The 115,343-nt window shown below is 40.8% G+C and carries 101 protein-coding genes and 5 tRNA genes (1 of these 106 running past the window's edge); 28 read left to right on the forward strand and 78 right to left on the reverse strand.

What is annotated here, in order from left to right:
• Positions 1–97 precede the first annotated feature (97 nt).
• From H5182_RS02855 to rppH, 15 genes are all read right to left on the reverse strand, one after another.
• The gene (locus tag H5182_RS02855) at positions 98–757 is read right to left on the reverse strand and encodes a FlgO family outer membrane protein (protein ID WP_145240951.1); all 660 of its coding nucleotides are present in this window, start codon (positions 755–757) and stop codon (positions 98–100) included.
• 8 nt (positions 758–765) lie between these two features.
• On the reverse strand, positions 766–1,446 hold the full coding sequence (locus tag H5182_RS02860) for a FlgO family outer membrane protein (RefSeq protein WP_182759488.1): 681 nt from the start codon (positions 1,444–1,446) through the stop codon (positions 766–768).
• 12 nt (positions 1,447–1,458) lie between these two features.
• Entirely contained in the window at positions 1,459–2,052 is a 594-nt protein-coding gene (locus H5182_RS02865; RefSeq protein ID WP_145240937.1) for a FlgO family outer membrane protein, read from the reverse strand.
• Between the two features lie 51 nt (positions 2,053–2,103).
• The gene (locus tag H5182_RS02870; RefSeq protein ID WP_182735241.1) at positions 2,104–2,769 is read right to left on the reverse strand and encodes an SPOR domain-containing protein; all 666 of its coding nucleotides are present in this window, start codon (positions 2,767–2,769) and stop codon (positions 2,104–2,106) included.
• A gap of 10 nt (positions 2,770–2,779) precedes the next feature.
• Positions 2,780–5,725 carry a hypothetical protein gene (locus H5182_RS02875; RefSeq protein ID WP_182759489.1) on the reverse strand — a complete coding sequence of 982 codons (2,946 nt, stop codon included), beginning with the start codon at positions 5,723–5,725 and terminating at the stop codon, positions 2,780–2,782.
• A gap of 25 nt (positions 5,726–5,750) precedes the next feature.
• Positions 5,751–6,545: a molecular chaperone gene (locus tag H5182_RS02880; RefSeq protein WP_182735243.1), complete on the reverse strand. Its 795-nt coding sequence runs from the start codon at positions 6,543–6,545 to the stop codon at positions 5,751–5,753.
• A gap of 8 nt (positions 6,546–6,553) precedes the next feature.
• Positions 6,554–7,024, reverse strand: coding sequence for a DUF4402 domain-containing protein (locus H5182_RS02885; RefSeq protein ID WP_182759490.1), 471 nt, complete (start codon positions 7,022–7,024; stop codon positions 6,554–6,556).
• Between the two features lie 10 nt (positions 7,025–7,034).
• Complete coding sequence (locus H5182_RS02890; RefSeq protein ID WP_182735244.1) at positions 7,035–7,640, reverse strand: DUF4402 domain-containing protein; 606 nt, start codon at positions 7,638–7,640, stop codon at positions 7,035–7,037.
• Positions 7,641–7,759: 119 nt separating this feature from the next.
• Complete coding sequence (locus H5182_RS02895; RefSeq protein ID WP_259398227.1) at positions 7,760–8,392, reverse strand: SPOR domain-containing protein; 633 nt, start codon at positions 8,390–8,392, stop codon at positions 7,760–7,762.
• A gap of 121 nt (positions 8,393–8,513) precedes the next feature.
• Positions 8,514–9,392 carry a UTP--glucose-1-phosphate uridylyltransferase GalU gene (gene galU, locus H5182_RS02900; protein WP_145240925.1) on the reverse strand — a complete coding sequence of 293 codons (879 nt, stop codon included), beginning with the start codon at positions 9,390–9,392 and terminating at the stop codon, positions 8,514–8,516.
• 35 nt (positions 9,393–9,427) lie between these two features.
• On the reverse strand, positions 9,428–10,279 hold the full coding sequence (locus tag H5182_RS02905) for a thymidylate synthase (RefSeq protein WP_145240924.1): 852 nt from the start codon (positions 10,277–10,279) through the stop codon (positions 9,428–9,430).
• Positions 10,280–10,294: 15 nt separating this feature from the next.
• Positions 10,295–11,098, reverse strand: a complete 804-nt coding sequence (gene lgt / locus H5182_RS02910) for a prolipoprotein diacylglyceryl transferase (RefSeq protein WP_145240923.1) — start codon at positions 11,096–11,098, stop codon at positions 10,295–10,297.
• Positions 11,099–11,110: 12 nt separating this feature from the next.
• Entirely contained in the window at positions 11,111–11,920 is an 810-nt protein-coding gene (locus H5182_RS02915; RefSeq protein ID WP_145240922.1) for a sulfite exporter TauE/SafE family protein, read from the reverse strand.
• A gap of 81 nt (positions 11,921–12,001) precedes the next feature.
• Positions 12,002–14,275: a phosphoenolpyruvate--protein phosphotransferase gene (gene ptsP / locus H5182_RS02920; RefSeq protein ID WP_145240921.1), complete on the reverse strand. Its 2,274-nt coding sequence runs from the start codon at positions 14,273–14,275 to the stop codon at positions 12,002–12,004.
• Positions 14,276–14,292: 17 nt separating this feature from the next.
• Positions 14,293–14,814, reverse strand: a complete 522-nt coding sequence (gene rppH / locus H5182_RS02925) for an RNA pyrophosphohydrolase (RefSeq protein WP_145240920.1) — start codon at positions 14,812–14,814, stop codon at positions 14,293–14,295.
• 427 nt (positions 14,815–15,241) lie between these two features.
• Here rppH and mutH point away from each other — a divergent pair, with 427 nt between their 5' ends.
• Positions 15,242–15,913 carry a DNA mismatch repair endonuclease MutH gene (gene mutH, locus H5182_RS02930; protein ID WP_145240919.1) on the forward strand — a complete coding sequence of 224 codons (672 nt, stop codon included), beginning with the start codon at positions 15,242–15,244 and terminating at the stop codon, positions 15,911–15,913.
• A gap of 14 nt (positions 15,914–15,927) precedes the next feature.
• Here the strand turns inward: mutH and H5182_RS02935 are convergent, their stop codons facing one another.
• The 6 genes from H5182_RS02935 to rlmD form a co-directional block, all read right to left on the reverse strand.
• Complete coding sequence (locus tag H5182_RS02935; RefSeq protein WP_145240918.1) at positions 15,928–16,902, reverse strand: 2OG-Fe(II) oxygenase; 975 nt, start codon at positions 16,900–16,902, stop codon at positions 15,928–15,930.
• Between the two features lie 191 nt (positions 16,903–17,093).
• Positions 17,094–18,392 carry a phosphopyruvate hydratase gene (gene eno, locus H5182_RS02940; RefSeq protein ID WP_145240917.1) on the reverse strand — a complete coding sequence of 433 codons (1,299 nt, stop codon included), beginning with the start codon at positions 18,390–18,392 and terminating at the stop codon, positions 17,094–17,096.
• 111 nt (positions 18,393–18,503) lie between these two features.
• Positions 18,504–20,138 (reverse strand): CTP synthase, encoded by a 1,635-nt coding sequence (locus tag H5182_RS02945; protein WP_145240916.1) that lies wholly within the window; start codon positions 20,136–20,138, stop codon positions 18,504–18,506.
• Between the two features lie 138 nt (positions 20,139–20,276).
• On the reverse strand, positions 20,277–21,089 hold the full coding sequence (gene mazG, locus H5182_RS02950) for a nucleoside triphosphate pyrophosphohydrolase (RefSeq protein WP_145240915.1): 813 nt from the start codon (positions 21,087–21,089) through the stop codon (positions 20,277–20,279).
• Positions 21,090–21,097: 8 nt separating this feature from the next.
• Positions 21,098–23,254 (reverse strand): GTP diphosphokinase, encoded by a 2,157-nt coding sequence (relA, locus tag H5182_RS02955; protein ID WP_145240914.1) that lies wholly within the window; start codon positions 23,252–23,254, stop codon positions 21,098–21,100.
• An 8-nt stretch (positions 23,255–23,262) separates the two neighbouring features.
• Positions 23,263–24,588: a 23S rRNA (uracil(1939)-C(5))-methyltransferase RlmD gene (rlmD, locus tag H5182_RS02960; RefSeq protein ID WP_182759491.1), complete on the reverse strand. Its 1,326-nt coding sequence runs from the start codon at positions 24,586–24,588 to the stop codon at positions 23,263–23,265.
• 98 nt (positions 24,589–24,686) lie between these two features.
• Between rlmD and barA the strand changes: the two genes are divergently transcribed.
• Positions 24,687–27,452 carry a two-component sensor histidine kinase BarA gene (gene barA, locus H5182_RS02965; protein ID WP_182759492.1) on the forward strand — a complete coding sequence of 922 codons (2,766 nt, stop codon included), beginning with the start codon at positions 24,687–24,689 and terminating at the stop codon, positions 27,450–27,452.
• Here the strand turns inward: barA and H5182_RS02970 are convergent.
• Positions 27,449–28,378, reverse strand: coding sequence for a hypothetical protein (locus H5182_RS02970; protein ID WP_182731177.1), 930 nt, complete (start codon positions 28,376–28,378; stop codon positions 27,449–27,451). The genes barA and H5182_RS02970 overlap by 4 nt on opposite strands.
• Positions 28,379–28,505: 127 nt before the next feature.
• Here H5182_RS02970 and H5182_RS02975 point away from each other — a divergent pair, with 127 nt between their 5' ends.
• On the forward strand, positions 28,506–28,973 hold the full coding sequence (locus H5182_RS02975) for a YcxB family protein (RefSeq protein ID WP_145240906.1): 468 nt from the start codon (positions 28,506–28,508) through the stop codon (positions 28,971–28,973).
• A 26-nt stretch (positions 28,974–28,999) separates the two neighbouring features.
• Here the strand turns inward: H5182_RS02975 and csrA are convergent, their stop codons facing one another.
• The 5 genes from csrA to ribA all read right to left on the reverse strand — a co-directional run bounded on the left by csrA (position 29,000) and on the right by ribA (position 34,455).
• Positions 29,000–29,191, reverse strand: a complete 192-nt coding sequence (gene csrA / locus H5182_RS02980; RefSeq protein ID WP_004587515.1) for a carbon storage regulator CsrA — start codon at positions 29,189–29,191, stop codon at positions 29,000–29,002.
• 689 nt (positions 29,192–29,880) lie between these two features.
• Entirely contained in the window at positions 29,881–32,481 is a 2,601-nt protein-coding gene (gene alaS / locus H5182_RS02985) for an alanine--tRNA ligase (protein ID WP_145240904.1), read from the reverse strand.
• A 19-nt stretch (positions 32,482–32,500) separates the two neighbouring features.
• Positions 32,501–32,953 (reverse strand): regulatory protein RecX, encoded by a 453-nt coding sequence (locus tag H5182_RS02990; protein ID WP_182718042.1) that lies wholly within the window; start codon positions 32,951–32,953, stop codon positions 32,501–32,503.
• An 11-nt stretch (positions 32,954–32,964) separates the two neighbouring features.
• The gene (locus H5182_RS02995; RefSeq protein ID WP_182757979.1) at positions 32,965–33,753 is read right to left on the reverse strand and encodes a BPSS1780 family membrane protein; all 789 of its coding nucleotides are present in this window, start codon (positions 33,751–33,753) and stop codon (positions 32,965–32,967) included.
• Between the two features lie 78 nt (positions 33,754–33,831).
• Positions 33,832–34,455 carry a GTP cyclohydrolase II gene (gene ribA / locus H5182_RS03000; RefSeq protein ID WP_145240900.1) on the reverse strand — a complete coding sequence of 208 codons (624 nt, stop codon included), beginning with the start codon at positions 34,453–34,455 and terminating at the stop codon, positions 33,832–33,834.
• Between the two features lie 255 nt (positions 34,456–34,710).
• On the opposite strand from ribA, the gene H5182_RS03005 reads away from it, so the two are divergent.
• Positions 34,711–35,793, forward strand: a complete 1,083-nt coding sequence (locus H5182_RS03005; protein WP_182735248.1) for an energy transducer TonB — start codon at positions 34,711–34,713, stop codon at positions 35,791–35,793.
• Between the two features lie 74 nt (positions 35,794–35,867).
• On the opposite strand, the gene H5182_RS03010 is transcribed toward H5182_RS03005, so the two are convergent.
• The 4 genes from H5182_RS03010 to H5182_RS03025 form a co-directional block, all read right to left on the reverse strand.
• Positions 35,868–36,320: a low molecular weight protein-tyrosine-phosphatase gene (locus H5182_RS03010; RefSeq protein WP_145240896.1), complete on the reverse strand. Its 453-nt coding sequence runs from the start codon at positions 36,318–36,320 to the stop codon at positions 35,868–35,870.
• A 72-nt stretch (positions 36,321–36,392) separates the two neighbouring features.
• A complete protein-coding gene (locus tag H5182_RS03015; protein ID WP_145240894.1) occupies positions 36,393–36,608 on the reverse strand; it encodes a TIGR02450 family Trp-rich protein in 216 nt (71 codons plus the stop codon).
• Positions 36,609–36,914: 306 nt separating this feature from the next.
• On the reverse strand, positions 36,915–37,433 hold the full coding sequence (locus H5182_RS03020) for a hypothetical protein (RefSeq protein WP_182731174.1): 519 nt from the start codon (positions 37,431–37,433) through the stop codon (positions 36,915–36,917).
• Between the two features lie 69 nt (positions 37,434–37,502).
• Complete coding sequence (locus tag H5182_RS03025; protein WP_182718023.1) at positions 37,503–38,009, reverse strand: DUF3087 domain-containing protein; 507 nt, start codon at positions 38,007–38,009, stop codon at positions 37,503–37,505.
• Positions 38,010–38,161: 152 nt separating this feature from the next.
• On the opposite strand from H5182_RS03025, the gene H5182_RS03030 reads away from it, so the two are divergent.
• Genes H5182_RS03030 through H5182_RS03040 form a run of 3 tightly spaced genes read left to right on the forward strand, consistent with a single transcriptional unit; the run spans position 38,162 to position 39,991 of the window.
• A complete protein-coding gene (locus H5182_RS03030; RefSeq protein ID WP_182759493.1) occupies positions 38,162–38,800 on the forward strand; it encodes an energy transducer TonB in 639 nt (212 codons plus the stop codon).
• 26 nt (positions 38,801–38,826) lie between these two features.
• The gene (locus H5182_RS03035; RefSeq protein WP_145240886.1) at positions 38,827–39,378 is read left to right on the forward strand and encodes an RNA polymerase sigma factor; all 552 of its coding nucleotides are present in this window, start codon (positions 38,827–38,829) and stop codon (positions 39,376–39,378) included.
• Positions 39,365–39,991: a hypothetical protein gene (locus tag H5182_RS03040; RefSeq protein ID WP_182759494.1), complete on the forward strand. Its 627-nt coding sequence runs from the start codon at positions 39,365–39,367 to the stop codon at positions 39,989–39,991. Before H5182_RS03035 ends, H5182_RS03040 begins: the two co-directional genes overlap by 14 nt.
• A gap of 152 nt (positions 39,992–40,143) precedes the next feature.
• Here H5182_RS03040 and H5182_RS03045 read toward each other — a convergent pair whose 3' ends face one another.
• Positions 40,144–40,923 carry a hypothetical protein gene (locus H5182_RS03045; protein ID WP_182759495.1) on the reverse strand — a complete coding sequence of 260 codons (780 nt, stop codon included), beginning with the start codon at positions 40,921–40,923 and terminating at the stop codon, positions 40,144–40,146.
• 1,817 nt (positions 40,924–42,740) lie between these two features.
• Between H5182_RS03045 and H5182_RS03050 the strand changes: the two genes are divergently transcribed.
• Genes H5182_RS03050 through H5182_RS03060 form a run of 3 tightly spaced genes read left to right on the forward strand, consistent with a single transcriptional unit; the run spans position 42,741 to position 45,794 of the window.
• Positions 42,741–43,178 carry a MerR family transcriptional regulator gene (locus H5182_RS03050; protein WP_182759496.1) on the forward strand — a complete coding sequence of 146 codons (438 nt, stop codon included), beginning with the start codon at positions 42,741–42,743 and terminating at the stop codon, positions 43,176–43,178.
• Positions 43,175–45,418, forward strand: coding sequence for a heavy metal translocating P-type ATPase (locus H5182_RS03055; protein ID WP_182759497.1), 2,244 nt, complete (start codon positions 43,175–43,177; stop codon positions 45,416–45,418). Before H5182_RS03050 ends, H5182_RS03055 begins: the two co-directional genes overlap by 4 nt.
• Before the next feature lie 22 nt (positions 45,419–45,440).
• Positions 45,441–45,794 (forward strand): cupredoxin domain-containing protein, encoded by a 354-nt coding sequence (locus H5182_RS03060; protein ID WP_182731166.1) that lies wholly within the window; start codon positions 45,441–45,443, stop codon positions 45,792–45,794.
• Positions 45,795–46,276: 482 nt separating this feature from the next.
• On the opposite strand, the gene H5182_RS03065 is transcribed toward H5182_RS03060, so the two are convergent.
• Both H5182_RS03065 and H5182_RS03070 read right to left on the reverse strand, forming a co-directional pair.
• Complete coding sequence (locus H5182_RS03065) at positions 46,277–46,417, reverse strand: hypothetical protein (RefSeq protein ID WP_182759498.1); 141 nt, start codon at positions 46,415–46,417, stop codon at positions 46,277–46,279.
• Between the two features lie 291 nt (positions 46,418–46,708).
• Positions 46,709–47,791: a hypothetical protein gene (locus H5182_RS03070; RefSeq protein WP_182759499.1), complete on the reverse strand. Its 1,083-nt coding sequence runs from the start codon at positions 47,789–47,791 to the stop codon at positions 46,709–46,711.
• A 222-nt stretch (positions 47,792–48,013) separates the two neighbouring features.
• On the opposite strand from H5182_RS03070, the gene H5182_RS03075 reads away from it, so the two are divergent.
• The gene (locus H5182_RS03075) at positions 48,014–49,159 is read left to right on the forward strand and encodes a PQQ-dependent sugar dehydrogenase (RefSeq protein WP_182759500.1); all 1,146 of its coding nucleotides are present in this window, start codon (positions 48,014–48,016) and stop codon (positions 49,157–49,159) included.
• Between the two features lie 72 nt (positions 49,160–49,231).
• Here H5182_RS03075 and H5182_RS03080 read toward each other — a convergent pair whose 3' ends face one another.
• Both H5182_RS03080 and H5182_RS03085 read right to left on the reverse strand, forming a co-directional pair.
• The gene (locus H5182_RS03080; RefSeq protein ID WP_404936210.1) at positions 49,232–49,519 is read right to left on the reverse strand and encodes a hypothetical protein; all 288 of its coding nucleotides are present in this window, start codon (positions 49,517–49,519) and stop codon (positions 49,232–49,234) included.
• A 126-nt stretch (positions 49,520–49,645) separates the two neighbouring features.
• On the reverse strand, positions 49,646–50,731 hold the full coding sequence (locus H5182_RS03085; protein WP_182759502.1) for an RICIN domain-containing protein: 1,086 nt from the start codon (positions 50,729–50,731) through the stop codon (positions 49,646–49,648).
• Positions 50,732–51,224: 493 nt separating this feature from the next.
• Between H5182_RS03085 and H5182_RS03090 the strand changes: the two genes are divergently transcribed.
• Together H5182_RS03090 and H5182_RS03095 are read left to right on the forward strand one after the other, a co-directional pair.
• Positions 51,225–51,674 (forward strand): carboxymuconolactone decarboxylase family protein, encoded by a 450-nt coding sequence (locus tag H5182_RS03090; protein WP_182759503.1) that lies wholly within the window; start codon positions 51,225–51,227, stop codon positions 51,672–51,674.
• Positions 51,675–51,962: 288 nt separating this feature from the next.
• Complete coding sequence (locus H5182_RS03095; RefSeq protein ID WP_182759504.1) at positions 51,963–52,391, forward strand: helix-turn-helix domain-containing protein; 429 nt, start codon at positions 51,963–51,965, stop codon at positions 52,389–52,391.
• A 96-nt stretch (positions 52,392–52,487) separates the two neighbouring features.
• Here the strand turns inward: H5182_RS03095 and H5182_RS03100 are convergent, their stop codons facing one another.
• Together H5182_RS03100 and pbp4b are read right to left on the reverse strand one after the other, a co-directional pair.
• Positions 52,488–53,864 (reverse strand): Na+/H+ antiporter NhaC family protein, encoded by a 1,377-nt coding sequence (locus tag H5182_RS03100; RefSeq protein WP_182759505.1) that lies wholly within the window; start codon positions 53,862–53,864, stop codon positions 52,488–52,490.
• A gap of 150 nt (positions 53,865–54,014) precedes the next feature.
• On the reverse strand, positions 54,015–56,462 hold the full coding sequence (pbp4b, locus tag H5182_RS03105) for a penicillin binding protein PBP4B (RefSeq protein ID WP_182759506.1): 2,448 nt from the start codon (positions 56,460–56,462) through the stop codon (positions 54,015–54,017).
• A 480-nt stretch (positions 56,463–56,942) separates the two neighbouring features.
• On the opposite strand from pbp4b, the gene H5182_RS03110 reads away from it, so the two are divergent.
• Together H5182_RS03110 and H5182_RS03115 are read left to right on the forward strand one after the other, a co-directional pair.
• A complete protein-coding gene (locus H5182_RS03110; RefSeq protein ID WP_145240869.1) occupies positions 56,943–57,788 on the forward strand; it encodes a MurR/RpiR family transcriptional regulator in 846 nt (281 codons plus the stop codon).
• A gap of 512 nt (positions 57,789–58,300) precedes the next feature.
• Positions 58,301–61,342: a carboxypeptidase regulatory-like domain-containing protein gene (locus tag H5182_RS03115; protein WP_182759507.1), complete on the forward strand. Its 3,042-nt coding sequence runs from the start codon at positions 58,301–58,303 to the stop codon at positions 61,340–61,342.
• 94 nt (positions 61,343–61,436) lie between these two features.
• Here the strand turns inward: H5182_RS03115 and H5182_RS03120 are convergent, their stop codons facing one another.
• From H5182_RS03120 to H5182_RS03165, 10 genes are all read right to left on the reverse strand, one after another.
• Positions 61,437–61,961 (reverse strand): hypothetical protein, encoded by a 525-nt coding sequence (locus H5182_RS03120; protein WP_182735262.1) that lies wholly within the window; start codon positions 61,959–61,961, stop codon positions 61,437–61,439.
• 108 nt (positions 61,962–62,069) lie between these two features.
• On the reverse strand, positions 62,070–63,260 hold the full coding sequence (locus H5182_RS03125) for an exo-beta-N-acetylmuramidase NamZ domain-containing protein (protein ID WP_182759508.1): 1,191 nt from the start codon (positions 63,258–63,260) through the stop codon (positions 62,070–62,072).
• The gene (gene murQ, locus H5182_RS03130) at positions 63,261–64,196 is read right to left on the reverse strand and encodes an N-acetylmuramic acid 6-phosphate etherase (RefSeq protein ID WP_145240861.1); all 936 of its coding nucleotides are present in this window, start codon (positions 64,194–64,196) and stop codon (positions 63,261–63,263) included.
• Positions 64,193–65,098, reverse strand: coding sequence for a BadF/BadG/BcrA/BcrD ATPase family protein (locus H5182_RS03135; RefSeq protein WP_182759509.1), 906 nt, complete (start codon positions 65,096–65,098; stop codon positions 64,193–64,195). The genes murQ and H5182_RS03135 overlap by 4 nt, the downstream gene beginning before the upstream one ends.
• 2 nt (positions 65,099–65,100) lie before the next feature.
• The gene (locus H5182_RS03140; RefSeq protein ID WP_145240857.1) at positions 65,101–66,687 is read right to left on the reverse strand and encodes a sodium:solute symporter; all 1,587 of its coding nucleotides are present in this window, start codon (positions 66,685–66,687) and stop codon (positions 65,101–65,103) included.
• Between the two features lie 116 nt (positions 66,688–66,803).
• Positions 66,804–67,568 carry a L,D-transpeptidase gene (locus H5182_RS03145; protein ID WP_182759510.1) on the reverse strand — a complete coding sequence of 255 codons (765 nt, stop codon included), beginning with the start codon at positions 67,566–67,568 and terminating at the stop codon, positions 66,804–66,806.
• Complete coding sequence (locus H5182_RS03150) at positions 67,565–68,677, reverse strand: dipeptide epimerase (RefSeq protein WP_182759511.1); 1,113 nt, start codon at positions 68,675–68,677, stop codon at positions 67,565–67,567. Before H5182_RS03150 ends, H5182_RS03145 begins: the two co-directional genes overlap by 4 nt.
• Before the next feature lie 10 nt (positions 68,678–68,687).
• Entirely contained in the window at positions 68,688–70,070 is a 1,383-nt protein-coding gene (locus H5182_RS03155; protein ID WP_182759512.1) for an NlpC/P60 family protein, read from the reverse strand.
• A 53-nt stretch (positions 70,071–70,123) separates the two neighbouring features.
• Positions 70,124–70,516: a hypothetical protein gene (locus H5182_RS03160; RefSeq protein ID WP_182759513.1), complete on the reverse strand. Its 393-nt coding sequence runs from the start codon at positions 70,514–70,516 to the stop codon at positions 70,124–70,126.
• A gap of 27 nt (positions 70,517–70,543) precedes the next feature.
• Positions 70,544–71,461, reverse strand: a complete 918-nt coding sequence (locus tag H5182_RS03165; RefSeq protein WP_182759514.1) for a hypothetical protein — start codon at positions 71,459–71,461, stop codon at positions 70,544–70,546.
• Between the two features lie 148 nt (positions 71,462–71,609).
• On the opposite strand from H5182_RS03165, the gene H5182_RS03170 reads away from it, so the two are divergent.
• Positions 71,610–73,625, forward strand: coding sequence for a TonB-dependent receptor (locus H5182_RS03170; RefSeq protein WP_182759515.1), 2,016 nt, complete (start codon positions 71,610–71,612; stop codon positions 73,623–73,625).
• A 158-nt stretch (positions 73,626–73,783) separates the two neighbouring features.
• Here H5182_RS03170 and H5182_RS03175 read toward each other — a convergent pair whose 3' ends face one another.
• From H5182_RS03175 to xerD, 12 genes are all read right to left on the reverse strand, one after another.
• Positions 73,784–75,151 carry an alkaline phosphatase PhoX gene (locus H5182_RS03175; RefSeq protein ID WP_182735270.1) on the reverse strand — a complete coding sequence of 456 codons (1,368 nt, stop codon included), beginning with the start codon at positions 75,149–75,151 and terminating at the stop codon, positions 73,784–73,786.
• Between the two features lie 1,056 nt (positions 75,152–76,207).
• A tRNA-Arg gene (locus H5182_RS03180) sits at positions 76,208–76,284 on the reverse strand.
• 133 nt (positions 76,285–76,417) lie between these two features.
• A tRNA-Arg gene (locus H5182_RS03185) sits at positions 76,418–76,494 on the reverse strand.
• An 80-nt stretch (positions 76,495–76,574) separates the two neighbouring features.
• Positions 76,575–76,651 (reverse strand) — tRNA-Arg (locus tag H5182_RS03190).
• Between the two features lie 45 nt (positions 76,652–76,696).
• Positions 76,697–76,773 (reverse strand) — tRNA-Arg (locus tag H5182_RS03195).
• Between the two features lie 37 nt (positions 76,774–76,810).
• Positions 76,811–76,903, reverse strand: a tRNA-Ser gene (locus H5182_RS03200).
• 129 nt (positions 76,904–77,032) lie between these two features.
• Positions 77,033–77,215 carry a hypothetical protein gene (locus H5182_RS03205; protein WP_145240843.1) on the reverse strand — a complete coding sequence of 61 codons (183 nt, stop codon included), beginning with the start codon at positions 77,213–77,215 and terminating at the stop codon, positions 77,033–77,035.
• Positions 77,216–77,489: 274 nt separating this feature from the next.
• Positions 77,490–79,025: a lysine--tRNA ligase gene (gene lysS / locus H5182_RS03210; protein WP_182718004.1), complete on the reverse strand. Its 1,536-nt coding sequence runs from the start codon at positions 79,023–79,025 to the stop codon at positions 77,490–77,492.
• A 26-nt stretch (positions 79,026–79,051) separates the two neighbouring features.
• A protein-coding gene (prfB, locus tag H5182_RS03215) for a peptide chain release factor 2 (protein ID WP_145240838.1) occupies positions 79,052–80,150 on the reverse strand; the annotation gives its coding sequence in 2 pieces (ribosomal slippage) (positions 79,052–80,074 and positions 80,076–80,150; 1,098 coding nt in all).
• 154 nt (positions 80,151–80,304) lie between these two features.
• Complete coding sequence (gene recJ / locus H5182_RS03220) at positions 80,305–82,026, reverse strand: single-stranded-DNA-specific exonuclease RecJ (protein ID WP_145240836.1); 1,722 nt, start codon at positions 82,024–82,026, stop codon at positions 80,305–80,307.
• A 75-nt stretch (positions 82,027–82,101) separates the two neighbouring features.
• Positions 82,102–82,830: a bifunctional protein-disulfide isomerase/oxidoreductase DsbC gene (gene dsbC / locus H5182_RS03225; protein WP_145240834.1), complete on the reverse strand. Its 729-nt coding sequence runs from the start codon at positions 82,828–82,830 to the stop codon at positions 82,102–82,104.
• A gap of 64 nt (positions 82,831–82,894) precedes the next feature.
• Entirely contained in the window at positions 82,895–83,848 is a 954-nt protein-coding gene (gene xerD, locus H5182_RS03230) for a site-specific tyrosine recombinase XerD (protein ID WP_220491296.1), read from the reverse strand.
• Positions 83,849–83,928: 80 nt separating this feature from the next.
• On the opposite strand from xerD, the gene fldB reads away from it, so the two are divergent.
• Entirely contained in the window at positions 83,929–84,450 is a 522-nt protein-coding gene (gene fldB / locus H5182_RS03235) for a flavodoxin FldB (RefSeq protein ID WP_149981789.1), read from the forward strand.
• Positions 84,451–84,729: 279 nt separating this feature from the next.
• On the opposite strand, the gene H5182_RS03240 is transcribed toward fldB, so the two are convergent.
• Genes H5182_RS03240 through H5182_RS03250 form a run of 3 tightly spaced genes read right to left on the reverse strand, consistent with a single transcriptional unit; the run spans position 84,730 to position 88,124 of the window.
• Entirely contained in the window at positions 84,730–85,869 is a 1,140-nt protein-coding gene (locus H5182_RS03240; RefSeq protein ID WP_182759516.1) for an ABC transporter permease, read from the reverse strand.
• A complete protein-coding gene (locus H5182_RS03245; RefSeq protein WP_145240830.1) occupies positions 85,866–86,600 on the reverse strand; it encodes an ATP-binding cassette domain-containing protein in 735 nt (244 codons plus the stop codon). The genes H5182_RS03240 and H5182_RS03245 overlap by 4 nt, the downstream gene beginning before the upstream one ends.
• A 3-nt stretch (positions 86,601–86,603) precedes the next feature.
• Complete coding sequence (locus tag H5182_RS03250) at positions 86,604–88,124, reverse strand: alpha/beta hydrolase (protein WP_182759517.1); 1,521 nt, start codon at positions 88,122–88,124, stop codon at positions 86,604–86,606.
• Positions 88,125–88,217: 93 nt separating this feature from the next.
• Between H5182_RS03250 and H5182_RS03255 the strand changes: the two genes are divergently transcribed.
• The 6 genes from H5182_RS03255 to H5182_RS03280 all read left to right on the forward strand — a co-directional run bounded on the left by H5182_RS03255 (position 88,218) and on the right by H5182_RS03280 (position 92,514).
• Positions 88,218–88,592: a GntR family transcriptional regulator gene (locus H5182_RS03255; RefSeq protein WP_145240826.1), complete on the forward strand. Its 375-nt coding sequence runs from the start codon at positions 88,218–88,220 to the stop codon at positions 88,590–88,592.
• 2 nt (positions 88,593–88,594) lie between these two features.
• A complete protein-coding gene (locus tag H5182_RS03260) occupies positions 88,595–89,431 on the forward strand; it encodes an ABC transporter ATP-binding protein (RefSeq protein ID WP_182731148.1) in 837 nt (278 codons plus the stop codon).
• Positions 89,428–90,672, forward strand: a complete 1,245-nt coding sequence (locus H5182_RS03265; protein ID WP_182731147.1) for a hypothetical protein — start codon at positions 89,428–89,430, stop codon at positions 90,670–90,672. The genes H5182_RS03260 and H5182_RS03265 overlap by 4 nt, the downstream gene beginning before the upstream one ends.
• Before the next feature lie 215 nt (positions 90,673–90,887).
• Positions 90,888–91,742: an alpha/beta hydrolase gene (locus H5182_RS03270; protein WP_182731146.1), complete on the forward strand. Its 855-nt coding sequence runs from the start codon at positions 90,888–90,890 to the stop codon at positions 91,740–91,742.
• Between the two features lie 2 nt (positions 91,743–91,744).
• Complete coding sequence (locus H5182_RS03275; protein WP_182731145.1) at positions 91,745–92,299, forward strand: DUF2975 domain-containing protein; 555 nt, start codon at positions 91,745–91,747, stop codon at positions 92,297–92,299.
• On the forward strand, positions 92,299–92,514 hold the full coding sequence (locus H5182_RS03280) for a helix-turn-helix transcriptional regulator (RefSeq protein ID WP_182731144.1): 216 nt from the start codon (positions 92,299–92,301) through the stop codon (positions 92,512–92,514). Before H5182_RS03275 ends, H5182_RS03280 begins: the two co-directional genes overlap by 1 nt.
• A 57-nt stretch (positions 92,515–92,571) precedes the next feature.
• Here the strand turns inward: H5182_RS03280 and H5182_RS03285 are convergent, their stop codons facing one another.
• The 5 genes from H5182_RS03285 to betI form a co-directional block, all read right to left on the reverse strand.
• Complete coding sequence (locus H5182_RS03285; protein WP_145240814.1) at positions 92,572–93,279, reverse strand: TorF family putative porin; 708 nt, start codon at positions 93,277–93,279, stop codon at positions 92,572–92,574.
• A 32-nt stretch (positions 93,280–93,311) separates the two neighbouring features.
• On the reverse strand, positions 93,312–94,529 hold the full coding sequence (locus H5182_RS03290; RefSeq protein ID WP_145240812.1) for a BCCT family transporter: 1,218 nt from the start codon (positions 94,527–94,529) through the stop codon (positions 93,312–93,314).
• Positions 94,530–94,664: 135 nt separating this feature from the next.
• The gene (betA, locus tag H5182_RS03295) at positions 94,665–96,335 is read right to left on the reverse strand and encodes a choline dehydrogenase (RefSeq protein WP_182759518.1); all 1,671 of its coding nucleotides are present in this window, start codon (positions 96,333–96,335) and stop codon (positions 94,665–94,667) included.
• Positions 96,335–97,798 carry a betaine-aldehyde dehydrogenase gene (gene betB / locus H5182_RS03300; protein ID WP_145240808.1) on the reverse strand — a complete coding sequence of 488 codons (1,464 nt, stop codon included), beginning with the start codon at positions 97,796–97,798 and terminating at the stop codon, positions 96,335–96,337. Before betB ends, betA begins: the two co-directional genes overlap by 1 nt.
• Position 97,799: 1 nt before the next feature.
• Positions 97,800–98,390, reverse strand: a complete 591-nt coding sequence (gene betI, locus H5182_RS03305) for a transcriptional regulator BetI (RefSeq protein WP_145240806.1) — start codon at positions 98,388–98,390, stop codon at positions 97,800–97,802.
• Between the two features lie 298 nt (positions 98,391–98,688).
• On the opposite strand from betI, the gene H5182_RS03310 reads away from it, so the two are divergent.
• The 4 genes from H5182_RS03310 to H5182_RS03325 are packed head-to-tail and all read left to right on the forward strand — an operon-like array spanning position 98,689 to position 101,717.
• Positions 98,689–98,913, forward strand: a complete 225-nt coding sequence (locus tag H5182_RS03310) for a DUF4177 domain-containing protein (RefSeq protein WP_145240804.1) — start codon at positions 98,689–98,691, stop codon at positions 98,911–98,913.
• A 4-nt stretch (positions 98,914–98,917) separates the two neighbouring features.
• Positions 98,918–99,130 (forward strand): membrane protein insertion efficiency factor YidD, encoded by a 213-nt coding sequence (yidD, locus tag H5182_RS03315; RefSeq protein WP_220491300.1) that lies wholly within the window; start codon positions 98,918–98,920, stop codon positions 99,128–99,130.
• 14 nt (positions 99,131–99,144) lie between these two features.
• Positions 99,145–99,513 (forward strand): TM2 domain-containing protein, encoded by a 369-nt coding sequence (locus tag H5182_RS03320; RefSeq protein WP_182718001.1) that lies wholly within the window; start codon positions 99,145–99,147, stop codon positions 99,511–99,513.
• 53 nt (positions 99,514–99,566) lie between these two features.
• Positions 99,567–101,717, forward strand: coding sequence for an exonuclease domain-containing protein (locus H5182_RS03325; protein ID WP_182759519.1), 2,151 nt, complete (start codon positions 99,567–99,569; stop codon positions 101,715–101,717).
• A gap of 100 nt (positions 101,718–101,817) precedes the next feature.
• Here H5182_RS03325 and H5182_RS03330 read toward each other — a convergent pair whose 3' ends face one another.
• The 6 genes from H5182_RS03330 to H5182_RS03355 form a co-directional block, all read right to left on the reverse strand.
• On the reverse strand, positions 101,818–103,338 hold the full coding sequence (locus H5182_RS03330; RefSeq protein WP_182759520.1) for a hypothetical protein: 1,521 nt from the start codon (positions 103,336–103,338) through the stop codon (positions 101,818–101,820).
• On the reverse strand, positions 103,338–104,243 hold the full coding sequence (locus tag H5182_RS03335) for an ABC transporter ATP-binding protein (RefSeq protein WP_149981756.1): 906 nt from the start codon (positions 104,241–104,243) through the stop codon (positions 103,338–103,340). Before H5182_RS03335 ends, H5182_RS03330 begins: the two co-directional genes overlap by 1 nt.
• 222 nt (positions 104,244–104,465) lie before the next feature.
• Positions 104,466–105,641 (reverse strand): hypothetical protein, encoded by a 1,176-nt coding sequence (locus H5182_RS03340; protein WP_259398177.1) that lies wholly within the window; start codon positions 105,639–105,641, stop codon positions 104,466–104,468.
• Positions 105,642–105,660: 19 nt separating this feature from the next.
• Positions 105,661–107,073 (reverse strand): MBOAT family protein, encoded by a 1,413-nt coding sequence (locus H5182_RS03345; protein WP_182759522.1) that lies wholly within the window; start codon positions 107,071–107,073, stop codon positions 105,661–105,663.
• A 223-nt stretch (positions 107,074–107,296) separates the two neighbouring features.
• Positions 107,297–108,841 carry a M56 family metallopeptidase gene (locus tag H5182_RS03350; protein ID WP_182731137.1) on the reverse strand — a complete coding sequence of 515 codons (1,545 nt, stop codon included), beginning with the start codon at positions 108,839–108,841 and terminating at the stop codon, positions 107,297–107,299.
• Positions 108,842–108,867: 26 nt separating this feature from the next.
• Positions 108,868–109,248 carry a BlaI/MecI/CopY family transcriptional regulator gene (locus tag H5182_RS03355; RefSeq protein ID WP_145240786.1) on the reverse strand — a complete coding sequence of 127 codons (381 nt, stop codon included), beginning with the start codon at positions 109,246–109,248 and terminating at the stop codon, positions 108,868–108,870.
• 200 nt (positions 109,249–109,448) lie between these two features.
• Between H5182_RS03355 and H5182_RS03360 the strand changes: the two genes are divergently transcribed.
• Positions 109,449–110,228 (forward strand): DUF2189 domain-containing protein, encoded by a 780-nt coding sequence (locus tag H5182_RS03360; RefSeq protein ID WP_145240784.1) that lies wholly within the window; start codon positions 109,449–109,451, stop codon positions 110,226–110,228.
• Positions 110,229–110,299: 71 nt separating this feature from the next.
• On the opposite strand, the gene H5182_RS03365 is transcribed toward H5182_RS03360, so the two are convergent.
• From H5182_RS03365 to H5182_RS03380, 4 genes are all read right to left on the reverse strand, one after another.
• The gene (locus H5182_RS03365; protein WP_145240782.1) at positions 110,300–110,836 is read right to left on the reverse strand and encodes a cytochrome b; all 537 of its coding nucleotides are present in this window, start codon (positions 110,834–110,836) and stop codon (positions 110,300–110,302) included.
• Positions 110,836–111,912 carry a catalase family peroxidase gene (locus H5182_RS03370; protein WP_259398230.1) on the reverse strand — a complete coding sequence of 359 codons (1,077 nt, stop codon included), beginning with the start codon at positions 111,910–111,912 and terminating at the stop codon, positions 110,836–110,838. The genes H5182_RS03365 and H5182_RS03370 overlap by 1 nt, the downstream gene beginning before the upstream one ends.
• A gap of 346 nt (positions 111,913–112,258) precedes the next feature.
• Entirely contained in the window at positions 112,259–114,277 is a 2,019-nt protein-coding gene (locus H5182_RS03375; RefSeq protein WP_182757962.1) for a TonB-dependent siderophore receptor, read from the reverse strand.
• Between the two features lie 121 nt (positions 114,278–114,398).
• Positions 114,399–115,343: the 3' portion of a hypothetical protein gene (locus tag H5182_RS03380; protein ID WP_182735717.1), read on the reverse strand. The gene runs 30 nt beyond the window's last position; the window shows 945 of its 975 coding nt (coding positions 31–975); its start codon lies beyond the right edge, outside the window; the stop codon is at positions 114,399–114,401.

A 115,343-nucleotide genomic window follows, 5' to 3' on the forward strand; every position in this document is an offset into this window, starting at 1 on the left:
AGCTGATAGCTGATAGCTGATAGCTGATAGCTGATAGCAAAATTATAACGGTTTATCCTATTTACAATCAAGCAGTTAAATGGATTTTATAACGATACTAGTTAATACTTGCGCGTTGTAGGTGAATATCGGCGTTGTTGAGTACGTAATAAGGCAGTATTTTGTTGCTGCTGGCAACTACGCGTTTGCTGGTGATATCAATAATACGGGCGTTTACTTCAACACCGTTGCTGCGGTAGATCAAGGTGCCTGATAACACATGGCTGGCGATGCGTTGATCCGCTAACTGCTCTATATCGCGTGAAAATACAAAGTCACCGCGTGGGTTCATAGTTATTTGGTCGGTGGTTTTAAAATCAACAATACCATAACCAAATTTTTGCAGTTGATGAATAAAACTCTCTGATAACTGGTTGCCTAATTGGCTGCTGTTATTAAGGCTGGCATCTAAATCTACAAATGAAGTAACGGCAATCGAGGTATCAAGCTCTGTTTGCATTGTGTCGACTAAGTCTAACGCCATTTGCTCTACATAATTAACCAGTGTTTTATGGTGTTTGTTAGGACTAAACTGCGCTGAGTTATCAAGTGGCTCGGCACTATTCATTTGTACTTGTTTTAGCATTTGAGTAAGGTCATATCGGCTAGTCGTACTTTGTACAGGCTCAGCCGTATTATTGGTCATACTGCATGCGCTGAGAATGCTGATCACACCCCCTACGGTTAATAATTTAGCGCTGTGGATTAGCTTACTCATCATTGGCCTCACTTACTCGCTTGTTTTAGCATTACGCCATCAGTGCGGTAGCTGCTGTCGAGTGCATCAACAACGGATTGCGGAATAAACCCTTGTGCAGAGCCAACCACAGCCTTACTAGCTAAACCAATAATACGAGCATTGACTAGTACACCACCTTGGTGATTTACCATAGTGCCCGCCAGTACGTAGTTGAAGTTTTGATCTTTACTTAGCTCTAAATAATCGCGACTAAATACAAAGTCGCCAGAGGGAGTAACACGCATGTAGTCGGTGGTTTTAAAGTCGATCACCGGTACACCAAAACTGTGTAGCTCGTGCATAAAACTTTCGGCGATTTGATTACCTAACAATGTGCCGTCGTTGTAATCATCATCTAAAAAAATAAAGCTTGATACGGCCAGCGGCGTTTTGGTATTTACGTATTGTAAATTTTCAGCCATATCTTGCATTATGCCACGTACATAATGATTAATATTTTTACGTGTTGGGACTGTGACTTGGCTGCTATCGTTCATCACTGGAATATTGTTTTGATAAAATGTATTATTTTGCCCAGGAGCAGCAACCATTCTTTGATCACCCTCTAACTGCGCAGAGTTATCAGTTTGTGCTGTTTTGCCCGGTTCCATCATTTGCGCGCAACCAAAACCCAGTGGCAAACATAAAGTTAATATTAAGCGTTTCATGAGAGCTCCTAATTAGTATTCGCTGCGGTAAATATAACCGTCGCGCTGTTGTATTTTTTCATCGCCCCACATCACATTTATGGGGATCTCTGTACTGGCGGCAGATACAACGCGGCTATCTTGCGTATTTACCATACGGGCGTTAACTATATAGGCATGTTGTTGCCGTGTTAAGGTACCCGTGATAACAAAGTCAATATTCTGACGTTGGCGTAATTTGCTAATGTCGCGACTTAATATACCATCTGCGTTGCTGGCTAAATTAAGGTGTTTTTCAAGGCGATATTCAATAGTGTTATAGCCAAGTTGGGTAAACTGAGTAAGTAAGCTTTCTTGAATTTGCTGACTCAGCCCAGCGCCCTGCCCTTGTGCCAGCTCACTATCTAGCGCGTTGGCTAAGTAAAAGCTAGTAACGGCAATCCGTGCAGAGCTTTTAAACGGCCCTTGCACATGGCTCAATTGACTACTCAAGTCGCTCACATACTGATGCACAGTATAAGGTGCCATTGTTGCTTTTGGGGCATTGGTACTTGGTGCTGGCGGTTTTTCTTGCGTTAAACTACACGCAGTTAGACTCAGCAATAATAAACATAACAAAAGGCGCATAATTGCCATCCTCACTAAACATGGCAATAACAAAGCAAGTATTATGCCTATTTATAATTTTATTGGGTTATCGGTGTAGTGAGTCACCATGCAGTTGAGCTGTTGTAGCTTTAATTTATCACAATCAGCTTGGGCGTTTTTTTGATATTGGTATGCCCCGATTTTTAAGCGGTAATAAGTCATGCCTTTTACCTGAGCAGTTTCGACATTGGTGGTAAATTTATCTGACAATAAACTCGGTACTTTTTGTTGAATTGTTTGCCAGCTTGGAGCTAATTGCGATTGTTGAGTGACCGCAATAATTTGCAGCGCAAAAAGCGCGTTGTTAGTTATGTTTGACTGTGTTGCTATAGATTGCGCAGGCCTATCTAACGGTACTTGCTGTGATGCCAAGGCAGCAGATGAATGGCTCTTATTACCTGTGTTCTCGTCATCATTTGCTATCGCGGTTAACTGTGCTATCAATAAATTCAAATCACTTTCAATCAGTAATAACCGTTCAAGATCGGGTTTAATTGCTTGCCACTGTGCAGAGCTAGTTTGTAGCTGTTGTAGCTCTTGTTGCGTGATCTGCACATAGGTTTCATGATTAGTTTCAGCTGTGCTGCTGGTACTTTTTTGCGCGCTATCCGTCGTGCTGGTACAGCCAGATAATATAATTAAACTCATTATTAATACGGCTGATTGAATTACACTAAACGATTGTTTGATATTCATTGCTATTCCTTTAATGAAGTATTGTTCGTTGTTCAATATCACACTTCAATCTTTGTTTTATTAATGACTGACAAAGATCCGTAAATTCAGGCTGTACTTGCTTAGCGTATGCTAAAGCGAGTATGTACTTACTTTGCTGTTGGTCATGAATATAAAACACGTCTTGCTGTTGTAATTTTAAGCGCGGGCTTATCAAACGTAAGTATGCCTTTAACATCATTAACGATGAAAAATTCCCCGCATTAACAATAGTCCCCGACACTTCTTCGAGTGATTTTAAAGTAAAATCAACCCCAACCAACACATCCCCTTTTGCTGATAAATCAACTGTTACTTGCTGGGTGTTTTTTAATGCTTTACGTTCTTTAAAGCTATCGTCAACCACAGCCCGATACTGCCCTGGCCGTAGGTCGGTAAACAAATAATAGCCATCATAAGCCGCTTGGGTGTTGGCAACTTCTTTATCGTTTTGATCTAATAGGGTTATTTTTGCATAAGGCTGCACATAAGTGTGATCCCCTTGCTGCTGATACACCACCCCTTCAATTTCGCTGGCGTTATTTAGCGGGTAATCCATGTATTCAATAAATCCTGCTCTTGGCGTGATTGAAAAGCCCTCATTGGCAGGCACAAAAAACGGATCGGGGAAGCTGTCTCTATCAAGCACAATATCTGTGGTGCGATTAGCTGGCATTGAGGTTAACAATGCAATGCCATTTTCATCGGTTATTGCTTGGCGATAATTTTGCAGCCCTTTTACTTTTATACCAGCAACACCATGCTCGTCAGGATCCATAATGCCGTTGTTATTTTGATCTAAAAATACTTTAACCAGTAGACTACCGGTACTGGTTAGACTGCGGTTTGACATAAAGGCGCGGTTATTTTCAGCGTCATAACCAAAACTAAAACGGCTATATAAACTAAAAAGCCAATTATCATTACTGTCGTAGTTAATGGTGCTGCTTAAATTAAAATCATCATTTTGCCAATTAAGGCCCAAATTCGCTGATTGGATATTCTCATTTAGGGTATTTTTAAGTGTGAGCTCGGCTTGTAACTTTGCAGTAATACTGCGATTAAATTCAGCTTGGTAACTTAAAATATCACTGTCTGGCGATAATAAATAATCAAAACCAAAACGGCTATATAAACGCCCTATTCGTCCTTGCACACGGGTTGCCCCATATACTTTGCTTTGCTCATTTACATTTTGCCATTGCAATAGGTTGTTCACAGAGAAGCCTGAATAACTATAATTAAAACGATTATAGGCTTGTTGTAGGTCGCGACCTGAGCTTGAATGCTGTAATAAATAGTTGTTTTGATAATTAAGGCGACCATAACGATTTTGCATCAACTCACCCGACATATCGAATTGATAACTTTGCAAGTCTTGCTGTTGATCCGAGCGATCTGTAACGGTAAACAGCAGTGATTGATCGGCCAGTTGAGTTCTTGCTGTGAGTTCTAATTCATTTTGTTGTTGGTTATTTTGCTCGTAGTCTAAATTAACCAACAGTCTTTCAAACAGGTTGATATTGGTACCAAAAGCAAATTGATAAAACTCATCGTCCTCACGCTTTTGCGCCATAGCCCCGGTGTAAATCGCGATATTATCAGTCAAACCACGTTCGTATCGCCCTGCCGCTAACCAGCCACTTTGTTGTGAATTACTTTCACTTCCTAGTAATTGTTTACCTTGTTCTGATACTGATATTTCGTATGCAGCTTCTCCTTGCGCCAATTGATTACCGTCAATAAAGTAATATTCTGTTTTGCGTTCAACTTGCCCTTGCGGACCATAAAAGATCAACTCAAAGTTATTTTCACCATACAGTAAATCAATACTATCAAATATATAACGGCCATCTGCAAGGCTTAACTGTTGTTCAATTAAAATGCCATTACGATAAAGCTCAACATCCCAACCGGGCTGGATAGCACCTGTGAGGTTAATCCGATTGCTATCTATTTTTCGATCTAACTGATAATTTGAAAACTTAAAACCACGGCCATATTGACCGTTATAACGGCTTCCTACTTGCGTTGCAGTGATATCACCAAACTCCAACTCGCTGGCTGCAAAAACACCGAGTAAGCTATTATTAACATCTTGTTTAGAGAATGTCAGCCGAGAGTCAGTCAATAAATCTTGTTCACGTCCTGCTAAGAAATATTCTGCTGAGAGGTACGCAAAATCTTGAGCGCCTAATAATGAATAACTTGTACGGCTGCTGTCATTATCACGACGATAGTTTAGCTGTAAATCTGCCACTGGCATTGAAACCGCCTGATAGGGACTAGCCTTCCAAGGTTGTGTAGGTTGGTTATCCCCTTTACGCTGGTTGTTAAACAAACGCTTTTGCCTTTGTTGTTGCGCAGCAACAGGAAACAATTGCTCCGTTGTAAGCTCTAGCGTCAAATTCGCATAATCAGGAATAATAGCAACTGAGAAGGCGCGCTGTAAAACGGCTGCATCAATATAAATATCATCATCAATTAGTAGTTGCTGCGAAGATAGCGTAACAAACTGATTATTAAAAATTAATTGTTTAGGTTCAGTAGCATTTAGTGTAAATAAGTTTGCTTCATTGATAAACCAACCTGAAGCGGTGCCATTTGCAATATCAACATTAATAGCCAGTTGTAATATTTCGACTAAACCCGATAACCCCAATAACACACCTTGTTCGCTTTTTATCGCAAATGCTTCACCAAGATATTCACCGTTTAAGTGCAGCGAAAAGAGTAAAAATTCACCGGCGGCAATGCGCTGTGCTGCAGGTTGCCTGTGTTCGTCTATAACGGGCTGCTGTGCACTCACTTTCGGGTGCGGTTGATTTAATTTAGTTTGAATAGCTTTAAGTGTGCGCAACACATCAGCAGTTTGCACAGCACTAGCAAAACTCATTGAGCTTAAAAATAAAAGCCCAAGAGTAAATATACGGATCACTTTATTCGCTTAATAACGCTTAAGATTATTTCCCAATAGCGAGTGTGTATGAAGCAAAATCAACCCCTTTATATTCTTCAGCACCTTGATAATCGAGGAAAATACTGCCCTGTGTTGGCAGCTGTTTATCTTTAAATAGGCTCAGTGTTGCAATGGTAGTATCAACTTCTGGATACAGGCTTAAATTGCTAATTTCAGCTACTTTCTCATTCTCGCCTGATGCTGTTTTTATATAAGCGCTGAGTTTTCCATAACTACTAAAGTTGTTATGTCGTTGCAGTTGAACTTGAATTTGTGGCTTGCTTTGATTGCTATTTTTTATAATATTTGCCTGAGTTATCGTAACCTCAGGTTGCTCTGGCTGTTCACGATAAATAACTGGAATACTAAAGCTCATAATCATATTGATCTGTATTCCTGATTTTTGCTCTTTATTTTCGTTAGGTAGAGCCTGAAATAATAAGTGCGAGCGGTATTCGCCTTGCTGCAAATCTTTTGGCTTTCGAATTGCAATTTTAACGGTTTGTTTTTCACCTGCTGCTAAGGTCACTTGCTTAGGGGATAAACGTGTCATTGGCGATAAACTGTTTTCGGTCACTTGCGCTAAATTATTATAACCCCCACCTGGTAAAGCTTGTTTTTCACTCCAGACTACTCGGTACGTACGTTGTTCATCAGAATTATTGATCACCGTGACTTTAGCACTACGCTGGCGTTCATCAAAAGTAACACGGGTAGGTGAAATCAATAAGTTTGCCAAGGCCATTTGGCTAAAAAATGCTGTTAGTAGCACACACATCACTGTTAATTTATTGAACATCTCAGTCCTTAGTAGTCAATCGAAATTTCTAGGTTAGTAGTTGAGGAGTAGTCGCCATCGGAATAGCTTTTACTACTAGGTTTTGTTATTAATGTGCCGCCTATAAACACTTTCGCCTCACCTAAATCATCAGTGACGGTAGATTTTGGAAAGCCATTAAGACGTACTTCAAAATCGGCGCTGCTGCTACCCTGTGCGTTGTGCTGTAAGGTTACAGAATTAACTAATTGCATAGTTAATTCTGTATGTGCAGGGAAATCGGTTAGTAATAGCTCAGCAGGTCGTCCTTTCTCTAGTACATAAATTTTACCCATAGTATTTATGTCACCGTTCGCTTTGATTATCACGGAACTAACATTACTGTTACTTGGTATGACTAACGTGCCAAAATCAAGCGACTGTTGCTCTATGGTATTTGCGAAATGGTTAGGGCTGTAAATTAAAATACTTACAGCCACTGCATAAGGTAAAAGTCGCACTAGAAGCGATTTAATAAGCGACTTCGATTTGGAAATCACCAGAATAGACTCCATCAGCATAATCTTTAGAAAACGCTGCTGAATCGGGTGTACTAAGTGTCGCTCCTATATTGAACGATACTGTTCCATCTGTAGAATCAACCATTAAATTAGGTGTTCCATCTGTATAAGTTTCGTTTTCATTAGGGCCTGAAGTAATTACATAAGTCCAGTTCCCAATAGTAAAGTTTGGCCGCCCATCATCTTTAGTTCCTTCATATTCTAAAGTAGTTTGTGTAGGGCTAATTATTTTTAATTGTGCATTCTTAACCGCTTCAGATACAGTAAAAGAAGCGGGAACTCCATCATCAATGATCGAAATTGAAGCATCTGTACCTGTAGAGCTACTAGTAGAGACAGGACTTGCAGCTGGTAATGGATTAACAACTATACTCGCAACATGAGTGCCAGATAAATCTGCAACTGCACGGATAGTACCAAAGCTTAAATCATCATCCTTGTCTAATTTAACTGCATTCTGCACAGTTACTTCGGCACGGAATGTAGAAGTAGTAGACACCGCACTAAAAGATATAGCTAGAATACTCACAGCAAGTATTGGAAGAGATCGTTTCATATTAAATCCTTATAAAAATGGGGCATTACCATAAAGAGCCCCTATCATAAGATTTATCGGCAATTAGAACAATTACTTTAAGATTAATTACATAAAAATCAGATAAATAACTGGCTTAGTTAAAGTGGCTCACCAACAAACGGAGCACTCAGGCATTTTTGGCCTAAACTTTGCGCTAAAGAACAAAATAGATTGGCCTCAGTATAATTTTGAAATGGCCCAACTCGTAACCCATACATGGTAACACCTTTATTTTGACGCTCAGTCATTACAAAATCTAATTGGCTAAATGCCTGTGGATATTGCTGCTGTAACTTTGTTATTTGCGTTCTCACTCTTTGCGGTTTTAAATACAGCCCAAGTTGCGCGCCTGGCAGTGAATTGTTATACCGTGGCTGGGGGCGGTTTTCGATAGTTTTTGAGGAGTTAGCAGTATCAGGGGTCTGTATTTTTTCAGCATAATGAGCCACCGTAACATTATCTTCGCGAAGCACCGCTGGGTTTTCTGCAATATCAGTTTGAGAGGAAAGTGCCATTATTAATAGTTGCAAGTCTTCCTCCATCGCAGCTAAACGAGTAATACTCTCTTGTTGCGAGTGCCATTGCTGAACATACTCTTTGACTTGTTGATCAGAAATTAATGCAGGCTGCTGTTCCACCGGGTTAGCATTAATACTACTGCACCCACTAAGCCAGACAGTTGCTGTAACCAACACTGTGGTATACCAAGCTTGCTTTTTAAAACACATCATCTGTTAGCATCAAAAATAAATAATGCCATATTATAAGCAAAGTCAGTGCCAGTTTCAGGATTTTTAAGCAATAAAAAAGTGCCACTAAGGCACTTTTATAAGTTAGGCTCAATAAATGAGCTTAAACTAAGGTTTTAATAAAATCACTTAGTTCATCTTTAAATTCATCACGACGCAGTGCAAATTCAATAGTAGCTTTTAAATAGCCCAACTTACTACCACAATCATGACTACGCCCTTTTATCGCATAAGCAGCAACAGATTCTTTTTCCATCAACATAGCAATTGCGTCTGTTAACTGAATTTCGTCGCCGGCGCCTGCGGGAGTTTTTGCAAGTAATGGCCAAATATTTTTACTTAGCACATAACGACCTACCACAGCCAAATTTGATGGTGCGCTATGCACAGGAGGTTTTTCAACCATATTAAGGATCGCTGCGCTTTGCCCTTGTTCAAGCTTTACGTCGCCTAAATCGACCACACCAAACTTATCAACATCCTGCATAGGCACAGGCTCAACCATTATTTGGCTTTCGCCGTTTGCATTAAAGCGAGTAATCATTTCAGCTAAATTATCTTTTTGAAGATCGCTTTCAACGTCATCAATAATTACGTCTGGTAAAATAACCACAAACGGTTCGTTACCAATAATCGGCGCAGCGCAGTTTATTGCGTGCCCTAACCCTTTTGCTTCACCTTGGCGAACGTGAATAATTGTCACATCTTTTGGACAAATAGCTTGTACTTCAGCAAGTAACTGACGCTTAACCCGCTTCTCTAGCGTTGCTTCTAACTCAAAGCTGGTATCAAAATGGTTTTCAATAGAGTTTTTACTAGAGTGAGTCACTAATACAATTTCTTTAATACCCGCAGCAACCGCTTCATTAACTACATATTGAATCAAGGGTTTATCTACAATCGGTAACATCTCTTTTGGAATAGCTTTAGTAGCTGGCAACATACGGGTGCCAAGTCCTGCAACTGGGATCACTGCTTTCATTATTCTCTCCTTAAAACTATGATGCTTATTAATTGTTACACTGAAAACGGGTATTTAATTGCATCGTGGCATTGATAGCCATTTACCTCAAAGTCATCACGGGTGACCCACGTTTCGATATCTTCGAGTGATTTAATATTTGGATTAATCGTCAACGTAGGTGATGCAAATGGCTCACGCTGTAACTGCACATCGCGCATTAATTCCAGTTGGTTCTCATAAATATGGGCATTAACGATTTTATGGTAGGCCTTACCTGCTTTGTGGCCAGTGATCTGCGCGACCAGTGCAAGCAATACAAAACATTGGATTTGATTGAAGTTCAAACCAAGTGGCACATCACAACTACGCTGATACGAGGTTAAATAAAGCGTATCGCCAAGAAGCGAAAAAGTATGCGTGTGCATACATGGGCGCAAACACCCTAACTCAAATTCACCCGGATTATAAAAAGTGATGATCTCGCCTCTGTCATCCACACCATTTTTTAAATTATCAATGACTTTTTTCAACTGATCTAACGCAGTGCCATCAGGGCGTTGCCAATCACGAGCTTGTACGCCATATACTCGGCCCATGTCATCCTCACCTTGGCGGTTCGGATTATTTAACCATGCTTGGTTTTCATTGGCATTAGCATCCCAAGTCATGCAACCTATGTCACGAAATTGCGCAGCGCTACTATAACCACGTAAATAACCTAACAATTCAGCTATCGCCGCCTTGTAGTAACTTTTACGGGTAGTGATCATTGGGAACTTATTATTTGCCACATCATACTCAAGCTCGGCATTGATAACCGTTAAGCAACGAGTTCCTGTACGTTTATTTTCAACCCACACGCCTTCATCAACGATGCGCTGACATAATTCTAAATATTGTTTCATTGTTAACTTCTTTTATTAAGCTTTGCTGGCAACAGCTGGCTGTGGCTTTTTATACGCCCATATTATCAAACCTAGGCCTGCGATGACCATCGGCAATGACAATATTTGCCCCATTGAAATAAAGCCGCCAAATAAACCTAAATGCGCATCGGGTTCACGTACGTACTCAACGCAAAATCTAAATACCCCGTAGCCTAGTAAAAATAATCCGCCTACGCTGCCCGCTGGACGTGGCTTTTTTGTAAACACATACAGAATAATAAACAGCACTAGGCCTTCTAAAAATGCCTCATACAACTGTGATGGGTGACGCGCCAGTGGACCACCAGTTGGGAATACCATAGCCCATGGTACATCGGTAGTTCTGCCCCATAATTCGCCGTTAATAAAGTTACCAATACGCCCTGCTAAAAGGCCAACCGGCACTAGCGGAGCAACAAAATCCCCCACTGCAAGTAACTGTTTTTTACGTGTCCAGGCAAACACACAAATAGCGGTTATCACCCCTAAAGTGCCACCGTGGAAAGACATACCACCTTGATCGATTCTAAATAAATACAGTGGATTTTCTAAAAAATAACTAAATTGATAAAACAGTACATAGCCAATCCGACCACCCAGAATGACTCCCAACATACCGTAGAACAGTAAATCACTGACCTCTTCTTTTGTCCACCCCGAGTTAGGTTTAGCCGCTTGCCTATTTGCCCACCACATCGCAAAAGCAAAACCAATTAAATACATTAAACCGTACCAACGTACGCTGAGAGGACCGACAGAGAAAATAATCGGATTGATGTCTGGAAATTCAAGAGCCATAAAAATTAAACCTTAACTAAAAACCATTTGAAGCGCGATAATAACCAGTAACACCGCGAACACTTTTTTTATCGTTGAAACAGGTAAATAATGCGTTGCTTTGGCTCCAATTGGTGCCATAAACCACGAAGTTATCACTATACCTAATAATGCTGGTAAATACACAAAACCTGCAAAGCCATGTTGTAAATCGGTTACTTGCCAACCAGCGCTGATATACCCCACAGAGCCAAATAACGCAATCACAATGCCACATGCTGCCGCGCAGCCTATGGCTTTTTTAATATCAACTGAAAAATAATGTAGTAGCGGCACAATCAATGCGCCGCCACCAATACCAATCAAACCTGATAATCCGCCCATCACTGCACTAATAGCGCCAATAATTGGGCCTCTTGGCATAGGTTTGACCGCGACAGGTTTATTACGAGCAGACAACACCATACGAGCAGCAATAAACACCACACTAACAGCAAAAACGATGCGTAATAACTGTTCTGGAATTAAACTCGCGGCAAAACCACTGATCAGAGCACCAAGTCCAACGCCAGACATAACCCAAGGCGCAATTTCCCATGGCACATTTTGATTCTTATGGTGCGCTAATGCAGATGACGTTGAAGTGAATAAAATAGAGGCAAGCGAGGTAGCAATAGCAATAACCAGTACATGATCAACCGCAACAACATTAAAATGCACTAATAATGAACTCAGTACTGGCACAATAATTAATCCGCCGCCAATGCCTAATAACCCAGCTAAAAAACCAACCACACAACCTAATAGCGCGCAGCTGATAATCAGGATAACTAAATCATGCATCGTACACTCTTATAAAATTGAATTTATTATATGCATATACTAATCGATTATATCGAATCTTTACAGCACTCGTTTAGGCTACTAAGAAGCCTGATTTGGGGTATAAAATAATTCACCAAGTTGATGCTCAATCATAAAATTACGCGTTAACCTAAGTACTTGTTTTGCAGTAGATTGTGCTAAACACTCCGCCAGTAATGCTTCCATATCGCTGGCTTTTAAACGTCTTAATACCCATTTAACTTTACTTAATGATGAGTAGTTCATACTCAAGCGTCGATAACCCATCGCAATCAGCAGTATTGCACCTTCAGGATCGCCACCTAATTCACCACATAAACTAAAGGACATTTCATATTGCTGACACTCTTTTGCAACTTTTTGCAGTACTCTTAATACCGCAGGATGATAGGGATTAAATAAATCAGCAACACGCGCATTAGAACGATCGACGGCAAGTAAGTATTGCGTCAAATCGTTACTACCCACAGAACAAAAATCTACTTTTTTAGACCATTCAGGGAGCATAAATACACTTGAAGGGACTTCTAACATTACGCCAATCTCTGGGCGTTCAATGGCTTGCTCTGGGTATTTTTCTTCCAGTTCAAAATAGGCTTGCTCTAACAACGCTAAAGATTCATCAACCTCTTCGGTACCGCTTATCATTGGCAGCATAATTTTTAAATTACCTAAACCAATATTTGCTCTAACCATGGCTTTGAGCTGATCTAAAAAGATCTCTGGGTGGTCCAATGTGACACGAATACCCCGCCAGCCTAAAAATGGGTTTTCTTCAGTAATATCAAAGTAATCAAGTGCTTTATCACCACCAATATCAAGCGTACGCATCACTACAGGTTCTGGATGATAACTGGCTAATACTTCGCGATACCAATTCTCTTGTTCTATTTGTGATGGAAACTGGCCTTTTTGCATAAACCAGGCTTCAGTTCGGTATAAGCCAACGCCATCACAGACTTTGGTGTTAGCTTTTTCAGTATTGAGTTCCAAACCAGCATTGAGCAACAAGCTAATATGCTCGCCATCTAATGTCACTGCATCGCATTCTTGCTCAGCCACAAACTTGTCGTTTAATAGACTTTCTTGGTGCTGTAATTGTAAATACTCATCTTGTAGCATTTGCGAAGGCGAAATATATAATCGCCCTGCGTATGCATCTAAAATCATTGGTTTACCATCAAACTGCAATAACGGTAAATCTTCAATACCCCAAATTGCAGGGATCCCCATGGCACGGGTTAAAATTGACGCATGACTATTTGCCGCACCGTTAACACTCACCACGCCAACTAAATGGCCTTTAGGCACTTCTGCAAGCATGGCTGGGGTTAAAGTATTAGCGATCAGTACTGTATCTTTAGGATAACTTTTTACTGCGTGTTCAGTATTTACGAGGTGATGCAGTACGCGCAGGCCGATATCTTTAACATCAACCGCACGCTCTTTGATATAAGGATCCTGCATGGCATTGAATTGGGAGATCAATCGTTCGATCACTATTTTCAATGCACTTTTTGCACACCAGCCCTCTTGCAGCTGTGCTTCAACATTCTGCCCTAAACTTTTTGCATCCAGTAGTTGCTGATACACCTCAAATACTGCCAACGCTTCTTTAGGGATGGAATCGCTAAGAGTCATCGACAAGGTGTTAAATTCTTTGCGGGTTGCAGCAACAGCTTGAGTAAATAAGCGGCGTTGCTCAATACAGTTATCGTCTTTTTTTAATTCTATCGATTTAAAGTCAAGTTTCGGCAGAATAACAAACGCCTGCCCTATCGCAATTCCTGGCGCGCTAGAAACCCCTTTTAGCACCGAGGTCTGATGAGAAAACTCATCTTGGCGAAGAACTTCTTTGATTTCTGCATGGGCTAATTGCGACGCTAGTTGCGCAGATAACGTAATTAAAAAAGACTCTTCATCTTGACTAAATACACGGGCAATTTTCTGTTGTACAACAATAACGCCCAGTACTTTTTTTTGATGAACTACAGGCACAGACAAAAATGCGTTGAAGCCTTCTTCGTCCACTTCAGGAGAGAGTTTAAAACGGGGGTGAGACTTGGCAAAGGCAATATTAATAGGTTCTTCTCGTTGTGCTACTAAGCCAACTAAACCTTCGGTAAAACCGATTCTAAACTTACCCACGGCTGCGGGATTAAGCCCTCTGGTTGCCATTAATACAAAATTATCTTGACTGTAATCAGCAAAATAAATGGAGCAGCACTCAGTTTTCATGGCATCTTTCACCATTTCAACAAAACATGCTAGCGCACTATCCAAACTCGCTTGTTGCGAAACGGACTCGGCAATAGCTCTGAGTGTAGCCAGCATAATACTGCTCCTTTATATTATTTACCTTTATGGCGCCAAGTATCTTTGGACTGTTCACGTTTATTAAAAGGCATCGCAAAGGGTGCGAATTCTTTCATAACACGGCGATAAACATCGCGTTTAAACGATACAACTTGCCTTACCGGATACCAATAACTTACCCACCGCCAATCATCAAATTCCGGATGATGTGTTTTTAGTAAGTTGACGTCTTCGTCTTTACAACGCAGTTTCAATAAAAACCATTTTTGCTTTTGCCCAATACACACCGGACTGGAGTCTCGGCGGATCAAACGCTTGGGCAATTTATAACGTAACCAATGTTTTGAACTTGCGACAATTTCTACATCTTCAGGACGCAAGCCGACTTCTTCGTGTAATTCACGAAACATGGTCTGCTCTGCTGTTTCGCCACTATCAACACCACCTTGAGGAAACTGCCAAGAATGCTGACCATAACGTCTGGCCCAAAAGACCTGTCCCTGATTATTGCAAATTACAATTCCGACATTGGCACGAAAACCTTCGGCATCAATCACCTTAGTGCCTCATTTGTAAGTCGATTTTTAATGATTGTTCCACATTACCTGCAATACGGCAAACTATATTCAGAGTTTTACGCATCTTACTCACAGCTTGTGCATAACTTTAGTTTATACAGCTCATTTTGCAAACAAATCCACAATAACAGATCCAATAACTTGCCTTTTCCACAGTTTCTGTGGATAACATTGTTCATAGTTATGTATTTATCCCAACAAGTTTTCAACACAGCTTAAAGGCTTTGCAAATTTAACAGTTAAAAACCATTAAATTCAATACATTAAGCTTAAAGTCAGCAAGTTTCACCTTGCCTAAAAACACAGCAAACTATCACTGAACAAAAAACACCCAAACGCAAAGATATCCACGGTTAAACTCTTTTGCTATCATGAGTAGTGAATTTATACAACCAAATAACTCGCTATGAAACCGATAAAACCACATTCAATCAATGAATTAATGCAACGTGTTAGCAACATTTCAGGGCTGACATTAGGCCAATTAGCAAGTCATTATCAGTTTAAAACACCTGAGCATTTATTAAAGGAAAAAGGCTGGACGGGACAATTGATTGAATATGCATTAGGTGCAACGGCAGGTTCCAAACCAACCCCTGATTTTGAAGAGCTCGGGATTGAACTTAAAACGTTACCAATCTCATATAAAGGCAAACCATTAGAGACCACTTTTGTGTCTGTGACACCGTTATTAAATGTCACAGGTATGACATGGCAGCAAAGTAATGTGCGTAAAAAACTCAATCATGTCTTGTGGCTACCCATTCTAGGCGAGCGAGACATTGTGCCATTTGATAGGACCATTGGCAGTGGCTTTTTATGGCAACCCTCCGCTGAGCAAGATGCGCAGTTACAGCGAGACTGGGAAGAGCAAATGGAGTTGATTGCACTGGGACGTATTGATGAGATCTCAGGGCATTTAGGGGATGCGATGCAAATTCGCCCAAAAGCAGCTAACAGCAGAATAGTCACCGATGCAATCGGTCCAAACGGGCAAATTATTAAAACCCTACCCCGTGGTTTTTATTTAAAAACCAGCTTTACAGGGCAGATTTTGAAGCAGCAATTTCAGCTGTGATCATCCGTTAAATGTTAATCTTTATGCCATATAGATGCGCGTAGCCAAAATGGCTTCTCTCGCATCCACAGCGTACATATCCATTTTTCCCCCGATAACACTGGTTTACCGCTATGTACTGACTTTTTGTCCACTTTATTATCAAACATATTATTGAACTTAATAATTTGCCCTTGTTTAGCTTTTACGCTTATATTCCAATCTTTAAAGGCCGTTTCTCCGCCGCCAAACCCCTCATTTAAATTAATAATACGTGTACGTTGCCTTTGCCCGAAAAAATTTAGCTCATTTTTAGCATCTTCGTTTGAGGGAGTTATAAAATCATAGTGCCACTTATATTGTTGGCCTTTAACATAACGGTAAACCACCATAGGTTCAGCATAAGCTAAATCAGTATAGTCATCAGAGCACATGAGGCGCTGTAGTATAGCAACCGAAATATCACCTACAGGTAATTGCGTTATAAGTTGCTCGTTATCCCTAATATCTGCAACTCTCTGTCTAGTAGACGCCTCTGCATAGACAGCAGCTAAACTTAAACTCTTCGCAGCAAACTTAATTATCTCGTTGGCCAATTCTTCCGTTAGCATACTTTCTATTATCGTCACGGGTGTTGATTGCCCACTAGATTGAGGCACTGCTGGGGTAATTAAGCTAGACCACAAATTTATCAAATCAGGTTCTGCATATTGCCTTATAACATTAGGCATACTCGATAAATGCTTTGCAAAACTATCAACTGTATCATGGTTAACTATTCTCTTTGGCCAAAAATGAGTCAATATCTGAAGCGCTTTAATTTCATGGTGCTTAGCTAAACACAAAACAATTGCGAGTTCTTGTGGACAGCTTGAGCATGACACAACATGACATAACCAATGATAGACAAATTCGGAATCTGTAAGAGCAAAATCTAAAATTCTTTGTTGTGGTGGGAGCTCACCATGATACTTTGCATTAAGTAGATGAGTAATCTTGTTATTTTTCATAATCTGCTAACTGTTATTTTTTACACCAATAAAATAACAATTAAACAACAAAAAAAGAACCTTAAACCCCTATTAAATTTAAACTTTACACACCTACAACCTTATTGCATAAAATATCATCTAATAAAACAAAAAAATCCCCGCATTTGCGAGGATTTTTCAAAAGTTTAAATCAGCTTCTTATAAAAGAATTACTGACCTTTAACTTCTTTAAGACCATTAAAAGGTGCTTTAGCGCCTAATTGCTCTTCAATACGTAGCAATTGGTTGTACTTAGCTACACGATCAGAACGGCTCAATGAACCTGTTTTGATTTGACCAGCTGCAGTACCCACTGCTAAATCAGCAATCGTTGAATCTTCAGTTTCGCCTGAGCGATGAGAAATAACAGCAGTGAAACCAGCGTCTTTAGCCATTTTGATTGCAGCTAACGTTTCAGTTAGTGAACCAATTTGGTTAAACTTGATTAAGATTGAGTTAGCAATACCGTTGTCGATACCACGCTTTAAGATCTTAGTGTTTGTAACGAATAAATCGTCACCAACTAATTGGATCTTATCGCCAAGTAATTTTGTTTGGTGTGCAAAGCCGTCCCAATCAGACTCATCAAGGCCATCTTCGATAGACACGATTGGGTACTGTTCAGTTAGATCTTTTAAGAAGTAGTTAAACTCTTCTGACGTGAATTTTTTACCTTCGCCTTTAAGGTCGTAGATATTTGCTTCTTTGTCGTAAAACTCAGACGCAGCACAATCAAGTGCTAGAGTAATGTCTTTGCCTAACTCGTAGCCTGCATTAGCAACAGCAACTTTAATTGCTGCAAGTGCCGCTTCGTTAGAGGCAAGGTTTGGTGCAAAACCACCTTCATCACCCACTGCGGTTGAATGACCATCAGCTTTAAGTACTTTGGCAAGGCTGTGGAATATTTCTGCACCCATGCGAAGCGCTTCACGGAAGTTGGCAGCGCCAACTGGCTGGATCATGAATTCTTGAATATCAACTGAGTTATCAGCATGCTCACCACCATTGATGATGTTCATCATTGGTAACGGCATAGAATAAACACCTGGTGTACCGTTTAAGTCAGCAATGTGCTCATAAAGCTCTACTTTTTTAGATTGTGCAGCAGCTTTTGCAGTTGCTAATGACACTGCTAAGATTGCATTTGCACCTAGTTTTTCTTTATTTTCGGTACCATCTAAATCTAGCATTACTTGGTCAACAGTGCTTTGCTCTAGTGCATTTTGGCCAGCTAAGGCTGTCGCGATTTCATTATTAATAAAACCAACCGCTTTTAATACACCTTTACCTAAGTAACGTGCTTTATCACCATCACGTAATTCTAGTGCTTCGCGAGTACCTGTTGATGCACCTGATGGTGCAGCAGCGCGGCCCCATGAACCGTCAGCTAAATGAACATCAGCTTCTACAGTTGGGTTACCACGCGAATCCATAATTTCGCGACCGATCACTTTTACGATATTTGACATCTTGATTCCTCTTTTCCCAAAATGGTGAGTCTACTCCGACTTTATTAATTTTCCTTAATGCCGTCGGCTTTAAAAACAAATAAGCCGTGCATAGTGCACGGCTTATTCACATTACGATGACGCTTTTTGATGAATATGCGCAGCGGCAACAAACCCTTCAAATAGCGGATGACCATCACGCGGTGTTGAGGTGAATTCCGGGTGGAATTGAGCCGCAATAAACCACGGGTGATCTTTATTCTCGATGATTTCAACTAGCTTTTTATCTTCCGATAAACCTGTGAAACTCAAGCCAGCTTTTTCAAGCTGTTCAACAAAATTATTGTTTACTTCGTAACGATGACGATGACGTTCAACAATCTCATCACTACCATATACTTCACGTACTTTTGAGCCTGGTGTTAAATGACATTTTTGTGCGCCTAAACGCATAGTGCCACCTAAATCAGATTTTTCGCTACGTGTTTCAATGTTGCCTTCCGCATCTAACCATTCAGTGATCAAACCAACCACAGGGCTTGACGAGTTAGCATTAAACTCGGTTGAGTTTGCATCTAATAAGCCTGCAACATTACGTGCATACTCAATTAGCGCAACTTGCATACCTAAACAGATACCAAGGTAAGGTACTTTATTTTCACGGGCATATTTTGCCGCTAAAATTTTACCTTCAACACCGCGACCACCAAAACCACCAGGAACTAAAATAGCATCAAGGTTAGCTAGTAACTCAGTACCTTTACTTTCAACATCTTGTGAATCAACATATTGAATGTTTACTGTTAAACGATTTTTAAGACCTGCATGTTTAAGTGCTTCGTTTACAGATTTATAGGCATCAGGTAGTTCAATGTATTTACCAACCATACCGATAGTCACTTCACCCGTTGGGTTTGACTCTTGGTATAACACTTGTTCCCACTCAACTAAATCAGCTTCAGGGCAATCAAGATGGAAGCGACGACATACAAAGTTATCAAGCTCTTGCGATTTTAATAGCGCAGGAATTTTATAAATGCTGTCTACATCTGGTAATGAAATAACCGCTTTTTCTTCAACGTTAGTGAAAAGAGCAATCTTTGCACGTTCGTTATTTGGTAATTTACGATCTGAACGACAGATAAGAATATCTGGTTGAATACCAATCGAGCGTAACTCTTTAACAGAATGCTGTGTTGGTTTGGTTTTCACTTCACCCGCAGGGCCTAAGAATGGCACTAACGTTAAGTGAATAAACAATGCGCGCTCACGGCCAATCTCTGTGCCAAGCTGACGAATTGCTTCTAAGAATGGTTGTGACTCAATATCACCAACCGTTCCACCAATTTCAACGAGTGCCACATCATGGCCTTCAGCACCGTCATAAACACGTTGCTTAATATCGTTGGTAATATGTGGAATAACCTGAATTGTTGCACCAAGGTACTCACCACGACGCTCACGACGCAGCACATCTTCATATACACGACCTTGTGTGAAGTTGTTACGGCTTGTCATTTTGGTACGGATGAAACGTTCATAGTGACCTAAATCAAGATCGGTTTCAGCGCCGTCTTCGGTGACAAATACTTCACCATGTTGAATTGGGCTCATTGTGCCTGGGTCAACGTTGATATAAGGATCCAGCTTTAAAATGGTAACATTTAAACCACGGGCCTCTAAAATAGCTGCCAACGATGCTGCTGCAATACCTTTACCCAACGAGGAAACAACCCCGCCGGTAACGAAGATAAATTTTGTACTCATGCGAACCCTAGAATATCAGGAATTAAAAGGAAAAATATAGAATCAAGACGGGGCGAAATTATAGCAAAGGCACTGCCATCAATCCAGCGAAAGTTAGTAATTCTCTGCACAAAAAACGCACTCAGCGTTTCGCATTATTTACTGCTGCTTTTTTATCGCATCCCATGCGGCATCCATTTCAGCAAGGGTTGCTGTATCAAGCGATTGCCCACGCTCACATAAATAGGCTTGTACTTTTTCAAATCGCGCTGAAAACTTATCGTTGGCGCTACGTAATAATTGCTCTGGGTCACGTTTAATATGCCGTGCTACATTAACTGTAGCAAACAATAAATCGCCGATTTCTTCTGCGCTGTGTGCTGAAAATGGATCAACGGCTAACGCTTCTTTTACTTCATCAACTTCTTCAGCCACTTTATCTAATGCACCATGATAACTAGGCCAATCAAAGCCTAATCCTGCAACCCGCTGCTGAATTTTTTTGGCTTTACTCAAACTAGGCAGATTTGCAGGTATATCTTGCCATAATGTGTTGCTCTGCGGTTCAGCTTTTGCTGCCCGCTCCTGTGCTTTTATAGTTTGCCACTGCTCACTGAGTTGTTGTTCAGTCAGCCCTTGCTGATCGGCAAATACATGTGGATGGCGACGCACTAACTTATTATTTAGCCCAGCCATTACATCATTAAAATCAAATAACCCTTGCTCTTGTGCCAATTGCGCATAAAAAATCACTTGAAAGAGTAAATCACCCAGTTCATTTTTAAGCTCACCGAAATCACCTTTTTCAATGCAATCGGCTACCTCGTATGCTTCTTCTAAGGTATGCGGTACGATGGATGTAAAGTCTTGCTTTAAATCCCACGGGCAGCCTGTTGCTGGATCACGTAATTTAGCCATAATGGCTAATAACTCAGTTAAGGTATTCGTCGAGGTATTAGTTGTCTGGTTCATTTACATTCCTAATGACTACGTTTTGCTTCATGCACGCCTTCGATTTGATCTAATTTTGATAGTAATCGATTGGTACTTGATAAATCATGTACTTCCACTTGCATGGTAAACAACGCTAATTGGCGGTCGTCTACGGTTTCCATATTCATATTCAGCACATTAACTTTTTCATTGGCCAGTACCGAACTAATATCACGTATAAGCCCAGCTCTGTCACTTGCTTCAATTTTAATACACAGAGCATAAGAGCCGTTAATTTCGTCTGACCAACTAACCGCAATAACACGCTCAGGATGTTGTGTTCTTAGATTATTAAAAGAATCACAATCAGTCCTATGCACACCTATGCCACGCCCTTGTGTGATATAACCGATTATTGACTCACCAGGAACTGGGCGGCAACATTTAGCCACATGGCTCATTAAACTACCAACCCCATCAACCACGATACCATTTTTATCACCGCTGATTTTAGTCGGGTTCTTAAAGCGGATGACGGGCTCGTCATCAGAGCGATCCGTGATAAAATTCAGCAACTGATTTAAACGCACATCGCCGGCGCCAATCGCAACCATTAAGTCATCTAACTCTTTAAAGTTATAGCGAGTAATAGCCGGCTCTAAGTTTTTGTAGGTCAAATCGAGCTTTTGCAATTCGTTATCTAGAATTTCTTTACCAGCACTGAGATTTTTATCGCGATCGAGTTGTTTAAACCAGTGGTGTATTTTCGCTCTCGCGCGGGATGATTTAATATATCCCAGTGATGGATTTAACCAATCGCGGCTAGGATTAGGTTGTTTTTGGGTTAAAATTTCAACCTGATCGCCAGTGTGTAATTGATGGGTAAAAGGCACAATTTTGCCAAATACTTTTGCACCAATACAACGATGACCGACATTTGAGTGAATATAATAAGCAAAATCCAGTGGTGTTGCGCCCAGCGGTAAATCAAAAATATCGCCACGAGGGGTGAAAATATACACCCGATCTTCGACCACTTGATTTTTTAGCTCTTCGGCTAAATCGCTGCCATCAACCACTTCTTCTTGCCATTGCAATAATTTACGCAACCAGCTAATTTTTTGCTCATACCCAGAACCACGCCCAGGTAACGCCCCTTCTTTATACATCCAGTGCGCAGCGACTCCGAGCTCAGCATCTTGGTGCATCGCGTGGGTACGAATTTGAATTTCAACCGTTTTGCCTTCTGGGCCAAATACTACGGTATGAATAGATTGATAACCATTTTGTTTAGGGGTGGCAATATAATCATCAAATTCTTTATTTAAATGGCGCCAATTGGTGTGTACGATCCCCAGCGCACCGTAACAATCTTGCAATTCATCCACCACAATACGCATGGCGCGAATATCAAATAACTGGTCAAACTCGTAATTCTTTTGCGCCATTTTTTTGTAAATACTGTAGATATGTTTTGGCCGACCATATACCTCGCCTTTAATACCTGCTTGAGCCAGTTTAGTTTTAACTTGCTCAACCATGTCTACCATATAAGCTTCGCGACCTAGGCGCTTATCATCCAATTGCTTGGCAATATTTTTATACACATCAGGGTGCAAATAGCGAAACGATAGATCTTCCAGCTCCCACTTTAATTGCCCAATACCTAACCGGTTAGCAAGTGGCGCAAAGATATCAGCGGTTTCTTTTGCAGCAATCACCCGCTCTTCTTCGTTGGCGTTTTTAACCTCTCGTAAATGACATACCTGCTCAGCAAGTTTAATAACCACAGCGCGCACATCTTCAACCATCGCCAATAACATACGGCGTATATTATCAACTTGAACGGTGCCAGTACCTTGATGAGCCAAAGTGCTAATAGTAGCCATTTGTGCAACACCCGTTAGCAGAGTTGCCACATGGCTCCCCATCACATCGCTTACTGTATCGATGTCGATTAGATTAGCCAAAAAACTCGGCGTAATATATGCGGTAGCGAGGGTGTCTGCATCGAGATTCATTTCCACCAAAATTTCGACCATTTCCATGGCAATATTTTGTTGCTGATGATTATGCAGTTCAGCGCAAAGGGTATTCGCTTTACTTAATAGTTCGCGCTTTTCTTGCGTTAAGTTAAGTAAACCAAGTCGTGTGCTAAAATCACCCGGTTTGTCGTGTTGGTGTGATTGCCGAGTAGCTACCATAATGCGCTCTACCTCCGTTGAAATAACGCCATCGTTTCGATATGCCCCGTGTGTGGAAACATATTCATTAGCCCTATTTTTTCAAGTGAAAATGCAGCTTGCGTAATAATTGCGCTGTCACGGGCTAAAGTCACAGGGTCGCAAGATACATATAAAATCGTTTTAAATTGCTTCAGAGGCAGTTGCTCTAAAATAGCTAAGGCACCGGTACGTGAAGGGTCCAGTACTAATACATTTAACTCTTTACTAAACCACGGAGCTTGCTGCATTGTTTGTGTTAAATCAAAACAATGAAAATGAGCATTGGCTATATGGTTAGTTTGCGCATTTTGCGCCGCCATTGCAACCGCAGAAGCCACTCCTTCAACACCAATTACGCTTTTTGCGTTATTTGCCAGCGCTAAAGCGAAGTTACCAATCCCACAAAATAGGTCTAGTACCTGTTCGTCCCCTTTTAAATTCAGCCAGTCAACCGCTTGAGAAAGCATAGCTTGATTTACCTGCGCATTGACTTGAATAAAGTTTTCCAGCCCAAACGTAAATTTTAGTCCAAGTTCAGGTAAGCTATAAAACGGCATAGGTAAATGGCTATGGTTAATTTGCTGAGTATCTCCTTGCCATATTATTTGCCACTGATGATCAAGCCCCTGCTGCTCAATAGTTGCTTTTAGCTTATCACTGATGCTTTTAGTGTGGCGGATCACCACAAAATTTTGCTCATCTGCTTGGCATAATTGTATATGGCTAACACTGCGAAGTTCGCCATATTGGTTTAATAACTGATCAAAAACAGTAAAAATTGCGGCAAAATCGTCACTCAGTACTGCACACTGCTGCACACTGACAATTTGTTTAGAACCTTGCGCGCGATAACCAACCCGCATTTTTTTTGCGGTTTTATCAAACATCACCGCTAACCGCGCACTGCGACGGTAGTGCGTCGGCTCGCTCAATAACGGGGCTTGCCAGTTCATTGCATCAAGCTTGGCAAACTTTGAAAACAGCTGGCTCACCGCCACTTGCTTTTCAACTAATTGTTGATCAAGTCGCAAATGCTGTAATTGGCAACCACCACATTGTTGATAATATTCGCAAAACGGTTTAACCCGTGCTTCACTGGCCTGCTCAACTTTTATCGTTTTAGCCGCGCTATAACGAGCTTTATCTTCGGTTAGTTTGGCCTTAACCGTTTCACCTGTCAGTGCACCGCTAACAAAGCACACTTTATTATTATGCTTGGCAATCCCCCGACCTTGATGATCCATTCCTGAAATGGCTAAAGTTAACGACTGCCCAGAAAGGGTTTTCTTTTTTGCTTGGAAAAACTGCGCCATCGGGCAACACCTTAAATATTGATTCTACGAGGGTGATTGATTACTAGCTTATAAGTATATACTCTTTAACTAACTAATAATGATAACAACGTTCACTTATGACTAAACTTGGTTTGCGCGACTCAGTTTTAACGCTAACACTTATTCCCACAGTGATTATCGGATTACTACTTGGCGGCTATTTTACAATAAATCGTTACATTGAGCTTGATGAAATTTTATATCAGCAAGGTGCGACTATCTCAGAGCCCCTGTCGATTGCCATTGAGCAGCCATTATTAGCAAAAAATAAACAGCTACTAAACCGTTTGATCAGCCATGCGCATAATAAACACTCACCAGCAATTAAAACCATCGCCATTTTTGACGAGCATAATGAACTGGTATTAACCAGTAACTATCACCGTGACTTTGATGATCTACTGCACAGTGAGTACTTGCAAGCAGGAAAAAACACCAAAGTAGTGCCCAGCGACCACCTAATTACATTTTTTACGCCGATCATCAACCACTCAACGCCAGACGCACAGTGGAATAATGCAACGTTTCAAACATCCCTTGGCACTGTGGTTATTCAGCTCAACAAAGACCAAGCGATTATTGGTCAGCAACAGGCATTATTAGTCAGCGGTATTGTAATTATTTTAGCCTTAGTGTTGGCGGCTATTTTAGCCATCAGGCTTAGCCATATGTTTATGACCCCATTAAATAAGTTAGTACTGGCTACTGACAAATTAATCGAAGGGAAAAGAGAAACCGGCCTAACCGCTCCGATGATGGGCGAGTTTGAATTATTACGCCAAGGGCTAAACACCATTTCTGATACTATGGTGATGCAAAAAGATGAAATGCAAAAGCACATTGATCAGGCGACCAGTGACTTGCGCGAGTCGTTAGAATTATACGAAACACAGAATATTCAGCTCAGTATTGCTAAAACCGATGCCCAAGACGCCAACCGGGTAAAATCGGACTTTTTAGCGAAAATGAGTCACGAACTGCGCACACCACTCAATGGTGTAATTGGCTTTACTCGTCAATTACATAAAACACCGCTTAATAAACATCAAAAAGATTACCTCGATACCATCGAACTCTCAGCCAATAGTTTAATGACTATCATCAGCGATATTTTAGATTTTTCGAAGCTTGAAGCCGGCGCCATGGAACTTGAGTCCATTCAATTTCAACTACGTGACACAATAAACGAAGTACTTACGCTACTGGCCCCCAGTGCGCATGAAAAACAATTAGAGCTATCGATTTATATCAACTCACTAGTGCCTGACAACATAACAGGTGATCCAACCAGGTTTAAGCAAGTCCTGATAAACTTGATTAGTAATGCAATTAAGTTTACTGAAAAAGGCTCAATTAAAATTGATGTTGGCCATCGTTTACTTGATGAAGAACGTACCTCAGTGTTAGTGTCAGTAACCGATACTGGCGTTGGCATTCCAATGGATAAACAAGATGCTTTGTTCACTCCTTTTGGCCAAGCTGATTCAAGCATTACCCGTAAATTTGGTGGCACAGGCCTTGGCTTAATTATTACCAAGCACATAGTTGAAACCATGGGTGGTCGTATTACTTTAAACTCAGCGCCGGGTAATGGTACCTGCTTTACTTTTAATGGCGTATTTAGACTACCAAGCCATATTTATAACAGCGACTTGCCAAGTAAATCTCTCGCAAATAAACGTATTTTATACCTAGAACCCCATGAACATACCCATCATGCAGTGCTCTCTTTACTCACCGAGTGGCAAACAAAGGTCACAGCGTGCTTTGATCAAGAAACTTTTTTACAAGAGTTAAATAAAGAGTTTAATTACGATATTTGTATTATCGGCCATGTTGCCGCAGTTGACGAAATGCAACGCTTAAAAAGCTATATCAAAGCAGTCCGTGAATCGACTGACTATCTGTATTTAATGCTTAATTCGGTATCGCACAATATGCGCGAAGCTTATATTGGCTGTGGTGCAGATGCGTGTTTAAGTAAACCGCTCAACCATCGCAAGCTCTGTGAAGTGCTTGCAGCACCTTATCGACTCGATCATCCCGTGCATAATATTGAAGAAAATGACGAGAAATTATTACCACTAAAAGTATTAGTCGTTGATGATAATGATGCCAATTTAAAGTTAATTTGTACTTTACTAGAAGAGCAAATTGAAACTATTGATACCGCTCATAATGGCTCACAAGCCTATAGTTTGAGCAAAAGCCATAAATACGACATTATTTTTATGGATATTCAAATGCCAATTATGGACGGTATTACCGCCTGTAAACTGATCCTAGAATCATCCTTAAACGAAGATACTCCTATTATTGCTGTCACAGCGCATGCCTTAGCGGGCGAAAAAGAGCAACTTATTACCGATGGTTTTAAAGGCTATTTAACTAAACCTATTGATGAAGATATGTTGAAACAGATTATTAGTGATCATAGCCCGCAATCACCGCTGCGACGTGACAAAAGCCGTAATGACCTGATTGCTAGTGAGCCTCCTTTTGTTAGCTCATCACTAGATTGGCCATTAGCACTGCAACGTGCCGGCGGTAAAAACGAACTGGCGCTTGAAATGCTTAATATGTTGTTACTCAGTGTGCCAGAAACTCTGCGATTACTTGAAGAAGCGACCGCCTGCCAAGATTGCGAACATGTGCTAAGTATTATTCATAAATTTCACGGTGCTTGCTGCTACACTGGCGTACCCAAGCTAAAAACACTTGCTGAAGCACTGGAAACCGCGTTAAAAGGCGATTGTGATTTAAGTTATATTGAGCCAGAGCTTTTTGAGCTGCAAGACGAACTTGAAAACTTGATGACAGATGCCGGCTTAGCCGAAAATTAACGGCAGATCCGCTTGAGTGGTTTACCACTTTTTAAACTGTTGATCTGCCAAGTTACATCTGTATCTTGTTGCACCAAACTCACTTTGGCAATGTCACTAAACATAAAATCACCGGGTACATTGAGCCGCGTTAAATTTTCGGATAATGGTTGCTGACAATAAGGGCCTGTATCACCGTGGATCACTAATACCGGCTTTTTTACTGTGTTTGCAAATTCCGCCAAAGCATCGCGATACACTTTAAAACCATCACACTGTTCTGGCTGAGTTTTACTGCATGCCGGTTGTACTGTTTGATGGGTGTAAATATCTGCCTGAAAAGCAATCACATAACCTTTGGCTGTTGGATTTGCTTGCGCTAACCAATTAAGGTTGTTGGCGTCTCTTGTGTCAGCTTGTTGATAAGCAAGTTGTTTATCACTTTTTAACACCTCTCGACGGCCATTGTGGGTGCCTGCAATATGCAGCGTGATAAACTCTACATCAGCAAGGCGCCAACGCGCATTTTCGTGCATGCTAGGCTGTTGCTGAAAATCAACTAAGGTATTGGCTTTTTCAAGATATTTATCATCAAACATCAAGGTTTTTAAATATACCAGGCGCTCTAATTCATCATAACGAGGAATTAGATTTTTTCGGTCGCAATCAGCCCATTCATTGTCACCGGGGGTGTAAATAAATGGCTGCGTAGTTAAAGAAGTAAGTAACTGTTTATTCTTCTCAAGCAACTCATTTTTACAAGGCTCAGAACCTGATTTCATATCGCCAACATGGATCAAAAAAGCATGCTCAGTCGTTTTTATTTTTTTACCCAAAGCCCCTGTTGGCGCTAAATTCATTTCATCAATTGGAGTATATGGCATATCCCCCATCACCAAAAACGCATTACTGGACAGCGCCCAAGTCAAACCAATTAAACTAAACATCACCATCCCCTGTCACGCAAATAGATCTTAAGCTCTCATAGTAACAAACAAATGAACATTTAAAAGAACGGCTTTTTTCGACTAAGCTTGCTAAAATAACCGCACAGTAATTCTGAATTTGTAAATCATGTCATTTAGTACCACTTATACATTAGATAAACCCTACTTTTACGAATGTTTTGATGAGTCTCTGCCTTACAGCGCACAAGCAAAGCCGAAATATGTTTTTTTAGTCTTATTGGTTAGTTTAGGACTTACAGCTATTTATTGGTTAGAAAAACACTATTTAGGAAATTTCTTGATCATGGCCGCAGTACTTGAATGTGTTGCTTTTTATTATCGCAGGCCTTGGTGGGTAACGCGGCAAATGCTTAGTCGAGCATCAGGCTCTGAGGCAACGTTAACTATTGATGAAAGCGGTTTTAAAAGCGAAAACCCACATAAAAGCTATCAGCTAGCATGGCAAGATATCGATGAAGTAATTTTTACTGTTCGCGGTATTATTTTAAAAAGTCGTCGCGGCATGCAGTACGTTTCAAACAGCGTACTGAGTGATGAGATTATTGAATACATAAAAAAAAGAGCCACTAAATAGTGGCTCTTTCATATCAATTAAATTGATTAAGCATTGCCCGGATTCGGGTTAGACTTTTCAGCTTGAATACGCATGTAAATTTCTTCACGGTGTACCGAAACGTCTTTAGGTGCATTAACACCAATACGTACTTGATTTCCTTTAACACCTAGTACAGTGACAGTTACTTCGTCACCAATCATTAGGGTTTCACCTACTCGACGAGTTAGTATTAGCATTCTCTTGCTCCCGTATTCCAATAAATTAAAAGATTCCGCGTCTGTATATTAAAGAAAATAAGCCTTAATAGTAAGTAAAAACTCTAAATCGATTCATTTTCTGTTAAAAAAACTCTTTATAATGCGCCTATTGCCAATTCTAAGTATGTTTCATCTATTCAAACTAATATTTTAATATCAGATCTTGATACGTGTTTACGTTAATGTATAAAAACAAACTTACTACACTAGGATATGATTTCATACTCACTGCCTCAATGGCGACTTTAGCAACTGAGCAACCAACAGAAATCTCTTTACTGTTAATATAATGGTGGCTGTCATCTAATACTTCAAGTAGTTACTAAAATCTTTTCTGTGCACTATAACGGTAGTCGATATAAGCATAGCCTATTTTTTCAAAGTTATGATTAATCTTAACTATTTGGATGCAGTTATCGAGAAAAAGTTTCAATAAAAATTAGTTTTATCATCGCTGTAAAGAATTTATGGAGATGGTTCAGAGTTTTTTCGTAATTAAGGTAAATCCAGTGGCAATAAAAAATGCGGTAGTGTGTATTTAGTAGGGTATGCCGTTTTAGCCATAAATTTAGGACGTGACTTAGTTGTTAAAGCAGATTTAGAATAAACACTTTAGGAGACTCAATTGAGCCTCCTAAAGTGTTAAATCAACTTTACGTACTGAGCTATTAAGTACGCTCAGTTAACCAAGCGGTTACGCTATCAAGTGCTGCAGTTAAGTTTTGCGGCTCAGAGCCACCAGCTTGCGCCATATCAGGACGACCGCCGCCTTTACCACCAACTTGTGATGCCATGTGATTTACCAGCTCACCGGCTTTCACTTTGCCAGTTAAGTCTTTAGTCACACCAGCAATTAAGCTTACTTTGTCGCCATCAGCAACACCAAGTGCAATAACACCTGAGCCAATCTTGTTTTTAAGGTCATCAACCATGCCGCGTAAGGCTTTTGATTCAGTGCCTTCAACGTTTGCCACAAGTAATTTAACACCGTTAATTTCAACAATTGAATCAATTAATGATGCACCCGCAGCACTGGCTAGCTTGTCGCTTAGCTGTGCTATTTGTTTTTCAAGCCCTTTTGACTTTTCAAGCAAGGCTGTTACTTTTTCAAGTACTGATGCGCTGTCGCCTTTAACAAGAGCCGCTACGTCGTTTAGGTGTTGCTCTTGCTCACTTACATAAGCAATTGCATCAGCACCCGTTACCGCTTCAATACGACGCACACCGGCAGCAATACCGCTCTCAGAAACTATTTTGAATAAACCGATATCACCAGCACGATTTACGTGAGTACCGCCACACAGTTCTATAGAGTAATCACCAATAGTCACTACGCGAACTTCATCATCGTACTTCTCACCAAATAACGCCATTGCGCCTTTTTCTTTGGCGGCATCGATTGCCATCAGCTCAGTATTTAGCGCAAAGTTACGACGGATCTCGTCATTCACAACTCGCTCAATTTCACGTAGTTCAGCTTTCGTGACTGCTTCAAAATGCGAGAAGTCAAAACGTAAACGTTCAGGGTCTACGAGTGAACCTTTTTGCGACACATGATCGCCCAATAACTGACGTAGTGCTTCGTGTAAAATATGCGTCGCTGTATGATTCTTTTTAACACGATCACGGCGCTTATCATCAATGTTAGCGTCAACTTTATCATTCACACCAATACGGCCCATCACTGTTCCGTGATGCGCGAATGCATTACCAAGTTTAGTAGTATTAGTTACTGTAAACTCACCGCCAGCTACCGTTAATGTGCCGGTGTCGCCAACTTGGCCACCAGATTCAGCGTAAAATGGTGTGCGATCTAGTACCACAATGCCTTGTTGGCCATCTTCAAGTACTGATACAGCTTCACCTTGCGCGAACATTTCAATCACAGTGCCACTATAGTGCGTTGCGTCATAGCCTTTAAAGTCAGTGTGTTTGTCAGACTTTAATTGCTGGTTATAGTCAGCACCAAATTTACCAGCTTGTTGTGCAGTTTTACGCTGTACAGCCATGCACTCTTGGAAGCCTTGCTCATCAATCGTCATAAAGCGCTCACGCGCTACATCTGCGGTTAAATCGGCAGGGAAACCATAGGTGTCATATAATTTGAATACCAATTCACCTGGGATCACATCGCCAGTTAAATCAGTCAGGCTTTCTTCTAAAATAGCTAAACCACGCTCAAGAGTTTTGCCAAACTGCTCTTCTTCAATGCGCAGTACTTTTTCGATGATTTCTTGCTGTTTTGCAAGCTCTGGATACGCTTGACCCATTTGTTCGATTAGCGCAGCAACTAACTTATAGAAGAACGAACCTTGTGCGCCAAGCTTGTTACCATGGCGAACTGCACGACGAATGATACGACGCAGTACATAACCACGGCCTTCGTTTGATGGCATAACCCCATCAGAAATTAAAAACGCACATGAACGAATATGATCCGCCACTACGCGCAGTGATTTATCATCCATATCTTGTGCATTGGTAACTTCTGCAGCAGCTTTAATTAAGCCTTGGAATAAATCGATTTCGTAGTTTGAATGCACGCCTTGTAAAATTGCAGCAATGCGCTCAAGACCCATACCTGTATCAACAGACTGCTTAGGAAGCGGCTCCATCGTACCGTCACTTTGACGGTTATACTGCATAAATACCAGATTCCAAATTTCAATAAAGCGGTCGCCATCTTCTTCAGGTGAGCCTGGAGGTCCGCCCCAAATCTGTTCGCCATGATCATAAAAAATTTCAGAACATGGACCACACGGGCCAGTATCACCCATTGACCAGAAGTTATCTGAAGTAGCAATACGAATAATGCGATCTTCAGGCAAACCAATTTCGTTAGCCCAATAACCAAATGCTTCTTCATCATCATGGTAGATAGTAACGAGCAGTTTTTCTTTCGGCAGTTTTACAACGTCAGTCAAAAACTCCCACGCAAACTTAATCGCGTCTTGCTTAAAGTAATCACCAAAGCTGAAGTTACCTAACATTTCGAAAAATGTATGGTGGCGTGCTGTGTAGCCTACATTTTCTAAATCGTTATGCTTACCACCGGCACGCACACAACGTTGTGAGCTAGTTGCGCGGTTATAAGGGCGGCTTTCGGCGCCTAAAAATACATCTTTAAATTGCACCATGCCGGCGTTATTAAATAATAACGTCGCATCGTTACCCGGAATAAGCGAGCTTGATGGAACAATTTGGTGTTGTTTAGAGGCAAAAAAATCTAAAAACTGTTGCCTGATCTGTGCGGTAGTCATGTGCTGCATGTGAACGTCTCACCCATTTTTACTGTGCTTGCATTGCAAAATCTATTTGTTCGTAACTGAACCCTCGATACATTAAGTAGCGCACGCGCTTAGCTTTTTCTTTGTGATCGAAGTCGTCCTGTGAATTTGAATACTTCTTTAAATACGCATCCTGCGCTAACCCAAACCAATCAATTTCGAATGATTCAATCACACTTTCTAACAGTGCTCGGTCAATCCTTTTGCCCATGGCTTCGCTTTGAATACGTTTTAAGCCATGTTTTTTAGCAATGTGGCGACGTACAAAACCTTCAACATAACGCTGCTCATTTATAAAATTGTGCTCTTCACACCAATCTAATAAAGCTTCGATAAATTCAGGCGTCGCCTCTTTTTGCTGTAATTTTTGGGTTAACTCTCGGCGCGAATATTCTTGGCGCCCGAGTAACCAAAGTACATAATTTTTTAACTTTTTTTGTAATGCTTCATCCATTTCTTCAGCCATTATGCGTCAAAACGACCGCTTTGATCATTATGCTGCGGCGCAACAGGCTCTGCCTCTGCAGGCGGTACGATCGGCATAAAAATAGCTTGATAAGAAACAAAAAAGCTAATGTAGCAAATTGGCATTAAAACCAACAGCGGCAAGAATGATAAAAACATTGAAAGCATCATCAAGCCTGCAATAATTGCCCCATATACACTCAATGGTGCCATGTTGTGGTAAAACACCATAAATGAACTTTTTAGCACCTCAAAAATACGTTTTTGTTGATTAAAATAAACCAACGGCACCGCATAAGAAAAAGCCGTTAAATACACCGATAACGCAATTAAAAACAGCGCAACATTTGCCATCGAGATGCTATCAATTACTTGCTGCAAGGCAATGTTAGGATCGACATTCGGATTACTCATAATCGCAATCGCTTCGGAAAATAAACCCCCAGCTAGCAAAGCCATCAATACACCGGCCGCCATTTGATAGAGCGCTAAACGTAGCAGCCCCATGCGATTACCCTTGGCGGTAAACGGTTTTAGGATATCGGCCAACATAATTTTGCCGCCTTGCTGTTTGGTGATCACCGCTTGATAAAACCCCGCAGTTAAAAACGGCGTGGCGATGGCTGCTATAATTTGTAAGAAAGGTAAAAATAGCGATAGTAAACCAATAATACCTATAAATAAGTGCATAAAAATAAAGGTAAAAGGCTGAGCTTTAAAAATAAGCCAGCCTGCTTTAAACCATTTCAGCCCTGCATCGGCCTTAAATACTCGTAATTCAATTGACATACTTGCTCTTAAATTAACAACAAAACACGCCGAGTATAACTCGGCGTTGGATGGGATTACATAGACGACAGCTTAAAATTACGGTTTTTTAATCTTCTTTATATCTAACATATGCGCACCATGCTTAATTTTCGTCTCTAGGTATGCTTTATTGCCCGCTAAACCAGCTTTAATGTGTGCATGCGTGCCAACCACTGATTCAACTTCAATACCTGCATCTTTCAAGGCATTAAGCTTTTTAGGATTATTGGTCATCAGCTTTACATGAGCCAACCCCATCGCTTCTAGCATTAATACCGCGTCAGAAAAGTCACGTAAGTCATCAGCAAAGCCCAAATGATTATTTGCCTCATAGGTATTCATACCTTGTGATTGCAATACATAGGCGTCAATTTTATTGTATAAACCAATACCACGCCCTTCTTGGCGTAAATAAAGTAAAATACCACCTTGTTGATGCATCATTTCAATACATTCGTTGAGTTGTTCACCACAATCACACCGTGATGAATGAAATACATCACCGGTTAAACATTCAGAATGCATACGAATAAGCGGCACAGACTGCTCGCTATCAGCACGATTAAACACCAAAGCAACATGCTCTTGGCCATCTTTTAAATCGCTAAATGACACGATTTCTGCGGGTATATCACTGTTTTTGCCAACATTTAGCTGGACTCTAGCTCTTACTTGCGCCACGACAAATCCAAAATTAAAAAGTAATGCGATAATGCAAACGTGATAATATCACAAAAATAAACTGCATTGAAAATAATACAACACCGCAATGAGTAATAACTATATTGAGGCAGTTACTCGCAATTCAAGCATTGCCCTGCGCTAAATCGACAATTCCACCCCACCAAAAACAAAATTCTTACCCGATACTCTAAATCAATGACATGGTTGTACCTATTTGGTATAATTTAATTAAACATAATAATAAGGAACATTATGAAAGCCTCCTCTCTACTACTTTGTCTTACCATCGCCTATTCTGGTTATAGCCACGCCGATGAATCTATACATAGTCAATTTAAAATAGTTTACCAGCAATACCTTAATGCACAGCAACAAGGCAAAGGCGCAGAAGATAAAGCTGAACAAGCCTATTTGCTAGGTAAGCAAATCTATGGAGATAAATCAGATAACACTGCAAATTTAGCCATAAACTATGCTAATGAGCTTCATCAATACCCTGCAGAAAACAAACAAAAACGTTTTACCTTGTTTGAGCAGGCTTACACTATTTTAGCGGCTAATCATCCAGCAAGTAGCATTGAACTCATCGATGCATTGCTTGGTATGGCAACCAATACTGATTCGGTAAATAGAGCCGACGCCCTATACAAACAAGTTATTGAAATCGCTGCAGTCCAAAAAGTCCCAAAATTAGTAGCAGATATGAAACTGGCTGCTGCACAAGGATTAGCGTATGGCTTTCAAGGGAAGAAATACAACCAAGCCAAACGTTACCTACTTGAGGCAGACGAGTTTTACAGCCAAAACTTACCTGAGAACTCAGTAGAGCGGATCAAAGCTGACTTTTTAGTTGCCGCTTTTGCAGAAGGTAAAAGACAATATTCTAAAGCGATTGAGCGTTTAAATCGAGTTGTAAGTGTATTTGATAATGCGCTTAGCTTCGATCATGAAACAGAGCTTAGTGCTCACTCTAAATTAGTTCACCTTTATGAAAAAACAGGTAAAAGTGACGAAGCGACCAAACATTGTTTAGCTATAGCTAAAATGGTGCCGTGGCAAGAAAACCAGCAACAAACCCCACTCTATCGTCAAGAACCTAACTACCCAGATAGTAAAGCAAGGTTTAGGCAAGATGGTTCAGTGCAAATGGAATTTGACGTTAACACCGCTGGCTTTGTAAAAAATATCACCATCATTAAATCTGAAGGTGGTGAAGCATTTGAACAAGAAGCCATTAAAGCAATGGAAAAGTGGCGTTATGCCCCTAAGTTTGAAGATGGAAAAGCAGTGGTTGCAAAAGCTCAAGTGCAGCTAGACTTTAAAATTGGCAGGTAAATACACGTAATTACTAATAACATCAGTGTTTGTAATACTGTTTATAAACACGTTTTAAGCCCAGCATGACTGGGCTATTTTTGTAAGGTATCGAGTATTTTGTCACTGGCATCCTCGATTAAATCAAGTACCTGTTCAAAACCATTTTCGCCACCATAATAAGGGTCGGGGATCTCATCAACACAGGTTCCATAAGCTAAAAATAACGACAGCTTATACTGCAAATGCGCCGGACAAAGTGCAGTTAGATCAGCTAAATTGGCTTTATCTGCAGCGAGGATCAAATCAAAGTACTCAAAGTCATGAGCGTTGACTTGTCGTGAACGTATCCCCTCAAAGCTATAGCCACGTTTAAGTGCCGCCGCTTGCGAGCGTTTATCGGGAGGATTACCAATGTGGTAGCCTGCGGTACCCGCTGAGTCAATTTCAAACTGTGATCCACGTTGTAATGCTTTAGCCTTTAACACCGCCTCCGCAGTCGGTGAGCGGCAAATATTACCTAAACAAACGATCAGTATTTTTTTCATGATTAAATTTCATCCACTAGCATCAACATGCATTCATAAGATACCAATAAAATTAAAACCTGCATACCTAGGTTACTTCCAACCTTGTAACCAGCGCTGTTGATCTTTTAAATCATGCCAATTTATTTCCATCGAACGCTTTGACATCACCGCTTCAATAACACAGCTGATAACAACGCCCTCTTCGTCAAACTCCATTTCCGTAATCATAAAATGCTTTTCTTTATTGACGGGGGAAACTGCCGTCCATTTACTGTTTAATAGTTTTCTGTGGTTAATTTTATTCATATGATTCCTATCTAACATCATTACGTATTGATCATCGTGATACGTAAACACCACCCACTGCGTTTACATTTAACTGAATGAAATGTGATTTTACAGCTAACTAATCACAGCTGCATAGAGGTATAAGTCTGGCTCGACCATCAAGTGGGTTGTCTATTTTCAGGTAGTATTTACCAAGTAGGGTTGGAATTTGCGGTGCTAGTAAGAGGAATTAAATAACCAGTTACATCAGATGACTCACTATGTATTACAAGGTAGAGGTAGGCTTTAATTTATCACTAAAGCCTATATAAGCTAATGCAATTATTAAAATTCGTAACTAATACTCACGCCACCATCAGCGCGTTTTTCATTACTGTTGCTGCCTTCACCGTAGCCTAATTCAAAACGAACGCGCCAACCGCCTTCATTTAAACCACTAAAAAGGTAACTATAACTCACGCCTACACCGTTGGTCGTTTCTGTATCAAACATACCTGATAGCGCACAGCCAAAAATATTACCAAATGTCTCACCAATGTCTTTATCATCAGCATCCGGACACTCACGACCATCATCTTGTGCACCAATGGCGCCAACAACTAAGCCTAAAGCATGCTTTTTATCGCTCGTTAGCGCATGTTCAAACCCGACAGAAAAACCATCATCTAAGCCTATTTTATAGTTAGCATACCAGCGCTGTGTACCTTGTGCTGCTGATAATGATACCTCTGGTATAACAAAGTAAGGGTAGCCGCCACCGATTGAAAAATTAACATCGTTTGCATTAGATGAAAAAGTACAAATCGTTAGCAAAGCACCTAGGCAAAGCTTGTTTAATGTCATTGAAGTTCCTTTTAAGTTTTTTATTATAAAGCGAATGCTACTTTACACATTCTAGAAACAAAAAAGCAACTAAAATTGCTTTAAAATAACATCATCATAATCATCAACGTTTAACGTCACATTAAACTTAGCCGCCACATTATCAAGCTCAGCTTGCTTAATAGCTAATTCATCCATGGTGATAGTGTTATCGTCTAGTTGCCATAATAACCGCGAGCCCGCATAACTATAATGAATTGCTAACAATGCTTGAGGATTCCCCTCTCGCCCCGCCGCTTTTAATTTTGCCATTTTACGGGTGATTTTATTCAATGCTTGTTTGAGATCCCACACATACACCACTTCGGTCATATAATCATGCGTGCGGTATTTATTCAGCGCCCAGCCAATTGTTAGGCTAGTAATAACTACACCAATTAAATTCCAATGAAAATGACTGCCACTTTCATCAGGGAATAACGCGATTAGTAGTTGTGAGATTGCTAAACTGCCAATAGCCAACGCCAAGCCGCAGCCGATAATAACGCGGTTTAAATGCTTACGATAACGAGCTTTATCAATTTGAATAAGTTGCATAACTACCTAATAAAATAAAAACCAAAATTCACAGCCGCCATTGTAACCAATGCCCATAAGCAAACACGAAACTTTTTAAAAATATTTCACCCCTTTTTAATCTAGCGCACGTTTTAGTGATGAATACCACTTAACTTATCGAGGATTTGCTTATGCAAACAGTAGCTTTACCACACACTAATCATGCTTTAAAAACATCAACGGCCATTGTTGGTGGTGCAGCCATGACCTTTGCGGCATTTGCATTTATGCAGTACTTAATTAGTGGCGAGCAACGCGCGCCAAGCTTTATTGATGACAGCATCATTGTAGAAATATTCCAAGCACCAGAAGATTCTAAAGTGCAGCACAAGCAAACCTTGCCGCCGCCACCTAAAATGCAAACGCCGCCTAAAGTGCCGCCGCGTACACCGCCAAGTACTGATACTAATATAGTAACAACCGCAATAACGCCAGATATAAGTATTGATAAAATAGGTGGCGATATAAAAGCTAACTTACAGCGACCAACCGGTGATGCGACCCCCATAGTACGTATAAATCCTAAATACCCGCCCATTGCCGCACGAGAAGGCATTGAAGGCTGGGTACAATTAAGCTTTAATGTATCTCAAACCGGTGAAGTAATAGATGCACAAGTTACTGACGCAGAACCAAAACGCATTTTCGACCGTGAAGCACTACGGGCAATAAAACGCTGGAAATACCGCCCAAAAGTGATTGATGGCGTAGCACAAATGCAAACGGGGCAAAGCGTACAACTTGATTTTAAGTTAGACCAAACGCAATAAAAGCTCATTAACGGATAAGGTTGCCTATGCTTACAAGCTTAAAGTCATGGTTTATCAGTCAGCCCAGTAACGACTACTTGGCTGACTACGCAAAAAGTGGCGACAATCGCCACTTAACTAAACTCGTTACCTTGTTTGGCAACGATTTGTATCATTACTTAGTCACGCAAAGTAATGAGCAACTCGCCTTTGATATAAGCCAACAAACATGGTTAAAAGTGATGGAAAAACGCCATTATTATCAACCGCAAGACAACCCGAAAGCCTGGTTGTTCCGCCTTGCCCGTAATGCGTTAATCGATGAGTTTCGCAAACAACAGCGTTTTGTAGAATTAGAAGACGATACTGCAATTGCAGCACCTAATACTCAGCAAAGCTTTGATTACGAAGCCTTTAACCACGCTTTAATGCAACTAAGCTTTGTACAACGCGAAGCGCTCAGCTTACAGCAAGAAGGCTTTTCGCTTGAAGACATACAACAGATCACCCAAAGCAATCATGAAACCGTAAAAACGCGGCTACGTTATGCAAAACAAAACTTAAAAACATTATTAGGAGCCCATCATGAACAAGCATAACGAACAGTTTGAGCAGCAACTTAACCAGCATTTTAGTGAGCGTAAAAAACGCCACACACTGACGCCAGAACAACAGGCATTGTTTACGCAAATGCCGAATCAAAAAGCTAATAAAAAGCCGACTCGATTTTTATTACCCCTGCAAATGACTGGCCTCGCCTGCGCTTTAGTGGTGTTGGGCTTTACCATTTTTAACACCACAGATAACAACACAGAACAACAACACACACTTAACAACACCTTTGCCGTACAGCAAAGCAGTTACCACTTTATAGAAGTACACCAAGTAGATAATGCGGGCAGTTATTCAAGTGAGGTAACCAGCCAAAAACAACAACTCGACGATAAACTCGCCGCCGACCTGCGCCTACACCAACAGCGCTATATTGAATACGGGCAATTAGTTAAAGTAGACAACGACTGGTACATCGCCAGCTGCCACAGCGAAGTGCTCATTCAAATAAAAGACTCACTATTGAATAACTTAAAAACCAAACACGCCGTAGAGAGCAATATAATGAAAGGCGACATGCTCGCCATGGCCCACAACAGCCAAGGCCAGATTATCGCACTCAAACATGCAGGGGATGGGGTAAAGGTGTGTAGGGGATAATCACTTGCTTCATAATACTTTGTAAAAGTTCTCAGTATTAATGACTATAATACTGAGGGTACATGCTCAGCTAAATAGAATTATGTAGCAAGATATTTGACTCTATTTTTATACTGGGTTGAACAGCAAAGAATAAAACAAGAAAAGGTGTCTTATTTATTTGTTCTGCCTGAGCTAGAGCATTGCTTTAGGAAACTATTTTTCCATTCTTGAAACGCTTTCTTACTATCTTCAGTTTCTATTCTTATATTTCTTGGGGGTGGTGAAGTCCAGCCATGTTTACGAGGTGTTAAAGTACCATCGGGGTATACCAATTTGTATTCAAACGGAGGAGAAGCCAATTTCAACTCACTATAACTTTCAACTGCGCTCTTGCTTACAGCTACAATATTATCAGAGCTAAAATCCCATACAACTAAATTCTCACCAACATTACTGATAATATGGCCACACATAACATCATGTCGATTTTTAATTGTAATCTTGTATTTAGCTAACTCAATTTTAGATGAAATAGATTTTACGTGATAATTGTAAGTAGCGTATGCCGCTAACACTAAAATCATAATAGATAGAGCATTGACAAAAAGTAGATTGGGTTCTTCTTCACACTCATTTTGCCTGTCACTATAGATAATCCCCTCGGCACGCACCTTTCTTTTTAGTACATAAGAAATATCTTTTGTCGTTTTAAACATTAATAGTGTCAACAGAATGAGTATTAATGAAAAAGGAAGACCGCTAGATACTATAGTAAAGTTATATATATCAGTATTTGATAAATAATCAAAAGCAAAAACATCCCAACTATTAAAGTAAGTAATTGTCCAAAAATAACAAAAAACACTGTAAACAAAGAAGGTAATCGTAGTTACACCCCCCCAGTTTTTAGAAGCTAAATCTATAATTTTTATATTTCTATTATCTTTCATCTTAACAATTCAAATTGATTTTATATCAATAGCCTACCTAAGGCGCTTCTCGCGGTCAAACCCAACTCAATCCCTAGATTAAAGGGAACCAATGCGGCAGCACTTTGCATCTTGCCAAGACCGAAAAGCGATCTCACGTTTAACACCCTTCCCCCGTCATCACGCCCTGAAAATAAGTAATTGATGAGTAATTCATTTCATAGATGAAATGAAAGCCGTGACTTCGCCATGGGTGAAAAGCGTAGCTTTGAACGAGAGGCCACGGATGGCCGAACTGGGGAGCGTACATGGATGTGAAAGTTGGCCTATCTTCGCCGTTTACGTTCACATCAATTATGTTTTGAAGGATAAGCGTGATGCTCGGATGGAAAATATCGCGGCTAAAGCCTGCTCCTACAGAGAGTCCAGACAGAGGCCAGCAGCAACACCGATTTGGCTCACCAAGCCAGCACGACAAACCTTGAATAAGGTTTCTTTAAACAGTTAGCGAGTTTGAAAGCGACAAGTTAGCAAGCAATGACTAAAAGTTACACGCGCCAGCAAGCTCAGCGCCTACGGTGGTTAACCCTTACATTGGAGTTAAACCCTTCGCGGCTGAAGCCAGCTCCTACAACAATAACTAACCTCAGTGTGGCGAAGCGCCTCTGTGCTGTCGGTGGTGAAATTCACTTTTTTCGCCCTAAAGGACGACAATTTAAACGCCCCCATTGGTTTTATCGTTGCACTTTAGCCAACCAAACCACGCGCGCCAGCAAGCTTAGCGCCTACGGTGATGAACTTATCACTGGTGTTAAACCCTTCGTGGCTAAAGCCAGCTCCTACTTCCAATATTTAACCTCTGTGCAGCGAAGCGCCTCTGTGCTCTCGGTGGTGATATTCACTTTTTCGCCCTAAAGGACGACCTACAATTTAAACGCCCCATTGATTTTATCGTTGCACTTTAGCCAACCAAGCCACGCGCGCCAGCAAGCTTAGCGCCTACGGTGATGAACTTATCACTGGTGTTAAACCCTTGGTGGCTAAAGCCAGCTCCTACTTCCAATATTTAACCTCTGTGTAGCAAAGCGCCTCTGTGCCCTCGGTGGTGATATTCACTTTTTCGCCCTAAAGGGCGACCTAAAATTTAAACGCCCCCATTGGTTTTATCGTTGCACTTTAGCCAACCAAACCACGCGCGCCAGCAAGCTTAGCGCCTACGCTGGTGAACTTATCACTGGTGTTAAACCCTTGGTGGCTAAAGCCAGCTCCTACTTCCAATATTTAACCTCTGTGTAGCGAAGCCCCTCTGTGCTCTCGGTGGTGATATTCACTTTTCACCCTAAAGGACGACCTACAATTTAAACGTCCCCATTGGTTTTATCGTTGCACTTTAGCCAACCAAACCTCGCGCGCCAGCAAGCTTAGCGCCTACGGTGATGAACTTATCACTGGTGTTAAACCCTTCGTGGCTAAAGCCAGCTCCTACACAAAGTTTAGGCACCTTATAAGCGCTTGCGCGTCGCCATTACAGCAACCCTAGAAAGTGCTTTAACAGCCATCAGTACAACGCGCAGCGTAATACAGTGTCGTACTTAAAAGTCGCATAGTGAGGCAAACTAAACTATAGTGAATTTAAGCAGCTACGAAATATCTGGCTCATGCATATTTCAACATTAACCATATAGTTACTGTTGCATCCTTCAAGTACTTCTATTGATAAGCGTTAAAACTTTTATATGTAAATCAAAACAACAAACAGCCTAGTTTAAAATAGCGGTTGACCTGTGTGTTGCACATACGTTTATCATGCCATTATTGAATAACGATGGAGTTAAGTTATGTATGTTAAACAGTTAGCTAAAACTATGGGGGTGACCCAAGATACAGTGCGCCATTACACTCGTATAAAGTTACTTAACCCCATTCGCAGCGAAAGCAATGGCTATCAGGTGTATACCGCTGACGATCAACAACGCTTAAAATTTATTATCAGTGCGCGACAACTCGGTTTTTCTATTAAAGATATTCAGCAAATAGTTGCTCAGTCGGAGCAAGGGAATTGCCCATGCCCACTGACACGACAATTAATAACTAAACGACTCGCAGAAACAGAGCGGTTATTTCAAGAAACACTCAAACTAAGAACGCGTATGCAAGCAGCGGTAAGACAGTGGGAAAACTCAAGCGATGGTGCTGTAAGTGCCGATATATGTAGTTTAATTGAAACCTTTGTAGATCCCCTTAACGAGCAAGTTAATTCTGAGGAAGCACAATGAGTAATAGCAAAGACACAGTGCAAAATTTTATGATTGAAGGCGCTAGCTGTGGGAGCTGCGTTGCAAAAATAGAAAAAGCGCTAAAAAGTGTATCTGGTGCGCAGCGTGTTGAAATGAATTTTGCTGATCGCAGTGTGCAGGTTGAAGGCAATGCGCCATCAGCAGAGCTGATTGAAGCAGTCGAAAATATTGGCTACAAGGCTAAGCCAATGAATAGCGAGTCGGAGCAAGACGCGCTAGATGAAAAAGCCAAAGCCGATAACGCGCACTATAAAAAGCTAATGCGGAATATGGTATTGGCACTAGGCGTTGGCGCTCCGCTTATGCTGTATGGGCTTATTTTTGATATGAGTGTCACCACCAATACACAGCGCATTGGCTGGTTTATTGTTGGTATAGTCACTTTAGTGGTTATGGCTATTGCGGGTAAACAATTTTACAACGGCGCATGGCAGTCATTTAAAAACCACACCGCCAATATGGATACACTGATTGCGTTGGGCACAGGTACCGCGTGGTTGTATTCTATGGTGGTAGTAATTGCGCCAAGCGTATTACCCGAGGTGGCCAGACATGTTTATTTTGAAGCCTCGGCGATGATCATCGGTTTAATTAGCCTAGGCCTTGCCTTTGAAGTAAAAGCCCGTGGCCGTACATCTGAAGCGATAAAACGCTTAATTGGTTTACAACCAAAAACAGCTCGGGTAGTGCGTGATAACAAAGAGCAAGACATAGCTATTAGTGAGGTACTAAAAAACGAGACTGTGCGTGTACGCCCCGGTGAAAAAATCCCCGTGGATGGTGAAGTCATTGAAGGTAGCAGCTCAGTGGATGAGTCAATGCTCACGGGTGAGCCAATGCCAGTCAACAAAAGTGAGGGCGATACCATTGTTGCAGGCAGCATTAATAAAAGTGGCACGTTGCTATTTAAAGCCACCCATATTGGTAGTGAAACCACACTTGCCAATATTATTAATATGGTTAAACGTGCACAAAATTCTAAACCCTCCATAGGGCGTTTAGCCGATGTAATATCCGGCGTATTTGTTCCTACCGTAATGATCATTGCGGTGCTCGCGGGCCTTGCTTGGCTTAATTTTGGCCCCGAGCCGAGCATTGCTTATGCGGTAGTGGCTGTGACTACGGTGCTTATCATTGCCTGTCCGTGTGCGCTGGGTTTAGCAACCCCTATGTCAATTATGGTTGGGATAGGTAAAGCCGCTGAATCGGGAATACTTATCCGTAATGGAGAAGCGCTGCAAACCACCTCTAAAATAACCACCATGATTTTAGATAAGACCGGTACGATCACCGAAGGTAAACCCACCGTTACCGATATCATTAATTTTAATGACAGCGATAAAGTACACGTCCTTAAGCTTGCTGCTAGTCTTGAAAGCGGCTCGGAGCATCCTTTAGCGCAAGCTATTGTAAGTTATGCTGAAAATGAAGATATCACGATTGAAAAAATCAGTGATTTTAACGCCGTCACGGGGCAAGGTGTGACAGGCACATTTGATGGACAAACTTTATTGTTTGGCAATGAAGCGCTTATGAGCCAACACAATATCAGTATTGCAGAGGCAAAAGAGCAAGCTGAGCAATTAGCCAGCGCCGCTAAAACGCCAATGTATTTTGCCATTGATACCCAACTACAAGCCATTATAGCGGTAGCCGATCCGATAAAAGACGATTCAGCAGAAGCCATTAAACGCTTACAAAACAAAGGTATCCATGTTGTTATGCTGACCGGCGATAACCAAGCTACCGCCAAAGCCGTCGCTAACAAAGTCGGTATTAAGGACTTTATTGCCCAAGTAATGCCTGATGACAAAGCCAGTGAAGTAACTAAACGCCAAGCTAAAGGTGAAATAGTCGGTATGACGGGTGATGGTATAAACGATGCGCCGGCACTGGCACAAGCCGATGTTGGGTTTGCTATTGGCACTGGCACCGATGTGGCGATTGAGAGCGCTGATATCACCTTAATGCGTGGTTCATTACAGAGTCTTGGCGATGCCATTGCAGTTAGTAGCGCCACTATAGTCAATATTAAGCAAAATTTATTTGGTGCATTTATTTACAATGTGGCAGGTATTCCAATTGCTGCCGGGCTGTTATATCCATTCTTTGGCATATTACTAAACCCGGTTGTTGCAGGTGCTGCTATGGCATTGTCATCGCTGACTGTGGTCACAAACGCCAATCGCTTACGCTTTTTTAAACCCATTAAATCGTAATTTTATAAATAGGAGTAGCATTATGTTGATGATCAATATACTCGGCGCGTTGTTAATTGCGGTTATTATTTACTGGTTTTGGCTATACAAACCTAAGCAAGTGCAAAGTAATAACAACAAAATAACGATAGTGGTTAATAACGGGGTTTATTCCCCTGCCCATATTAAAGTGGCTGCTGGTAAAAAAGTAACGCTGACGTTTAATCGACAAGACAGTGCCCCATGCGCCGAAACAGTGGTGTTTCCTTCACTCGATATCAGTAAAACGCTCGCTATGGGTGAGAATAACACTGTTGAGCTGCCAGCACTTAAAGTGGGTGAATATGCTTTTCATTGCCAAATGCAAATGTATAAAGGCACGTTATTGGTATCTTGAGGTATAACAAAACTCAAAGAGACCTTGCTTCATGAAGGAATGCAAAGGGTCAAATGCACAGGTCTTGCATCTTGCCAAGACCAAATACCAATCTCACGTTTAACACCCTCCCCGTCATCACGCCCTGAAAATAAGTAGTTGATGAGTAATATCGCGCAAGGCTGGATTTTGTTCCCGACAAATCCTAAGTACAGCCATTTAGGCAATGCGCGATAAAGCGTGACTTCGCCATAGGTCAAAAGCGCAGCTATGAACGAGAGACCATGGATAGTCAAACTGGAGAGCGTACATGGATGTGAAAGTTGGCGAAAAAACGGCGCTTACATTCACATCAATTATGCTTTGAAGGAAATAGCGTGATGCTAGGGTGGAAAACATTCGCGGCTAAAGCCAGCTCCTACAGAGAGTCCAAAGAGAGGCCAGCGGAAGCCCCTCTTTGGCTGCTGTCGTGCCAGCGCGACAAAACCTTGAATAAGGTTTGTTTAAACAGTTAGCGAGTTTGAAAGCGACAAGTTAGCAAGCAATGACCACAAGTTACACGCGCCAGCAAGCTTAGCGCCTACGGTGGTGAACTTATCACTGGTGTTAAATCCTTCGTGGCTAAAGCCATCACCTACTTCCAATATTTAACCTCTGTGTAGCGAAGCCCCTCTGTGCTCTCGGTGGTGATATTCACTTTCTCGCCCTAAAGGGCGACCTACAATTTAAACGCCCCCATTGGTTTTATCGCTGCACTTTAGCCAACCAAACCTCGCGCGCCAGCAAGCTTAGCGCCTACGCTGGTTAACTTATCACTGCTGTTAAACCCTTCGTGGCTAAAACCATCTCCTACATCAACTATTTAACCTCTGTGCAGCGCGAAGCGCATTTGTGCTTTCGGTGGTGAAATTCACTTTTTCGCCCTAAAGGGCGACCTACTGTTTAAACTGGTAATCTTTTATATAACGATAATCAAATTCAGTGTCGTCTAACACTTGGCAGTGGTCGTTAAAATCATCGCTGAGCATGCCATAGATATCAATTTTTACTGATTGTTCTTCAATATTTTTAGCAAAGCTGGTGAGTAACTGCCTGCCTTTTTTAGCGTCCATATAACAACCAAATTCATAAATACTGTAAAGCCTTGCAAAGGTATCGCCGCCCTCTTCTGCTTGCGTGATAAGTGCGTCACCTGTTTTACTATCGAGTATTTTTCCTAGTATAAATTGAGCGCGCGGGTTGCTTTTTTGCTCTGCTAAATAACGCAGTATTAATTGCGCTTGATAGCTATCTTGCGGGTAATTACCTAAGTAGCGCCCTTGAACATCAAACTGCCTACCTGAATAGTAAGCAAAAGCATAAGTAAGTGCTTTATGCTGGCTTATTGCAGCGAGCGCTTCATCGCTGGTATCAATGTGCTTATCGCGAAACTCGGCTGCGCGCGCTGCTTGCTGATTTTTTTCATTTTCCATGTACTGTACATCTTGAAAAATGAGCACCGCAATGGCAACAATATAACCAACCACAAAAGTCAGCACTAGCAACAAAGGTAGAACAACAAACCACCTGTTTTTTAACTTTTTTTGTTGTAGATAATCAGGGCACGCAAAATAAGCATCAAATGCTTTATAGTCATGCATTGAGATGTTGATACGTGATAGATAGGCAGCGCTCCAGGCGCCGAGTACATAAACGCCAATCAAAATAACGGACAACACATTGCCGCCGACCACTATTTGAAAATCCCATGCGAGTAAAACAATACACGCATGAGACACAAAACCTATTACAGAGAATAATCGTTCATAGCCACGACCATGAAACCTAACAGCTAAACCTATTAACGCGCCGCTGAGCCATAGCATAACAGCGCCTGCTGCTGGCTTTAATTCATAAATAAATACCCACAGCACTAAAATGGGTATACACCAAAAGACTGTGCCTAATGCGGCTGCCAATGCATTTTGTTTTGTTATTTTTTCGATTACATTGTTTTGAAAGTTGCTCTGAGCTGACACGGTAAATCCCTATACGATTGTAAAAATTGTTAATATATTCTATTTCTAACTTCAATACATCCCCAGTACAACGCAAAGCATAAGTAGCAACTTACTGCCCCCCTCTATACTCCCTCCTATCTCATTTTTTCTGTTACTAATCGCACTTTAGTAAATGTTAATAACAATTAAACTATTAACACGCTACTCTATTTACATCGTGTTTAAAAAATTGGAGTCATCATGAAGACGTCTTTTTACACCAGTTTAGCTATTGCTATGGTCAGTTTATCTACCTTGCAGGCGTGTGCGCAGCAAGCGGAACAAGAAATCCCTGTCGCTAAAAGCGCTGATAAGTATCAGCTTGAATTAGTTGCTCAAGGGGTAAATATTCCTTGGGGAATGGCGTGGCTTAACGAGCAAGATTTATTAGTAACAGACCGCGCTGGTGAGCTTAGGCTAATTCGTAATGGCAAACTGCTAGAACAAAAAATTGCAGGGCTGCCTAACATGCATGCGGAAGGTCAAGGCGGCTTATTAGATATCGAGCTTGATCCTAACTTTAAAGACAATGGCTGGATCTACTTTTCTTACTCAGGTTATGAAGGCGATGAAGAAGGCTACAATACGTCCATTATGCGTGCGCGCTTAAAAGATATGGCACTTGTCGACTCGCAGCTGCTGTTCGACGGCACGCCAAACACCACAACCAGCAAACATTACGGCTCGCGTATTGAATTTGATAAAGACGGTTACTTGTACTTTTCGATTGGTGACCGCGGCGCGCGTGATGTTCACCCACAAAGCTTAGAGTATGATGCAGGAAAAATTCACCGCATTAATGCTGATGGCACAATCCCTAAGTCAAACCCGTTTGTTAATCAGCCAAACGCACGTAAGAGTATTTACTCTTATGGCCACAGAAACCCACAAGGCATGGCTATGCATCCAGAAACGGGGGCAATTTGGAGTCATGAACACGGCCCTCGTGGTGGTGATGAAATCAATATTATTAAAGCAGGCGCTAACTACGGTTGGCCAGAAGTAACTCACGGCATTAATTATAATGGCAGTAAAATTACTGATCAAACAAGCCGCGAAAGTATGCAACAACCCGATTGGGTATGGGTGCCGTCTATCGCGCCTTCCGGGATGGAGTTTGTTACAAGTAGCAAATACCCGCAGTGGCAAGGTCATGTACTTGTTGGTGCAATGAAGTTTGCTCACTTAGTATTAGTAGAGCTTGATGGCGATAAAGTAACAGGTCACAGCAAGCTATTTGAAGGTGTTGGCCGCGTGCGCAGCATTGCAACCCACCCTAATGGCGATTTATATCTGGGTATTGATGGTATGGGAATTTACCGCATCGTGCCTAATGGTAAAATCTAACGCGTAATACAAGCAATGTGATGAAGCCCTCTAAATTGAGGGCTTTTTGCATTTTTAGGTGGTTTGGGTGTATTACTGCGGCCCTTTACCGCCATCAACTTGACTGCCTAAGCTATTGGCATTGTCTAAACTGTATGGGTATAACTGGATATCGTTAAAGATGTTAGCGCTATTGTCGCGATACTGATCAGTTGCTGATACGCCAGTATACACATTTCCTGACGCGCTAAAGTAGCCTGAGCCTTGGTTCCAATGTGATTTTGCACTGTTTTCAAAGTAATTATTTTCTACTAATACTTCAGCGCCATTACCTGCACTAATTGCAAAATAAGTAATGTTTTTCCAATAGTTATTAAACATATGAACGCGTGAATTGTAGCCGTCTACTTTAGGGTTGCGCCCTGCAGCTGTATCCCAGAAGTTATAATGTGCCGTTATTTGGGAGTTTTTGAATAAATGCGTATACCAATATTTGTTAGCACACACTTACGTATTATAACCATAAAAACGGTTCCAGCTTAAAGTGACATTTTGGCTATTGCCAATATCAATATAACCGTCACTAATTTTATTAAACGCCATATGATCAATCCAGATGTGGCTACTGTCATCAACAGAAATAGCATCCCCCGCTTCAACTAATGCTGGGTTAATATCTTCAAGTAAAATATTACGTATGATGATATTACGATCATTACTGATCACTAAGCTTGCGCCGATGATTTTTGAGTTTCTCCCCAATCCTTCAAGGGTTTTATTTGAGCGAACACGAAGCCGAGAGTCATTACGTGTAACGTTAACTGTATTATTTGAATTACTACCTAATTCACTACAGCTTTGACTACCAACCGGTAAGCGATACCAAGTTTTACCGTAATCGCCCCATGTGCCACAATCGAGTGGACATGCTGCAACAGTTCGGTTTGCCGTATGGCAGTTAATCGTTGTATTGTTAGGAACTTGAATAACCGCTGTTGATGTTGAGTTTAATGCGGCTGTTAACGCACTACAGCTAGTAACAATTGTAGGAGATACATTACCGCCGCCGGTGGTAGTTGCAAGGCCATCATTACCTGGTTGTGCCGCAAAACCAATTAAACCAGCTGTTGTTTGACCGCCACCACTACTGCTACCACAACTACCTGAAACTGGATTGATATACCAGCGCTGTGAACTGCCACCAACATCATCATTTTGATACACATTGGCACCGTTTTGCGAACCCGCAACAGTTAATGACTTTTGCGTAAGTTTATTAACGATGTTAAAACCACCCGATGAAGACGCCTTCAGCTGCCAGCGTTGATTATCCCCTTGCCAATCGTCATACACCACAATATTAGCGCCATTAGACTGTGACGAATTGAGTACATCAAGTACTTGGTTATTATGCTGCAAACGAATAGCCCAGTAACCATCACTGCCCTTAGTGAAAGCAAACTTCTGGTTTGCACTACCCCAATATTGATAGCTAATTACATCCGTTGCGCCACTAGTATCAGACGTATTTACAACTAATGCCAAGCCAGAGCCACGGTTAATTAAAGAGTAAACCCCACCAGAGGTGGGCATGGTTGTACAATTTTATGCCAATGTAGCAAAGCTACAAGTAGATAAAAGAAGTAACAATAGACTCTTGTGCCGTTGTATCAGTGTTGTCATAACGCTCATTCTTTTGCTCCAATTTATGCTATTCCTTGAATGGTGTTGTGTAAAATGCAAATCCTGCACTTAGGTACAAACGATTAATAATTATCGTTTGCGCACTTGCATTAGGGTCATTTATACTACAAATGAAGCCAATTGTTAAATTAAAGTAAACCAGTATCATTTCGATGTGAGCTTTTTTATAGCTTAAGAACTAAATTAGTATTGAAATTCGCTAATTTTAGGGTGAAATTAATATATCAGCCACTTATACAGCTTTCTTATTGTGTAATAGTATGACAAAAATTTAGCGCAATACGACTACACTAAAAACAAATCACAAAGTCGCTTTTTTACAATTCTTTTTATTTATCCGTCAATAAACTAGCTAGCAGTTATTTATCGATTTGGAACTATTATGAAAAGAGCGAATTACTTTAATATCGAACCCGAGTTAATGACCTACTTGATTGATCAAGAAGCACTGATCAAACAGAAAGTCGAGGCTACCTTTGGAGTGACAATTTGGGAGCTGCTAAAACTAAGAGCGTCACAGTTAAACCAATGCGCGTATTGTTTAGCCATGCATAGCAAACAAGCACTGGAGTATGGTGAGAGCATTAACCGCATTATTGCCCTCAATGCGTGGCAAGACACGCCACTTTATAACGATAAAGAACGTGCTGCATTAGCGCTTTGCGAGAAGTTGACTTTGTCACAGAACATTGATGATGACTTTTACCAAACACTTTCCGCATTATTTGATCAACCAAGTTTAGTTACCCTCACCGTAGCAATTAATGCTATAAATAGTTGGAATCGTATAGTCAAAATGTTTAAACCGACAGTCGAGTTTAATGAACGATAAACTATTTACAGCCCAACGGGCGATATCGCTGATTATGTACAAGCAGTTTGGTTTGCAAGCGCCCAATATTCAGGGGAGAGTTGGCTCCCCTGCGATGGCGCAAAAGGCGTTATATTTTTACTATCTGGGCGTCTTAATTTAGCTGGAAAACCATTAAATCCCCCCTATTTCATGCAAACCATATCAACACAGTCAGAAAAAGTAACGTTTACTGCTGGCTCCGTCTTTTGTGGGATCCGGTTTAAACCCGCTGGACTTGCCCATTTACAAAAGGTAAATCATTCGCTTGTGGCGCCTGCAACCTTAGCAGGTTTAGCACAGGCGCTTGACCAATATGCTAACTTAGATTCGTTTATTGATTTGTTGTCGGCGCACCTCAATGCATCAAAAATACACCATCAGGCTATTGAGCACACACAAAAATTGATCCATAAAATAATCAATCTTACCCCACTAAGTACTGCTTACGAGCACACCCCTAAAGGTAAGCGGCAATTAGAGCGCTACGTTAAAAACACCTGTGGCATCACTGCCAAACACCTAGCACGTATTTACAGAGTCAGGCAAGTCAGACAACTTATAAAAGCAAACCCACAGCTAAGCTTGGCACAACTCGCCCTTGAGTGCGGGTTTTCCGATCAATCTCACCTAAACAATGAGTTCAACGCTATTTTACAAATACCCCCTGCCAAATATAAAAAGTTAATCCATCAATAGCTGCTGTTTTATTGCTGCACTATAAACTAAAAAGCCTGCAAATTTGCAGGCTTTTCGCTGACTAGCTAACTTTACTCTCGCAAGCTCGCTAACTCTTTACAACACAATAATGCTCGTAACTAGGTAAGCAACAAACGTTAAGCCACCCGCGAATAATGCATACGGCATTTGTGTTTTAACGTGAGTAAGCAAGTCACAGCCGGAGGCAATAGCTGACACCGCACTGGTATCTGATATTGGCGAGCAATGATCGCCAAATACGCCGCCCCCTAAAATTGCCGCAATCACTAATGACGGCGGTAAACCAAGCGCTTGAATTAATGGCACACCAATCGGGATAAGTATTGCAAATGTACCCCATGAGGTGCCTGTTGTGAAAGAGATCACCGCACCGGTTACAAACAACACTGGTACGACTAAGTAAATAGGTAAGTAATCACCCACTAAGCCCGCAACAAAAGTGCCAGTACCTAAATCTTTTAAACTGGCGCCGAGAGTCAATGATAGTAATACGATCGCGACTAAGGGTAATAACTCACCCATGCCTTTAAAGCCAATATCAACCAGTTTATGGTGAGTAAATTGACGAGAGCTTACCATTAATAAGTAGGCGACAACGCAAGCTAAAATAGTTGCATACAATACCGACTTAGAGCCACTGCCGCTGGCAATATCACCATTACCTGACCAATACATAAAGCCGACCATGCTACCTATTAAAGTAAGTAAAGGAACCAGCATATAGCGTGCTTTAGTGCCTTTTACTTCTTCTTGCAGCTCTGTCTTTTGGTGCTCTAATTGCTCTTCAGCCTTTTTAAGCGGGCCGTGTACTTTATCAAACGAGATAGTGTAAAACACAATGAGTAAGGTGATGATGGCGTAAAAGTTATAGCCTATGCTGCCCCATAACACCGAGACTGCCGACTCTGACAGTTCATAATTACCAAGCAAGCCAAGTATGTATGCCCCCCAACCATTAAGTAAAATCAAAATACACACAGGAGCACTGGTACTATCAATAATGTATGCTAAGCGAGCACGGCTCATTTTAAATTTATCGAATAAACCCCGCGATAAAATACCCGCAGTCAGTACACTTAAGTTAGATTCTATAAACACCGCAATACCTGAAAACATGGTTAAATAACCCACTTGGCGTTTGCTCTTTGCCACACCTTTGTTCATCAACACATTTACTGTTGCAGCCACACCGCCCGATTCGCGTATGTAAGCAAGTAATGCACCGATTAAGATACTAAAAATGAGGATACGACTATTACCTGGCGAACTTGCTACGCTCACCACGCGCTCTATGGTATTTATAAATGTATTAAAAAGTGTATTACCGTTACCTTGCAAGGCCAGCAAAAACTCTGAAGAAGCAACAGCGACAAGTAGCGCCATAATGACTTCTTTGCGCCAAAATACGATCAAAATCGCAATTAGTGGCGGTAAAATTGAATACCAAGACATACTGTAACCTTTTTTGTGGTGAGTCTATGACTCACTCTAATTATTATCAGGCCTTTGTTATAAAGGCCGGAACAAACTCATTAGCTTAATCTGTTCGTCAATAAACACAACTTAAATCGATTAGCGATAAGCTGAACACTGCCATTTAGATCAATGCTTATTTAATATTGCTTCATAAATTAGCGAAACAATTGAGCCATATTTACCGGTTTCAAACTTTCTCCCCATAAATTCATAATCTGTTTCATTCCCTTCAATCGGGGTATGGCGAGCATTGGTAAGCAAAATTATCGCCAAGTCATAAGCGGGATCAATCACAGTAACCGTGCCCGTCCAGCCAGTGTGACCATACGCTTGTGGGCTCGCGTACGGGCCAAAATGCCATTGTAAAGCACCGTTACCGGCACGACGCCAACCTAAACCATAACTTTCATCGCTGGCTTGCGGGGCAATGAATTGCTCTAATACTTGCGGGGTAAATATTTGCTTATCACCATAGCCACCGCGATTCAGCAATAACTGCGCAAGCACAGCTAAGTCTTGACCTGTACTAAAAAGTCCTGCGTGACCTGCGACCCCACCTAAGGCATAAAATGCTTTTTCGTCATGTACTTGCCCTTGTAAAACGTCGGTACGAACATTATCAAAGCTGATCCGCCCGTCACGAGTGTTTCCCATTAACTCAGTGGCAGCTATTTGGTTTTTTATAAAGCCCTTTTGCAATGGATTATAAACGGTGTGGGTTAAACCAAGCGGTTGAAAAATTTGCCCTTCAACATAATTATCCAGCGACTGCCCTGAAAGTCGCTCCACTAATACACCGAGTAACATGTAATCAATATCTGAATATAAATGTTTAACGCTACGACCCGCAACAAATGGCACGCCTGTCAGTAATAAGTTTTTAGTACGTAAGCTATTTTGTGAAAAGAATCGCTCACCAAACTTATTATCTTTACGATGAAAATCAACTACCGCGGGATAACCTGCACTGTGGGTCAGTAAATCTTTGACTAACCGCTGCTCACGGCCCGCACCACGAAACTCAGGTAAGTAATAAAATAGTGGTTTTTCTACATCAACTTTACCTTCACTGGCCAGTTTCATTAACGCTAAATTTGTGGCAAACATTTTTGAATTAGAGGCAATATCAAATAATGTATCGCTTTTCATCTGCTGTGGCTGCTCTAATAATGAGCCATCAGCAAGGTATTTTTTAGCATCGCCATAGTGGCTTAATTTAATTAACTTACCATCTTTGATCACTGCCAGTACGGCACCGGGAAATCCTGCCGCGACTTCTTCATTGATCAATTTATCCACGTTATTAAACTGCACTGACTTTACAGGCTTAGTTACTAATGTTGGGTAAGGAAAACGTAATGTTAAACTTGCCCCTTCAGGCTGCACATTTTCAACCTTGAACGTATTTGTGCCGTTGTGAGTCCGTTTAGATAAGCTGTATTTGTAGCTATTATTTGCCATAAGTGGCTGAGCAATATTTATTTTTTCACCATTGATAAAAATATCCGCGCTCGTTGCGGTGTTATTTTCAATGATAATTTCGCCTCGGCCTTTATAAGCTTTAAATGTACCACGGTCATTAACCAGTGCCCGAGAACTTGGATTAGGATTTGGTACCTGCAACACAACCTGCGCATTTGCTAAAGGCTTAATAATCGGTTCTGGGGCAAGTTGCTGTTGTTGATATTGCAACATTAACTTAGCTGCTTTTTTCGGAAAGTACTTCTGCATCAAAGCAAACAATACCGCAGCGCTGCGCGCATCTGCATTACCGCTTACATGCCAAGGTAAAAAGTGCATTTGAAAGGCACTTAATGTATCAAGGGTTTGTGGATCAAGTTGATTAGTCACGTGTACATCATAACCATAACCACGTAACGCTTTTTGCATTAAACTAATTGATGGTTTAACTAAATTAAATTGCTGCCAATATTTATCAACCGTGTCACTGTCATACCATGCACCAATACCAGCTTGGTACAATTGATACCATGGAAAGCGCGGACCTGGATCGTTTTTTCGTGTAGGCGCTATATCGGAGTGCCCTACAACTTGAGTTGGGCCAATATCAGGGTTACGGGCTAAAATACCTTTACTGAGCTCAATCAATAACGCTATTTGTTTAGCGTCAAAATCGGGGAAAATACACAGTTTTGAGGCGTCATTTTCCATTTGCTCATCAGGTTTAACTTCGGGATAGTGACAGCTTGGTACGTTAACAATTTCGATACCAATTGATTGATCATTTAAATCTTCACGGCCTTGCCAAAAGCTTGTCCCGGCATGCCACGCCCTATCATGTTCATCAACTAGTTGAATTACTTTTAATTCATCCTCAGGGTAGCTAGGATCATTTAACTCTGGTAATAAATAATGAGCACTTAAACCACCTTCATCGACTAAAGCACGTATCGATTTTTCATAATCAATAGCGGTGTAATGCATGACTAAAAACTTAACACGATGACTGTAATTGGCAGATTGTGTAAACTCGTAAGGTGTTGAAGCACAACTAGTCAAAAGTGCGGTAGTTGTAACTAAACAAAGTTTTTTAAACCAAGATAAAAACGTCATAGCCTTCTCATTGCTGATCAAAGTAAATAAGCGCAATCCCAAAACCACGATTAGCGGTATTTAGTAAACAATACATTAAATAAACCCAGTTCTCATATTGTTATTGTAGTTTGGACAACTCGATTTGAGTTGTATAAACCAAACCCTATCACAGTAAAATGATTTGTAAATAATTTATTTCAACAAGCAAATCAAATAAAGATATTTTATCCCACCATAAAAACAGTGCCCAAGCGACTAGCAAATAAATCTGTTAGTTCGTGCTATTGGTGTTGTAAAATTAGATAATTAAAACTATATTATTCCAATTATTCTTAAACAATATTCCAAAACTTAATTGCGGCTATTGGGAATAATTTATTTTTTGTACGCCTAGGAACAAGAGTAAAAACAAAGATGGTTACATTTGAACCTAGAATAAGTACAAATTTATTTCGATTAATGCTATAAATACGCCAAATATAAAAATAAGCGGGTAGTATGTCTACATTTGTAAAAATTAAAGCCTTACGTCAGTCCCTATCGAGCAGCGAAGCTAAGCTAGCCGACTTCACATTGAACTCAGCTAATGCTATTCGTAATCTTTCGTCTGTAGAGCTGGCTAAAGTTGTCGGCGTGAGCCAGTCAAGCGTTGTAAAATTTTCGCAAAAACTGGGCTACAAAGGCTTTCCAGCATTTAAGCTGGCTGTCATTGATGCACTCAATGATGAAACATCAGAACCAAAACTGCATGGTAAAATCACCTTAAGTGATTCACTAGAGCAAATAGCAGAAAAGCTACTCAGTAGTAAACTTGCTGTGCTTACTGAAACAAAAAACCTCAATGAAGCGCTAGCCATTGAACAAGCTGTTAGCTTGTTAAAATCAGCTAAACGAATTTTAATTTGTGGTTTAGGGGGCTCTGCCCTGGTGGCTAAAGACTTCTCTTATAAGCTGCAAAAGTTAGGTATGCCAGCAATAGCTGAACCTGATGGTCATGCGCAGCTCGCCTATGTATCAACCTTTGCAAAAGGCGACTTAGTTATTGCGATCAGTGAATCGGGTGTCACCAGAGAAATTGCTGAAGTGGTAAAGCAGGCTAAGAAAAACGACAGTTACGTGATCTCTGTCACTAAATTTGGTAGTAACCCTGTTGCTGATCAAGCCAATGTTAGGCTTTACTCTGTGGCAGAAGAAGAGTCAGTCCGTTTATCATCGATACTTGCCCGTACTGCGCAAGACTTTGTTATTGATATTCTATTTATCGCTTTAACGCAATCGAGTCGTCAAGGTCGTAAATTACTAGAGCATTCAAATGACGTTGTTGGTGAATTTAGAAATCACTAACCAACGACATCCTAAAGAATTAAGGCCACTATTGTGGCCTTTCTTATTATAAAAACCACTTTAACAACAGCCATGCAATAAATAACCTATCTCTCGTTTGCTAATTTATAAATTATTTATTTATTCCATGCCAACCAAAATTTTTTAGTTCATAAACAATAATTATTATTGTAACTCCAACAGTATTGTTCCAACTCAATAAAAAATCCCCCTTCTTTAGAATGAAAAACACAAAAACATGTCATTTCAATATATTAAATATGATTAACTGCGCTAAAAATCGCGAAAACACTCCCCCAGCCTTACGCTTATATTGACAAAAAATATAACGAAACCAGTTTTTATATATTTTATTTATAGATGCAACGAAAATAAGGAAGATTTTATTCTTGACCATTAATAGCAACGCATGTTTAATGGAATAGCAACAATTGATCAAAGTTTATAACTCTGTTTGGGGAATCAACAAAGTTCAGAGCTATAAGTTAATTATAATAAGGACGGGGAAAACAATGAAAAAACAGGTACCAACCTTCACTATAAGCTCGTTAGCGCAGGCCACACATCGCGCTCTGCGAGTGCCAAAAACTGCAATAACCACCGCTATAATAGCTGCCTCGCTAGCAAGTGCTCCTGCATTCGCGAATTTAAACGGTAGCATTAAAGGTAAGGTAAAAACCGAGCAAGCAAACCAACCACTAGCGGGTATTACCATTACTGCACGTAGTAACGTCATGCCAAAAGCGCGTACGGTGGTAACCCGTGAAGATGGCAGTTATGATCTCCCGCAACTAAAACCAGGCACTTATGAGCTGACCTTTGAAGACAGCAGCGGCGTTACACAAACAATAACTGTTGATGTACTGCTAGAGCAAACCTCAAGTGCTAATGTTGTTCTTGGCGGTAAAAAAGATAATGTTGAAGTAATTACAGTGACAGGCAGTAAATTATTTCGACAAGGTAAATCAGCACTCACAAACTCATTAGGTGAAGAGGGAATTAATAATGTCCCTGTAGGTCAAGATTACCGAGACCTTTTAAAGCTTGTCCCTGGTATAGAACTTTCGGCAAATTCAACGTTGGGCCCATCAGCTGGTGGATCAGGTGTTGATAACTCATATGGCTTTGATGGTGTTAATGTGTCATTGCCGATGTATGGAAACTTAGCTTCAGAGCCATCAACACACGATGTTGCCTTTGTTACTATGGACAGAGGTGGTGCAAAAGCGGTTGGCTTTAATCGTTCTGGTGGATTTTCAATTAATACCGTATCAAAATCTGGTACGGATGAGTTTCACGGTAATATAGAATACAAAATACAACCAAAAACCTTTGTTGCAACGCCAGTAGGTGCAGAGAGCTTTGAACTTGATAAAAATTGGTTAACCGCAAGTTTAAGCGGTCCACTGATTGAAGATACATTATATTTTTATACCTCTTATTACCGTCCTGAAGCGACCAAAGCAAACAAAAACACAGCCTATGGCGAAGTAAAAGATTATGAGAGTATCCGCGAAGAATACTTTGGTAAATTAACCTGGGCACCAACTGATGATATTTTGATAAATATCTCACAACGTACCTCAGATAAAGAAGTTAAAGGTGATTCGATTGATGCTTACGAGATGGACACTGTATCTGTCGGTAGTAAAGCTGATCAGGATATCTTTACTTTAGATGGTTCATGGATTTTAGGATCAGCAACCACACTTTCGTTCCAATATAGTAAGTTTGAATTAGAAACAGCCTCACAACCTGATACACCATTGAGTGTAATCCCTTCTTTATCAAGCCAACTTGGTATTGATGACTTAGCTCAAATGGGTTATTTCTCTGTCCCAAGCTTAAGAAGTTATGACCCAGATGAAGGATTTAGCGAAGCACAAATCGCCGCATATAATGCTGGCGCAAATGCATTAATTAATACCTATGGCTATCTTGAAGACGCAGTGATGAAAGGCGGTGGCGGTGTTGGTGCATACGCAACTTATGATAATCAAAACTTCTACAGAGATTCTTTTGAAATAAACTTAGAGCATGAATTTGATTGGGCAGATACTTATCATATACTCCATTTTGGTGCTAAATGGGAAGAAGGCGAAGAACAACTAACGCGCCTATCTAATGGTTGGGGACGTATTTCTTATTTAGGTGGTTTAGTCGATGCAGATGCAGACACCGAAGGTTTTGACCCCGCTGATGCCGTTTACCGAGCCCATGTACAACAGATGAGTTTAGCAACAGAAGGCGGCAATACTGTTTCAGGGATAAACTCTAAAACTCGCAGTTTAAACTTTGAAATAAACGACACGATTGAACATGGAGACTGGACTTATAACTTAGGTCTATTAATAAGCCAAGACACTTGGTATGGTCAAGGCTTAAAAGCTAAATCAGGTACTATTTCCGGTTATGAAGTTGCCCCCGGTCACAAGTACCAAATGTACCAAACCGACTGGAAAGATATGCTACAACCTCGTTTAGGTGCAACATGGACTTATTCTGATGAGGATTCCGTATTTGCAAACTTTGCGATTTATAATCCTGAAGCAAGTTCATTATCTCGCGCAGCATCATGGGATCGAAACACTCGTGCCGAAATTGAGTTATTACTCGATGAAGCCGGTAATATTTTATCCTCTTCACCTAGAAAAGGTTCATCTGGTAAAGTATTCCAAGATGATATGAAACCACGTCGTATTAACGAATTTACTATCGGAACCACTAAGTATGTTGGTTCTGACTTAGTATTACGTGCCCATGTTCGTCACCGTAAAGGCATGCACTTTTGGGAGGATATGCCAAACAATGCGCGCCTAACTGATTACTCAGGTGTTGATGCCGAAGGTGTACCACAACACATTGCAGATAAAGGCTTATATGTAGCTAACTTAGCTGATATTCGTGACGAAATTGGTGGTTCGTCTTATGTAATTGCAGAGGTTGATGGCGGCGAAACCAAATACTGGGAAGCGAGTATTGAAGCCGAATACTTGGGTGAGAATAGCTACGTAAACGCTTCATATGTATGGAGTCACTACTATGGCAACTTTGACCAAGATAACACCACAACAAGCAATGATGCGAATAACTTTATTGGTTCATCTTACTATGGTGATGGCCGTGGTCGTTATTCATGGGATAACCGTTATGGCACACTCTCAGGTGATAAACCTCACCTGTTAAAAGTATACGGTTACTATACTCTTCCTTGGGAAGCTAACTTAGGGGCGTACTTCGTATTCCAATCAGGTAAAGCATGGGAAGCATGGGATGGAACAACATATGGCTACCCTACAAGCCATATTAGCCGCTATGCAGAGTCTGCTGGTAGTCGTCGCACTGCTAGCCATTGGCAACTTGACTTAAACTATACGCAAAACTTTAAGTTCTCTGGTGATATGGAACTACAATTTCGTGCTGATCTCTTCAACGTATTTAATCGTCAAACAGGTTATAACAAAAACCCGTATGTACTTGAAGAGAAATTTGGTGAATCGCGTAGCTACTACAATCCACGTAGCTTGCAGTTATCAGTTAACTTTAAGTTTTAATCTTATGGATTAAAGTAAGCGCTCAATGGGCGCTTATTTCCCCATCCATGGTAAGGCCACAATTGTGGCCTTTTTTATTGCAAAAATACGTGTATTACTGCATAAATCGCTGTTCGTCGCTAATTTCACATTGTGCTATTTCTATTGGTTGATTACTTCTATCAACCAGCCAACATTCGTCATAAATAGAGCAATAGCACAGCTCGATTGCAATCTGTTCATCCATTTTAAGAATTTCTGTTAAATAAGCCTTATCTTTTATGGAAACCGCACTAAAATTCGCTTGACTTGGTAGAATACGTGTACCGATATGTGATTGAACTAAGTTCGTTGCAGCTATAAAATCAGACCATTTCTTAATGGGCTTCTCATTATAGATTACTTTGACATATTTAATAATTGCCGGACCTGTGCCGTTATTCATTATACCGTAACTAAATAGCTCATCCTTAGGTGAAAAACTCCTATACAACTCAACTCTCGGCCAAACCGAAGCCCTTGCATAAGAGCGATCAATCATCGTTGAGTAAATACCTATTATTGTTGTAACAACGCTTATCAATAACGCTGAAAAAGCAACTATCATTTCCGGCTTTTTATACCAAATGTCTTTTTTCATTATTATTCCTTTAAATTTTATTTATAGAACATACAGTTGAACTTTTCTAAGCGCAATAAAAAAACGCAGCCTAAGCTGCGTTTTAAAGGTTTATAAATGAAAATAGTCTTATTGATATAACAAATATGCTGCGCGTTGCTGTTTAAAGCGAGCTAGATCTTGTTGCCAGCTTTGTTTGATTTGCAGCTCTGTTTGGCCGGCTTCGATAGCTAAGCGCAGCTTATCAGTGCCTGCAAGTTTATCCATAAAGCCAGCACGTTCAAAGAACGTTTGCTCGTTTTGCGTAAAAGTTTTGTAGGCTGTAATAAATAAACTTAAATCTAGTCCTTTGATTGTACTGCCGCGTAAATCAAGACCTTGCACCTCTATCCCTTTAAATTTAGGGTTCATTGATGCTCCCTCAATAGCGCGCGGAGTAAAACTAAACTCCCCTAACGCAATCGGTGAATAACCTATCACTTGAAATGGAAAGTCTGTACCACGGCCAATTGTAATTGGTGTTGCTTCAAAAAAGCATAATGATGGATACAACGCAATTGACTGATCATTTGGTAAATTAGGGCTTGGCTGAACAGGTAAACTATACGTCATATCGCGGCGATAATGCGCCACAGGCACAACCGTCAAGTTTAGTGACGAAGCTTTATTTATCCACCCTTCACCTTTGATCATTTTTGCCAGCTCACCCACTGTCATACCATGTAATACAGGAATTTCATGCATGCCAACGAAAGACTGAAATTTTAAATCTAAAACTGGCCCATCAACATAAGCAATATTCGGGTTTGGCCTATCAAGTACAATAAAATCAATGTTATTCTCAGCAGCAGCTTCCATCATGTAATGCATTGAGCTGATATAAGTGTAAAAACGCACACCAACATCTTGAATATCAAAAATAATCACGTCTAATTCGCTTAATACAGCGGTATCTGGCTTTTTATTACTGCCGTAAATAGACACCACATCAATACCGGTCTTTGCATCCACCGTACTTTTTACATGCGCGCCGGCATCGTGGTCGCCACGAAAACCATGTTCAGGGGCAAATATTCTAGTAACATTCACGCCTTTATCACGCAGTAAGTCGACTATATGGGTGCCATTAACTTGTGAAGTTTGATTAACGACTAAGCCAACTCGTTTGCCCTCAAGTTGTGGTAGGTACTGCTGATATTGTAAAGCGCCAACACTTAAATTTACTTGCGGCGTATCAGTTAAGATTGCATCGTCAGTACTGTTGTGGGCGCATGCGCTCAAAATTAGGCATTGTAATATAACCAATAATCTAATTAACATTTATAGTTCCACTGCTTTTCGTAAAAAACCATCCGCTTGGGTTAACATTTGCTCAGCTTGGGCGGCATCTTTGCCCGTTAAGATGATTAAAATAGCCAATTTAGCACTTTGCTTTGCTTGGGCAAGCGCATCGACTCCTTGCTGATGAGTGCAATCGGTTGCTTGCATTACGATGCGGATCGCACGAGCATGCAGCTTTTCATTGCTAGCATTCACATCAACCATCAAGTTTTTATAGACCTTACCAGTGCGGATCATACTGGCTGTGCTGAGCATATTTAATACTAACTTTTGTGCAGTACCCGATTTCATACGTGTTGAACCAGTTACCGCTTCAGCGCCAACTACCGGGCAAATGCCAATATCAGGTAGTTTCATTACCGCGGAGTTAGGATTACAGGTTACTCCAACGGTGATACATCCTATTGATTTTGCATACTCAATGGCTGCTCGCACATAAGGTGTACGGCCACTAGCGGCAATCCCTACCACGACATCTTTAGCCTGTAGATTAACGGCTTTAAGATCTTCTACGCCTAATTTTAAGCTATCTTCGGCACCTTCAACTGCTTTTTTAAAAGCCGTTTCGCCACCCGCAATTATTCCCATTACTTGTTGATCGCTGACACTGTAAGTTGGCGCGCATTCCACAGCATCTAAAATACCTAAGCGACCACTGGTGCCGGCACCAATATAAATTAAACGACCGCCTTGCTTAAATGCCGTTACAATATGATCGACCGCTTTGGCTATCTCTGGGATCACTAACTTTACAGCAGCGGCAACTTTTTGATCTTCCAAATTTATTTTGGTTAAAATTTCGCGACTATCGAGTAAATCTATATCCAACGTATCTAAGTTTTGTCCTTCTGACACAATCCCGTTCAGCTCTTCTAAAAGTGCACGCTGCTGATTAAAATTAGACTCAGGGCTCATTGTGTAATCCTTGTGTATTCAATTTGTTTAATGCGGTCGCTGGCTAAAATCACCGCACCGGCTAACGAATCCCCTTGACGGGGAGATAAATTCAGTTGTGTATTTTCATTTAATAATGCAATGGTTACGTCCGCTAAACCGCCAATAATTATGACTGGTAACTGGCTCTGACCACGACATTTTTCAATCAATCTCTCGACTTGTCGAACATGCTCACTAAGCACCGTATCGGCTATTATACACTGTGTTTTTAAACTAAAGATTAAAGGACTAAAACGCGCATAATCTAACGCTTTGGCCTTCATTAACCAACTTGATATTTGTTCTCGCTCACGGCCAACTTGTTCACTCAGCTGTTGCGTTAGCAGGCTTTTAGGTTGCTCAAAGCGGTCTATTTCATCTAACAAGCATTGCACAGCACTTAACCCTAAGCGCGCACCACCGCCAAAATCATCAACCGAAAAACCCCAGCCGCCAATTAATTTTGTTTCTCCATCAGCGGATAATCTTGCTGCTACAGCGCCCGTTCCTAACGCTAACATTGCAACTGGCTGACCTAGATTTGCACCATATAATGAGGTGATTGCATCACTTACAATACTCAATTGCGCAAATTTAATATCACAGTCTAGCTGTAAGCTTGCAGTTACTCGCTCAGCCAACACTTTAGACGAGCCGCCCGCAAGTCCCATTACCGCCAAAATTTGGCTATGCTTAGCGCCACTTTGTGCACATACGCTAGTGATCACTTGCTGTAAACTAGTAAGCGCCGTATTAAAATCGTTATAAACTGAGGCTGCACCAGCCTGCGCAGTAAATTCTTCAGCGCTATATAAATTCACTAATTTCGCCAGCGTTTTGGTGCCCCCGCCATCAATAGCCAGTATATAGTCAATGTTCATGCCTATTGGGCTCCTACAGCTGACTGGCCGCGCTGGGCAAGTTGAGGTTTACCTAAACAACACACTAAAGTCGACAACGCAGTACCAATACATAACTGCCAAGTAAAGCCTAAATAGAAGCGATCTGCTGCCGGCAATAACCAATCAATGATGTATGGTTGCATGAATAAAGTGATCATAAAGCCGACAATTAACGCCGCCAATACTGAGCCTTCACTGCCACGTTTAGTAAATAGTGTTGTAAAATACACGCCCAGTAAACCACTGTACGAAAACACCATGACACTCAGCGCAAACTTAAGAAGCGGCATATCACTGTATTGCTGCCAGAAATAACAAACTATGGCCATTAATGCTAATGATAGGCTCACAACCGCCATGCCAATACGCCCAGCTTTAACAAAATGGTTATCGGCAACTTGCTTATTTTTAGCTGCTAAATAAGGTCGATATAAATCTTGTACAATGACCGACGACATCGAGCTTAAACCGGAGTTTAATGTTGAAATGGCCGCGGCAATGATACCGACGCTAACTAAACCTTTAACACCAGCAGGGGCCTCATTAAGTACGTAGTACATAAAAATAGTGATTTTTTCACCATTAAATTCTTGTACGACTTGCGCACCGTCACTGTTCATTAATGCTGGCTGCTGATAAACGATATAAAGTAATAAACCAATAAAGATAAATACCAACATCACGGGAATAACCATCACGATAGAAAGTAGTAATGCTTTACTGCCTTCTTTGTCACTCTTACACGTCAGTAGACGCTGTGTCATATCTTGATCAAGACCAAAGGCGGCAATGTTAAGTAACACAAAGCCGGTTAATACCGACGCCATATTGAACACTCCACTTGGGCCAAAATCTAAATCAAATTTGAAAATTGCCAGCTTTGAATCAGCACCGGGGGTTGGCTCATTTAAGGTTGCTAAAATAGTTGAAAAATCAGCGGGGATCAGTACCAACAAACACCAGATAACGGCAATCGCAGCACTGACATATACGACACTTTGCAGCACATCAGAATAAATTACACTGCGAATACCACCAAATACGGTATACAACAAACCCACAAGTGCTAATAGCAAAGTCGCTATAATCACACTTTCTGCGGCTATATTACCGTATAAAATCATCGCTACTGCAATCGCGGCCATATATAGACGTGCGCCACTGGCAAACACTCGGCCAAATAAATACATTAAGCCGCTGCGGCGTTTAGCTTTTGGCCCTATGCGCTTTTCAAGCAGTTCATAAACGGTGTACACTTTTTGTTGATAAAACTTAGGGATCAGAAAAATAGAAACAATAAATGCAGCTATGAATGCGCCAATGTTCGTCGCTAAATACGATAAATCACCTTGATAACCCTGATCAGGTCCACCAATAAAAGTGGCAGCAGACTGTGAAGTAGCTAATACCGAAATAGCCACCATCCAGGTCGGCATACTATTACCGCCTAAAAAGAAGTCTTTACTTGAGTTGGCGCGCTTACGGTTAAACCACCAACCACTGAGTAATAAAATTGCTCCGTAGCTTGCGAATACGAGCCAATCTAGCAAGGTGTATTGTGCACTCATTTATTATCCCAATTTCAAACCAATCAATGGAATATATTATTCCATTAAATTAATAAAAAGAAAACAATTTTATTATTTACTTTGTAAAGCCACGCGATCGCGTGGCTGTACACGTATTATTTAATCGCTGGTAACTTCCAAAGCAATTTTTTTTGTTGATATTGTTCGCTAGGTAAGCTCACTAACAATGGTTTTTTCTGTTCATCTAACCAAGCTAACAAGGTATCCATATTCTGCTCAGTCATTGCAGTACAACCGGCAGTTGGTTTATTTTCTGCGCGCCATAAATGCATAAAGATACAACTGCCTGCACCATCAACATTTTGACTATTGTGCTTAACCACTAAGCCTTTTTTGTAAAGGTTATCTTGGCTGTAAATATCACGGCGCATCCACTCTGACGAGTCTTTGACAGCAGCCTCTCCTACCACTGACTTATTAACTAGCTGGTTATAAAATGGCGAACCTTTGACATCAACACAATAGTCGTCAGCAGTCATGCCTTGGTAGGTCATATTGGTTTTTAATGAATCTAAATAACCAAACGCGGTGCCGAGTTCAAAAATACCAGCGGGAGCTTTACCATCGCCTTCTTGTTTTTGTTCGCCCGCTTGAGCTGGGTGTAAACCAATACCCCACGCAAGACCGGTGCGCCCAAGTACCACACTGTGACCTTGGCCTTGTTGTTGCCATTGTCCTGCAACACGCTCAAATCGATACAATTGTGCGGCAATGGCTTGCCAATCATCTGCAACCACCACCACTAACTGTTGGCTTTGCTGTGGGATAACTGCAGCAATTGCAGCTGCTGATGTACTTGCACTATTTGCACAGCCGCTGAGGGCTGCTGTGGTGATTAATGTTATTATTATTTTTTTCATAACGGCCAAATTCCATCGTTTATCGGTTGTAATGTGTCGATACTTTTAATCCCCAAGCCAGGACCATCACTTAACGTGATCGCTGGGCCATTAAATTCCACACCGCCTTGCACCGGATCATATTGGCCAAGCGCTGGACCGTCTAAGTCTATTTTACTGATCTGCTGGGCTTTTGCAGACGCTAAATGCGCCGCACCTGCAACGGCAATACTGCCTTCTAACATGCAACCGATCATACAATCAGCTTGATACTGTTCAGTAATATTGGCAATTTCAATAGCACGACTTAAGCCACCCGTTTTCATGACTTTGATATTGATAATATCAACAGCATTTTGCTCTAATAATTGAATTACTTGCTTGGGCGAAAAGGCACTTTCGTCAGCCATGATCGGCGTATTTACCCGCTCAGTAATATACTTTAAACCTTTAAAATCATCACTTTTCACTGGCTGTTCAACAAGTTCTAATTCAACATTGTGGCTTTCTAATTGCCGTAAAGCAAACACCGTTTGTTTAGCATTCCAGCCCTGATTTACATCCAAACGAATTTGCGTTTGCTGGCCAAAACCTTGATAAATCGCCTTCACTCGTTCGATATCTTGCTGTAAATCATTGCCAATTTTTACTTTTAAAATATCAAAACCTTGCGCTACAGCCACAGCACAATCACTGAGCATTTTATCAATATTATCAACGCTAATAGTGATATCAGTTCGTAATGTTTGACTACCACCGCCGAGCAATTTATACAGCGGCGCTTGATATAATTTACCCCACAAGTCATAAACAGCCAGCTCGAGTGCGGCTTTAGCGCTGTAATTTGCCACCACACTTGATTGGATCACTTGGCAAATTTGATTGAGGTTTTCGATTTCCATACCAATTAGTTTTGGCGCTATAAATTGTTTAATAACGCTAAGGATACTTTGGTGAGTATCGCCAGTTATTACTGGCGTAGACGCCGCAGCACCATAGCCAATTTCGCCTTTATCGGTTTCAATTAACACCACTAAGTCTTCAATATAGCTCACTTCACGCAGCGCTGTTTTGAACGGCGTAACTAATGGCACTTTAAGTTTGGCAAAACGTATCGCCGTAATCTTCATTTTTTAACTCCTAGCGAATACGCTTAATATTATAAGTACGGTCTAAATAGCTCTGAGTTTGCGATAAACGCAGTGGCAATAAAGGCGTTACCGATACCCCATTAAGTGAACTTGAATAAAAACTACCATCAGCCTTGTTATAACCCAACCCTTTAACATCATGGATCACATACGGTTGACCGTCTTGTTCACCTAAGTACATCATTACATGGCCTGGTATATAAATTAAATCGCCCACTTGCATGTTATTAACTACCGCTAATTTATCGCTTTCATTGCTGGTTTTATCAAAACGGTGATTTGTTCCATACTCTCCCTTCCCCTGCTGACCTGAATTACGCGGCATTAATAGACCAAATGATTTATATATTTCGCCAACAAAACCAGTGCAGTCACGGCCATTATAGTCGTGTCCCCAACCGTAGCGTTCGCCTAAAAATTTAAACCCTTGTTTTATTAAATGCTGTTGGGTGTAAGGTAAATACCCTAAATGCACATCACTGCTGCGACTGATCAAGGCAGGCTTAATAACTAACTGACCTTGTTCCCCGCGGGTTGGCAGTTGCACAACATAATTAGCGTAGGTGTTTTGGCCATTTAATAAATGAGGGGTTTTATCTGCCGGCATTAAAGGCAGACGAACGCCCATGTCCAATTGCACTTGCGATGTAGTGGTATCATTAGGCACGTAAGCGGTATTTACTTTTGCGCCAGTTATCAATAAAAAGTCATCGTTATTTTTAAATTCACGAAGTGTGCTTTTATTCGATATCGCAATATCAGCTTTGGGCGCCCATGCTAGATAGTTATAAGCGCGCACAAGTAACCATTTCTTATCGGCACTTTCATGCAATATAGCCACTGTGTCACCAGGGAATAATCCGCTTTCTTGAAAACGATCTAAGTCATTATCTAAGCCACTATTTAATACTCGGTCCGACGTTGGAAAAGTACGCAGGACTGAGCGCTTTACCACCATGGCATAACTAACTTGATTATTATCTGTCACAGCGTCTAAATTCAAATTGGCTAGATATTTTGCAAAATGCTTATTACTTAATGCCACGCCATTAGGGTAAAAACGCGGGCTTTTTGGTACCACACTAATACTGAGTATATATGCCTTTAACTGCTCACGAGTTAGCTGAGAGGCAAAATCGAGTGGATCGACAATATGTTCATTGTCAGCAATCAATTGTTTATTAAATGCCGCGATTTGCGCTGCACTCATCAGAGTTTTATCTGTCACTTGGCTTAACCAGTGCTGCGGGGTTAATTGAGATTGAGTGACCCCGATGACATCTGATTGCCACGTGTTATCCGCCGCAATGACGGGTGCCATGGTAATAATACTTGCTAATGAAATACTCAGGGCGATAAATGTATGTCGCATTCGTGGGTTCCCTATTATCAATTTGCTTGGTAAGTCGCGCTGTGTGCTACTTATTATTGCTTTTGCGGTATCAGTAGCTGTTTAAATGCATGCGTAAAATTAGCCTGCATTTTTAAGCCAACCACGGCTAAGTTTTTTTCACTTGCACCTGGCACACTATTTTGTGCCGCTAAGGTAAATTCGCGTCCACCTTGAATAAACGGTAAGTAAACATGAGCCAACATGACAGTTTCTGTGGTTGAGCGTGTTTCGCTTGGACCCCAACCTATTTTTTGCCAAACTCGCCATTGCCCCTGCGTTAACTCGTCTAAAATTTGTTTTGCTGGGCGAGTATCGTCTGGTGCAAGCGCTTGCGCTAAAGAGTCAGTGATCATTTGACTGAGCCCTTGCATCATACCACCCACTTTAGCGGTTTTATCCGTATTGCCGGTGCCATTAAATAGCACATCAATGTCTTGTGCTTGTAGTAAAGGCTACTGAGTTAAGGGCTCTCGAGTGTGGCTTGCTAAACGTTTTAACCACTCAGCTTGAGCCAAAGTTGTCATGGCTTTATTACCAGTTAAACCACAGCCATCACACCGGTAGTCTAAATAAGCAGGATCATCGGTATTAACAGTAAAATAAGCGATATTGCTAGCAATAACATCACTATCAGTACTTTGCCAACGAATCGTGCTAGGAGTAAAAATCTCTGTAGCATAAGCACCTTTAAACATAATGCGAGAATCATTAAGCTTTAGCCAATTATCTGCAAATAAATTACTTAAATAATCACGCCCAGCAACATTAATAAAGTAGCTCGCTATTGCATTAGAGTTTCCATCAGCGCTGCCAAAATGCTCGTAGCTATTAATACTAGTGATCAAATCAGCAACATTGCTATCACCTATTAGCGCATCTGCACCAAGCTCTGGGTTTATTTGCCGTACTTTTGCAATTGCACCGCTAAAAGCTTGAATTTTAGATGAACTCCATGGCTCATATAAATCATTCTGGGTACCATTTGCTAAATAACGATACGCCAGGTGGTTACCTTGCTGTTGGTAATCAATTACTAACAACTTACCCTGCGATGTCGGAATATCAAAATAGTGCCAATCTGCTGCCACGCGTTGCTGCCATCCTAACTGACTGTAATTAACCTGCGCCGCCGTTTTATAGTGCGATTGCGCAACACGATTACCAACTAAATGCGCCTGCATAGGAATATTTGTTAAATCAGCCGGTAAGACAGGCGCAGCCAACATCACCTGTTGATAGAACTTCTCATGTTGCTCTTGTAACGATGCAACAGTCTCTTGCTGTGGCTGACTCTGACAGCCAAAAAGCCCAGTTACTAAGCTCACACTGAAAACATTCAGCCCCGCTTTTTTCAGTTTCATTACAATCAAAATTAAATTCCTTATGATTTTTATTTTTGGAATATTTTATTGAAAATAACATATTTTCCACAGCAAGCAAATATTTGCATCCGATTAACATCGTAAAACGTAATTGTATTAAATATAAACATTTCGACCTATTTATAAGGAAATGATAATGCGCACTTTTTTAATTCTATCTGGTAGCTTGTTTTGCTCTACCAATGTACTTGCAAACATTGAAGAAATTACCATATACGGACACCGCACGGGACTTATTGGTGAGGCTATTAGTGCATCAAGTGGCGTAATTGGCCAAGGTGAAATAGAAAACCGTCCAATGTTACGTAGCGCAGAAATGCTAGAACTTATCCCAGGTATGGCCGTCACACAGCACAGCGGCTCAGGTAAAGCTAATCAATATTTTATTCGCGGTTTTAATCTCGATCATGGTACTGACTTTGCCACCAGCATTGATGGTATGCCAATTAATATGCGCAGCCATGGGCATGGTCAAGGCTACACCGACCTTAACTTTATTATTCCTGAAACAATTTCGACTATAGATTATCAAAAAGGTGCGTATGGCGCCGCTCAAGGTGACTTTTCGACCGCTGGCAGTGCTGAATTTAATCTAGCTGATAATCCAAAACATCAACAACTTGACTTTACAATTGGCAAAGACAATTACCAACGCGTGATGGCATTAGGCTCGATTGGAATTGCTAACGGGAAAATAATTATTGCCAGTGAGTGGCAAGGTTATGATGGCCCTTGGCAAGATATCAATGAAGATGTAGATAAAAAAAATGCCCTAGTACGCTATGTAGGTAAAGCATGGGATGGCGATTTATCTGTCACGGCAATGGCTTATGACAACAGCTGGAATTCCGCAGATCAAATTCCACAACGGGCTGTAGACCAAGGTATTATCAGTGCGCTAGGTTCACTCGATACGACCGTAGGCGGCAGCTCTAGTCGCTATAGTTTATCGGCAAACTGGCAAGGCCAGCACATTAAAGCCAATGCCTATGTGATCAACTACGACATGGACTTGTTTTCTAACTTCTCTTACTTTTTAAATGATCCTATTCATGGCGATCAGTTCCAACAAGTCGATAGCCGGACAATTAGTGGTGGCGCACTGAGTTATCAATTTGCTGATACCCTTGCAGATATGCTAATCCAGCATACAGTTGGTGTGGAATATCGCCGCGATGATATTGATCAAGTTGGTTTATACAATACCAAGCAGCGCCAACGCTTAAGTACTGTGCGTGAAGATGCTGTAGACGAAGCCAGCTACTCAGCCTATTGGCAATCACAAGTAAATTTAAGCCAAGCACTCGAAGCAACATTTGGCGTGCGTTATGATTACTTTGACGCAGATGTTGATAGCAATAACAGTATTAATTCAGGCAGTGCAGATGATGATTTGGTTAGCTTTAAAGCCAGCTTAAATTACCTGTTTAATGACAACCTAGCCGGTTATGCCAACTGGGGGCAGTCGTATCATTCAAATGATGCGCGTGGAGCGACCATTAAACAAGATCCTGTGACACTTGAGTCTGCTGATAAGGTTGATTTACTGGTGCAAAGCAATGGCGCAGAGCTGGGTTTACGCTACTTTGATCAACAACGGTTTAATTTATCAGCGGCATTATGGTGGCTAAGCTTAGATTCTGAATTATTATTTGTGGGTGATGCGGGTAACACTGAAGCCAGTGATGCATCAAAACGTTACGGTTTAGAGCTCAGTGCGTATTATTGGCTTAATGATGCCTTGAGTTTAGACGCCGAGGCCTCATTTACACATTCACGCTTAGATATCGATTCAAATGACGATCGAATTGAAGGCGCAGTGCCTGTGGTTGCCAGTACTGGCATTAATTGGCATATTACCCAGCAGTGGCAGTCTTCACTGCGCGTACGCCACATTGGCAAACGTATACTCAGTAGTGATGGCGATAAACGCTCAGAGCCGCTTACAGTCGTAAATGGTTTAGTAAGTTATCAACAAACGCATTGGAAAGTGGGCCTTGAGCTATTAAATATATTTGATAGTACGGATCACGATATTGACTACTTTTACACGTCACGCTTAGCTGGCGAACCTATTGAAGGCGTTGAAGATCATCACTTCCACCCGATTGAGCCGCGTACCCTGCGCCTAAACTTCAGCCTGTTATTTTAGTTTGGTTATTGTTACTAATAATTGAGCTAAACACTTTGCTGATCCGGTTTATACTTTAAGGTATGAAGCGGATCAGCAAGGCTGCATTTTAAATTAACTCACTTAGCACTACTAAATAGCCATAGTGCACTTGTATATAAGCATTAAATAATCACCAGTTAGCCTTTAAAACTCTGCCATGGTCCTGTGATCGCTAATGTTTTTGTTGGTGAATACACATTAACAAATAAGGTGTTGCCATCAGCAGAAAAACAAGCTCCCGCCAACTCGGTTTGCGCTGTTAAGCGGGCAAAATTATATACATCACCACTAGGTGTTACGCCACGTAAATGGTTATCAACCACGTCGGTATACTGATCTTCACAAACGATCAAGTGCCCGTTAGGTGCAACAGTGAGATTATCACCAAAGTTAAATAACGACTTATCTGTGCTTTCTACAAATAGTTGAACGTGTCCTGGAGCTAAATGCTCTTTATCTGTTCCTTCAAATGCTGATGGTTGATACTTCATCACTTGACCAAGCTGCTTTTGACCACCATTAGTGCAACAAAAATAAAGTTCTTTTTCACCCCAATGTATCCCTTCACCACGAGCGAAAAGTGCAGCGCCTTGTTTGTGGCCGCGTATTCTTAAATCGTCTTTTGGACTTTCAGGTTGCGCCAAATCAACCCATTCAACGGCCATATTGTGTTGTAAAGGCATTACCCCTGTAACCCAATTACGAGTATCAAACTGTGGCTGTGCTTTAATCATCATAGCTTGAAGTTTACCGCCTTTACTCAACTTACCGTATTCATTAGGAATAAAACGATAAAATAAACTATCGCCTTTATCTTCTGTCAGATAAACAATACCGGTTGTTGGATCAACAGCAGCTGCTTCGTGATTAAACCGCCCCATTGCCTTGAGAGGCTCAGGGTTTACTAGTCCTTTAGCGTTGGCTGGTATCTCAAAAATATAGCCGTGATCTTTATTAAAGCCATCCGCTTTAGTCAGAACAGTCTCTTCGCAAGTAAGCCAACTACCCCATGGGGTAATACCACCTGCACAATTGCGGATCGTGCCAGTGAGTGACAAATATTCTTGCTCTTTTTTACCGGTTTTTAAATTATAAATAATATGACTTGTGCCTCCTGGCAAAGCAACACCTTGCGCAGTAGTGTCATAAGCAAATGACGTTTTATGCGTTTGTAAGCTAACATCTGCTTTTGCTAAATCAGTTGGTTTTAATTCATGGTTTCTGACTAATGCAACCCGCTCATCATCAAGGGCAATACAGCCCATACCATCGGCTTTATCTGGCACTGTAAAGCCATCATCCATTTTATCACCCAGTTTTGATAGAACTTGATAGCTAAACCCTGCTGGTAAATCGAGTAACTTGTTAGGATCAGTCACTAACGGACCATAGGCACTTAAATGCTCACTCACGTCAAGAAATGGTACTTTGCCAAAAGTACTACGAGAAAGCCCCATAAAAGCGAGTGTACCGGCACTAATAATAAATTGTCTTCTAGAGATCATCGTAAAACTCATAATGAGATAAAATAACAGGCATATAATAAATGAAATTATCCTATAAAAACGGCCTCCATAAAAAGTTCATACAATTGTCATATCTCAAAGCAAACCTCATTGACACTTGATCTATTAAATTTCAGGCATAAAAAAACCGACTCTCGTCGGTTATCTTCTATTAACTTTAATAGTAATAGAAAGTGGTGAGCGCAGGACGTATCTTCAAAGAGTGAACCTTCGACCACTCGGTTGGTGGTTTTATACTTTTAAGTATGAGGCAAATTTCAGGCATAAAAAAACCGACTCTCGTCGGTTATCTTCTATTAACTTTAATAGTAATAGAAAGTGGTGGGCGCAGGACGTATCTTCAAAGAGTGAACCTCCGACCGCTCGGTTGGTGGTATCAACTTTAAAAAGCGCGGGATAAACCCGAGCCTACAGCAAATTTCAGGCATAAAAAAACCGACGCTCGTCGGTTATCTTCTATTAACTTTAATAGTAATAGAAAGTGGTGAGCGCAGGACGTATCTTCAAAGAGTGAACCTCTGACCGATCGGTTGGTGGTTTTATACTTTTAAGTATGAGGCAAATTTCAGACATAAAAAAACCGACTCTCGTCGGTTACCTTTAAATAGAAAGTGGTGGGCGCAGGACGTATCTTCAAAGAGTGAACCTTCGACCGATCAGTTAGTGGTTTCAACTTTAAAAAGCGCGGGATAAACCCGAGCCTACAGCAAATTTCAGGCATAAAAAAACCGACGCTCGTCGGTTACCTTTAAATAGAAAGTGGTGGGCGCAGGACGTATCTTCAAAGAGTGAACCTTCGACCACTCGGTTGGTGGTTTATACTTTTATAAGTACGGGACAAATTTCAGGCATAAAAAAACCGACTCTCGTCGGTTATCTTCTATTAACTTTAATAGTAATAGAAAGTGGTGAGCGCAGGACGTATCTTCAAAGAGTGAACCTCTGACCGATCGGTTGGTGGTTTATACTTTTAAGTATGAGGCAAATTTCAGGCATAAAAAAACCGACTCTCGTCGGTTACCTTTAAATAGAAAGTGGTGGGCGCAGGAGGATTCGAACCTCCGACCGCTCGGTTCGTAGCCGAGTACTCTATCCAGCTGAGCTATGCGCCCACATTCTATTTTGATTTTAAAGTCTTACTTTGACTGACGCATTAAGCTAATTAATAACAAAGCTTATTACGAATTTTAAAAATAAAAAACCGACCATGTGTCGGGCTCTTTATAAATTAACACTAATAGAAAGTGGTGGGCGCAGGAGGATTCGAACCTCCGACCGCTCGGTTCGTAGCCGAGTACTCTATCCAGCTGAGCTATGCGCCCACATTCTATTTTGATTTTAATGTCTTCTCTGACATATTAGTATGCAATAACTAATATAACTCTCAGTAGTAAATAAAAAGTGGTGGGCGCAGGAGGATTCGAACCTCCGACCGCTCGGTTCGTAGCCGAGTACTCTATCCAGCTGAGCTATGCGCCCACTTTTTTATACTCTAATTCGAGTTTCTTACTAATAAGTAAAGGATGGTGGGCGCAGGAGGATTCGAACCTCCGACCGCTCGGTTCGTAGCCGAGTACTCTATCCAGCTGAGCTATGCGCCCATTCTTTACTTTACAAGATAACCATTTATAAAATAAATGGCGGAGAAGGAGGGATTCGAACCCTCGATAGAGCTACAAACCCTATACTCCCTTAGCAGGGGAGCGCCTTCGGCCACTCGGCCACCTCTCCGTCTTGTGGGGCGTATAATAAAGATTTCAGAAAATATGTCAAACACTTTTCTTGTTTAAAGTAACTGTATGGTTAGAGAACACCCATAACAGCCAAAAAAGAGTCAACTTTGTTTAATCGTTAATCAAATTAAGAGGTTTTAATATCAGCGGATACACCGAGAACAGGCACTAATTCGTCAGTTAATTGTTCGAGATATTGATCTTGGTAGCCTAATTGCTGAAATTCAGCAATACATGCTCGATAATAGGTTTCTCTTTGTAATTCAATACTGAGTACTTCAGAGGGTGAATCAGGTTTATTATCTTTCATATAAAATCCGTTTATATAAGTCCTTTAGATTGACGTGAGTTTAAAAAACCATGCTTTATGCTGTTTTTTCAGTCAATAGTTTAGCTAAACTTAGAAATAATGCTCGTTCATTTTGATGATTTTATATAATTAATTTTTATTTTCACATAATTCAATACGTTAAAATTAAAATTTTATTATTGCCAGTATAATTTCCATTGGCGGGACCCGCTACAGACACAAAAACGCCGCTATTAAAGCGGCGTTTATAATATCAACTTAATCTAACATAGCATTAGTCAGCTTGTGGGCGCATATGCGGGAACAAGATAACATCTTTAATTGTTGATGAGTCAGTAAATAGCATCACTAAACGGTCGATACCAATCCCCTCACCTGCCGTAGGCGGAAGGCCATACTCTAGCGCGCGAATGTAATCTTCGTCGTAGTGCATTGCTTCATCATCGCCGGCGTCTTTTTCTTCCACTTGGCGAGTAAAGCGCTCGGCTTGATCTTGTGCATCATTAAGCTCAGAGAAACCATTTGCAAGCTCACGGCCACCAACAAAGAATTCAAAACGGTCAGTAACAAATGGGTTTTCATCGTTACGACGAGCAAGTGGTGATACTTCCCACGGGTAACCGGTGATGAAAGTCGGTTGAATAAGCATGTGCTCTGCTGTTTCTTCAAAGATTTCACATAAGAACTTACCTGGGCCCCACACACAATTTTCAGGAATTTTAACGTGCACTTGCTTTGCGTACGCTTTTAATTCGTCAAAGTGATTTTCTGGATCATTGAATACTGCAGCATCAAACTCAGGATTATATTTTAAAATCGCATCCGCCATACTTAAACGGGTAAACGGTTGGCCAAAGTCATACTCTACTGAGTCAACCACTTCGCCGTTCTCGTTTTTAGTCGTATTAACAACGATTGGGCTGCCCAATACGTTAGTTGCAACAGTACGCAACATGTCTTCGGTGATGTTCATCAGGTCGATGTAATCAGCGTAGGCTTGGTAGAATTCGATCATAGTGAATTCTGGGTTGTGACGCGTTGATAACCCTTCGTTACGGAAGTTACGGTTAATTTCAAATACGCGGTCAAAACCACCTACCACTAAACGTTTTAAGTAAAGCTCTGGTGCAATACGTAAGTACATATCGATATCAAGGGCATTGTGATGAGTCACGAATGGACGCGCAGATGCACCACCAGGGATAACCTGTAGCATTGGCGTTTCAACTTCCATAAAGTCACGATCTGCTAAGAAGCGACGAATACCTTCAACTACTTGTGAACGAATACGGAACGTTTCACGGGTTGCTTCATTAGTGATCAAATCAACATAACGTTGGCGATATTTAGTTTCTTGATCAGATAAGCCATGGAATTTTTCAGGAAGTGGACGTAGTGACTTAGTCAGTAATTGATACTCTGTCATTTCTACGTATAAATCGCCTTTACCTGATTTATTAAGCGCGCCTTTAACACCAATGATATCGCCAGTGTCTAATTGACCGTATTTTTCTTTCAGATCTTTTTGGACATCTTTTGATGCATACGCTTGCACACGACCTTTCATGTCTTGAATTACAAAGAATGGTCCGCGTTTAGCTAGGATACGACCCGCGATAGACACAACATGGTTAAGCTCTACTAATTCTTCTTTACTCTTATCACCAAACTCGGCCTGTAAGTCTGCCGTGTAATGCTCACGACGGAATTGATTTGGATGACCGTTAGCAGGGCAATTGGCGCGAATAGCGTCTAATTTGCCACGACGCTCAGCGATTAACTTATTTTCGTCTTGGATTTGATCAGTCATTTTTTAGCTCTTTTTTAGCTTGGTGGTTATAGGCCAGATTTTAAGCTGGCTTCAATAAATTTATCTAAATTGCCGTCAAGTACCGATTGGGTATTACGGTTTTCAACGCCGGTACGTAAATCTTTAATGCGCGCATCATCAAGTACGTATGAACGTATTTGACTGCCCCAGCCGATGTCAGATTTGGCATCTTCTTGGGTTTGCTTTTCAGCATTTTGCTGCTGTAGCTCAAGCTCAAATAACTTCGCTTTTAACTGCTTCATCGCTTGTGCTTTATTTTTATGTTGAGAGCGTTCGTTCTGACACTGCACTACCGTATTTGTCGGTACGTGGGTAATACGTACCGCAGATTCTGTGGTATTTACGTGCTGACCACCCGCGCCTGATGCACGGTATACGTCGATACGTAAATCAGCCGGATTAATATCAATCTCAATATTATCGTCAACCTCTGGATAAACAAATGCAGAAGCAAACGAGGTATGACGACGGCCACTTGAATCAAATGGGCTTTTACGTACTAAACGGTGAACCCCAGTTTCTGTACGTAACCAGCCATACGCGTATTCACCAACAAAGCGCACGGTTGCGCCTTTAATACCGGCAACATCACCGTCAGTGGCCTCTACCAGTTCAACTTTAAAGCCTTTGGCTTCACCCCAGCGTAAATACATGCGTAATAACATGTTACACCAGTCTTGAGCTTCTGTACCGCCTGAGCCTGATTGTAAATCAAGGTAAGCATCATTTGCGTCATGTGCGCCAGAGAACATGCGACGAAATTCTAAACCTTCAAGCTGTTCGTTTAGGTCTGTCAGTTCGCTTTGTGCTTCATTGAAGGTCTCTTCATCTTCTGCTTCAACTGCAAGTTCAAGCAACCCTTCAACATCGTCAGTACCAGTTACTAGATTATCGATAGTTTCAACAACCGCTTCTAATGCTGACTTTTCACGACCTAGTGCTTGTGCTCGCTCGGGCTCATTCCATACGGCTGAATCTTCAAGTTCGGCGTTAACTTCTTCTAAACGTTCTTGTTTAAGAGCGTAGTCAAAGGTACCCCCGAAGCAGTTCAGTACGTTCGCGAATTTCCTTGATTTGATTAATCACAGGATTCACTTCAAACATGTACATTACTCCAAAATGGCTGGTTTACGCGGCTAATCGCCAGGTAAAATTATGCTAATAATTATTTAAATTTCGCTTTAAATAATAAAACGCCCGATTTTAACAAAAAACCGTGCGTTTTATTAGTACTTTATGCATCGATAATAGATATTTTTTAAGCTACTTTTTGCAGCTCACGGACAATTAACTGTAATGAAAATTTACCTCTAAACTCATTAATATCGAGCTGATAGGCCAATTTCACCAAGCGCGCTTCAGTATCAGGCCACTCGCGCACATCAATACCGAAGGCAATAGCATCAACCAAACGCCCTGAACGGTGTTTTAATACCAGCTTTAAGTGCTTTTCACCAACAATGCGCTGCTGTACGAGTTCAAAAGTGTGTTCAAACACGGGTTCTGGAAATTGCTGCCCCCATGGCCCTGCTTGTTTGAGTACATTTGCAAACTCCATGCTAAAGCAGTCATCAGCAAGCTCGCCATCGGTTAAGATAATACAGCGTTTATGCTCTTCACTTAACTGCCCACTTACCGCCTGCTCAAACTCACGTTTAAACTCACTAAAGTGCTGCTCATTAATGCTCAGACCGGCCGCCATAGCATGACCACCAAATTTACTGATCAAATGTGGATGCAAGGTATTTAAGCGCTCAAGCAAGTCACGCATGTGCAAGCCTTCAATCGAGCGGCAAGAGCCCTTTATTTCACCGTTGTCGCCACCAGCAAAAATTACTGTTGGGCGGTGGTATTTCTCTTTTAAACGTCCCGCTAAAATACCGATCACACCTTGATGCCAGTCTTCTTGATATAAACAGATAGCATCAGGTGTTTGTTCATCGCTAAAAGCAAGCTTATCTAGCACGGCTTGTGCTTCAAGTTGCATGCCCTGCTCTATCTCTCGACGCTCATGGTTTAAACTATCCAGCTCAGCGGCTATGCGTCGCGCTTGATTGATATCAGTAGCAAGTAAGCAAGCTATGCCTAAACTCATATCATCTAAACGCCCAGCGGCATTTAAGCGTGGTGCAAGCGAAAAACCAAAATCACTGGCGCTTAAACGCGCTGCGTTACGATTAGCGACCTCAATCAGCGCTGTAATACCTGGGCGTGTTTTGCCGCTACGAATTCGCGCTAGACCTTGGTGAACTAAGGTGCGATTATTGGCATCCAGTGCCACCACATCAGCAACCGTACCTAGCGCTACAATATCAAGCAGATCGGCTAAGTTAGGCGGTGGTTGCTGCGCAAAATGACCAACATCACGCAATGCACTTCTAAGCGCAATCAATAAATAAAATGCAACCCCGACTCCTGCGATTGATTTTGATGGAAACTCACAATCATGGCGATTAGGGTTAACGATAGCGTCAGCATTGGGTAGTTGTTCGCCTTGCAAGTGATGATCGGTAACCAGCACTTTAATGCCCGCGGCTTTTACAATTGCGATGCCAGCAATACAGGAAATACCATTATCAACAGTGATCACTAGATCTGGTGCCATAGTGACTATTTGCTCGGCCAACGCGGGACTTAAACCATAGCCTAAGCTGAATCTGTCTGGCACTAAATAGTCTAAATGAGCAAAACCAAACATCGCTAAGCCTTGCATTAAGGTAGCGGTGCTGGTTGCGCCATCGGCATCAAAATCACCCACGATCAGCACTTTACTTTGCGCTCGCAGAGCATGTTGAAGTAAAGCGGTGGCTTTATCTATGTCTTTAAATAATTTGAAGTCATGTAAAGTGGCTGCGCTATTATTTAGCTCATCGGCATGATTAACTTGGCGGCTGGCATAAATTTGTTTAATAACAGGGTGCAAATGGCTTGGCAGGTGTGAATCATCATGATGATCACGAGCAACAATTAATTTTTTCATGCAGGCGCGGTACTTTTAGATTAAGGAATAAAGACAAAAAAAGGCCTTAACGGCCTTTTTATAAAAAGCATAATACTATGACGATTTATTAGCGTCTAACGCAGCAGCTAATGCGGCCGCAGGCTGATAACCTGGGATCATCGTACCATCTTCTAAAATAATTGCTGGTGTACCGCTAATGCCAAAACTTTGGCCAAGCTGATAATGTTCTGCAACTGGGGCATGACAACCGGCCATTACTTTTGTATCAGCGCCCGATTTTGCTGCTGTCATTGCTTCTTGTTGATCTTTAGCACACCAAACATTCATTAGATCTGCATAGCCTGAGCCTTGTAAACCACCACGTGGAAACGCTAAATACTTAACGGTAATACCCGCTTCAAGTAAATCATCAAGCTCGCGGTGTAACTTACGGCAATAACCACAGCTAATATCAGTAAACACAGTTATGCTATGTTTCTCATTTTTAGCTTTGTAAACAATCATTGAGTCTTCGTATTGCGCTAGGCCTTCTTTACGAACGCCATTAAGCGCTTGCTCGGTTAGATTGTTACGGTTATTTAAATCAATCAAGGTGCCTTGCATTAAGTATTGACCATCTGCGCTTGCATACAGCACGCCTTTATCAGTGATCAACTCTTTTAAACCGGCCACTGGGCTTGGGCTAATTTGCTTAACAGTAACACCTAGCTCTGCAAACTTAGTCACGATTGGATCGTTGGCATCAGGAATGGCTGCAACGCCATTGGCAAACGCACTTATACTGGTGCCTAATATCGCACCGGCTAATACTAACTTTTTCATAATGTTCTCTTATATCCTGATAATTCTTAACTACTCAGACCGCCGAAGTACGAAAAAATTCTCACTAAGCGCGCGGATGATGTTGCTGATGTACCAATTTTAACCGTTCATTAGCTACATGGGTATAAATTTGTGTGGTTGATAAATCACTATGCCCTAACATCATCTGTACAACCCTTAGGTCAGCACCATGATTTAGTAAGTGTGTTGCGAACGCATGGCGCAACGTATGGGGCGATAAAGGCGATTCAACTGCTGCCAAAATAGCATAGTGTTTAATACGATGCCAAAAAGTTTGTCGAGTCATACCGACTCCACGCTTTGACGGAAACACAAAATCGGTGGCATGCTTGATCATTTGCGCGCGCCCCACTTTTAAAAATTGCTCCAGCCAATACATAGCCTCTTCGCCAAGCGGCACCAAACGCTCTTTATTACCTTTACCTTTAACAAACACCACCGCTTGGCGCAAATTAATTTGTTCAATACGCAACCCAACTAACTCGCTAACCCGTAAACCCGTTGCATATAATAGCTCTAACATAGCTTTATCACGCAATCCCATCGGCTCTTCAACATTAGGCGCCGCCAAAAGTGCTTCAACTTCATTTTCTGACAATGTTTTCGGCAATGATAGGCCCGCTTTAGGCTGAGCAATATTTACCATTGGCGAATCAGTAATGTGTTTTTCACGCACAAAGTATTGGTAAAAGCGCTTTAACGCGCTAATACTGCGCGCCGTACTGCGAGGCTTTAAACCTAAATCAACACGATGCGCTAAATAGCTTTCAATATCTTGGCCACTCACGGTGAGCAAATCTTGACCTTTTAAAAAGTGGCAAAATTTATCCAAGTCGCTGCGATACGCAGATAAAGTGTTATCGCTTACGTGTTGTTCTAAATAGAGGTTATCTAAAAAAGATTCAAGATAATCACTATTACCGAGTAGTTCGTCGTGATCTGTAATGGCTGAGTCTAATGACTCATGATCAGGTAACGTGGTCACAGTTATTCTCATAGTTATCAAGGTATCAATTAATAATACCTTACGGTAAACTTCAGCCTATCATATCAGGCAAATACACAGTGATAAATACGATGCAAATTGGTTTATTTTATGGTTCTACCACATGCTATACAGAAATAGCAGCAGAAAAAATTCGCGATATTATCGGTCAAGACATTGTCAGCCTGCATAACATCAAAGATGAACCATTAAAAAATGCAGAAAATTACGACTTTATCATCTTTGGTATCTCCACATGGGATTTTGGCGAGTTACAAGAAGATTGGGAGTCGATTTGGGACGACATTAAAGATGTTGATCTCAATGGCAAAACCATCGCTTTATTTGGTATGGGCGATCAACAAGGTTATGGTCAATGGTTTCAAGATGCACTTGGTATGTTACATGATGAAATAAGTAGCCAACAATATACTTTATTAGGATTGTGGCCGAACGACAGCACGTATGAGTTTGAAGCCTCTAAGGCACTCACCGAAGATGGCAAACACTTCGTTGGTTTAGCCCTTGATGAAGACAGCCAATACGAACACAGTGATGAGCGTATCGCTAACTGGGTTGAACAGATCATGACTGAGTACAGCGAGACATTATAAATCTCGCTGCGTAACACTGATACCCAAACCGCCTCAAAATGCAGAGCTTACGGTTTCATAAGGGCTTAATATCAAGGTGTTGCTTTGCAACAGTGGCAATTCTATTTAAGAAACAACAACTAATTACTAAGTTTATATCCAACGGTACGCTATAAACTTTATCCAAGCTGCTTGTTTAAACTGCTATTAATAACTTACTCTGCTTCTAAACAGCTCAGTTATCCCTCAAAAATAAATCAGCGGCCTTTTAGGTCGCTGATTCATTTCCAACTCAATAGCTTACAAGCCAAATACCACTTTTTCACTTTTCAGCATACGCGCGCTTAAAAAACTAAAGGCTGCACATAATACCAGTGTGATCACTGTTGATAGCAGTAACTGCGGGATAGGAATGGGATTACCTTTAATAAATTCCATTAATGCAAACTGCTGTGCTGCTATCGGCAACCACTGCACCTTATCTGTCGCAATATCATAAGTAGTTATCATGCTTAACGCCATTGGGATAAATAACACCATAGTGACGTAAGATTGCGCTTCTTTAAATGACTTAGCCATAAAAGACACAAACACTTGTAAGCTTGCCGACATCAACGCGATAGGTAGGCATATCGCGATACTAAATAACATAAACGCAGGGGTAATAGTGATGCTAAAGCCCATTTGCTGCCACGGCACCATTGCATACGAAAACTTAGAGACAACTAAAATAACCACTAAACCTAACATCGAAAACGTGGTGATAGCGCCTATTTTAGCAAGCACAATATGTAAACTATGTAATGGATGACTCAACAATAACGATAAAGAATTACGCTCTCGCTCACCCGCACTGGTATCAATTGCCAAATTCATCGCCGCGTAAAATAAAGCTAAAATAAGTGTTAATACGACAATACCCAAAATCATGCCACCTTTTGAATCAGGTGTAGCTTGATCATGTACTTCAATCACGATTGCACGCATCAAACTCGGATCCACACCACGAGAGACTAATCTCAGGCTCGCTATTTCAGAGCTGTACAATGCTATTGCTTTTTCAACTTGGTTGATATGTTTACGCAACTTATCATCAGATTTATCTGCAATTAGCGTTACCGTAGCTGGGCGCCCTTCGCTCATTTTTTGTTGATAGTCATCACTGATTGATAAAGTAATATCTTTACGCTCATTAGCATCAGTACTGGCAAAAATATCACGACTATTAAGGTGAGCAATAAGTCCTGGTGCACTATCGCTATTTTCAATATTAATTTTTAGTGCTTCAGGCGATGCTAATTGCTGTAGCAAAACACTCATTAATAAGCACACACCAATTGGTGCACCTATCGCATAATACAGCCCCGCCATTATCGAGCGTTTATCACGGCTGGCATCCATCACTTCTTTTTTAAATAACACTGTTAATAAATTAATCATGCTGCAATCCCCTCATCACTACCAATTAAGGCGACAAATGCTTCTTCTAATGTCTCTTTACCTGCATGTTCACACAGCTCAGCCACTGAACCTTGTGCAATCACTTGACCATTGGCCATGATCACCACGTGATCACATAACGCTGCAACTTCTTGCATAACATGCGATGAAAATAACACGCAGTGCCCTTGCGCCTTTAATAACAGCAACAGCTCTCTTAATATGCGGGTACTCATTACATCAAGCCCACGGGTTGGTTCATCTAAAATAATGTTTGATGGGTTATGAACCACGGCTTGTGCTAAGGCGGTTTTCATCCGTTGGCCTTGCGAAAAGCCTTGGCAACGGCGATCGGCAATATCATTCATAGCTAATTTATTTATCACATCTATTGTCGCTTGTTTTGCATCACTGGCATTGAGACCACTGAGCTGGGCAAAAAAAGTAATGTATTCCCTTGGTGTTAATCGCTCATACAAGCCACACGGATCAGGAAACAATCCTAGTTTTTGCTTTGCTACCATCGGCTCTTTGGCAACATCAATGCCGTCAATTTCAGCATTTCCGCTATCAGCCTTTAACAATCCAAATACGGTGCGTAAACAAGTGGTTTTACCTGCGCCATTTGGCCCTAGGAGGCCAGTTATCTTGCCGTCCTGTGCAGTAAAACTTAAACCATTTAGCGCATTAACATCGCCAATCTTCTTATTTAGGTTGGTTACTTTAATCATCACTTACTCCTTGTTAGCTGCATCAGCTGGGTGGCTATTGGCAACGGCTACGCCGTTAATATTCATAAAAAACGGTTTGTCATTTGCATCATTAATACAGGTTTTGTCAATGTCTTGCATACTTTGCTGGTCGATAAACTTGGCAATGATTTTCGGCGCACAGGTTTGTGAGCCAATGCCATGGGTGGCAGTCGGTGCAACTAAGTGGGTGGCATTTGTCATCTCAACCATCGCAAGCTCGGCCCAACTTGCAGGTGTAGCAGGATCGCGTCCACCAGAAAGAAGTAACGTTGGCGTACTGGTTTTTAGCGGCTGATAAAATGTTTCGTCAACGGCTTTTACATTCAGAATTGGGCACGCTATATCCAACCCCGCAATCATTGCTTTGCCCATATAAGTTTTACTGTACTGAGCGCGGGTTTGCGTTGTTAAGCGTGGCCAATCTTCACCACAAACGATGGCGTTATGCATACCCATTGCTAAAGATTGTGTTAAATCAACATTCGCCATCATGCCAGCCAATGGTGAATAGTCACCCCTTAGTGCTTTTTCAATAACCATTGGTACAATCGCACGTTGTGCATGGCCGTAAAGCGCAAATCGTATCGCACTGTAAAGCTTCATTTTAGTAATTGTAAAATCAATAAGGTCATTGGTGCGTGGGTGTCTAACCTGTGTTTGTACAGGCTGTTGTTCAAGCCTCGTAAGCAATGAATTAAAGTTATTTGCTAAGTTAGGGTATTGGGCTGCGCATAAAGCATCAGTTTCGCAGCGCTTGAATAATGCAGCCAGTGAACCATCAACCGCTCCGCCTATGGCAGCCAGACTTTGCTGCATTGGCACAACGCCATCTAAGGTACTCGTTAAAACAGCATTAGGAAATTGGCGCATGTATTCTTGCGCTATACGTGTGCCGTATGACACCCCATATAAATGAAAGCCTTTATAACCAAGAGCAACACGCACAGCTTCAAAATCCTTTGCCGCAACAGGCGTAGTAAAATTGCTCAAATCAATATTGAGCTTTGCTTTACATTTTTGCGTATCTTCTGCTCCCATGGCTTGAAGATCGGCAATCACATCATTAAAAGCAAACTGGGTTTTTAGGTCATCACTTTCACATTGCAATTGATGTGAATAACCCGTGCCACGCTGGTCAACCAAGACTATGTCACGAGTTTCGCGAGCAAAACGTAAGTTATGGTCAAATATTCTCGCTAAATCTATAGCCCCTTGTCCCGGGCCACCGGCAAAACCAAGTACCGCTTCATCAGGATGACTGGGCTTGATTGCAGGTATAACTGCAAAGTGGATATCAATCTCCCCTTCGCTTGGATCATCTGACAATGGTTGAGCAATACTGCCACACATCAATCGATCAGACAGCCCTTCCATATAGCATGGCGTCAGTTTTGGTTGGTTATTTTGATTATTTTCTGCGTATGACGCAGTTGATGCAACCATTAAAATTGGCATCACCACTTTAATTATCAGTCTATTAAAACAATTTGATATGCTGTTCATTACTTTTCCCTTGTTTGCATTTTACACTTAATGTGATAACTTATTACTTAGTGTATCGGTGTATTAATGTATTAATACAGTAGAGAAAGAGTAATGCTAGAATTTATTAATGTCAACCCCAATAGTGGCGATCCCATTTATAAGCAATTACATGAACAAATTGTGCGTTTAATTGTAGGTGAGCAAATAGCTGCAGGTGAAGAGCTTCCGTCCGTGAGAAAAATAGCGGATCACTTTGCTGTTAATCCTATGACAGTTTCCAGAGCGATTGGTCAGTTAGTGGATCAAGGTTGGTTAGAACGACGCCGTGGCCAAGCAACCCGTGTCGCACAAAAAACAGCACAACAAACCGATCAACAAGAGAGCTTACTTTTTAAAGCTATCGATCAACTTATTCAGCAAGCCAAACAACTCGATGTGCCACAACCGACTTTAACCGAACTAATAAAAAAACGGTGGGAATTATAACAATGACACAACCACTTCTTAGCTATAAAAATGTCTCTAAACATTACAACCAACGTCTGATATTAAACAACATCAACCTTAATGTTGAGCCTGGCATGGTGATTGGTTTATTAGGTAAAAATGGTGCAGGTAAAACAACCTTATTACGTAGCGCGCTGGGTTTAGTAAAGCCTGATGAGGGTGAAGTACAAGCATTAGGTGAATTAAGTCATCAATTAAGTGCCAGCAGTAAACAAAAAATTGGTTATGTCGCCCAGCAAACGTTTGGTTATGAAGGTTTTAAAATTGCTGACGCTTTGGCATTACATCGCAGTTTTTACCCAAATTGGGATATGCAATTAGAAGCAAAATGGCTCGCGCGCTTTGAATTGAATAGCAAGGATGCGATTAATGATCTCTCAATCGGCCAGCGTCAAACTTTGGCCCTTATTATGGCCATGGCCTACAGACCCCAGCTACTTATTTTAGACGAGCCGGTGGCGAGCTTAGACCCAATTGCTAGACGCGAATTTATGAGTGATCTTTTCGATTTAGCAATAGATTCGGGCTCCGGAATTTTATTTTCATCACATATCACCTCTGACATAGAGCGCGTCGCCAGCCACATTGCACTTATAAAACAAGGCGAGTTACTTTTACTCGACGAATTAGATGTCATTCGCGACACCGTTAGAAAAGTCAGCTTTAAAGAGTCGACGATTGATCTCAGTGCATACAAGGTACTTAACAGGCAGCAAAATTGTGCCATTATTTATGGCTATACAGGTGAAACTGTTGTTGGTGCTCTAGCAATCAATACACTGTCTCTTGAACAGCTGTTTGTGGAGTTACATGGATGATGCAAGCCAGTAAATGTCCATGGTATCAAGGTGCTGTCAGTTTTTGGTTAAAAGACGTCGGCTGTGCCAGTTATTTCATCGCTGCAATTATAACGACATTACTATGCCTTATAGCTACAGGTATTGAAGATCTGATCGGACTAATGATCATGTTTTCAATTATTTGTATGTACAGCGCGATAGCTTGGCAAAGTATTCGCTTGCAAGCCACTGAATGGCAGAGTTTAGTTGTTGGTTACCGTAAACATGTGATGTTTCAAGGTAAAGTATTCATTATATTGAGTAACTTAATTTCTATCTTGAGTATCATAATTGCGGGCAATATCAATCTATTAGCAACGCTCACGATGGCCAATCTTGTTGGCATTATTATCTGGTTTTTAAATCGCTCATTCAGCCATTTATTTACCTCTGTTTGCTATTTCAGCTTCTTTATAGCTACCTTAGTGTGTGTGCTTATTGAGCAACTGCCAGTTTGGCTAATACCCGTTAACGTCGTTGCTTTTATTGCTATCGTGTTATTTCATAAAAGCTTTACATCTGCGTACAAATGGCGCCCCGATTCATTACTAAATTATCGTAATGGTCTGCAATCTGGTTGGTCGCCAGTTCCCAGTGGTTTTTTATCAAATTACGGCAGCTCAATTAATAAAGGGTTATTCCCTCTTAGCTACTTTGTTGGCTCTGGACTCTCTCAATACCTTATTTTAATTACACTTTTATGTTTTTTCGGTGTAGTGGCGAATCTATTTTATAATATCACTGAGCAGGCCATTTTTGTTTTAACGCTGAATTTATTCGCGATTGTTACATTAAGTTTATGGAGCAAAGTACAAAAGCAAAACTCATGGGAGCTGTTATTTACCCTACCAATTTACAACACTAGCTACAGCGCAAAAGTCGCACTTAGTTACAGTGTTTTAAAATTAGCAGCACTCGTAGCTTTACTGTGTTTTAGCACAGCAGCTGCGCTTACTCTTGCTAACCAAGAGTTGTTACTAGTTAATGCTTTAAGTTACTCGTTAGCCTGTGCTGCTGGTTTACTACTTAGCTTTGCGATCGGTAATATTTGCAAAAACATAAACTTACTAAGTGTAATTTTATGCTTAACGTTTGGATTAAATATGGGCCTAGCAAACTATATGTTTGACCACGGTGATAGCTTAACTCTGCTTGTATTAATGAGTCTCTATGCGACAGCTATGGCGGGAGCAAATCACTTAACCGCTAGGTACTTATAGTAATTAAGGCCAATCATTGAATTGAACTTCGTCGTTAATAAAGTTTAGGGCATGTGATTGGCGCCCAGCCCATTTAAAAGTATTTGCCCATGGTAGTTCTAGCTGCTGAAGAATAAACTCATAAACAGCATTTTAAATTATCGAAAAACAATAACTTTTTATTGTTTAAAGTTCATTTTAATGGCATCTTAGTTTTTTAACTTAAAGGAACTAAAATGAAAGCTCTCTGTTTAAACCTCTTGCTATCGATGACCCTGTTGATCCTAACGGCATGTACAACAATAGAAGTTAAGGAGTCACACTTTATTAAACCAGATCAGGGGATTGATCTAACCATACTCCAGAATATTAATAATACAGCAAATTTAAACCCTATTGAGATTACAGCGTTTGATGGCATTAAACTTCGCGGAACTCTTATAACCGTCGCAAACGCTAAAGCCACTATAGTCTACTTTGGGGGAAATCAGTTCAGAGTTGATATTGCTGCAAAACAGCCCTTAGAGGCACTATTGCCACTACAAACAAATATAGTGATGTTTGATCATCGTGGCTATGGAAAAAGTGATGGCTCACCTACCGTTAGTAACCTAAAGCAAGATGCACTTAGTATATTTGATTACGTAAAACAGAATCCTCGCATTAACAACAAACCAATTATTTTGCATGGACACTCTTTAGGAAGCGTAATAGCAGGCTATGTCACAACGAAAAGAAACATTGATGGCTTAGTACTCGAAGGCAGTATTACTAATGTTCAAGAAATGACCGACACTAGAGTTCCTTGGTACGCAAAACCTTTTATCACTATTAACTACTCTGATGGCTTACTTGAGTTTGATAACCTTAAAATTGTAAAACAATATAAATCACCGCTGCTAATTATAACGGGTGAAAATGATACACAAACACCAATCTCATTGGCAAAGTCTTTATTCAAACATGCTGCATCCAGTCAAAAGCAATTATATATCGCATCTGGAAAACACCATGGCGATACGCTAAATGGAACTGAATTAAAGCCTCATTATGAGGTATTATTAACTCAATTAACGTCAAGCAGCTTATAACAATGAAGAAAATAATTTGGATGAGCAATATCATTTTAACCTTACTATTACTCAGCTTATTCACTATATTGATCACCCTAAGTATGGTGTTATTCACTAGCTCAGAGCTAAATTTAGGCGTCGAAGGTAGCGCTCATATGTGGATAGGTCTTGAAGTCAATGGCTCATGGAGCAACGCAGCTAAACAATTAACAGAAAATCACTATAATGCTTTAGTTTGGCTCGGTTTAATCCAAGTCCTGCCATTTATCATAATAAATATTATTTTACTTCGTTTGTTTTCGCTTTATCGCAAGGGACTGTTTTTTAGCGCTAAAAATATTAGTTGCTTCACATGGCTCGGTGGTGTGTTACTTCTACAATTTGTGATTACTGCCATTTATCCTGCTTTGCTTGTGACCTTAATCAATACTATAACGAGCGACGAGCTTACCCGTATTATATTCATCAGCGATACCGACATTATAGGGTTACTCGCTGGGCTTATAATTTACGTAATAGCTTGGGTAATGAAACAAGCACACCAATTACAACAAGAACAAGAGCTTGTGATTTGATGCCGATAATAATAGATTTAGATGTCATGCTAGCAACACGTAAAATGAAATCAAGCGAGCTGGCTGAAGCCATTGGTATTACACCACAGAATTTATCAGTATTAAAAGCTGGCAGAGCGAAGGCTGTGCGCTTTAGTACCCTTGATGCCATATGTGAGCATCTAGAGTGTCAACCAGGCGATATACTTAGGTATATTGAAGAGGATAACAAATAAAAAACGGCCATTTTTTTAATGGCCGTTTTGCTGTTTAAATAAAATAATTTAAAACACTTATAGTGAGAATGTACGGCCTATCGACAATACAATACGCTCATCTGCAGTATCAATATCTAGGCTGGTGTTCTCGCCCGCTACCTCAATATCAAAACCCGCTAAACTTGTTTGATAAGCAAGACGATAGTGGTTATACGATTTACCATCGGTATCCCATGCGAACTTATCGCCATCGAGTGAATTTGAAATATCAAAGCTGGCACGCAGTGCGTGATTAGGTGCAAGTTCAATGGTGTGTGCAACCATAGAAATCACATGACCTGCGCCGGTACCAAAATAATCCCAGCTATACCAAAAGTTAAGCTCTGTTTGCCCTAACTCACTTGCGTAACCAAATTTAGTGTAGGCTTCAAAGTAGTTACCATCGCTTGAGTTGCTTTGCCCATGGTAACTGTAATACGCAAGGCCGTAATCAATACTGAGCGCTTCATTTAACTGCGCATAGCGACCGAAGTAAGCATCCCATTCAATATTTGTGTCGTCACCAAAGTCAACGTTTGACGCCCACGTGCCAGCATACATGCCTGATTCGCCAAATGAATAATCAAGGCTACCTTGTAACGCTGGGTCGTTTTGCGTTTGGCTCACACCATTAAAGGTATAATCTGATGCGCCGGTTACGGTTGCTGACCAATCAGCCAATACTGAGGTTGAAAAAAGTGCAAACGGTAATGCGACTGCTAATAATGTTTTTTGTGTTGTCATGTTAATTCCTTCGCTACTGTATAAGCTAATATCTAGCTAGCTGATTCAATTTTTGTGTAGTCAATTTTGTTGTCTTTCGGCGAACTATCAATGTTACTCACAGTTTTAACTTTGCTATAGGCAATATAGGCTGCACACGCAAAGAACAAACCAATCACTAACACTCCGACCCACTGGATTTGTAGAAAGTTCTGCTTAAATAATAGGGTTAATAATGAAAGAGCGACAACATTTAGCGCAATATATTTAAATTTACCTAAACGTTTAACCGTCATACCCATATTGTCGGTGTATAAACGGATCAGTGAATCAAGCGAGTTGATCACAAACACTACGCCAACAAATACCATTGCTATATTTTTGATCCCTTGTGTATCAATGCCTGCTTCGTGATACTGATAAAGCACGCCAAACCAAATTGCGATTGGGATTGAAGGGAAAATTAACATTGCCCCCAATACTTGATAGGTTTTTAATCCACCGACAAAACGTGAAGTGAATTGGCCAATCATAATACTCCACGCAAACCACCAAAATAAATAAAACTCATGGTAATCATTGAGTGGCAGTACAAACTGATTAATATTGCCAAAGTAACTACCAATTAACGTTAAATTATTTGTAAAATCTGACACTTGGCCATTTTCGCCCATAAATGCGCCAAACCACATAAAACCAATTAGTGCTATAAATAACCAGGTAGTTGAAATACTTAGAAAACGTACATATTTAATATCGGTGCTTGAATACACCGCAAAGCAAATAGCTGCGAATACAATTAAATAAAATGACGGAATAATCGACTCACCATCACCAAGACTAGGTAAATACCAAGGTAGGTTAGAGAGCAATAAGAAAGCGGTGAAGGCACAAGTACCAATAATAACTACATTATTGATTAATTTAACCCAAGGAATTTCGAAAAATTTCACTTTAGGTTCTATTACACAGAAATAAAAGCACGTAAGGAAATAGAATCCCCAGATCAGAAAGCCCCAATAACCAAACTCGATAGCTAGTGGATTGGCAAACGCGTACTCTGGGCTTGCTTTTATGTCTGCATAACCTGCAAACTCAGTGAGTGGAAACATGATCAAGCCAACATCTAAGCCTGATGTAAATAAGATGGCGATAAAGGTAAATGTTCTTACCGGTGTGACGCCAACACACTTTACATTGCCCCATTTTACTAAAATTGCAACAATTGCTAGTAGGGTGAAAATAATGCCTGCGCTAAGCCATAAGGTCATAATTCCCTCCCCAAAATAAATGAAAATACATCATTACGTCTCCGTGTTTTTAGTCTCGCATTAACGCACCACAAACAACTTATGATGCGCGCCACTGCAAGCCCCAAGGTACAAAATGTACCCCAGGTGGCCTGGTTAGATCTCCGAACTACGCTGCACAGTTTGCCATTGAGATTCAACAGCAACCTTTACTTGCGATTTACTAAGTGGTGGCTTACCTAAAATTAGATCAGCCGCTTTTTCTGCCACCATAATGGTTGGCGCATTTAAATTTCCGTTAGGAACTGTTGGGAAGATTGATGAATCCACCACATGCAGTCCCTCAATGCCATGTACTTGAGTATTTGAGTTTACTACTGCCAGTTCATCTTCACCCATTTTGCATGAACATGAAGGATGGTAAGCACTCTCAACTGCCTGACGTACAAAAGCATCTATTTGTTCATCGGTTTGAATCTCTTTACCTGGTTGGATTTCGCCATCGCGGTAATCATCAAACGCACTTTGCTCAATGATTTCACGCGTTAAACGCACACAGGCTCTAAACCCTTCAATATCATCTTGATGCTGTAAATAGTTAAATTGGATCTTAGGTGCAACCGTTGGATCAGCCGATTTAATTGTTACTGCACCGCGGCTTTTAGGCTTGTTATGCCCTACATGGACCTGAAAACCATGGCCATCAAAAGCACTTTTACCGTCATAACGAATTGCCGCAGGTAAAAAGTGATATTGAATATCAGGCCACTCAACCCCCGGTTTTGAGCGAATAAATGCACAAGATTCAAAATGATTAGTCGCCCCAAGACCGCTGCGGTTTAATAACCAACGCGCGCCAATAAGGCCCTTTGAAATAAGGCCAAGCTTGCCGTTTAAGGTAATTGGCTGCTTACACTTATACTGGAAATAAAACTCCAAGTGATCTTGCAGATTTTGCCCAACCCCAGGTAAATGGTGCTTAACCTCGATACCCGCTGCTTTAAGTATTTCGCTGTCGCCAATACCAGAAAGTTGCAATAAATGCGGTGAACCAATCGGACCGGCACTTAAAATAACGTCTTTACTGGCCTTTGCTTTAACAATATCGCCATTAACTTTGTACTGCACACCAACGGCTTTTTTGCCTTCAAGCAACACCTTTTCAGCCAACGCACCAGTAACAATAACTAAGTTTTTACGTGACTTCACTGGGTCTAAATATTCACGACTTGCAGAGCTGCGCACACCGTCTTTAACGGTCATGTGCATTGGACCAAAACCCTCTTGCTGCGCTGCGTTATAATCGTCAGTGGCTGCATATCCGGCTTGCTGGCCCGCTTTGATAAAGGCTTTATAAAGCGGGTTCGCCATTTCGTTACCGTTGTTCACACCCAAAGGGCCGCTATCACCACGATAGTCGTTTTTACCTAAATAGAATGATTCTGCTTTTTGAAAATACGGTAAACAGGATTGATAATCCCACCCTTGTGCACCATGTTGTTGCCATTCATCAAAGTCTTTAGCATGGCCACGTACATACACCATGCCATTGATAGATGATGAGCCACCTAACACTTTGCCACGCGGGCAGTGCATTTGACGATCATCTAGATGCGGTTCAGCTTCACTATGAAACTGCCACGCGTATTTATCTGAATTCATCGGAATTGATAGCGCGGTAGGCATTTTAATGAAAATGCTTTTATCGCTGCCGCCAGTCTCTAATAATAAAACGCGGTTGCGGCTATCTTCGGATAAACGATTAGCCAGTACACAGCCCGCCGACCCTGCACCCACTATGATGTAATCATACGTTAGTGCAGTCATTAAAATGGGCTCTCTATATTAGTCATACCGACATAAATCGATTTAGTTTGGGTGTAATGATCAAGTGTTTCAATGCCATTTTCACGACCGATACCTGACTGCTTATAACCGCCCACAGGCATTTCTGCTGGCGAATTGCCGTAGCTGTTGATCCAACAAATACCTGCTTGCAGCTGATGAATAACACGGTGTGCGCGCTTAATATCTTTGGTAAACACGCCTGCAGCAAGGCCTAAGTGAGTATCGTTAGCACGGTGAATTACATCATCTTCGTCATCAAACGTTAATACGCTCATTACGGGACCAAAGATTTCTTCTTTGACGATCGTCATATCATCAGTGCAATCAATAAATACCGTTGGTGCAACAAAGTAACCGTTTGGTGCAGAGGCTGGGCTAAGCGTTTTACCACCCGTTAATAACGTTGCACCTTCGCTGATGCCTTTATCGATATAGCTCATCACTAATTGTTGATGCTTTTTGGAAATTAATGCGCCAAAGTTAACGTTAGGATCGAGTGGATCGCCCGCTATAATATTTTCTTCAGTGCGTGTTTTAAGCTCATCAATAAATTGCTGATAAACATTTTTGTGTACATAAATACGGGTGCAGTTAGTGCAAATTTCACCTTGCGTATAAAAATTACCTAACATTGCAGCACTTACTGCCTGTGAAATATCGGCATCATCAAATACTAGCAGTGGTGATTTACCACCAAGTTCCATGGTGACATCTTTTAATGAACCCGCAGCACTAGCAACTACTTTTTTACCTGTGCCTACTTCGCCGGTAAACGATACTTTCTCAATATCAGCTGATTGTGTTAACCACTGGCCGACTTCTGCTGCACCTTGCACCACGTTAAACACACCCGCTGGTACACCCGCTTCGATGAATATTTCGGCAAGCTTAATTGCGCCAAGTGGCGTTTCTTCAGAAGGTTTAAAAATAAATGCATTTCCGGCAGCCAAAGCTGGGCCGGATTTCCAACAAGCGATTTGCAGCGGGTAGTTCCACGCACCGATTCCGGCACAAATCCCTAATGGCTCTTTACGGGTATAATAAAAATCTTCGCCAACCATTTGCTGCTGGCCAACTTGGGCAGGTGCTAGCCCTGCAAAATACTCGATTACATCAGCGCCAGTTTGCACATCAACACACTCGGCTTCTTGCCATGGTTTACCGGTATCTAGCACTTCTATTTTTGCAAGTAAATCATTACGCTCGCGCAATAATGCAACCGCTTTTAGTAAGATACGACTACGTTCAATCGGACTCATAGTTGACCATGCAGCAAATCCTTGTTTAGCACTTTGAATAGCCGCATTTTGAATAAACGCATCTGCCACTTCTACATAATAAATTACGTCATCTGTTGCTGGGTTTTTAACTGCAAATGTTTCGCCACTTTGATTTTTTAAAAAGTGACCATTGATAAAGTTTTGATAAACAGGTGTTGTCACATTAAGCTCCATACTGTTTGATAAGTGAACATACAAAGTTTTTTGCTAGCTGTTCACAATGTGCAAATTGATCTTGATCAGACTTACTTAGTACCGCTCTTAACCATAAGCCATCGATCATTGCCGCACATAATTGCGCTGCAAGTTTGGCTTCATCATCACCCATCAATTGTTTAAATGAGCTGACTAAATTACTAAGAAGTCGTCGGCTATTTACGTTCTGTAAGCGATGCAACTGAACATCGTGCATCGATTGCGCCCAAAAGCTTAACCAAGTTTTAGTGGTATCGCTGCGCTGTTGTAATCTGGCAAAGTTAGCTTCTATTATCAGCATTAACCTTTGCTCAGGGGTCGTTGTTGGCGTTACTTGTTTGATCAGCTCGTGTTTTAGATTGGTTAATAAATAACGCACAGTGGCTTCTATCAAGCCCTGCTTACCACCAAAATAATGACTAATAATGCCCGACGATAATCCTGCTTTTTTACTGATACTATTAATGGTTGTTGCTTGTAAGCCAAATTCAGCAACCGAACTAATAGTAGCGTCAATTAGCTGCTGACGACGGACAGGTTCCATTCCAACTTTAGGCATATTTTTATTAATTGAACGTTCAATAAAAATAAAGATTAAAGTAATGGAACTGATAATTCAAGGTTGACAAACTGTGAATAGGCTAAAATGAAGAGAGCTAAGTGACCCTAAGTAACTGTCCTAGCGTTGATAAATCGGCTTAGAAAAAAGTTGCGAAAAAAATCGAAAAACAGCTGCTTTTTAAGTAAATGCGAAAAAAATCAGCTATATTAGGTTGAAAATCATATCTGGTTAGTCTCAGGTATCACTTTTAAAATCACAGAATTATCTATCAAAAAAACAAACTACAGGAAACTCGATGTCTAATTTTAATGAATATAAAGTATTGCATGTTGTTGAGGGTGGCTGTGGCACATTGCTGCTAGGTTCGAGCGGGTTACCACTTAAAAGGCTAGAAGCAACACTTAATGATGAAGCACAAAATGGCTGGCAACTGGTATTTCAGGTTATCGAAAGCAAACGTTTTTTGCTATTTTGGTCACGCGAAGCTGTGATCTTAACGTTAGGCAGAAACCGTGCTTAAAGCAATGACGCTTAGTGCAATTCGCCGCTATCAAAAAAATGGCGGCGCTAAGGCACATTTTAATATTAGTTGTAATTTCAGTCCTTCCTGCTCAGAGTTTACTCATCAAGCAATTACTAAATATGGGCTAGTGAAAGGTCTGTTTATTGGCGTAAAAAGAATACGGCGTTGCAATAACCCCGACTGTGTAACCGTAAAATCCGATCCACTTCCTTGAGGCTTATTAATGCCATGACATCAGAACAACTAAATGCTCAAGAAGAGCAGCTTCGTTCAGAAGTAAATGCATTGTCCCCTGAACAGCGTAAACTATTTTACCAGCAAGAAAAGCGTCTCGTTAAAGACCCTGATACTTATGCGGTACTGAATTGGTTTTTTGCCGCAGGTTTACACCACTTTTACTTAGGTAGATTTCAACGTGGTGCGGTGAATTTAACGCTGATGCTAATTGGCATACTCACTATTTATAGCTTTGGCGTATTTTTAATCATCGTCGTTTTGTTAATTGAATTACCACAGCTTTTTAAGAGTCAACGCATCGTCCATCAATATAACAATCAAGTTATGGCTGATATTCTAAAACAACTAACCGACTCTTGATTACTTAAAGCAAATGCTAGATACTGTTTTTTTATACAGTTACGGTGTGTGTTATGAAAAAAGAATTACCCGAAAAATATTATTTAGCCCACTTTAAAGAGCTAATAACATTTATCGACACTCAATGCAGACACTTATTAGAGCAAAAACACGTCGATTTCATTAATAAAGCAAACCGACTTACTGAGCAAGGCCAGTGCATGCTGGCACGCATTTATTCTCGTAAACCTTTACTCGTAGCAATCACCACACTTAATTATAATGAAATAGACAGCCCTGCACTGGCACTCGAAGAGCTAAAAACAGCACAGCTCATTAGTCATCCAAATTACACCGACTATCAACACGTACTCGCACATCTAACTAAACCCGCATTGCTAGCACTACTCGCGCCTTTCGATATCCAACCTAGTATTAAAAAAAGCGTCACTAAAGCACAACTGGTAGCACAGACTTGCGATTTTTTTGCTACTAAGCCGGAACATTTAACCTGCCTTTATAACCAGTTTGTTATTAATAACCGCTTTGCTGTGTATGAATACTTTGAATTTCTATACATAGGCCGCTTAAGCACTGGTGATATTAACCATCAAAATAGCTTTGTACTGCGTGATTTGGGCCTAAGAACCACACGAGAAAACCATACAGTAAGTTTAGCTCGCTTTGATACACGTGAAGAGGCGCAATCTAACTACGCGCTAAATCGTTATCGCATGGCATTTAAAAGCGCGCAAAGTGATGACGAATATCAAGCTTTAGCTATTGAGCTTATTAATCAACCGGCCGAAGGTACATTAGCAGTCAACCTTAAAAACAAGCTCCTTTTACGACTTCACCAACAACTAAAAAAATATAATATTGAGCTGTGTTTTACACTTTTAAATGCCTGTGAAAATAGCGCTGAAGCAACTGAATTACAAATACGCGAGCAATACCGCCAAGGTAATAAAGAGTGGGTAAAAATCCAGCTTGAAACCATCATCGAAGATCCGCTCACTGATGATTTACTGTATTTTGCTGATGACTTTTTAATGCGTAAATTTAACAAGCAAACTCGCTCTCGCTTAAGTGCAATGCTCGCCGATACGCAATGTGTTATTGAAATTGACGAAGTTTATCGAAACGATGTAGAGCAAGGTGTTACAGAACACTACACTCAACAAGGGTTAACTGTTTTTTATACCGAAAATACGCTTTGGCAGAGCCTTTTTGGTTTAGTTTTTTGGCGCGAGCTTTATATAGATACTCCCACCCCACCTTGCAATGAGTTTGATATGTTTCCACAATCATTGAGAACCGACTGCTTTTATCATACCCAACACCAACAAATTGAAGCACTACTAGCAAACTGGCAAACACCGGATGATTTACTAAAACACGTTTGTAAAAGTGCCGCCCGTTATTTTGAGCAAGCTAATGGGCTGTTTCGCTGGCATAACGAGCTATTACGACCATTAGAAGTGCTGATTTTAAATAGCTCATTAGCAGCGCTAAAAAGTCACTTAAAGAATATGACCATGCGCTTTATGCAGCTTAAAGATGGTTACCCTGATTTGATGGTGCTAAATGGTAATAAACTCCATTTTGAAGAAGTAAAAGCCCCAGGTGATAAATTAAGACGTAATCAGCTAACAACGATTGATTGCCTCAAAAGTAATGGATTCAATGTACACATTGCGGCCGTAAAATGGGTTAATGATCCCAATCGTATTTACAGCGTGGTCGACATTGAAACCACTGGTAGTTTAAAAGGCGGCAATCGGATCACCGAAATTGGCATAGTTAAAATGCAACACGGCAAAGTAATTGATACTTGGTCAACACTTATCAACCCGCAAATGCGCATTCCTAAGTTTATAGTGTCTTTAACCGGTATTAATGACGCAATGGTAGCAACTGCACCACGCTTTACTGAAATAGCTGAGACTTTACTTAATAAACTAAAAGGCACTATTTTTGTGGCTCACAATGTAAACTTTGATTACGGCTTTATTCGTAAAGAATGTGAAATGGCAGGTATCCACTTTAAAATGCCCAAATTATGTACTGTGGTTGAATCTCGCAAAGCGTTTGCTGGTTTAAAATCATACTCTTTAGGTAACCTCAGTGCGCATTTTGACTTAAACCTGACAAGCCATCACCGAGCACTCGCTGATGCCAGCGCAACCGCTGAGTTACTTTTGCTTATAAAAAAATTTAACTAACTTAATAACTTAAGCTTTTAGCGCAAATGACCCAAAGCCAGCTTTTGCTAAATAAAAGCAAGGTATTGATTGCAACCCTCCCAGTACCTCGCTATAGAAGTCAACGCGTCTGTCTAATACTTACCGTTAGCATTAATAACCCAACTGCAATACCCAAAAAGTAATAAGGCATTCCTGCATCACAACTCGCTTGACTGTTCACCCCTAAAAAGTCTAAATATAGTCCACCTTGCAGAGGTCCTATGTACCAAATGACTAGAAACACAACTTCAAACATTCGTTTTGACTGCGTAAATGTACCGCAAAAATAGGCCAACGAAACCATAAACGAAATAGCCACAAACAATTGCACCAGCAACAACCATTCAGCTATGACTACAAACCGCGCAATACTGCCTATACAGGCAAAGGCTAACAATCCCCAACCAGCACTGAAACTAGCCATACTTTGTAATAGCGGTGATTGCTTGCTATAAGCCATAATTTCAATAGTATTTGTTTGCCTCTCTAGCTGCCCTAACGGCGATATAACCAATACACACCACAACAATGACATAGGTAAAAAAAGACTCAGCAACAGGTTCTGATCAACAAAAACTTGGCACACATTCAAAATGACCAATCCGATGAGCCACAGATTTGTTTGCCCTTTAAGCATTAACTTAAACTCTAATCGTAATAAGCGTGTAACAGCGAATGACTTAGTTGCGCCAACAAATATTCTATCGAGTATTCCTGTGACTTTTTCAATTACGCTAACTATTCGCCATTGCTTTTTAATCTCGTTCATTGAGCCATTACTAAAACGATCAAAAAATAAAAATGCTAAGCTTAGAGCTATTGAGCTGACTATCAATAAAGGCAACATTCCTTGGAAGTGCACAGCACTTGGCTCAAACCCATGCCAAACAAATGTTTTTACAGATTCACTAGCTGTTATGCCAACATTGGTACCACCCTGCTCTGTTGGAAAACGCGCAGCAACCTCTATATCTAAACTTTCAAGCACTGCACCAATGCCTGATACTCCTTCAATACTTTGCGTTATCGAGCCAACCCACAAGAAAAAATATACCACATTACCTAACCCCCCTTTGAGCCACGTTATCGACTCAAATAAAATAGCGATTGATGCAATTGCTAATAACAAAGGTAAAACAAACACTAATTGCGGCCAAACGAGTGCCCACACATCAACCTGATAGCTTTCGCCATAATAAAGCTGTATCAATACACTACTGAGCAACATCGCCAATACAATTGAAAGTAAAATCAGTACATTTACCCCCCACTTAGCGAATAGAAAAGCCTGTTTGCTAATCGACGTTGCTGCAATAAGCTCACACGTTTTTGATTGCCTGTCTAACTCAAGTGCATTTTTAACCAAGTAAAAGCAAATAATTGGTAAGAACATAACATTTAGCATAGCTAAGCATACACCAATCCACGCGCTGTTATAAATGCCGCGGTAGCCATTAATCACTAGTGTTTGGTACTGCGCATCAGGGGACGGAAAATACAATAACGTTAATACAGACATAGCCAACAAGGTCACCATATAACTTTGTTGTCGTGTGCGTTGTTTAAAGTCAGCGACCATACATTGCCAAATCTGTTTCATTAACCGATCCTCGCTGCGCTGCGAGGTGCTGGTTGCTCGCTAGTAAAATACAAGTAAGCATCTTCGAGTGATGCCGCCCGTACCGTGGCTTTAGAATCAGGGCAATGATCCGCAACAAGGTTTAATTCAAGCTTTCCTTCTTTTCGAATGCTGTGGCTAACAATATACTCATGCTGGATCTGTTTCAGATCCGATGGTTCAATCGTTAATGTCCAACATTTTTCAGCCACTTTTTGCTGTAATACATTCGCTGTTACTGATTGAATAAGTGTGCCACCGCGCATAATGGCAATGCGGTCCGCAATCGATTCAACATCTGACACTATATGCGTGGAGAATATAATGCAACGATCCGCCGCAAGCTCAGTCAATAACTGCCTAAAGTTGGCTCGTTCATGCGGATCAAGACCAACCGTCGGCTCGTCAATGATCAATAATTTAGGATCATTTAATAACGCCTGCGCAATGCCAATGCGTTGTTTCATGCCTCCAGAGTAACCTTTTAGCGGCTGATGTGCGGCGTGGGTTAAATTAAGCTTATTCAGCAAATCATCAATAACACTATTGGCATGTGCATTTTCAAGCCCTTTAAGCCCTGCCATATATTGCAAAAATTCAAACCCCGACAGTTGTTCATACACGCCAAAATATTGAGGTAAATAGCCCAGCTCTTTGCGTAACAATTGTGGTGATTTAACAATATCTTGGCCTTGCCATAAAATAACACCTTGTGTTGGCTTAGTAATGGTAGCCAGAATTCTCATCAAACTAGATTTTCCAGCTCCATTAGGGCCTAACAAGGCTAAAATCCCAGGTTCAACTTGCAAAGATAATGTATTAATTGCGCATTTTGCATCTTTGCTTTTATTATATTGATGACGTAATGATTGAATATCTAATAGCATGAGTGTCTATTCCTAATTAAGTTACACTCATTCAGCAAATATTAAGCCATGTAAATAACAATTAATAATCAACAACTTAAGTTTTAAACTTTTTAAATAAACAATATTGAATAACAACTCTTACCAAATAATGGCGAAAAACATCAACGTGATAAGTTAACGTGTAGTCATTTTTCTCACCCGCTGATGCATTTAACTTATTCAGTCTAACCGCAGTAAAAACTAAAACAAACTTTGATACTGCTCTATTAGATAATCTGTGTAAGCAATATCGCCACGATAACGCGATAAATGCGTGGTATCACGGTACATTTGCGGGGTTATTTGCGGTATATTTTGATGGTTTTTCATTTTAATACCAGTGGCTTGCTCTATTTGCGCTATTACTTCTGCTAAACGTTTTTCAGCCTCTGGTGTTGTTTTTATCCACTTACTGTTTTTTGGCAGCATGATCACTTCAACGTTCTCAGATACACGTTGAAAGTTTTTTACAATATTAATAAAATGCGTAACCAATAATGGTTGAAAATGAAGCTGCTCTATATCTGCACTGCGAATACGACTAAGGCGATCGTTTTTCATTTCGTTATCAGTTTGCGTAACGTGGTAATAGTCGTTAAATATAGCTAACGTTTCTGCTGTTCGCTCTTGTGGGATTGTACCGCCCCCTTGCCATTCATAGCTCCATTCTGCGCCCTTATAATTAGGATATTCTTCTACAAATTTTTCACCGAGTAAACGTCCTAAGCGGCGACGCTGCGCAATAGTTTCATCATCATCTTTAAACGTTTGATGCGATTTAGGTGGAAACATCTCTCGACCCAAAAAACTGGTGATCATTTCAGCTGAAATATTGCCGCGCAAATATTTTATATTGAATAATCGTACGCCACGAGTAAGATCATTTTTTGCAATTACCATTAACTCCTGATCATTAGCGAGTAAAGTTAAAAATGAGTCTAAAACTGGGGTCGCTCTGCTCCAGCGCGTTTGCGTGGTTTGAAAAGGATTAAACTCAATCATGGTTAGCTTTATTTTGCGATCTTCTTTGACAAATTCATCCGCAATACGTCGTGATAAAAAATCTTGAAAGTACGGGTTTAGCCCACCAAAGCCAAAGTTAAATGATTTAACTTGCTTACCCCGCTGCGCTAAATCAGCATCAAATTTTCGTGGCGAAAATCCGGCACGCGTCATTGATGAGCCAAAAAACATCACAACATCGTTTGGTTCTTTCACTATTTGTGGCAAAGCTGCACGTGACTCAGTAACCCTTGCTATTGCGCCTTGAGTATTTGCTCCCATCCCATGCAAAATAAGATGAATACCGACAAGTGCGAAAGCCATGCATAAGCCAATAACAAGAATCGACTTTCCATATAATTTTTGTGATGTCATTGCTACTCTACCTTGATGATTAGAATTGGAAATAGATAAACTCATTGCTTGGCTCCCCGATAAATAAACATACCCCTTGCCCTAACATCATTAACAGCCAAAATAACCAGGGTTTATTTTCCAGCTTGTCAGCGCCCTTTATTACGTAAAAATCCATAATATGTACAAGTAATACCCACACACTGGTCATTACAAAAATAGTCATTGCGTTGCTTCCAGCTGCTATTGTTGAATTAAATACATGTAAATTAGTAATAATATCTATGGCAGAAGTTAAGTCGTTGGCTGCAAAAAACACCCAACCTATAAGGACTAAATAAAACGTGATGGCCCACTTAATAAAAGTTACAAACAGTGCATTGGATTGATTAAAACGTGCAAATATTTTCAGCCCTGCTAAATAGTGCGTAGCAGTGATAATAGCGCCATGAAATGCGCCCCAAGCAACAAAAGTCCACGCTGCGCCATGCCATAAACCACCCAGTAACATAGTTAAAAACACATTACGGGTGCGGTTATTATTTCTGTTCCCGCCTAATGAAATATATAAATAATCTCGTAACCAAGTCGAGAGTGAAATATGCCAACGACGCCAAAAATCAACCGGAGAAAGTGCGAAGTAAGGCACTCTAAAATTAAGTGGAATACTAAAACCGAGTATCAGCGCAATACCAATTGCCATATCGGTATAACCCGAAAAGTCACCGTATATCTGCCCTGCAAATGCCAATACGCCAGTCCAAAGCTCCAGTGTGCTTATGGGGCCTTTTGCCTCAAAAGCATGTTGTGCAGGGATAGCCAATATATCTGCACCAGTTTTTTTAATCAGCCCCACAGTGATCAGCAAAAAACCATGTTTTACAGCAGTGTACTTAGGCAAGGCGATGGCGTGCATTTGTGGCAAAATATGACTTGCACGAAGAATTGGGCCTGCAACCAGTTGTGGGAAAAACGATAAAGCAGCAACAAATTCAACTAAGCCTTTACGTGGTTTCATATCGCCACGGTAAACATCAATGGTGTAACTTAAACTTTGAAAAGTATAAAAAGAAATACCAACAGGCAGTACCCACCCTAATGTCTCAATGGAGGCATTGTAACCAAGCGTAGATAACAGATCAGACACAGAATTGAGTACAAAGTCAGCATATTTAAACACCGCTAATAACCCTAAATTAAGCACCACAGATAACGTAACCCATTGCTTTTTACGTTGCTGCGTTGATGCTTTATATATAGCTTGAGCAATAAAGTAATCGGCTACCCCACTGCCCACCAGCAAGGGAATAAAACTATAATTCCACGCGCCATAAAAAACTAAGCTGCCGACTAAAATCAAATACACTTTGGGTTTTTGTTTTAAAAAAACAAAACCGTAAAACAAAATAAAAATGGCAAAAAACCAAAAGAATATGGGGGTATTAAATATCATGTTGCCCCCTTATATTTTGTTCAATAATTGTTCTTTGGTAACGAGTAAACATACTGTTTTCCTTTATTCAGAGCGAGTTTGGTTGACCCACTAAAAGTAGGGGGAAACCCAATCAATAATTAATTGAAGTAATTTAAATAAATTTGACGCAGGCTGACTTGCATTCGCTCATCAGCCAAGTTAGATCAACGCATTCAGGGGGGCGAGTGAAGTAATATGTGATTCATTGGCGTGCTCCATTAGCTATTAGTAACGCTTTAATTGACTCTGTGCGAGCACGATTAAGGGGGGTACGTCGCTGGTAACCATCAGATGCTCCTGTAGTAACCGCTAAGTTTACATCAGCGCCCCGTGATATTAATAATTGGCTCATATCGTAAAAACCAAAATATGCAGCATTTATAAGGGCCGTTTCATCACGCGGTACAATTGCATTTATATCAGCGCCGTTATCAAGTAAAAGCGTAGCCAATTCAATGTTATTATTCATCGCAGCAACTATCAGCGGGTTACCATCACCACTTGATGACTGATTTACATCCGCGCCTAAGTCAATTAATGCCTGAGTCATTATTTTGTTATTTTTTTTCACGGCAATCATTAACGCAGTGCCATCACCAATCACTGGTACATTAATATCAACCCCATCATTTCGCAGCACACGTATCGCATCAATATCATTACGCGTGACCGCATTAATTAATAAAGTGCTCTCGAATTGTGGTAACAGTGAATAATGTCGGGCATCTGCTACGGTATGTTTAATACTAATTTTGGGTGAAAATGCCTGCGTTGCTTGAATCGTTGTAGCAGCGAGCACTGCACACACCAAAGCAATTACAGCGATACTTGGCTTTTTAAATTGCTTATTTTCTAACACTGCACCAATGCGATAATTTAGCTCTTTTTTCTTACTAAAAAGCCCCATTGCCAGCACACTCCTTTGCTGCATTACCATTAATTTTGCACAATCAATCAGTGATTGCGCATATTGTTGAGTATTTTTAATTTCATTTACTGCACGTAAGTCACAGGCTATTTCGCGTTCTACATGAATTTGCTTGTTAAGCATGCGTATCACCGGGCTCCACCAAAATAGAATCGCGATGACTTCTTGAAATAAACCAAACCAGTTATCTTTGCGTTTAATATGCGCGTTTTCATGAAGCACTATCGCCAGTAATTGCTCATGCTTGAGTTGCTCGGTAAGGCTTTTTGGAAGAATAATTTTAGGTTGTTTAAACCCTACAACTAAAGGAGAGGATACTTTAGTTGAAGTATAAACCTGTGTATCAATATGGGCAGATAAATGTGGCGCTTTTTCAATTGTTGAGCTTATCAAATAGCGTGTTTGAATATATGATGACAATACTGTAAATACTCGCCAAACGCTGCCTGCAAGCCAGATTAATACGGCTATACTTAGCAAAAATGAAAAATTAAATACGATTTCACTAGGCAAGTGCCAGCTGTTATTCGGCTCATTAATAATACCCGTACTAGCTGTGTTCAACACATTAGGATCTTGTTGAGAAGCAATGGTTTGCGCTGTTGTATTGATCTCTGTATTTTCGTTTTCATTCCCGGTTGTGATCAAGGTAAAAGGGATGACTGTTGCGGTAATTAACGTCGTCATCCACAACCAGCTTTTCAACTCAGCCCCCGATGGAACACATTTATTAATCAACGTAAGTCCCAATAAAAGTATAAAACCAATAACAAGGTGATGAAATGCTAACGTTGTTAATAAGGTATATTCAATCATCATTGTCCTGACGTCCTTTTCTAGGTTTGTTAATCTTTACTTTGGTCAACTTTACGCTGTAATGCTTCTAAATCATCAAGATCAATGTCAGTCTCTTGCATTAAATGCTGTGCCAATACCTTAGGTGAGCCACCAAAAAACTTATTCAGCATCGAAGTTAATGCACTTTGCCGCGCTTCTTTTTGAGTAATCTTTGGTGTGTAAATAAACGCTTTTCCTTCTTTTCTAAAGTCGGCGTAGCCTTTTTCAGCAAGGATCTTACATAACGTTTGTACTGTGGTATAAGCGGTTTTTTTTTCCTTTGATAGTTCATCTGTTATATCGCGCACAGACGCCTCACCACTTTCCCAAAGCACTTCCATAATACTTTGCTCACCATCGGTAAGCTGATTTGATTTATTTCTAGCCATCGTATTTAACCTTTTTAAAGTTCTACTAATTAATTAGTTTTAAATACTATAGCGTGCTCAACTCAATCTATCAACTAATTAATTAGTTTTTAATAATTTAGTAATTAGTACTCGTAATCCAGGCTAAAAAGTTCTTTAAAATTTGTAAATAATGGCTACATGTTCTAAACCTTAAGAGTAGCCTTTAGAGGAAGCTCCTTATGCCGTCAACAAACACAATAGATAAACACTCCGAATTTGCGCGCTGTTTAGAGTGCAATAAGGTCAGCACTTTTGCAGCATTTCATTGGCTGGCACTGGCCTTTAAAGATATGGCCAGAGCCCCTATTTTAAGCTTGATTTATGGGATTGTTTTCACTCTGATCCCGCTGGCAATTGTCTATTTCGCGGTGTTCACTGACAGCTACTTAGTTGTTTTACCAGCCAGTGTCGCATTTGCTCTGATCGGCCCGGTATTTGCGGTAGGTCTCTATGATGTTGCTTGGGAGCTAGAAAAAGGCCACACACCAACACTTAGCCATTCTCTAAAATCAATGTTCAGAAATCCGGTCGGTGAATGGGGATTTGCAATTTTACTGATGGTAATAATGATTATATGGATGCGTCTGGCAGCGATAGTTCATGCACTTTACCCCAGTCATGCTAATCCTACATTTGAAGAACTCTCCGCTTTTTTAACTTTAGGTACCATTATCGGCGGAATTTTGCTTGTTACTGTATTTGCTATTTCAGCATTTACTCCACAAATTATGATGGAAAGACGGGTCGATATAATGACCGCGGTTATGTCATCAATGAATGCCGTTAAAACCAACTTTTCAGCGATGATTGTTTGGTCTGCATGTATTTTTATACTCGTAGCCCTTGGTTTTGTCACTGGTGCTACTGGTTTTATAGTTATTATGCCACTACTTAGCTATGCCAGCTGGCACGGCTATATTGCCGTAATTAAAACCAAAAAAGCCCGCAGCTATGAATAAACTAAAATGCATAAAGGCCAGTAAAACTGGCCTTTTTCTTGGAATGAATACCTAAGTGAGCTTTATTACAGCTACTTTTTGCCTGTCAGCATTGCGCTCATAACGCCATCACGTTTGATTAAACCATGATAAAGCGCGGCACTGATGTGCATAAAAATCATTGCTAAAAACAACCAAGCTACAATGCCATGCATTTCTCGGAAAAATGCAAAGTATTTAATATCAGCGTCAAGCAAATTAGGTAACTGAAATAACCCAAAAAACTGCACTACGCGCCCGTCCGCATTTTGCATTAACCAGCCAGATAGCGGCATCAGTATCATCGCGCAATAAAGCCCAAAGTGAGTGATATGAGCTGCAAACCGCTGCAACCTAGGTAACTCAGTGGGTAAAGTAGGCGTGCAGCTGTACACTTTATTTATTAATCTCAGCACAACTAAAATGAGCGCTAAAATACCGGTAGATTTATGTAAGGTGACAGCCTCAACCTGCCAAACGGCCAAGCTTTGTACCATTGATAACCCTAAAAATAGCATCGATATTAACATCAGCGCCATCACCCAATGTAATAACCGACTGCCTGCTGAGTAGCCCTTATTTGCTGACATTATTCACCTCCATTTGTTGCGCTAACTTTAGCACCTAACAATGTTTCTTTTGCACGACGACGATAGGACTGCGCATACGCGGCACCACGCGCACGTAAAATCGGATCGGCTGTCGCACTCATACCCTGCGGTAACACCAACGGATCAAAGTTTGCGTCGCCACAGGCTGCGTTTTCTTGGTTGTGCCAAGAAACGATTGATAATGTGCCAGCATTTATCGTCTGTCTATCTGAGGGCCACGGTATGGTTGGATTATTCTCATCATCATTAGACGCCGCTAAGGTAAAAATTAAATCAAATTTAACAGCGTTTTGATCTAAACGTGATGCCAACTCTTGTTGAAGTGCGTTGGCCGATGACGTATCGAGCATCGCAGCATTATTTGTCGCTTTGTGCGGACGCGCAACCCAACGCACAGCTTGTTTATCACCTAGCTCATTATGTAAATAAAACGCATTGATACTGTGATAACGTTCTGCGGCAAAACTATTGGCAGGCACATAGTCAGCTTTCCAATCATTAAATGCTTTACTTTCTGGATGTGCTTTAAAGAACGCTGTTATTTTTTCTGGGTCTCGTTGTTTTGTTATAGGATCCGGTGATAATGCCTGCAATTGCTGAAAAAATGCCTCAGGTGTAGCAACTGCCATTACAGGAGGCGTATTCATAGCAACACGCCATTCATCGACTGTGCCACTGTTTACTGCAAATGCTAGACTGCGCACCGGTGCTTTTAAATCTGGCGCGGTTGGATTATTACCTGCAATTGAGAAACGCCCATAAAATGGCGTACTGCCCTTTTTAAACACCTCTGCGACCGAGTAAGAAGATAGTGCCCCTGTTGATTCAAAATTACCCGTTATACATATACCCTTAGCATGCGCACGACGAAAACCGGCATGTGGTGTGTCACCTTGCTGCAAATCAACAAATTTTTGTGCTGTTACTGCATCACGATTAAATGCGCCTGCAAAATAAAGTGTCGCCGTTGCAAAAACAGCCATCGACCCTAGTAATAAGCTACCTCGATAAAGTATCGCTGGCATACCCAACCTACTGCGTTTAACTTTAGTCATCCTACTCACGACCTCTTGAAATGATTATTGATTATTAGTGCCCACATGCAAAGACCGACGAAAGAGGAAAACTATTTCAACAAATTAAAAAACTTCGCTCTAAAGTTAACTATTACCTCTGTTAGGATTTATTTTTAGACTTAAAGTTGTGCATATTTAGGAGAGATATTGCAATATTCTATATTGGATGAAGTCAATATTTATATCTATGCGCAGGACAAGTGTTGCCCAGGACCATACAAGCAAGTTAGCCTTCAAAATGGCTATCAGCAAACATTGAATTTAAAAAGCACCTTGATAACCCGCTTTGCATTAACTGTTTTAAATAACCTAGCAGGTCATCCTATTAAAATGACAATGCCACACTCATTTCATAACTTTGTGGCTCTTTCCTTACGTCATAGTAGCTATCTGGCGCATAGGTAGGGTTATAATGCTGTTTATCAAACATATTTTTTACACCAATAGTCCATTGCCACGCACTTTGCTTACTAGGGCGATAACTCAAGTGAGCATCCAAAGTCCAGTAGCTACCTTTATTATCTCGTTGTGCAATTTCTGGCACTTTTACACTGGTATGATAGCTTAGGCTTTGGTTACGCCGACTAAGGTAATTAATTCCCGCATAAAATGAAAATTGCTCATCCTCCATAAACAGCAGCCAATTTAATGTATCTTTTGCCAATGACGCTTGCTCTGAATTAACTCGGGTATAATTAAATGAAGTACTAATGCGGTTAAAGTGAGACCAATCTGCATAATATTGATTATTCCACTCAACTTCATATCCAGGAACGTGTAATTGCTCACTGCTATTTTCGTAAGGCTTACCATTTACAGACTGAATAAACTCACTCAAATAACTGCTAAACCCGCGCAGAGTAATATTATTATTAGCTGAAAAATGATAAACCCACTCACCTTCAAATGTCTCTATTTGTTCAGGATTTAGATTTGGATTTCCTGATATATTATTGTCACTGCGCACTTCATATTGCTGTAAAAAAGTAGGCGCTCGAAAAGCCGTTCCCCATATCAATTTACCAGACCACTGTTCATTACCTTGATAAGTCACAGCAATCCGCGGAGAAGTTTCTGAGCTGAACTCAGGGTAGTCATCAACCCGCACACCAACCGTCAATCCTAAGCGTTGCTCAAAAAATAGTGATTCTTGTTGAAAGTAAATAGCCCGATTATGGCTTGATGGTGTTAAGTCACCATCTCGAATCACCCTTGATTCATACTCATTAACTTCTACCGCGTTTTGTTTTTTTATCGTCTCATGATATTCACCGACTTGACGTTGTTGAAAGGTCAGCCCCACAATAGCATGGTGATTTGGATTAAACGCGTAACTCCACTGACTGCGCACACCATTTGATGTGGAATCCAAGTCTGAGTCAGAATAAAAATCAATATTGCCCTGCAGATCGGTAATCGTACGTTCAAAGTAGCGCTTCACCTTGTAGGTATACAATTGATTTTCTATCGATAATTTATCAAAGCTAAGTTTATTTTGGATGTGCGCACTGAGTGTTTGATAGCGTTGAGATTTATATTGATTTGACGAATAATGAGGATACTCTGTCGTGTAATCATCATAATTTATACCAAATTGCCACTGCTCATTGCGTAAAGACACTCCCAGACTTTTAGCATCAACATTATTATCATGCGTTGATGCAAAACCGTTGCGGTCATATTGTTGAGGATAGCCTTTGCTATCTAAGAGTCGCCCTGACAAAACAAATGTTCCGCCCGCAAACTCTTTCCCCGTATTGATAGTAGCTGATTTACGATCGTAACTGGCAACCCCTGCTGAGATGAGAGTTCGTTCAGGCGCTTTTGCTTTCGTAAAAATAGAAATCAAACCTGAATATGCATCACCACCATATAACGCAGATCCAGGTCCGCGGATAACTTCTATTCGCTCAATATTATTTATTTGTATCTGTTCATCAGGAGACCAGCCTCCAATTAAACCTTCCCGCTGAGGTACGCCATCAATAGTTAACATTACTTTGCTGTTTCGACCTGATGGAATGCCTCGGATCCACACCATGTCTCGGCCATTTCGCCGCGATAGTATTTGTACGCCAGGCAACATTTTCAATATATCTGATAGCGTTCGCGCGCCCATACTTGCAATTTGAGTGGCGTTAACTGAGCTAATAATATTCGGCGCTTGGCTTATCTTTTTTACGGTTTGTGAAGGGCTCACAACTTCAATGTTAAGTAAGCTCTCAAGCGGGATCTCAAATAGGTTAGTATCTTGCTCATTACTATATGAAAAACTTGGCAAAGCTGCCAAGCACATAACTAATGAATTCAGCGGCAAATAACGAGTCAAACGTTTAGGCTTCATATCATACTTAATAAAACTAATAACCATAAAAAGGCTAGCTTAATTACCACTATATTGCCACAAGACAACACCAAGTTTTTACTCTAGCTGATTAATTTTTTTGAAATTAATAGCAAAACAACTATAAAAATAAATGCGCAGGAAGGTACACTTCTTGGCGCAGCAACTCTCGTCCTTGTTTAAGTGCATTGTTATACGAAGGTTTATTATCAGCATGAATGTAACCAAAGAAAAATTCAAAACCTTGCATATGCTGTTGATAATATAAACGCTGCATTGGGGATGCAAAGCCCTGTCCTCTAAATTGCCCAGTAATAAAAATATCACTGATTAGTAAACCGTTAAACCCTAGCTCATCGCTCGACTCAGCCATTATCATACCCAGTGGCTTGCCTCTATAAAACGCCGCGCTGCACAATCCGGCTGCAATAGCTTCGCTGATATCGTCTTTTTCGCTAATTGGTACTATTGTTGCCATTTCAGGATGCTGCATTAAAAACTGAGTATAGTCACGCTCATACCAAGGCCAATCTTTATCAAGTTCAAACGGCTGCAATGCAATATCTGCACAGAGTAATTCATCAACAGTCAGTTTAGGATCTTGTGCTGCTAACAATGAATCAACAGCGCGGCTACCGGCCAAACTTAGCAGTTGTTTGGCTGGTATTGATCCTGGTGCTGGCCATACACAAATATATCTAGGCGTACACCAGCAAAATACCTTACTAATATAGCGGACCAGCTGTGCAAGTAATGGTTCTGATAACGGATGCTCACTAAACACTTCAAACATAGTCTCGTCATCATCATTACGACAAACACTGACTATAAATAAGCTACCATCATCAGCTTCTACAACTTGCGCGTATAGATCATCATCTGGCACGCTGTCACTAATTGCCCGCCTTTGACGAAGCTCGGCAAAATGCTCTGCATTACAATCTTCATTCAGCGCAAGTAAGTCTTCACACTCTTTAGCGATTGCTTTTTCAGTATCTAAACCTATAATTTTATTTAAATTATAAGTTTTTAAAACTCCCTGACCTAAGCGACGTAAACATTTTTC

The sequence above is a fragment of the Pseudoalteromonas sp. SG44-17 genome (genome assembly GCF_014164235.1).
Lineage (GTDB): Bacteria > Pseudomonadota > Gammaproteobacteria > Enterobacterales > Alteromonadaceae > Pseudoalteromonas > Pseudoalteromonas rhizosphaerae.

Coding starts and splice junctions, on each gene's coding strand:
- H5182_RS02855 (WP_145240951.1), bottom strand. CDS start 757: ATGAGTAAGCTAATCCACAGCGCTAAATTATTAACCGTAGGGGGTGTG.
- H5182_RS02860 (WP_182759488.1), bottom strand. CDS start 1,446: ATGAAACGCTTAATATTAACTTTATGTTTGCCACTGGGTTTTGGTTGC.
- H5182_RS02865 (WP_145240937.1), bottom strand. CDS start 2,052: ATGCGCCTTTTGTTATGTTTATTATTGCTGAGTCTAACTGCGTGTAGT.
- H5182_RS02870 (WP_182735241.1), bottom strand. CDS start 2,769: ATGAATATCAAACAATCGTTTAGTGTAATTCAATCAGCCGTATTAATA.
- H5182_RS02880 (WP_182735243.1), bottom strand. CDS start 6,545: ATGTTCAATAAATTAACAGTGATGTGTGTGCTACTAACAGCATTTTTT.
- H5182_RS02890 (WP_182735244.1), bottom strand. CDS start 7,640: ATGAAACGATCTCTTCCAATACTTGCTGTGAGTATTCTAGCTATATCT.
- H5182_RS02895 (WP_259398227.1), bottom strand. CDS start 8,392: ATGATGTGTTTTAAAAAGCAAGCTTGGTATACCACAGTGTTGGTTACA.
- galU (WP_145240925.1), bottom strand. CDS start 9,392: ATGAAAGCAGTGATCCCAGTTGCAGGACTTGGCACCCGTATGTTGCCA.
- H5182_RS02905 (WP_145240924.1), bottom strand. CDS start 10,279: ATGAAACAATATTTAGAATTATGTCAGCGCATCGTTGATGAAGGCGTG.
- lgt (WP_145240923.1), bottom strand. CDS start 11,098: ATGGCTCTTGAATTTCCAGACATCAATCCGATTATTTTCTCTGTCGGT.
- H5182_RS02915 (WP_145240922.1), bottom strand. CDS start 11,920: ATGCATGATTTAGTTATCCTGATTATCAGCTGCGCGCTATTAGGTTGT.
- ptsP (WP_145240921.1), bottom strand. CDS start 14,275: ATGCTGGCTACACTCAGAGCTATTGCCGAGTCCGTTTCGCAACAAGCG.
- mutH (WP_145240919.1), top strand. CDS start 15,242: ATGAAACCGATAAAACCACATTCAATCAATGAATTAATGCAACGTGTT.
- H5182_RS02935 (WP_145240918.1), bottom strand. CDS start 16,902: ATGAAAAATAACAAGATTACTCATCTACTTAATGCAAAGTATCATGGT.
- eno (WP_145240917.1), bottom strand. CDS start 18,392: ATGTCAAATATCGTAAAAGTGATCGGTCGCGAAATTATGGATTCGCGT.
- H5182_RS02945 (WP_145240916.1), bottom strand. CDS start 20,138: ATGAGTACAAAATTTATCTTCGTTACCGGCGGGGTTGTTTCCTCGTTG.
- mazG (WP_145240915.1), bottom strand. CDS start 21,089: ATGAACCAGACAACTAATACCTCGACGAATACCTTAACTGAGTTATTA.
- relA (WP_145240914.1), bottom strand. CDS start 23,254: ATGGTAGCTACTCGGCAATCACACCAACACGACAAACCGGGTGATTTT.
- rlmD (WP_182759491.1), bottom strand. CDS start 24,588: ATGGCGCAGTTTTTCCAAGCAAAAAAGAAAACCCTTTCTGGGCAGTCG.
- barA (WP_182759492.1), top strand. CDS start 24,687: ATGACTAAACTTGGTTTGCGCGACTCAGTTTTAACGCTAACACTTATT.
- H5182_RS02970 (WP_182731177.1), bottom strand. CDS start 28,378: ATGTTTAGTTTAATTGGTTTGACTTGGGCGCTGTCCAGTAATGCGTTT.
- H5182_RS02975 (WP_145240906.1), top strand. CDS start 28,506: ATGTCATTTAGTACCACTTATACATTAGATAAACCCTACTTTTACGAA.
- csrA (WP_004587515.1), bottom strand. CDS start 29,191: ATGCTAATACTAACTCGTCGAGTAGGTGAAACCCTAATGATTGGTGAC.
- alaS (WP_145240904.1), bottom strand. CDS start 32,481: ATGCAGCACATGACTACCGCACAGATCAGGCAACAGTTTTTAGATTTT.
- H5182_RS02990 (WP_182718042.1), bottom strand. CDS start 32,953: ATGGATGAAGCATTACAAAAAAAGTTAAAAAATTATGTACTTTGGTTA.
- H5182_RS02995 (WP_182757979.1), bottom strand. CDS start 33,753: ATGTCAATTGAATTACGAGTATTTAAGGCCGATGCAGGGCTGAAATGG.
- H5182_RS03005 (WP_182735248.1), top strand. CDS start 34,711: ATGAAAGCCTCCTCTCTACTACTTTGTCTTACCATCGCCTATTCTGGT.
- H5182_RS03010 (WP_145240896.1), bottom strand. CDS start 36,320: ATGAAAAAAATACTGATCGTTTGTTTAGGTAATATTTGCCGCTCACCG.
- H5182_RS03015 (WP_145240894.1), bottom strand. CDS start 36,608: ATGAATAAAATTAACCACAGAAAACTATTAAACAGTAAATGGACGGCA.
- H5182_RS03020 (WP_182731174.1), bottom strand. CDS start 37,433: ATGACATTAAACAAGCTTTGCCTAGGTGCTTTGCTAACGATTTGTACT.
- H5182_RS03025 (WP_182718023.1), bottom strand. CDS start 38,009: ATGCAACTTATTCAAATTGATAAAGCTCGTTATCGTAAGCATTTAAAC.
- H5182_RS03030 (WP_182759493.1), top strand. CDS start 38,162: ATGCAAACAGTAGCTTTACCACACACTAATCATGCTTTAAAAACATCA.
- H5182_RS03035 (WP_145240886.1), top strand. CDS start 38,827: ATGCTTACAAGCTTAAAGTCATGGTTTATCAGTCAGCCCAGTAACGAC.
- H5182_RS03040 (WP_182759494.1), top strand. CDS start 39,365: ATGAACAAGCATAACGAACAGTTTGAGCAGCAACTTAACCAGCATTTT.
- H5182_RS03045 (WP_182759495.1), bottom strand. CDS start 40,923: ATGAAAGATAATAGAAATATAAAAATTATAGATTTAGCTTCTAAAAAC.
- H5182_RS03050 (WP_182759496.1), top strand. CDS start 42,741: ATGTATGTTAAACAGTTAGCTAAAACTATGGGGGTGACCCAAGATACA.
- H5182_RS03055 (WP_182759497.1), top strand. CDS start 43,175: ATGAGTAATAGCAAAGACACAGTGCAAAATTTTATGATTGAAGGCGCT.
- H5182_RS03060 (WP_182731166.1), top strand. CDS start 45,441: ATGTTGATGATCAATATACTCGGCGCGTTGTTAATTGCGGTTATTATT.
- H5182_RS03075 (WP_182759500.1), top strand. CDS start 48,014: ATGAAGACGTCTTTTTACACCAGTTTAGCTATTGCTATGGTCAGTTTA.
- H5182_RS03080 (WP_404936210.1), bottom strand. CDS start 49,519: ATGTTTAATAACTATTGGAAAAACATTACTTATTTTGCAATTAGTGCA.
- H5182_RS03085 (WP_182759502.1), bottom strand. CDS start 50,731: ATGCCCACCTCTGGTGGGGTTTACTCTTTAATTAACCGTGGCTCTGGC.
- H5182_RS03090 (WP_182759503.1), top strand. CDS start 51,225: ATGAAAAGAGCGAATTACTTTAATATCGAACCCGAGTTAATGACCTAC.
- H5182_RS03100 (WP_182759505.1), bottom strand. CDS start 53,864: ATGTCTTGGTATTCAATTTTACCGCCACTAATTGCGATTTTGATCGTA.
- pbp4b (WP_182759506.1), bottom strand. CDS start 56,462: ATGACGTTTTTATCTTGGTTTAAAAAACTTTGTTTAGTTACAACTACC.
- H5182_RS03110 (WP_145240869.1), top strand. CDS start 56,943: ATGTCTACATTTGTAAAAATTAAAGCCTTACGTCAGTCCCTATCGAGC.
- H5182_RS03115 (WP_182759507.1), top strand. CDS start 58,301: ATGAAAAAACAGGTACCAACCTTCACTATAAGCTCGTTAGCGCAGGCC.
- H5182_RS03120 (WP_182735262.1), bottom strand. CDS start 61,961: ATGAAAAAAGACATTTGGTATAAAAAGCCGGAAATGATAGTTGCTTTT.
- H5182_RS03125 (WP_182759508.1), bottom strand. CDS start 63,260: ATGTTAATTAGATTATTGGTTATATTACAATGCCTAATTTTGAGCGCA.
- murQ (WP_145240861.1), bottom strand. CDS start 64,196: ATGAGCCCTGAGTCTAATTTTAATCAGCAGCGTGCACTTTTAGAAGAG.
- H5182_RS03135 (WP_182759509.1), bottom strand. CDS start 65,098: ATGAACATTGACTATATACTGGCTATTGATGGCGGGGGCACCAAAACG.
- H5182_RS03140 (WP_145240857.1), bottom strand. CDS start 66,687: ATGAGTGCACAATACACCTTGCTAGATTGGCTCGTATTCGCAAGCTAC.
- H5182_RS03145 (WP_182759510.1), bottom strand. CDS start 67,568: ATGAAAAAAATAATAATAACATTAATCACCACAGCAGCCCTCAGCGGC.
- H5182_RS03150 (WP_182759511.1), bottom strand. CDS start 68,677: ATGAAGATTACGGCGATACGTTTTGCCAAACTTAAAGTGCCATTAGTT.
- H5182_RS03155 (WP_182759512.1), bottom strand. CDS start 70,070: ATGCGACATACATTTATCGCCCTGAGTATTTCATTAGCAAGTATTATT.
- H5182_RS03170 (WP_182759515.1), top strand. CDS start 71,610: ATGCGCACTTTTTTAATTCTATCTGGTAGCTTGTTTTGCTCTACCAAT.
- H5182_RS03175 (WP_182735270.1), bottom strand. CDS start 75,151: ATGATCTCTAGAAGACAATTTATTATTAGTGCCGGTACACTCGCTTTT.
- H5182_RS03205 (WP_145240843.1), bottom strand. CDS start 77,215: ATGAAAGATAATAAACCTGATTCACCCTCTGAAGTACTCAGTATTGAA.
- lysS (WP_182718004.1), bottom strand. CDS start 79,025: ATGACTGATCAAATCCAAGACGAAAATAAGTTAATCGCTGAGCGTCGT.
- recJ (WP_145240836.1), bottom strand. CDS start 82,026: ATGAAAAAATTAATTGTTGCTCGTGATCATCATGATGATTCACACCTG.
- dsbC (WP_145240834.1), bottom strand. CDS start 82,830: ATGAAAAAGTTAGTATTAGCCGGTGCGATATTAGGCACCAGTATAAGT.
- xerD (WP_220491296.1), bottom strand. CDS start 83,848: ATGAGAATAACTGTGACCACGTTACCTGATCATGAGTCATTAGACTCA.
- fldB (WP_149981789.1), top strand. CDS start 83,929: ATGCAAATTGGTTTATTTTATGGTTCTACCACATGCTATACAGAAATA.
- H5182_RS03240 (WP_182759516.1), bottom strand. CDS start 85,869: ATGATTAATTTATTAACAGTGTTATTTAAAAAAGAAGTGATGGATGCC.
- H5182_RS03245 (WP_145240830.1), bottom strand. CDS start 86,600: ATGATTAAAGTAACCAACCTAAATAAGAAGATTGGCGATGTTAATGCG.
- H5182_RS03250 (WP_182759517.1), bottom strand. CDS start 88,124: ATGAACAGCATATCAAATTGTTTTAATAGACTGATAATTAAAGTGGTG.
- H5182_RS03255 (WP_145240826.1), top strand. CDS start 88,218: ATGCTAGAATTTATTAATGTCAACCCCAATAGTGGCGATCCCATTTAT.
- H5182_RS03260 (WP_182731148.1), top strand. CDS start 88,595: ATGACACAACCACTTCTTAGCTATAAAAATGTCTCTAAACATTACAAC.
- H5182_RS03265 (WP_182731147.1), top strand. CDS start 89,428: ATGATGCAAGCCAGTAAATGTCCATGGTATCAAGGTGCTGTCAGTTTT.
- H5182_RS03270 (WP_182731146.1), top strand. CDS start 90,888: ATGAAAGCTCTCTGTTTAAACCTCTTGCTATCGATGACCCTGTTGATC.
- H5182_RS03275 (WP_182731145.1), top strand. CDS start 91,745: ATGAAGAAAATAATTTGGATGAGCAATATCATTTTAACCTTACTATTA.
- H5182_RS03280 (WP_182731144.1), top strand. CDS start 92,299: ATGCCGATAATAATAGATTTAGATGTCATGCTAGCAACACGTAAAATG.
- H5182_RS03285 (WP_145240814.1), bottom strand. CDS start 93,279: ATGACAACACAAAAAACATTATTAGCAGTCGCATTACCGTTTGCACTT.
- H5182_RS03290 (WP_145240812.1), bottom strand. CDS start 94,529: ATGACCTTATGGCTTAGCGCAGGCATTATTTTCACCCTACTAGCAATT.
- betA (WP_182759518.1), bottom strand. CDS start 96,335: ATGACTGCACTAACGTATGATTACATCATAGTGGGTGCAGGGTCGGCG.
- betI (WP_145240806.1), bottom strand. CDS start 98,390: ATGCCTAAAGTTGGAATGGAACCTGTCCGTCGTCAGCAGCTAATTGAC.
- H5182_RS03310 (WP_145240804.1), top strand. CDS start 98,689: ATGTCTAATTTTAATGAATATAAAGTATTGCATGTTGTTGAGGGTGGC.
- yidD (WP_220491300.1), top strand. CDS start 98,918: ATGACGCTTAGTGCAATTCGCCGCTATCAAAAAAATGGCGGCGCTAAG.
- H5182_RS03320 (WP_182718001.1), top strand. CDS start 99,145: ATGACATCAGAACAACTAAATGCTCAAGAAGAGCAGCTTCGTTCAGAA.
- H5182_RS03325 (WP_182759519.1), top strand. CDS start 99,567: ATGAAAAAAGAATTACCCGAAAAATATTATTTAGCCCACTTTAAAGAG.
- H5182_RS03330 (WP_182759520.1), bottom strand. CDS start 103,338: ATGAAACAGATTTGGCAATGTATGGTCGCTGACTTTAAACAACGCACA.
- H5182_RS03335 (WP_149981756.1), bottom strand. CDS start 104,243: ATGCTATTAGATATTCAATCATTACGTCATCAATATAATAAAAGCAAA.
- H5182_RS03340 (WP_259398177.1), bottom strand. CDS start 105,641: ATGACATCACAAAAATTATATGGAAAGTCGATTCTTGTTATTGGCTTA.
- H5182_RS03345 (WP_182759522.1), bottom strand. CDS start 107,073: ATGATATTTAATACCCCCATATTCTTTTGGTTTTTTGCCATTTTTATT.
- H5182_RS03350 (WP_182731137.1), bottom strand. CDS start 108,841: ATGATGATTGAATATACCTTATTAACAACGTTAGCATTTCATCACCTT.
- H5182_RS03355 (WP_145240786.1), bottom strand. CDS start 109,248: ATGGCTAGAAATAAATCAAATCAGCTTACCGATGGTGAGCAAAGTATT.
- H5182_RS03360 (WP_145240784.1), top strand. CDS start 109,449: ATGCCGTCAACAAACACAATAGATAAACACTCCGAATTTGCGCGCTGT.
- H5182_RS03365 (WP_145240782.1), bottom strand. CDS start 110,836: ATGTCAGCAAATAAGGGCTACTCAGCAGGCAGTCGGTTATTACATTGG.
- H5182_RS03370 (WP_259398230.1), bottom strand. CDS start 111,912: ATGACTAAAGTTAAACGCAGTAGGTTGGGTATGCCAGCGATACTTTAT.
- H5182_RS03375 (WP_182757962.1), bottom strand. CDS start 114,277: ATGAAGCCTAAACGTTTGACTCGTTATTTGCCGCTGAATTCATTAGTT.